Origin of the sequence: Uliginosibacterium paludis (assembly GCF_039631355.1) — a bacterium.
GTDB classification, from domain to species: Bacteria; Pseudomonadota; Gammaproteobacteria; order Burkholderiales; family Rhodocyclaceae; genus Uliginosibacterium; species Uliginosibacterium paludis.
In genome coordinates this window covers 1-114814 of record NZ_JBDIVF010000002.1, presented here as the reverse complement: position 1 = coordinate 114814, position 114814 = coordinate 1, and the positions used below count along the sequence as shown (strand labels likewise).

The 114814-nt window shown below is 65.1% G+C and carries 94 protein-coding genes, 1 pseudogene, 1 CRISPR repeat array and 2 riboswitches; of the genes and pseudogenes, 36 read left to right on the top strand and 59 right to left on the bottom strand.

The features are described from left to right. Window positions 1-61: 61 nt before the first annotated feature. Both ABDB87_RS05515 and ABDB87_RS05510 read right to left on the bottom strand, forming a co-directional pair. Window positions 62-898: a hypothetical protein gene (locus ABDB87_RS05515; protein ID WP_345924886.1), complete on the bottom strand. Its 837-nt coding sequence runs from the start codon at window positions 896-898 to the stop codon at window positions 62-64. A gap of 354 nt (window positions 899-1252) precedes the next feature. Continuing rightward, entirely contained in the window at window positions 1253-2086 is an 834-nt protein-coding gene (locus ABDB87_RS05510) for a hypothetical protein (RefSeq protein WP_345924884.1), read from the bottom strand. Between the two features lie 404 nt (window positions 2087-2490). Between ABDB87_RS05510 and ABDB87_RS05505 the strand changes: the two genes are divergently transcribed. Continuing rightward, window positions 2491-4110, top strand: coding sequence for an ABC-F family ATPase (locus ABDB87_RS05505; RefSeq protein ID WP_345924882.1), 1620 nt, complete (start codon window positions 2491-2493; stop codon window positions 4108-4110). A 249-nt stretch (window positions 4111-4359) separates the two neighbouring features. Here ABDB87_RS05505 and ABDB87_RS05500 read toward each other — a convergent pair whose 3' ends face one another. From ABDB87_RS05500 to ABDB87_RS05480, 5 genes are all read right to left on the bottom strand, one after another. Continuing rightward, the gene (locus ABDB87_RS05500; RefSeq protein ID WP_345924880.1) at window positions 4360-5016 is read right to left on the bottom strand and encodes an HAD hydrolase-like protein; all 657 of its coding nucleotides are present in this window, start codon (window positions 5014-5016) and stop codon (window positions 4360-4362) included. Further along, complete coding sequence (locus ABDB87_RS05495; protein WP_345924878.1) at window positions 5013-5243, bottom strand: RNA-binding S4 domain-containing protein; 231 nt, start codon at window positions 5241-5243, stop codon at window positions 5013-5015. The genes ABDB87_RS05500 and ABDB87_RS05495 overlap by 4 nt, the downstream gene beginning before the upstream one ends. 473 nt (window positions 5244-5716) lie before the next feature. Beyond that, window positions 5717-7357: a recombinase family protein gene (locus ABDB87_RS05490; RefSeq protein WP_345924876.1), complete on the bottom strand. Its 1641-nt coding sequence runs from the start codon at window positions 7355-7357 to the stop codon at window positions 5717-5719. Between the two features lie 11 nt (window positions 7358-7368). Continuing rightward, on the bottom strand, window positions 7369-7614 hold the full coding sequence (locus ABDB87_RS05485) for a hypothetical protein (RefSeq protein WP_345924874.1): 246 nt from the start codon (window positions 7612-7614) through the stop codon (window positions 7369-7371). A 315-nt stretch (window positions 7615-7929) separates the two neighbouring features. Beyond that, window positions 7930-8799 (bottom strand): hypothetical protein, encoded by an 870-nt coding sequence (locus ABDB87_RS05480; RefSeq protein WP_345924872.1) that lies wholly within the window; start codon window positions 8797-8799, stop codon window positions 7930-7932. Window positions 8800-10263: 1464 nt separating this feature from the next. Between ABDB87_RS05480 and cas3 the strand changes: the two genes are divergently transcribed. The 4 genes from cas3 to cas7c all read left to right on the top strand — a co-directional run bounded on the left by cas3 (window position 10264) and on the right by cas7c (window position 16406). Then, window positions 10264-12633, top strand: a complete 2370-nt coding sequence (gene cas3 / locus ABDB87_RS05475; protein ID WP_345924870.1) for a CRISPR-associated helicase Cas3' — start codon at window positions 10264-10266, stop codon at window positions 12631-12633. Window positions 12634-12931: 298 nt separating this feature from the next. Further along, window positions 12932-13657 (top strand): type I-C CRISPR-associated protein Cas5c, encoded by a 726-nt coding sequence (cas5c, locus tag ABDB87_RS05470; RefSeq protein ID WP_345924866.1) that lies wholly within the window; start codon window positions 12932-12934, stop codon window positions 13655-13657. Next, a complete protein-coding gene (cas8c, locus tag ABDB87_RS05465) occupies window positions 13654-15453 on the top strand; it encodes a type I-C CRISPR-associated protein Cas8c/Csd1 (protein ID WP_345924864.1) in 1800 nt (599 codons plus the stop codon). The genes cas5c and cas8c overlap by 4 nt, the downstream gene beginning before the upstream one ends. Beyond that, complete coding sequence (gene cas7c / locus ABDB87_RS05460) at window positions 15450-16406, top strand: type I-C CRISPR-associated protein Cas7/Csd2 (protein ID WP_345924862.1); 957 nt, start codon at window positions 15450-15452, stop codon at window positions 16404-16406. Before cas8c ends, cas7c begins: the two co-directional genes overlap by 4 nt. 308 nt (window positions 16407-16714) lie before the next feature. Here the strand turns inward: cas7c and ABDB87_RS20550 are convergent, their stop codons facing one another. After that, on the bottom strand, window positions 16715-16840 hold the full coding sequence (locus ABDB87_RS20550) for an addiction module protein (RefSeq protein ID WP_385917678.1): 126 nt from the start codon (window positions 16838-16840) through the stop codon (window positions 16715-16717). 171 nt (window positions 16841-17011) lie between these two features. Here ABDB87_RS20550 and cas4 point away from each other — a divergent pair, with 171 nt between their 5' ends. Beyond that, window positions 17012-17692 carry a CRISPR-associated protein Cas4 gene (gene cas4 / locus ABDB87_RS05450; RefSeq protein ID WP_345924859.1) on the top strand — a complete coding sequence of 227 codons (681 nt, stop codon included), beginning with the start codon at window positions 17012-17014 and terminating at the stop codon, window positions 17690-17692. A 113-nt stretch (window positions 17693-17805) separates the two neighbouring features. Beyond that, a CRISPR array of direct repeats spans window positions 17806-21650; the repeat unit is 37 nt; unit sequence GTCGCGCGCTCCTCACCGGGCGCGCGTGGATTGAAAC. 325 nt (window positions 21651-21975) lie between these two features. Here cas4 and ABDB87_RS05445 read toward each other — a convergent pair. From ABDB87_RS05445 to ABDB87_RS05420, 6 genes are all read right to left on the bottom strand, one after another. Continuing rightward, window positions 21976-22872, bottom strand: coding sequence for an aldose 1-epimerase (locus tag ABDB87_RS05445; RefSeq protein ID WP_345924857.1), 897 nt, complete (start codon window positions 22870-22872; stop codon window positions 21976-21978). A gap of 108 nt (window positions 22873-22980) precedes the next feature. Then, window positions 22981-23784, bottom strand: coding sequence for an alpha/beta hydrolase (locus tag ABDB87_RS05440; protein WP_345924855.1), 804 nt, complete (start codon window positions 23782-23784; stop codon window positions 22981-22983). Next, the gene (locus ABDB87_RS05435; RefSeq protein WP_345924853.1) at window positions 23735-25765 is read right to left on the bottom strand and encodes a transglycosylase domain-containing protein; all 2031 of its coding nucleotides are present in this window, start codon (window positions 25763-25765) and stop codon (window positions 23735-23737) included. The genes ABDB87_RS05440 and ABDB87_RS05435 overlap by 50 nt, the downstream gene beginning before the upstream one ends. Before the next feature lie 25 nt (window positions 25766-25790). Next, entirely contained in the window at window positions 25791-27026 is a 1236-nt protein-coding gene (locus tag ABDB87_RS05430) for a multifunctional CCA addition/repair protein (protein WP_345924851.1), read from the bottom strand. Continuing rightward, window positions 27023-29143: an AsmA family protein gene (locus ABDB87_RS05425; protein WP_345924849.1), complete on the bottom strand. Its 2121-nt coding sequence runs from the start codon at window positions 29141-29143 to the stop codon at window positions 27023-27025. Before ABDB87_RS05425 ends, ABDB87_RS05430 begins: the two co-directional genes overlap by 4 nt. A 79-nt stretch (window positions 29144-29222) precedes the next feature. Then, window positions 29223-29948: a response regulator transcription factor gene (locus ABDB87_RS05420; RefSeq protein WP_345924847.1), complete on the bottom strand. Its 726-nt coding sequence runs from the start codon at window positions 29946-29948 to the stop codon at window positions 29223-29225. A 421-nt stretch (window positions 29949-30369) separates the two neighbouring features. Between ABDB87_RS05420 and mscL the strand changes: the two genes are divergently transcribed. After that, entirely contained in the window at window positions 30370-30804 is a 435-nt protein-coding gene (mscL, locus tag ABDB87_RS05415) for a large conductance mechanosensitive channel protein MscL (RefSeq protein ID WP_345924845.1), read from the top strand. 69 nt (window positions 30805-30873) lie between these two features. Here the strand turns inward: mscL and ABDB87_RS05410 are convergent, their stop codons facing one another. From ABDB87_RS05410 to gatC, 11 genes and pseudogenes are all read right to left on the bottom strand, one after another. After that, window positions 30874-31053 (bottom strand): winged helix-turn-helix domain-containing protein, encoded by a 180-nt coding sequence (locus ABDB87_RS05410; protein WP_345924843.1) that lies wholly within the window; start codon window positions 31051-31053, stop codon window positions 30874-30876. 245 nt (window positions 31054-31298) lie between these two features. Beyond that, a pseudogene (locus ABDB87_RS05405) lies at window positions 31299-31577 on the bottom strand (response regulator transcription factor); the annotation flags it as partial. Window positions 31578-31634: 57 nt separating this feature from the next. Continuing rightward, a complete protein-coding gene (locus ABDB87_RS05400) occupies window positions 31635-32288 on the bottom strand; it encodes an MBL fold metallo-hydrolase (protein ID WP_345924841.1) in 654 nt (217 codons plus the stop codon). Between the two features lie 3 nt (window positions 32289-32291). Continuing rightward, window positions 32292-33275 (bottom strand): NAD(P)/FAD-dependent oxidoreductase, encoded by a 984-nt coding sequence (locus ABDB87_RS05395; protein WP_345924839.1) that lies wholly within the window; start codon window positions 33273-33275, stop codon window positions 32292-32294. A gap of 6 nt (window positions 33276-33281) precedes the next feature. Then, window positions 33282-33614, bottom strand: coding sequence for a DUF1840 domain-containing protein (locus tag ABDB87_RS05390; RefSeq protein ID WP_345924837.1), 333 nt, complete (start codon window positions 33612-33614; stop codon window positions 33282-33284). A 68-nt stretch (window positions 33615-33682) separates the two neighbouring features. Next, window positions 33683-34156, bottom strand: a complete 474-nt coding sequence (locus ABDB87_RS05385; RefSeq protein ID WP_345924835.1) for a hypothetical protein — start codon at window positions 34154-34156, stop codon at window positions 33683-33685. Window positions 34157-34281: 125 nt separating this feature from the next. Then, complete coding sequence (locus tag ABDB87_RS05380; protein WP_345924833.1) at window positions 34282-34839, bottom strand: hypothetical protein; 558 nt, start codon at window positions 34837-34839, stop codon at window positions 34282-34284. Between the two features lies 1 nt (window position 34840). Continuing rightward, entirely contained in the window at window positions 34841-35461 is a 621-nt protein-coding gene (locus ABDB87_RS05375; RefSeq protein ID WP_345924831.1) for a LysE family transporter, read from the bottom strand. A 134-nt stretch (window positions 35462-35595) separates the two neighbouring features. Continuing rightward, window positions 35596-37047: an Asp-tRNA(Asn)/Glu-tRNA(Gln) amidotransferase subunit GatA gene (gene gatA, locus ABDB87_RS05370; RefSeq protein WP_345924829.1), complete on the bottom strand. Its 1452-nt coding sequence runs from the start codon at window positions 37045-37047 to the stop codon at window positions 35596-35598. A 79-nt stretch (window positions 37048-37126) separates the two neighbouring features. Then, window positions 37127-37714, bottom strand: a complete 588-nt coding sequence (lpcA, locus tag ABDB87_RS05365; protein WP_345924827.1) for a D-sedoheptulose 7-phosphate isomerase — start codon at window positions 37712-37714, stop codon at window positions 37127-37129. A 90-nt stretch (window positions 37715-37804) separates the two neighbouring features. Then, window positions 37805-38092: an Asp-tRNA(Asn)/Glu-tRNA(Gln) amidotransferase subunit GatC gene (gene gatC, locus ABDB87_RS05360; RefSeq protein WP_345924825.1), complete on the bottom strand. Its 288-nt coding sequence runs from the start codon at window positions 38090-38092 to the stop codon at window positions 37805-37807. Between the two features lie 120 nt (window positions 38093-38212). On the opposite strand from gatC, the gene ABDB87_RS05355 reads away from it, so the two are divergent. The 12 genes from ABDB87_RS05355 (at window position 38213) to ABDB87_RS05300 (ending at window position 49905) form a co-directional block, all read left to right on the top strand. Beyond that, on the top strand, window positions 38213-39256 hold the full coding sequence (locus tag ABDB87_RS05355; RefSeq protein WP_345924823.1) for a rod shape-determining protein: 1044 nt from the start codon (window positions 38213-38215) through the stop codon (window positions 39254-39256). Between the two features lie 108 nt (window positions 39257-39364). Next, complete coding sequence (gene mreC, locus ABDB87_RS05350; RefSeq protein ID WP_345924821.1) at window positions 39365-40489, top strand: rod shape-determining protein MreC; 1125 nt, start codon at window positions 39365-39367, stop codon at window positions 40487-40489. After that, window positions 40486-41010: a rod shape-determining protein MreD gene (gene mreD, locus ABDB87_RS05345; protein WP_385917290.1), complete on the top strand. Its 525-nt coding sequence runs from the start codon at window positions 40486-40488 to the stop codon at window positions 41008-41010. The genes mreC and mreD overlap by 4 nt, the downstream gene beginning before the upstream one ends. 65 nt (window positions 41011-41075) lie before the next feature. Next, window positions 41076-42980 (top strand): penicillin-binding protein 2, encoded by a 1905-nt coding sequence (gene mrdA / locus ABDB87_RS05340; protein WP_345924819.1) that lies wholly within the window; start codon window positions 41076-41078, stop codon window positions 42978-42980. Continuing rightward, window positions 42973-44106 carry a rod shape-determining protein RodA gene (gene rodA / locus ABDB87_RS05335; RefSeq protein WP_345924817.1) on the top strand — a complete coding sequence of 378 codons (1134 nt, stop codon included), beginning with the start codon at window positions 42973-42975 and terminating at the stop codon, window positions 44104-44106. Before mrdA ends, rodA begins: the two co-directional genes overlap by 8 nt. A 17-nt stretch (window positions 44107-44123) precedes the next feature. Beyond that, the gene (locus ABDB87_RS05330) at window positions 44124-45182 is read left to right on the top strand and encodes a septal ring lytic transglycosylase RlpA family protein (protein ID WP_345924816.1); all 1059 of its coding nucleotides are present in this window, start codon (window positions 44124-44126) and stop codon (window positions 45180-45182) included. A gap of 58 nt (window positions 45183-45240) precedes the next feature. Beyond that, window positions 45241-45510, top strand: coding sequence for a YbeD family protein (locus ABDB87_RS05325; protein WP_345924814.1), 270 nt, complete (start codon window positions 45241-45243; stop codon window positions 45508-45510). Between the two features lie 95 nt (window positions 45511-45605). After that, window positions 45606-46229, top strand: a complete 624-nt coding sequence (lipB, locus tag ABDB87_RS05320) for a lipoyl(octanoyl) transferase LipB (RefSeq protein ID WP_345926050.1) — start codon at window positions 45606-45608, stop codon at window positions 46227-46229. 115 nt (window positions 46230-46344) lie between these two features. After that, a complete protein-coding gene (gene lipA / locus ABDB87_RS05315; protein WP_345924811.1) occupies window positions 46345-47322 on the top strand; it encodes a lipoyl synthase in 978 nt (325 codons plus the stop codon). A gap of 145 nt (window positions 47323-47467) precedes the next feature. Then, complete coding sequence (locus ABDB87_RS05310) at window positions 47468-48262, top strand: substrate-binding periplasmic protein (protein ID WP_345924809.1); 795 nt, start codon at window positions 47468-47470, stop codon at window positions 48260-48262. Window positions 48263-48553: 291 nt separating this feature from the next. After that, entirely contained in the window at window positions 48554-49075 is a 522-nt protein-coding gene (locus tag ABDB87_RS05305; RefSeq protein WP_345924807.1) for a hypothetical protein, read from the top strand. 197 nt (window positions 49076-49272) lie between these two features. Continuing rightward, window positions 49273-49905: a hypothetical protein gene (locus tag ABDB87_RS05300; protein ID WP_345924805.1), complete on the top strand. Its 633-nt coding sequence runs from the start codon at window positions 49273-49275 to the stop codon at window positions 49903-49905. An 8-nt stretch (window positions 49906-49913) separates the two neighbouring features. On the opposite strand, the gene ABDB87_RS05295 is transcribed toward ABDB87_RS05300, so the two are convergent. Further along, window positions 49914-52382, bottom strand: coding sequence for a penicillin-binding protein 1A (locus tag ABDB87_RS05295; protein WP_345924803.1), 2469 nt, complete (start codon window positions 52380-52382; stop codon window positions 49914-49916). A gap of 102 nt (window positions 52383-52484) precedes the next feature. Then, window positions 52485-52967, bottom strand: coding sequence for a hypothetical protein (locus ABDB87_RS05290; protein ID WP_345924801.1), 483 nt, complete (start codon window positions 52965-52967; stop codon window positions 52485-52487). Window positions 52968-53104: 137 nt separating this feature from the next. On the opposite strand from ABDB87_RS05290, the gene ABDB87_RS05285 reads away from it, so the two are divergent. Next, window positions 53105-54526, top strand: a complete 1422-nt coding sequence (locus tag ABDB87_RS05285; RefSeq protein WP_345924799.1) for an aminotransferase-like domain-containing protein — start codon at window positions 53105-53107, stop codon at window positions 54524-54526. Between the two features lie 97 nt (window positions 54527-54623). On the opposite strand, the gene ABDB87_RS05280 is transcribed toward ABDB87_RS05285, so the two are convergent. Next, entirely contained in the window at window positions 54624-56414 is a 1791-nt protein-coding gene (locus ABDB87_RS05280) for a glycoside hydrolase family 15 protein (protein ID WP_345924797.1), read from the bottom strand. Between the two features lie 125 nt (window positions 56415-56539). On the opposite strand from ABDB87_RS05280, the gene ABDB87_RS05275 reads away from it, so the two are divergent. The 4 genes from ABDB87_RS05275 to ABDB87_RS05260 are packed head-to-tail and all read left to right on the top strand — an operon-like array spanning window position 56540 to window position 61246. After that, window positions 56540-58771, top strand: coding sequence for an alpha,alpha-trehalose-phosphate synthase (UDP-forming) (locus ABDB87_RS05275; protein WP_345926048.1), 2232 nt, complete (start codon window positions 56540-56542; stop codon window positions 58769-58771). Then, window positions 58771-59544 carry a trehalose-phosphatase gene (gene otsB, locus ABDB87_RS05270; RefSeq protein ID WP_345924795.1) on the top strand — a complete coding sequence of 258 codons (774 nt, stop codon included), beginning with the start codon at window positions 58771-58773 and terminating at the stop codon, window positions 59542-59544. Before ABDB87_RS05275 ends, otsB begins: the two co-directional genes overlap by 1 nt. A gap of 20 nt (window positions 59545-59564) precedes the next feature. Beyond that, the gene (locus ABDB87_RS05265) at window positions 59565-60695 is read left to right on the top strand and encodes a mechanosensitive ion channel family protein (RefSeq protein WP_345924793.1); all 1131 of its coding nucleotides are present in this window, start codon (window positions 59565-59567) and stop codon (window positions 60693-60695) included. A gap of 8 nt (window positions 60696-60703) precedes the next feature. Then, the gene (locus ABDB87_RS05260) at window positions 60704-61246 is read left to right on the top strand and encodes an NADPH-dependent FMN reductase (protein ID WP_345924791.1); all 543 of its coding nucleotides are present in this window, start codon (window positions 60704-60706) and stop codon (window positions 61244-61246) included. Between the two features lie 33 nt (window positions 61247-61279). Here ABDB87_RS05260 and ABDB87_RS05255 read toward each other — a convergent pair whose 3' ends face one another. Both ABDB87_RS05255 and ABDB87_RS05250 read right to left on the bottom strand, forming a co-directional pair. Then, window positions 61280-62650, bottom strand: a complete 1371-nt coding sequence (locus tag ABDB87_RS05255) for a carbonic anhydrase (protein ID WP_345924789.1) — start codon at window positions 62648-62650, stop codon at window positions 61280-61282. A 77-nt stretch (window positions 62651-62727) separates the two neighbouring features. Next, window positions 62728-63294, bottom strand: coding sequence for a hypothetical protein (locus tag ABDB87_RS05250; protein WP_345924787.1), 567 nt, complete (start codon window positions 63292-63294; stop codon window positions 62728-62730). Window positions 63295-63421: 127 nt separating this feature from the next. Further along, window positions 63422-63523, top strand: a riboswitch (TPP riboswitch). Between the two features lie 41 nt (window positions 63524-63564). Between ABDB87_RS05250 and thiC the strand changes: the two genes are divergently transcribed. Both thiC and ABDB87_RS05240 read left to right on the top strand, forming a co-directional pair. Next, window positions 63565-65478, top strand: a complete 1914-nt coding sequence (thiC, locus tag ABDB87_RS05245; RefSeq protein WP_345924785.1) for a phosphomethylpyrimidine synthase ThiC — start codon at window positions 63565-63567, stop codon at window positions 65476-65478. A 49-nt stretch (window positions 65479-65527) separates the two neighbouring features. After that, the gene (locus tag ABDB87_RS05240; protein ID WP_345924783.1) at window positions 65528-66484 is read left to right on the top strand and encodes a DUF1186 domain-containing protein; all 957 of its coding nucleotides are present in this window, start codon (window positions 65528-65530) and stop codon (window positions 66482-66484) included. A gap of 88 nt (window positions 66485-66572) precedes the next feature. Here the strand turns inward: ABDB87_RS05240 and ABDB87_RS05235 are convergent, their stop codons facing one another. Further along, window positions 66573-67043 (bottom strand): hypothetical protein, encoded by a 471-nt coding sequence (locus tag ABDB87_RS05235; protein ID WP_345924781.1) that lies wholly within the window; start codon window positions 67041-67043, stop codon window positions 66573-66575. A gap of 281 nt (window positions 67044-67324) precedes the next feature. Here ABDB87_RS05235 and ABDB87_RS05230 point away from each other — a divergent pair, with 281 nt between their 5' ends. After that, entirely contained in the window at window positions 67325-68542 is a 1218-nt protein-coding gene (locus tag ABDB87_RS05230; protein WP_345924779.1) for a YeeE/YedE family protein, read from the top strand. 190 nt (window positions 68543-68732) lie between these two features. Here the strand turns inward: ABDB87_RS05230 and ABDB87_RS05225 are convergent, their stop codons facing one another. After that, window positions 68733-69002 (bottom strand): hypothetical protein, encoded by a 270-nt coding sequence (locus ABDB87_RS05225; protein ID WP_345924776.1) that lies wholly within the window; start codon window positions 69000-69002, stop codon window positions 68733-68735. Between the two features lie 206 nt (window positions 69003-69208). Between ABDB87_RS05225 and ABDB87_RS05220 the strand changes: the two genes are divergently transcribed. Beyond that, window positions 69209-70612 carry an aminotransferase class III-fold pyridoxal phosphate-dependent enzyme gene (locus ABDB87_RS05220; protein ID WP_345924774.1) on the top strand — a complete coding sequence of 468 codons (1404 nt, stop codon included), beginning with the start codon at window positions 69209-69211 and terminating at the stop codon, window positions 70610-70612. Between the two features lie 30 nt (window positions 70613-70642). Here ABDB87_RS05220 and ABDB87_RS05215 read toward each other — a convergent pair whose 3' ends face one another. From ABDB87_RS05215 to ABDB87_RS05190, 6 genes are all read right to left on the bottom strand, one after another. Further along, window positions 70643-72538, bottom strand: coding sequence for an ABC transporter ATP-binding protein (locus ABDB87_RS05215; RefSeq protein ID WP_345924772.1), 1896 nt, complete (start codon window positions 72536-72538; stop codon window positions 70643-70645). Window positions 72539-72759: 221 nt separating this feature from the next. Beyond that, a complete protein-coding gene (locus ABDB87_RS05210; protein ID WP_345924770.1) occupies window positions 72760-73137 on the bottom strand; it encodes a hypothetical protein in 378 nt (125 codons plus the stop codon). Next, the gene (locus ABDB87_RS05205; protein WP_345924768.1) at window positions 73134-76292 is read right to left on the bottom strand and encodes a DEAD/DEAH box helicase; all 3159 of its coding nucleotides are present in this window, start codon (window positions 76290-76292) and stop codon (window positions 73134-73136) included. Before ABDB87_RS05205 ends, ABDB87_RS05210 begins: the two co-directional genes overlap by 4 nt. Window positions 76293-76395: 103 nt before the next feature. Beyond that, entirely contained in the window at window positions 76396-78012 is a 1617-nt protein-coding gene (locus ABDB87_RS05200) for a methyl-accepting chemotaxis protein (RefSeq protein WP_345924766.1), read from the bottom strand. 167 nt (window positions 78013-78179) lie between these two features. Further along, window positions 78180-79802 carry a methyl-accepting chemotaxis protein gene (locus ABDB87_RS05195; protein ID WP_345924764.1) on the bottom strand — a complete coding sequence of 541 codons (1623 nt, stop codon included), beginning with the start codon at window positions 79800-79802 and terminating at the stop codon, window positions 78180-78182. A 227-nt stretch (window positions 79803-80029) separates the two neighbouring features. Beyond that, a complete protein-coding gene (locus ABDB87_RS05190) occupies window positions 80030-81490 on the bottom strand; it encodes a hypothetical protein (protein WP_345924762.1) in 1461 nt (486 codons plus the stop codon). A gap of 213 nt (window positions 81491-81703) precedes the next feature. Here ABDB87_RS05190 and ABDB87_RS05185 point away from each other — a divergent pair, with 213 nt between their 5' ends. Next, window positions 81704-81895, top strand: coding sequence for a hypothetical protein (locus ABDB87_RS05185; protein WP_345924760.1), 192 nt, complete (start codon window positions 81704-81706; stop codon window positions 81893-81895). A gap of 10 nt (window positions 81896-81905) precedes the next feature. Here the strand turns inward: ABDB87_RS05185 and ABDB87_RS05180 are convergent, their stop codons facing one another. From ABDB87_RS05180 to ABDB87_RS05160, 5 genes are all read right to left on the bottom strand, one after another. Further along, window positions 81906-82607, bottom strand: coding sequence for a pirin family protein (locus ABDB87_RS05180; RefSeq protein WP_345924757.1), 702 nt, complete (start codon window positions 82605-82607; stop codon window positions 81906-81908). Between the two features lie 124 nt (window positions 82608-82731). Beyond that, window positions 82732-83298 carry a YceI family protein gene (locus ABDB87_RS05175; RefSeq protein WP_345924755.1) on the bottom strand — a complete coding sequence of 189 codons (567 nt, stop codon included), beginning with the start codon at window positions 83296-83298 and terminating at the stop codon, window positions 82732-82734. Between the two features lie 48 nt (window positions 83299-83346). Next, entirely contained in the window at window positions 83347-83904 is a 558-nt protein-coding gene (locus ABDB87_RS05170) for a YceI family protein (RefSeq protein WP_345924753.1), read from the bottom strand. Between the two features lie 28 nt (window positions 83905-83932). Next, the gene (locus ABDB87_RS05165; protein ID WP_345924752.1) at window positions 83933-84484 is read right to left on the bottom strand and encodes a cytochrome b; all 552 of its coding nucleotides are present in this window, start codon (window positions 84482-84484) and stop codon (window positions 83933-83935) included. A 248-nt stretch (window positions 84485-84732) separates the two neighbouring features. Further along, window positions 84733-85035 (bottom strand): hypothetical protein, encoded by a 303-nt coding sequence (locus ABDB87_RS05160; RefSeq protein ID WP_345924751.1) that lies wholly within the window; start codon window positions 85033-85035, stop codon window positions 84733-84735. A 277-nt stretch (window positions 85036-85312) separates the two neighbouring features. Here ABDB87_RS05160 and ABDB87_RS05155 point away from each other — a divergent pair, with 277 nt between their 5' ends. Both ABDB87_RS05155 and ABDB87_RS05150 read left to right on the top strand, forming a co-directional pair. Continuing rightward, window positions 85313-86701, top strand: a complete 1389-nt coding sequence (locus tag ABDB87_RS05155; RefSeq protein ID WP_345924749.1) for an amino acid permease — start codon at window positions 85313-85315, stop codon at window positions 86699-86701. A gap of 127 nt (window positions 86702-86828) precedes the next feature. Further along, window positions 86829-87305: an FUSC family protein gene (locus ABDB87_RS05150; RefSeq protein ID WP_345924746.1), complete on the top strand. Its 477-nt coding sequence runs from the start codon at window positions 86829-86831 to the stop codon at window positions 87303-87305. Between the two features lie 1181 nt (window positions 87306-88486). Here the strand turns inward: ABDB87_RS05150 and ABDB87_RS05145 are convergent. From ABDB87_RS05145 to ilvD, 5 genes are all read right to left on the bottom strand, one after another. Further along, window positions 88487-88897, bottom strand: a complete 411-nt coding sequence (locus ABDB87_RS05145) for a hypothetical protein (RefSeq protein WP_345924744.1) — start codon at window positions 88895-88897, stop codon at window positions 88487-88489. 10 nt (window positions 88898-88907) lie between these two features. After that, complete coding sequence (locus tag ABDB87_RS05140) at window positions 88908-90944, bottom strand: methyl-accepting chemotaxis protein (RefSeq protein WP_345924742.1); 2037 nt, start codon at window positions 90942-90944, stop codon at window positions 88908-88910. Then, window positions 90941-93133: a methyl-accepting chemotaxis protein gene (locus ABDB87_RS05135; protein ID WP_345924739.1), complete on the bottom strand. Its 2193-nt coding sequence runs from the start codon at window positions 93131-93133 to the stop codon at window positions 90941-90943. Before ABDB87_RS05135 ends, ABDB87_RS05140 begins: the two co-directional genes overlap by 4 nt. A gap of 5 nt (window positions 93134-93138) precedes the next feature. Continuing rightward, a complete protein-coding gene (locus tag ABDB87_RS05130; protein ID WP_345924738.1) occupies window positions 93139-95919 on the bottom strand; it encodes a bifunctional diguanylate cyclase/phosphodiesterase in 2781 nt (926 codons plus the stop codon). A 211-nt stretch (window positions 95920-96130) separates the two neighbouring features. Further along, window positions 96131-97993 carry a dihydroxy-acid dehydratase gene (gene ilvD / locus ABDB87_RS05125; RefSeq protein ID WP_345924737.1) on the bottom strand — a complete coding sequence of 621 codons (1863 nt, stop codon included), beginning with the start codon at window positions 97991-97993 and terminating at the stop codon, window positions 96131-96133. A gap of 100 nt (window positions 97994-98093) precedes the next feature. Here ilvD and lgt point away from each other — a divergent pair, with 100 nt between their 5' ends. Further along, window positions 98094-98996, top strand: a complete 903-nt coding sequence (lgt, locus tag ABDB87_RS05120; protein ID WP_345924736.1) for a prolipoprotein diacylglyceryl transferase — start codon at window positions 98094-98096, stop codon at window positions 98994-98996. A 38-nt stretch (window positions 98997-99034) separates the two neighbouring features. Then, a riboswitch (yybP-ykoY riboswitch) is annotated at window positions 99035-99199 on the top strand. Window positions 99200-99249: 50 nt separating this feature from the next. Next, on the top strand, window positions 99250-99822 hold the full coding sequence (locus ABDB87_RS05115; protein ID WP_345924734.1) for a TMEM165/GDT1 family protein: 573 nt from the start codon (window positions 99250-99252) through the stop codon (window positions 99820-99822). On the opposite strand, the gene ABDB87_RS05110 is transcribed toward ABDB87_RS05115, so the two are convergent. The 5 genes from ABDB87_RS05110 to ABDB87_RS05090 all read right to left on the bottom strand — a co-directional run bounded on the left by ABDB87_RS05110 (window position 99817) and on the right by ABDB87_RS05090 (window position 104132). Next, entirely contained in the window at window positions 99817-100698 is an 882-nt protein-coding gene (locus tag ABDB87_RS05110) for a DMT family transporter (RefSeq protein ID WP_345924732.1), read from the bottom strand. The two genes, ABDB87_RS05115 and ABDB87_RS05110, sit on opposite strands and share 6 nt — an antisense overlap. Before the next feature lie 10 nt (window positions 100699-100708). Further along, window positions 100709-101203, bottom strand: coding sequence for a hypothetical protein (locus tag ABDB87_RS05105; RefSeq protein WP_345924730.1), 495 nt, complete (start codon window positions 101201-101203; stop codon window positions 100709-100711). 9 nt (window positions 101204-101212) lie between these two features. Beyond that, window positions 101213-102052, bottom strand: a complete 840-nt coding sequence (locus ABDB87_RS05100; RefSeq protein ID WP_345924728.1) for a VOC family protein — start codon at window positions 102050-102052, stop codon at window positions 101213-101215. Between the two features lie 75 nt (window positions 102053-102127). Then, window positions 102128-103681, bottom strand: coding sequence for an MFS transporter (locus ABDB87_RS05095; RefSeq protein ID WP_345924726.1), 1554 nt, complete (start codon window positions 103679-103681; stop codon window positions 102128-102130). Between the two features lies 1 nt (window position 103682). Next, window positions 103683-104132, bottom strand: a complete 450-nt coding sequence (locus ABDB87_RS05090) for a MarR family winged helix-turn-helix transcriptional regulator (RefSeq protein ID WP_345924724.1) — start codon at window positions 104130-104132, stop codon at window positions 103683-103685. A 153-nt stretch (window positions 104133-104285) separates the two neighbouring features. On the opposite strand from ABDB87_RS05090, the gene ABDB87_RS05085 reads away from it, so the two are divergent. Both ABDB87_RS05085 and ABDB87_RS05080 read left to right on the top strand, forming a co-directional pair. Continuing rightward, window positions 104286-105311, top strand: a complete 1026-nt coding sequence (locus tag ABDB87_RS05085; protein WP_345924722.1) for an SDR family NAD(P)-dependent oxidoreductase — start codon at window positions 104286-104288, stop codon at window positions 105309-105311. Between the two features lie 100 nt (window positions 105312-105411). Beyond that, window positions 105412-105681, top strand: coding sequence for a TFIIB-type zinc ribbon-containing protein (locus ABDB87_RS05080; RefSeq protein ID WP_345924721.1), 270 nt, complete (start codon window positions 105412-105414; stop codon window positions 105679-105681). Window positions 105682-105747: 66 nt separating this feature from the next. Here ABDB87_RS05080 and pyrF read toward each other — a convergent pair whose 3' ends face one another. Both pyrF and ABDB87_RS05070 read right to left on the bottom strand, forming a co-directional pair. Next, window positions 105748-106563 carry an orotidine-5'-phosphate decarboxylase gene (gene pyrF, locus ABDB87_RS05075; protein ID WP_345924720.1) on the bottom strand — a complete coding sequence of 272 codons (816 nt, stop codon included), beginning with the start codon at window positions 106561-106563 and terminating at the stop codon, window positions 105748-105750. A 68-nt stretch (window positions 106564-106631) separates the two neighbouring features. Further along, window positions 106632-107030 (bottom strand): hypothetical protein, encoded by a 399-nt coding sequence (locus ABDB87_RS05070; protein ID WP_345924718.1) that lies wholly within the window; start codon window positions 107028-107030, stop codon window positions 106632-106634. Here ABDB87_RS05070 and ABDB87_RS05065 point away from each other — a divergent pair. Beyond that, entirely contained in the window at window positions 107029-108081 is a 1053-nt protein-coding gene (locus ABDB87_RS05065) for a hypothetical protein (protein ID WP_345924716.1), read from the top strand. The genes ABDB87_RS05070 and ABDB87_RS05065 overlap by 2 nt on opposite strands. Window positions 108082-108147: 66 nt before the next feature. Here the strand turns inward: ABDB87_RS05065 and ABDB87_RS05060 are convergent, their stop codons facing one another. From ABDB87_RS05060 to hemE, 4 genes are all read right to left on the bottom strand, one after another. Next, the gene (locus ABDB87_RS05060) at window positions 108148-109266 is read right to left on the bottom strand and encodes a phosphoserine transaminase (protein ID WP_345924714.1); all 1119 of its coding nucleotides are present in this window, start codon (window positions 109264-109266) and stop codon (window positions 108148-108150) included. Window positions 109267-109487: 221 nt separating this feature from the next. Further along, complete coding sequence (locus tag ABDB87_RS05055; RefSeq protein WP_345924712.1) at window positions 109488-110534, bottom strand: pectate lyase; 1047 nt, start codon at window positions 110532-110534, stop codon at window positions 109488-109490. Window positions 110535-110928: 394 nt separating this feature from the next. Further along, window positions 110929-113163, bottom strand: a complete 2235-nt coding sequence (locus tag ABDB87_RS05050) for a primosomal protein N' (RefSeq protein ID WP_345924710.1) — start codon at window positions 113161-113163, stop codon at window positions 110929-110931. 383 nt (window positions 113164-113546) lie between these two features. Next, a complete protein-coding gene (gene hemE, locus ABDB87_RS05045; RefSeq protein WP_345924708.1) occupies window positions 113547-114620 on the bottom strand; it encodes a uroporphyrinogen decarboxylase in 1074 nt (357 codons plus the stop codon). Window positions 114621-114814 lie beyond the last annotated feature (194 nt).

The window sequence follows — 114814 nt, the reverse complement described above, 5'->3', positions numbered from 1 at the left end:
AGGGCGCAGGCCTGCGGCAAGCTTGTCCTGTCCGGAAACCGGACAGGACTGCCGTCTTCGATCAGTACGTGTAGTCGATCGACCAGACGCGGAGGCCGCCAGTCGAATCTCCAACGCGGGTGTAATACACATAAAACGCGCCGCTTGCCCCCTTGGTAACCGTCGCCGTCGCTGTAGCGGAAGCAGGTGACGTTGCCGTCGCTGCCGTACCGCCTGTGTATGCACAGCCATTACCCGCATAAAGAATGTTTGCGTTGGCATCGGCGATCACGATCTGCCCCGCTGAACAGCCACTCGAATTCGAGTTTCCGAACTTGACGGTGATCGACGGTGACGTCGTGGCTGCATTGGTGTACGGAATCTTGATGTAGCGGTTAAAGGTAGTGCCCGTGAGAGAGCTGCCAGTGCTGACTGCGCTGCTTGTTGCGAATGAGCTGCCGTTGTAGGTGATGGCCCAGGTCGATCCGCTGCAATCAGAAGAACCGTCGTAAAGCCGCAGGTTGGAGGCGCTGGCTGAGTAAAGCGCTGCGGCACCAGCAGTGATCTCACTGGTGCTGGCATTGAAACCATAGTTCCCGCTGGCGCAGGTCAGCAGGTTGGAGGAGCCGACCAGACTCAGTGAAGGGGTCCAGGTGCCGGTAGTAACTGCGGCTGCGCTAGAGGCGGCTGAACTCGTGCTGGATGCTGCAGAGGTGGCAGTCGAGGACGCTGCAGAGGATGTCGCCGTTGAGGCAGCCGACGAAGATGCCTTGGAAGAAGCGGTGCTGCTGGCAACGCTGGATGCCGCGGATGATGCCGCCGGGGTGGAGCTGTTGTCGTCGCTGCCGCCACCGCCGCAAGCGGCGAGGATCAGGGACAGGCCAAGTGCTGAAATTGCGAGTCTGGTCGAACGTTGCATCTTCTTCTCCTGTGCGAAGAACCCGGCCCTCCGGCCTGCGGCTCCCCTTGTCTCTTGTATGCCCGGCCGTCACCGGGCGTCCGGATCATGCTTTCTGTTGCCGAAAGCATGTAGGTATTTTTCCTACGACCTGTTTCCGGTCACAAGGCGAATCAGAAGAAACGTGAAAAAATTTACAAAAACCTCGAAATGGCGTTACGGAAAAGCAACATTTCCATTGAAAACAATGGGTTCTGAGGTTTTTTGATAAGGGTATACCCGGTGTTTTCCGGGGTTGGCAGGTCTGATGAACGGAAAAGCCCCCGGCGTGCCGGGGGCAGGACAGATTGACTGTCTGGATCAGTACCAGAGCCGTTATTGGGTGAGCTTGATCTTGCCGATGTTCACGCCACCAGACGACGTGCCTTCGCGCCCATAGATAACACGAAGTTCGGAACAGTTATGGCTTGCGTCGGCGGTGTAGCTCAAGGTGTTGAAGCTGCCGTCGGCATTCGCGACGGAGAAGACATCCTGCTTGATGAGCACGCTGTTATCGCTGCAGAACAGGGCCAGCTTGCCCGCCGTGGCGCTGGCTGAGGTCTGACGGTATTCGATGGCGATCGACAGCGCTTTCTTGGCCGTTACTGGAACGCCCATGTAGGCGCGCAGCTTGCTGCCGCTGGCCGGAGCGGAGCCGTCCGCACCGACGTCGGGAATGAGAGCAGCGTTGGAGCTGTAGAAGGAGCCGTTGGTGTTCCACATGTTCACCGCACCGGTGCCGTTGTTCGAGGAGGATCCCGCTGCCCGATAGCGCAGCACACCGGCAGCCGTCGTGTTGAACTGCAGGCCGTCAACCGTTACCGCACCGCTCGCGATATCGCTGGAGATGAGCTTCACGCTGTTGTCTGCCGTGGCGGTGTAATCCGCACTGAACAGCGTCTGGCCTGCTGCGGCATAGGCTTCGTTGCTGAAGCCCCATTCCTTGACCGTGACGGCCGGAGCCGAGCTGCTGGACGAAGACGTTGCCACGCTGCTGGAAGAGGATGAGGCCTGGCTGCTTGTCGAGGTGCTGCTGGACGACTTGGAGGATGATGACGAGCCCGGCGCGGTCGGTGCCGGTGCGTCGTCGCTGCCACCACCGCCGCCACACGCGGCGAGGGTCAGGGCGAGAATGAGGGAAGATGCTGCGAGTTTTGCTGCGTGGTTCATGACTTTGTCTCCTTGGCGGAGGCTCGCGCTGGAAGGCGGCCATCCTTGTTGCTGTGCCCGGCCGTCACCGGGCGGTCCGGAACGTCTCCCCTTGGCTTTTCGGGAGTACGTGCAAGGATTTTTCCGACAGCGGTTTCCGCTCACAATTGCGGTTCAAGGAATCATGTGAGCCTTGAGCAAAAAACGAGCAATGCTTGTTCACGGAATGCAACGAGGCAGTCAGCTTTGGTCCGCCTGAGCGCTCGGGCTCCGGTCGGCTCGCCTGCTCGCGAGTGCCGCGAGCCGGGGCAGGCCGACGCCCTGAGGTATCAAGGATTTACGTGCTGCGATAGAATGCACGGTTTCCCCCGTATCCCGTTTCCGCGCGTGCCGGCCCGTGCCGTACGCGCGGTGAGGACAATGTCGTGCTCATCGCCAACAACATCACCATGCAGTTCGGGGCCAAGCCCCTGTTTGAAAACGTCTCGATCAAGTTCGGCGACGGCAACCGCTACGGCCTGATCGGTGCCAACGGCGCCGGCAAGTCGACCTTCATGAAGATCCTCGCCGGCGTGCTGGAGCCTTCCGCCGGCAACGTGGCGCTGGATTCCGGCGAGCGCATGGCCTTCCTGCGCCAGGATCAGTTCGCCTATGAAGAGCAGCGCGTGATCGACGTGGTGATGCAGGGGCATGCCGAGATGTGGGCCTGCATGCAGGAAAAGGACGCGATCTACGCGAACCCGGAAGCCTCGGAAGAGGACTACATGCATGCGGCTGAGCTCGAAGGGCGCTTTGCCGAATACGACGGCTACACCGCCGAGGCGCGTGCGGGCGAGCTGCTGCTGGGCGTGGGCATTCCCACCGAACAGCACACCGGGCCGATGAGCGAGGTGGCACCGGGCTGGAAGCTGCGCGTGCTGCTGTGTCAGGCGCTGTTCTCGAATCCGGACATCCTGCTGCTCGACGAGCCGACCAACAACCTCGACATCAACACCATCCGCTGGCTGGAACATGTGCTGAACAACCGCAACAGCACGATGATCATCATCAGCCACGACCGCCACTTCCTGAACCAGGTGTGCACCCACATGGCCGACCTCGACTACGGCCGCATCCAGGTCTGGCCCGGCAACTGGGACGACTACATGGAAGCCGCCCAGCAGGCGCGCGAGCAGCAGGCGCGTGACAACGCCCGCGCCAAGGAAAAGGTCGCCGAGCTGCAGGAATTCGTGCGCCGCTTCTCGGCCAACAAGTCCAAGGCGCGTCAGGCCACCAGCCGTGCCAAGCAGATCGACAAGATCAAGATCGAGGAGTTCAAGCCCTCCTCGCGTCAGTACCCGTGGATCCGCTTCGACTACGACGAGAAGGAAAAGCTGCACCGTCAGGCCGTGGAGATCGACAACCTCAGCTTCGGTTACGAAGCCGATCGCAAGATCATCAGCCGCTTCAGCGCCGCGTTTGACGCGGGTGACCGCGTCGCCATCATCGGTGAAAACGGCGTCGGCAAGACCACGCTGCTCAAGCTGCTGGTGGGCGAGCTGCAGCCGCAGGCAGGCTCCATCAAGTGGGCTGAAAAGGCGAAGCTGGGCTACTACGCGCAGGACCATGCCGAAGACTTTGCGGGGGGCGAGAGCCTGACCGACTGGATTTCCGGTTATGTGCGCGAAGGCGGTTACGAAGGCGACGACGCGATCACCCTGATCCGCGGCACGCTCGGCCGCTTGCTCTTCAAGGGCGACGACGTGAAGAAGTCCGTCAAGGTCATCTCCGGTGGCGAACAGGGCCGCATGCTCTTCGGCAAGCTGATGCTCCAGCGCAAGAACGTGCTGCTGATGGACGAACCCACCAACCACATGGACATGGAGTCCATCGAAGCCCTCAACGGCGGCCTGATGGATTTCAACGGCACGCTGTTCTTCGTCTCCCACGACCGCGAGTTCGTCTCCTCGGTGGCCACCCGCGTGCTGGAAATCAAGGAAGGCGGCACGATCATCGATTACCGCGGCACCTACGAGGAATACCTGTCGAGCCAGGGCCTGGACTGATTCGGCCCGGTGTTCCGCAATGAAAAGGCCCGTTCGCGAGAACGGGCCTTTCTGTTTCAGCGGTATCGGACATTCGCAGGCGGAGGGCTTGCCTGCGATGCGCACGGCTGCTGCGGCGCGCTTCGCTCAGCTTCGCTCAGGGCGCCCTGCGACACGCGCAGGACGCATCATCCTGCGCACCCAGCACCCAGCACCCAGCACCCAGCACCCAGCACCCAGCACCCAGCACCCAGCACCCAGCACCTCTGCTCAGCCGAGCACGACCTCGAGCAGTGCTTCCGGCTGTTCGCAGAGGAAGCGCGGCGATTCCGCTTCCAGCTCGGCACGGGAGCCGTAACCCCACAGCACGCCGGCCGCGCTGAGGCCGTTGCGGTGCGCCGCGTGCATGTCGAAGACACGGTCGCCGACCATCAGGCTGTCCGGCCCGACGAGTCCCTGCGCGCAGAGCCCGGCCATCTGCTCCCATTTCTGATGGGCAACGCCGGGATTGCCGTCATGCCCGCTGACGAAGCGGAAGTGCTGACGCAGGCCGAAATGCGCCAGGATCTGCTCGGCGAAGTCCGTGCGCTTGGAGGTGCACACCGCCATCGGCACGCCTTGCGCCGAGAGGGCTTCGAGCAGCGGCGGGATGCCGGGGTAGAGGGTGTTTTCCGCATAGCCGGTCACGGCATAGCGCTCCCGGTATTTCAGGATCAGTTCGCGGATGTGGGCCGGGTCCGAGCTGCCGCTGAGCACCGGAAAGCTGTCGGCCAGTGGCGGCCCGATGCACCAGGCGAGCGCTTCCAGCGGGCGCTCTTCATGCCCGAAGTGGGCCAGCGCATGGTTGATCGAGCGGCCGATGCCTTCGAGCGGGTCGCTCAGCGTGCCATCCAGATCAAACAGGACGAGTCCGAAGCGGGCGCTCATGCGGTGTGACCCGGTGCATGGATGTGAATGCGCTCGCCGGCCACGCGGACCTTGTCGCCCGGGCGGAGCTTGCGCGTCTTGCGCGATTCGATCTCGCCATTCACCTCGACCAGCCCTTCAGCCACCATCATCTTGGCCGCGCCGCCGGAGGGTGCAATGCCCAGCAGCTTGAGCAGGCTGTCGAGCTCGATGAATTCGCGGGTCAGTTCAAAGTCGTGTGTGGCCATGATTCGGGGGTTCCAGGGGATGCGGAAGTATACGGGGAGACTGCGGCGGGCGTGGCGCGGAAAGCGGGCGGTTTGGCCGTGTGGCGATTGCGGCAGCGGGGGCTTCGGCGACCTTGCCGCTTTCATTCGGCGCAGTTCGCTTGGCTCAGGGCTGCTGCGGCGCGCTTCGCTTCGCTCAGGGCTGCTACGGCGCGCTTCGCTTCGCTCAGGGCGCCCTACGGAAACATGCATCCTTTCGCGCACTCAGCACTCAGCACGTAGGGCGCATTGAGCGCAGCGAACTGCGCCGCATGCGTGAGCATGAGTGCGGTGGTGCGTTTCCTTCCGGAGCTTCGCGGCGGGTGCGGAAGGCCGGACGTGTCGGTGATGCGCAATGCCTGCTTCGGCGCGCTTCGCTTCGCTCAGGGCGCCCTACGGCAGACCCAAGGCGCATCATCCTGCACACTCAGCACTCAGCACTCAGCACTCAGCACTCAGCACTCAGCACGCTGCGCATCGTTAATCTTACCTTTCGCTCCTGATGCTGGATAAGTCATCAGCGCCTGGACCCCGGCAAGGTTTCCGGTGAGGCTCACGCGCACGGTGCCGTCATCTGTCGGCGTGAGTTCGATGCTGCCACCGAAGAGCTCACGCAGGATTTCGCGGGCCTCGGGGAGGGCGCTGGCAAGCAAGGAATCGAGCTGCTCGACCATCTTGTCACAGCGCTCCAGAGCCTGTGCAACCAGGGTGCTCGCATCAAGCGTGCGCGGGGAAGCCTCATGCCGCTGGCGTTCAAGCATCACACGCTTGTCATTGAGCTGGTTCAGTTCGTCCCGCACGATGAGCGGGTCGATCCCCGCCTTGATGCTGTCGATGAGCCGGGCAATCTGCCGATTCACTTCCTGCAGGGCGCGCTCGTGTTGCATGCTGCCTTCATCGGCCCGCTTGAGCTGGACGGTTGCCTGCTGCTGCAGGTGCTCGGCAAAGCGCGCCAGACTCTCCCGCGTCAGTACCCGCGCCTTGACCACCGCCAGCACCTTCTCCTCAAGTAGGTCGCGGGCGACCCGCACACGGTTCTGGCAGGCGCACTCGGCCATGTGCCGGTACTTCGCACAGCCGTACTGGTAGCGATTGACCACCACATAGTTGCCCCCGCATACCCCGCACTTGAGCAGACCACTCAACAAGTATTTGGGACCCGCACCTGTCCGCGCCTGCGCCCCGGCCACCGCCTGCTTGGCCGCCGAGCGCTCGGCCGTCTGCGCCTGACGTGCGCGCACCTGAGCCCACAGCTCAGGCGGTACGATGCGCAACTCCGGCATCTCCTTTGTCACATGCTCGGACACGTCCCGCGCCCGCCGCACCACCTTGCCCGTCTCCGGATTCTTCAGCTTGCGGTTCCGGCTCCAGACATACACCCCCTCATAGCGACGGTTGTTCAGAATCCCCCGCCCCTGACGCTGATTGCCACGAATCGCCATGTCGCCCCAGCGTTCGCCCTTGGGGGAGGGGACGCCTTCGCGATTGAGCAGATCCGCAATCGCTCGCGGGCTGTAGCCATCCGCATACAACTGAAAAATGCGACGGATGACCACCGCCTCCTCTTCCTTGATGAAGAGCCGGTAGCCCACCACCTTGTTATCCTCGATGCAGGGCTTGCTTTCGTAGCCATAGCACCAGCTGCCTGCACTCATCCCCCGTAGTACCCGGCCTTCCAGGCCGCGCCGCGTCTGGAAGCGGATGTTCTCCACGTACAGCTCATTGAAGATGCCCTTGATGCCTGCCATCAACATCTCGCCCTGTGCGTGCGAGTCATAGCCTTCGGACACCCCCACCACGCGCACCCCGTGGAACTTCAGTAGCTTGAGCAAGCGCGCCTGTTCCAGACTATCCCGCGCCAGCCGGCTCAGATCCTCAATCAGCAGCGTATCGAACTCCCCCTTGCCAACCCGGTCGAGCAAGCGCTGATACGCCGGGCGGTTGCGCACCGTCCCCGAAATCTCCTCATCGCTGAAGACCTCCAGCACCATCGCCCCCTGACGTTCCGCCCAGGCCCGACACACCCGCTCTTGGTCGACGGTGGAACTGTTCTGCTGACGGTCAGTCGAGTATCGGGTGTAGATAAAGGCTTTCATTGAAGGCGCTCCTAGTGGCGTTTGGAGGGGATGACGTAAGAAAGAGCAGAGGTCTGAGCAATGCCCTGAGCAATGGCCGGAGCCGTCGCGCAGGCCTCCAACTCAGCACCCGCGACGTGTTCGGCCAGCAGACGTTCGATGACCAGACGGGCGAAGAGCGCGAGGAGGCGATCCTCGGGCGAGCCTGCCGTGATGGTCGGCAGAGAAGCCGGAGCAGCGCTTGGCAATGAAGCGGGGGAATGCGATGTAGCAGACACGACAAGACAGTCCAGTAACCAGGGACTGCGTATAGCCAAACCGGACCCGCATGAAAGCGCGCCGTGCGGACCGAATCCAGAAATCAGCCCAGCTCTCAAGGCTGATTTCCCTCTGAAAAACTTTGTTTCACAAGCGCCGGGCGAGCAATCATGGGCACCAGAACGAAGCGTTGAAAGAATAGGAGACGCTATCGCAAACGCCCGTGCCAGCCTACTTGCAGAGGGCGAATTTCATGCTATACGCATTGCGAATCAATGATTTGCGAAGGCCCTCCACGGAAATTTTTGCAGAAATTCACACGGAGGGTCGCCCTGTCATCCTGCCAGTCCAAAAAACCTGGCCTCAGCACCTTGTGTCAATCGGCCTCGGCGGTCCTGCAGGAGGCAGCGCTCCCCATGCGCCACCTTCTGCACGAAGTAGAGGTAAGGCAACTCACCGTCGTAGCCATGCTGGCGAGCGAACTGGCACAGACGCCAGCTCTGCTCACGCACACCAGCGAAGCCGGGCTGGCGCGCGATCCGCGCCAGCGTCAGCGCCACGCTGGAAACATGGCGGCGCTTCAATTGCTCCTCCAGCAACGCAAACAAATCGCCCATCTCGGCGCGCGTCCGGCGCCACGTCCATGCGGCTTTCCCGCGCGCTGAATGTCGCACCAGCTCATAGCGGCAGAAGACGAGCCGCTGTTTGTCCGTCACGTCGCATAACTGCTCCTGCTCATGCGCGGCTCCCGTGCCTTTCGTGACCAGCAACAGCCATTCCACCTGGACGTCTGCCGGCATGTCGCGCACGGCATCCTCCACACTACCGGCGTGGCGCTGCACGGACGCCTTCCGGGGCGCCGGGTCAGACGCCTGAGCGGTTTCTTCCTGGCTGGCCAGGCAGGAATCTGACGCGTCACCCGAGTTGTTTGCGTCAGCGCCATCCTCCGAGGCGTCCCATTGGGGAAGAAACACCACCAACGCAGCATTCGCCAGCCCCTTCTGTTTGCGGGTAAGGCGCTGCGCCGGCGAGCAGCCGATGTTGTAGCGCTCATGGAACTTGCGCAGGAGCGCCGGCAGGCGTCGGGCTGGGCACTGGCCGGTGCAGTAGAAGTGATAGCCCTTGGTCACCAGGTCGATGGTGCGGGCGAGCGCGGCGGTCTTCGAGCGGGAAACGGGCGTGGAGGGCGGATTGGTTGAAGTCATGACGCGTTACATCTGTAGTGAGAGATACAGAGGTATATGCAACCGATGGCAGGATAATTCGGCGGAACGGGGGCGCGAGGCCTGCATTTGCAGTGTGATTCGGTGCGGCGCAGCCGCACGTAATGATGTTCCGTGCGAAGCACGGCCATCCTGGAGCTATACCGAAGCAGGACAGTCACCAAACAAGGACAAGACGCCCGGCGAAAGCCGGGGTGACTTGCATGCACGGCAGCCTGCCTGGTGAGCCTTCGGGCAAAAGACCCCGAGGACTCAGCGGGCAGGCTGCCAACTGCAAACACACACGTCTGAAAGGACATGCCGGGGCGCCACCCCGGTAGATTCCAGATCGCCAGTCTGGAATCGAGCAAACGCTGTAGCCGCATGCCTCTAATAGGGCTGGTGCGGCTGCGATGGGCGCTGGAGGGCGTAACTCCCTTCTTCGACCCAATCGAAAAACGTATCACACGTTTCAATCCGGCCACAGGCTGGAAGGTTGTTGGGCGACACGGAAACGGCGTCAGGCAGGCAATGGCCTGATGACCTGTTACCCAGTGAAAGTCGGTGAAAGACCGACTCGGGGGGCGTACCGCAAGGGCGCAACCCGTACCGCACAGGCTGGCTTCTGAGGCCGTGGTGACACGGCAGGGTATCAAGGCGAAAGCTGGCGATACTGGCACCTCGGGAAACCGGGGGTCGATGGATAGCTCAAACCTGTAACGGCCCCCCTTGATGGGGGCTGTGCGGAGCAACGCAGAGCCATAGGCATGAAGCCGTGGTTCGTAGTCGAAGAAGCATGAACCGAGTACCTGAGCCGCTATGGAACATCGGGCTGGGGAAACCTGAGGGGAGTCGAAAGACTAGGGGAATGTGGAGACAGTGGCGCTGCGTTGCGCAGTAGCGGGTAACTAACGTGGGAATCTCTCTGCCGACCGTATCGGGTGGCACCGTACGGGCAAAAGGCAAAGAGAGGGAGACTGACTGAGTAGGGTTTGACTCATTGCGCGATACGACCGAAGCGCATGGGGAGCTGCAAGAGCAGCGGCACGGAGGCACCGTGTCCCGAAAGGTTGGAGCGTTTGCGAAAGTGTGTGGTTGGGCTTGGCAGCCCGTTGTAGCGATGTGCCATTCCGCGAGCCTGGCAGCGAGTGGGATGAACTCTGGTCCTGGCCGATCAGACAGCAAGAAAGGGAAATTGACTCAGGTAAATCTCCGGGTGAATACGCAGCTCTGCACGCACCCGTTCTCTGACCACCCCGTTCTGCGGGGTGGTCTTTGCGCATCCATCACGAGGCCATCATTAGTCTGTTCCTTAAAGGCCATCTTACCGATCAAGTTGCGCGAGCTCGTGAGGGTCGAGACTGCCCGAATGGATAGGTCATATGTGCAAGGTGGTTTGCGCAGAGGCTCATCTGGTGAGCCCAAGGACTGTTAGGCTTTGCCCATCCCGAATGCCATGGAAAGACCATGACTCATAAGCAGTTGCCCGAATTTCTGGCTCACATCGACCAGAATTGCACACCACACTCTCTGCATGAGCATCTGCTGAAGGTCGCTGCGCTGGCAGCAGAAAAGGCGGCTCCATTTATGGCCCAAGATTGGGCAAAGCTTGCCGGGCAATGGCATGACCTCGGCAAGTACCGTCCCGGTTTTCAGCAATACATCCGGCAAGTAAATGGCGTCGATGCACACATTGAAAACAAGGTGGGCGGACGAGAGAAAACGCACTCGGCTGCCGGGGCGTTATGGGCTATCCAGACTCTGCGTGAAAAGCATGGCCCGGGCGGCGAGCTGGCCGCCCGCGTGTTTGCTTACCTGATTGCCAGCCACCATGCCGGGCTCTACGACTGGGACAGCGGGCTTGCGGCCGAGCTGGTTAAAGAAGACAGACGCTCCGAACTGGCCGAGGCACTGGCAGCGAATCCGCCGGACGCCATCTTGTCCGCTGCTGATTTCGTCCCCGACCTTCGCAACATCCCTGGCGGCAGCGCGGGCTTTGCACTGTGGGTGCGGATGCTGTTTTCCTGCCTCGTCGATGCTGACTTTCTGGATACCGAAGCCTTCTTCGATCAGGCGAAGCCCGGGTGCCGGCAGGGCTTCCCCAGCCTGGGCGCCATGCTCGCCGCCTTCGATGAGCATATGGACACGGTAGAAGCACAGGCCGCAGACACCCAAGTCAATCAACTGCGCGCCGACATCCTGCGTCAATGCCGCGACAAAGCCGAACTGCCGCCTGGCTTTTTCTCACTGACCGTGCCCACAGGCGGTGGCAAGACGCTCGCCAGCCTCGCCTTCGCTCTGCGCCATGCTGCGAAGCACAGCAAGCGCCGCATCATCTATGCCATCCCCTACACCAGCATCATCGAGCAGACCGCCGATGTCTTCCGCAGCGTCTTCAAATCGCTGGGCGATGAAGTGCTGATCGAGCATCACAGCCAGGCAGATGCCGACGAGAAGAGCGAGAACGCCCGCAGCAGGCTTGCCTGCGAGAACTGGGATGCGCCGCTGATCGTCACCACCAACGTTCAGCTCTTCGAATCCCTCTTCGCCGCCAAGACCTCACGCTGCCGCAAGCTGCACAACATCGCAGGCAGCGTGATTGTGTTGGATGAAGCCCAGCAGCTCCCGCCCGAATTTCTGCAGCCCATCCTGGATGTGCTCAATCTGCTCGTGAAGCACTATGACGTGAGCTTCGTGCTGTGCACCGCCACCCAGCCCGCGCTATCCAGCACGCGCTACTTCGACGCCAACCGCAACCTGCGCGGGCTCGATGATGTGCGCGAGATCATCGACGATCCGGATGCACTCTACGCGCAGCTCAAGCGTGTGAATGTCGAGCTGCCTGCCGACTGGAGCACGCCCGTGAGCTGGGAGTCTGTCGCCCAATCCCTGCAGCAGGAAGACTGCGTGCTCGCCATCGTCAACACGCGCAAGGCCGCGCGCGAACTGCACCGCCTGATGCCACCCGGCACCATTCATCTCTCGGCCTTGATGTGCGGCGCGCATCGTACCGCCGTCATCGACACCATCAAGGCACGCCTCAAGGCCAAACGCGAGGGGCTCGACACTGAGCCCCTGCGCGTCATCAGCACCCAGCTTGTGGAGGCGGGTGTCGACCTCGATTTCCCGGTCGTATGGCGTGCACTCGCCGGGCTCGACTCCATCGCGCAGGCCGCCGGGCGCTGCAATCGGGAAGGGCGTATCGAAGCGGGTGGGCGCGTGGTGGTCTTCATTCCCGAAAACCAACCGAAGCGAGGCCTTCAGCTAGCAGGTATCGAAGCATGCCGCAGCGTTTTGTCGGGCTTCAGCGGTGATCCACTGATCCAGCGCGAGTTGATGCATTGCTACTTCAAGGACTTTTATGCACGCGATCTTGATAAACACAAGATCGCAACCCTGCTCAACAGCAATGCCCCCCCTGATGAAAGGCTTGTCACCGCCATATTCGAGAACCTATTGGAGCCTCGCCTGATGGAAAAGGCAATTGCAAAACTGGCTCCTAGCCTGAGCGTTCAGTTTCGCGAGGCGGCAAGACTTTTCCGCTTGATTGAAGACGACGAAAACGCCAGCGTCGTGGTGCGCTACGCAGCCAATCGCGGCGAGCTGGACATGCTGCTCAACACCTTGAAGAAAGACGGGCCGCAGCGCTGGCTGATGCGCAAGTTGCAGCGCTACACCATCAGCATCTCAAAACGTGAAGCAGAAAGACTTATCGGGCGAGGGCTGAGCCTGCCTATGCCTGGCCTGTATGTGCAGAGTGCTGATGGGCTGTACCACGAGCAACTTGGCTTTCTGGGCGACAAGGATGTTTTCAACCCGGCCGCCTATGCCACATAGGCGTGGGAGTGGGGTTGCCCCACTCCCTTACCCGTTTGAACAACCACTACTAGGTTTCAATCCACACCGAGACGGCGCAGTTGAAAGCTAACAAAGGAATAGATTAAAGTAAAGAACTACCACACTAGGAATTGTATTTACAAATTCCCATGACTAGAATGAGGCCAACACGTGGTCGGTCAGGGCTCATTCATGGATTTCTCAAAGCTACTCAGGGAGTTACGGCTAATGGCGAAGCAGCCTGGGTATCGCTTTGTGTTGGTCTGGCTTCTGGTGCTTTTCCGTTTGGCCCTCTGCTATGTGGCGCTACCCGTGGCGGGGATCGCTTCGTTACATCGGTTTGGGCTTTTTTGAGGATTGCTTGATGACGAAAAACTTCTGCCTTGAAGTCTCCGGCCCCTTCGCCTGTTTCACCCGCCCTGAAATGAAGGTTGAGCGCGTCTCTTACGACGTGATGACACCATCCGCCGCACGCGCCGTGTTCGAAGCCATCCTGTGGAAGCCCGCGATCCGATGGCGAATCCAGCGCATCGAAGTGCTGCGCCCGATACGCTGGGTGAACCTGCGGCGCAATGAGGTGAGTGCCGTCATTTCCAGCCGCAACGTGCAGCAGGCCATGACGGCAGGCGCAGGAGATCTGGGGCTGTACATCGAAGAAGAACGTCAGCAACGCGCAGCCCTCTTGCTGCGCGATGTGGCCTACCGGGTACACGCCCAAATGGAAATGATCGACGGGGATGCGCGGAGCAATCCGGTCAAGTACATCGAGATGTTCCAGCGCCGTGCCAGCAAGGGCCAATGCGTCAATCAGCCTTACCTCGGCTGCCGCGAATTCGCAGCCAGTTTTCGCTTGATCGAAACGCCCGACGCAGAGCCAGCAGCGTTAGATGAGACACGCGAGCTGGGCTGGATGCTGCACGACCTGGACTTCACCCATCCTTCCGACCCGCAACCTCGCTTCTTCAACGCCCACATGCAAGCCGGCGTGATTGAAGTGCCTGCATTCGAGGAGACTCGGGGATGATTCTTCAGGCACTCAACGATTACTACCAGCGCAAACAGAACGATGCTGACTCTACCAAGCGCTTGCCCGCTTTCGGTCTGGAGCAAAAGGAAATTCCCTTCGTGCTGGAGATCACTGCCGACGGCGCACTCGTTCAATTGCGCGACACCCGCGAACAGGTTGGCAACAAGAAGATTGGCCAAAGCTTTCGCGTGCCGCAGGGCATCAAGAAAACTTCGGGCGTCGCAGCGAACCTGTTGTGGGACAGCTCGGAGTACGTGCTGGGCGTGGAAGACCCCAAAAAGCTCGAACAAAGCCGCGAGAAAGGCAAAGAGGCGGACTACCGCGCACGCCTGATCGAGATGCACAAGGCCTTCGTGGATCGCATCGCACTGTTGCCGCCTCCCACGCTGGACGATGCAGGTGTCCAAGCCGTGTTGCAGTTCCTGAGCAATGAGCCGTTGGCACAAGCGCAGGCACAAGCCAACTTCAGCGAACTGGCCGCCAGCAGTGCCGTGCTGAGCTTCCGTCTGCATGGCGACATTGATCTGGTGTGCCAACGACCCGCTGTTCTGGCTGCGGCGATCAACACTCCGGACGAAGACGACACACCACAGACCATGTGCCTTGTGACCGGCGAAGTCGCTCCGATCGAACGCCTGCACACGGCCATTAAGGGCGTATGGGGTGCGCAAACCTCGGGGGCGAACATCGTCTCCTTCAACGCGCGGGCTTTTGAGTCCTATGGCAAGACCGAGCGACAAGGCGAGAACGCGCCGGTCAGCAAGGCGGCGGCTTTTGCCTACACGACGGCGCTAAATCACCTGCTTGGCAAGGAATCCTCACAGCGCATTCAGGTGGGTGACGCCTCGACCGTTTTCTGGGCCGAACGCGAAGACGACGAATTGGAAAGCGCGCTAGCCAACATTTTTGGCGAGCCCCCGAAAGACGACCCGGACAGGAACACCCGCGCTGTGCATGCGATGTACAGCGCCGTGAATGCCGGAAAGCTTGCTGTGCAGAAGGACGAGAACCGCTTTCACGTGCTGGGTCTTGCCCCCAATGCCGCGCGCATCAGCGTGCGCTTCTATCACTGCCTGCCTCTGAGTGATCTGGCGAGCCGCATCGTTGCCTGGTTCGACGATCTGAAGATGGCGCGCGGTCCGAACGATCCCGAATTTCCGTCGCTGTTCCGCTTGCTGACGGCTGTATCTGTGCAAGGCAAGGCCGACAACATTCCTCCGAATCTTGGAGGCGCGGTAATCGATGCCGTGCTCGCCGGACCAGATGTGCCGTTCCCCCGTCTGTGGCTAAACGCAGCCATCAATCGCTGTCGCGCCGAGCAATCCATCAATTACTTACGGGCCGCTGTCATCAAGGCCTGCCTCAATCGCAACATCCGCCGTCATTCATCTACCGAGAAGGAGTTTTTGCCCATGCTCGACCCTGCCAACGACAACGCGGCCTATCGCCTCGGGCGACTTTTCTCCGTGCTGGAGCGCATCCAGGAAAGCGCCAGCCCGAACCTCAATGCAACCATTCGCGACCGCTATTACGGCGCGGCCTCCAGCACGCCGGTGGCAGTGTTCACCACGCTGCTGCGCCTGAAGAATGCGCATCTGAAGAAGCTGCCGGCGGGACAGGTAGTGTGGTTCGAAAAACTGCTGGCGGACGTGCTCGGGCCGATCTCCGATTTTCCGAAACACCTGCCCCTGCAAGATCAGGGCCGTTTCGCGCTGGGTTACTACCACCAGCGCCAAGCCTTCTTCACCAAATCCGATGATAAGCAAACCACTACCGAGGAGTCCGCAGCATGAGCCTGAACAACCGTTATGACTTCGTTCTCGTGTTCGACGTGAAGGACGGCAACCCGAATGGCGACCCGGATGCAGGCAATCTGCCGCGACTGGATGCCGAGTCTGGTCATGGTCTGGTGACGGATGTGTCACTCAAGCGCAAGGTGCGCAACTTTGTTGGTTTGGTCAAAGAGCAGGAGAGCCGCGAGCCTGCTGCAGGTGAAAAGCGCTTCGAGATTTACGTGCGCGAGAAAGCCATTTTGAATAACCAGAATCAGCGCGCTTACTCAGCGCTCAAGCTCGATGCGCCGGAGGAAGCTGCAGAGAGTGCCAATCCCGAAGAAGCGGAGACCAAAAAGAAGCCGGGCAAGGAAAAACGCAAGGGCAGTGCAGAGGATGTAGACAAAGCACGTCGCTGGATGTGCCAGAACTTCTTTGACGTGCGCTCCTTCGGTGCAGTGATGTCTACCGGCGTGAACTGCGGCCAGGTACGCGGCCCCGTGCAACTCACCTTCGCGCGTTCAGTCGATCCCGTCGTCGCACTGGAACACTCCATCACCCGTATGGCCGTTGCGACAGAAGCAGAAGCGGAGAAGCAGCAGGGTGACAACCGCACGATGGGTCGCAAGCACACCATCCCTTACGGTGTGTATGTCGCGCACGGATTCATCTCATCCTTCCTGGCCAAGCATACCGGTTTTGGCGAGGAAGACCTGGAGCTACTCTGGCAGTCCCTCGAAGGCATGTTCGAGCACGACCGCTCTGCGGCACGCGGCGAGATGTCCACGCGTGGGCTGTATGTGTTCAAGCACGATTCCGAGCTGGGTAATGCGCACGCACATGCGCTGTTCGAGCGCATCCAGATCGCACGCAAGGAAGGCGTGGATGTGCCGCGCAGTTTCGGTGATTACGTCGTGATGGTGGATGACGCGAGCTTGCCCAACGGCGTGCAACTGATTCGCCGCGTGGGCTGAATCAAGCCCTCAGCGCCGCTTCGCCCAATACCCCGGGCGGCGGCGCTGGTGGGCGATGGCAAGGATGCGCAGTGCATCGCCTTCGATTCGATACACCCGCCAATAGGGAAAGCTAGCGAGGGTAAAGCGGCGGGTTTACCGAAGGCTTGGTGTGCCGGTTTCGAGGTGTTTGCGCAGCATGGCGATGCTGGCTTCGATTTGCAGCGTGAAATTTATGGCCGCTTGCGGGTCGCCTTCGTTCCGGTACCAATCGGCGCCTCGTATTGCTTCATCAAGCGCAAGAGGGTGAAAGGAGAAACGCATGCAGATCAGTGGACGTCGGTCAAAGAAGCGCGCAGGCGTGCCAAGGCTTCGTCGCCATCAATCCATTTCACTTCGCCACGCTCCATTGCGTCCACACGGCGGGCAATTTCTTCATCCCATGCGGCTGCGATGGCTTCTGGCGTGTCTTGAGGATCTGCATCACGTTGTGCCAGCAGGCCTGAAATCAGTTCATCAAGCCATCGCGGGGCAAGTTTTGGGCTTCAGCCAAAAGGGCGCGTACTGACAGGCTCATGGCGTGCTCGTTCAATGTTCGATCACGCTGAATCATAGCAGGCCCAAACATGCCCGAAGCCATCGCTGCCAATGCGGACCCCATCCCGCTTTCAGCCCTCCAGCACTGGAGTTACTGCCCGCGTCAGTGCGCGCTGATCCACCTTGAGCAGGCCTTTGCCGAGAACGTGCACACCCTGCGTGGGCAGGCGGTGCATCACACGGTAGACACCCCCGGTTTCGAGACGCGCGCGGGCTGTCGGCTGGTGCGTGCCTTGCCTCTGTGGAGCGAGCGTCTGGGCCTGATCGGCAAGGCGGATATGGTGGAGTTCCAGCCCGACGGCACGCCCTACCCGGTGGAGTACAAGCATGGGCGCTTGTCGCGCGATACGGCCAAACAGCATCACGATGATCTGCAGCTTGCGGCGCAGGCCATGTGTCTGGAAGAAATGACCGGGCATGCGGTGCCGGAGGGCGCGATTTTTCAGGCCAGCTCGAAGCGGCGGCGTGTGGTGGCGATCACGGCCGAGTTGCGTGAAGCGGCCGTGCAGGCAGCCAGCGCCATCCGCACCATGCTGGTCTCTGGGCGGATGCCGCCACCACTGATTGCGGACGCCCGTTGCAAGGAGTGTTCGCTGATTGACCTGTGCCAGCCGCAGGCGCTGAAGCAGCTCAAGCAACAAACACGCGACCGCTTGTTTGACCCCGACCGTTACCGGCCTGTTCGCGCAAAGCTTAGGCCATTGAAATAAAAGCATGAAAGATGTTTCGACCGGCTCGGTTCAATGACTCCACTCGTGTTCGCGGAGAGGTTCGCGCAAAGCGGATCAATCTGGGTGGGGAATCATGTAGTTAAACGCGAACGGTCGCGCGCTCCTCACCGGGCGCGCGTGGATTGAAACGAGCTGCGCGACGAACAGAACCGGATCTGCACCCAGGTCGCGCGCTCCTCACCGGGCGCGCGTGGATTGAAACGTCATAGATCGGCGCACTGAACGCCAGACCTTCAAGTCGCGCGCTCCTCACCGGGCGCGCGTGGATTGAAACTTTCAACTGGGCCGAGGGTGAATGCTCGGCCAAGTAGTCGCGCGCTCCTCACCGGGCGCGCGTGGATTGAAACCAACTAACCGAGGCCCGAAATCATGGATATTTACGTCGCGCGCTCCTCACCGGGCGCGCGTGGATTGAAACTTCTCGCCGGAATCGAAAACAACCAGAAGATGAGGTCGCGCGCTCCTCACCGGGCGCGCGTGGATTGAAACATGAAAATCGCGATTTCAATCCTGATGGTCGCCGTCGCGCGCTCCTCACCGGGCGCGCGTGGATTGAAACGAAACGCTGCTTTGCCTGTTCGCGTTGCATATGTGTCGCGCGCTCCTCACCGGGCGCGCGTGGATTGAAACAGACTGGACCGATGCGCAGAAGCGAGGCGCGATAGTCGCGCGCTCCTCACCGGGCGCGCGTGGATTGAAACAAGGGCACCATCGGCGACTTCCAGATCTGGGTCGTCGCGCGCTCCTCACCGGGCGCGCGTGGATTGAAACAGCGAGCTGAGCGACTGGCTAGAGGTAGCAAGCGGTCGCGCGCTCCTCACCGGGCGCGCGTGGATTGAAACAGCGAGCGGGATGAGATTCCCGCTTGCGGTGATGGTCGCGCGCTCCTCACCGGGCGCGCGTGGATTGAAACTTGAATGGGCAAGCCAAGGGCCGAAGCCCCTGGCGGTCGCGCGCTCCTCACCGGGCGCGCGTGGATTGAAACAGTATGCACAAACTTTCCGTTTGTGTTTGAGATCGTCGCGCGCTCCTCACCGGGCGCGCGTGGATTGAAACTGTCTCTGTGAAGTAGTAGTTGGCGTCTGCGTTGAGTCGCGCGCTCCTCACCGGGCGCGCGTGGATTGAAACTTCCGGAGAGAGTTTCGGCTTTGCTGCCATCAGTCGTCGCGCGCTCCTCACCGGGCGCGCGTGGATTGAAACATCTTCAGGGCGCGTTTTCTGCACGAACTGCACCGGTCGCGCGCTCCTCACCGGGCGCGCGTGGATTGAAACCCGAGCAGGATCGCATACTTATTCACCCTGTGGAGGTCGCGCGCTCCTCACCGGGCGCGCGTGGATTGAAACATCGAGTGCATCACTTGCACCGCACTGAAAGCCGCGGTCGCGCGCTCCTCACCGGGCGCGCGTGGATTGAAACAGAGCAGCGCCGCTCTGAGCCTGGGCGCGCAGTTGGTCGCGCGCTCCTCACCGGGCGCGCGTGGATTGAAACTGGGAGCTCTACGACTACATCGAGGGCGACATGGGGGTCGCGCGCTCCTCACCGGGCGCGCGTGGATTGAAACCCCTTCTGTGGGCTACCCCACGGCCGGCAACCCCGGTCGCGCGCTCCTCACCGGGCGCGCGTGGATTGAAACGGTGCCAAAGGTCGGCGCCGACTTCAGCGACTACGGTCGCGCGCTCCTCACCGGGCGCGCGTGGATTGAAACGGCGATGTGTTTTCCAGCACATTGCCTTGTCCTGGGTCGCGCGCTCCTCACCGGGCGCGCGTGGATTGAAACCACCCTCAGGGGGGAAGGCATGAAGGGCTGGGGGTGGTCGCGCGCTCCTCACCGGGCGCGCGTGGATTGAAACGAGCTGCGCGACGAACAGAACCGGATCTGCACCCAGGTCGCGCGCTCCTCACCGGGCGCGCGTGGATTGAAACGTCATAGATCGGCGCACTGAACGCCAGACCTTCAAGTCGCGCGCTCCTCACCGGGCGCGCGTGGATTGAAACAATTTCAATCCGGGAAAACAGCCAGTCGATCAGCAGTCGCACGCTCCTCACCGGGCGCGCGTGGATTGAAACCAGCCAACAGTGTCACCACCCATCGATGAGGCGCGTCGCGCGATCCTCACCGGGCGCGCGTGGATTGAAACAGGTGCTGGATGGCCATGTTGAGGCGGTCGTTCTGTCGCGCGCTCCTCACCGGGCGCGCGTGGATTGAAACAAGTTCGATGAGAAGTTTGCCGTCGACGGCTCCCGTCGCGCGCTCCTCACCGGGCGCGCGTGGATTGAAACTTCTACCAGGGCAATGTGATTGCCGCGAATATTACGCGGTCGCGCGCTCCTCACCGGGCGCGCGTGGATTGAAACGTGATAGCTCGCCTCTTCGCTCTCTCCGGTGGCGTCGCGCGCTCCTCACCGGGCGCGCGTGGATTGAAACGGCTCTACATCCATCCACTTCGTGGGATCCTGCAGGGTCGCGCGCTCCTCACCGGGCGCGCGTGGATTGAAACTGGAATCTCACCATGAAACTGAAAGCCTACCGAGAGGTCGCGCGCTCCTCACCGGGCGCGCGTGGATTGAAACGTCCGAAGTGGCGAGGCGACCCCGCCCAGTACGGTGGTCGCGCGCTCCTCACCGGGCGCGCGTGGATTGAAACGCGTTGCATATGTCGGACGGGCCTGACCACAGCTGGTCGCGCGCTCCTCACCGGGCGCGCGTGGATTGAAACAGCACTACATGCCCCGCACGCCGTGCGCCCGTGGGTCGCGCGCTCCTCACCGGGCGCGCGTGGATTGAAACTGGTACGAGCTCGTGCGCCCCGACATCACCATGGAGGTCGCGCGCTCCTCACCGGGCGCGCGTGGATTGAAACGCCAAGCACTTCGCCGATACCTATGCGGATCTGGGGGTCGCGCGCTCCTCACCGGGCGCGCGTGGATTGAAACCGCCACGTAGTCACCGGGCTGGATGGGAGTCTTGGGTCGCGCGCTCCTCACCGGGCGCGCGTGGATTGAAACGGCGAGTTGTACTGGTTATTTTGCCCGTCCCACCGGTCGCGCGCTCCTCACCGGGCGCGCGTGGATTGAAACGCTTTTCCTGAGACTACTGTCGAGCTCGCGCCGGGGTCGCGCGCTCCTCACCGGGCGCGCGTGGATTGAAACATCATGCGACCTTCGATTCCAGGGCTTTGCCTGCGGTCGCGCGCTCCTCACCGGGCGCGCGTGGATTGAAACCGCCTGATCGTATCGTAGTATCGAAACTTGTAGGTCGCGCGCTCCTCACCGGGCGCGCGTGGATTGAAACCTTCTGGGCTTTGCAGGCATCAGCTTTACGAAGGTCGCGCGCTCCTCACCGGGCGCGCGTGGATTGAAACTTCTGATAGACGATCTGGGTCTGCCGCTGAACCACGTCGCGCGCTCCTCACCGGGCGCGCGTGGATTGAAACGACAACATCCTTGATGAGATCAAGAAACCATTTGGCGTCGCGCGCTCCTCACCGGGCGCGCGTGGATTGAAACCGCGAGGAAGTGAGGGCATTACGTATTGCATGATGTCGCGCGCTCCTCACCGGGCGCGCGTGGATTGAAACAAGTTCGATGAGAAGTTTGCCGTCGACGGCTCCCGTCGCGCGCTCCTCACCGGGCGCGCGTGGATTGAAACTTTGCCGTGTCGCGCAGACACAGAGAGCCGTCAGTGTCGCGCGCTCCTCACCGGGTGCGCGTGGATTGAAACATGCCGAGCGCGATCGGGGCATGCACCACCACCGGGTCGCGCGCTCCTCACCGGGCGCGCGTGGATTGAAACGTAATAAGCGCACTCACTACACCCTGTCGCTCGAAGTCGCGCGCTCCTCACCGGGCGCGCGTGGATTGAAACCCGATTTGCGCGGAGAGTTCCTGCGCGGACTTGATGTCGCGCGCTCCTCACCGGGCGCGCGTGGATTGAAACCCAACCTTGACCTCTACGTCGGCGCGCGTCCCGCCATGTGTGCAGTGCCAGATGTGAGGAGCGCGAGGGCTGACCACGACGGGAAGGTGATGGACATCCACAAGGTTTTTACGCGCGCGCCCCCGTGAGGAGCGCGCGACGTACGTTTGGCAATGATCCTGTGCTCAGGCTTGGTTCTTTTTGCCTTTGCTACGCTCCGCGCTTGAACGTTTAATCTTGACCTGCTTTCGGGGGGATAGAGCTAGGGCGATGCAGTCAGTGAAATAAGTGTCGCACCCAGCACTCAGCACTCAGCACTCAGCACTCAGCACTCAGCACTCAGCACTCAGCACTCAGCACTCAGCCTCGACAGCTTCTGCCTGACTTCCAGCGTCATCGTTTCACCCTGTTCCAGCAGGACGAGGCCGGGCAGGCCGGGGCGCTGGTGGGCGCCGGTGATGTGGGTCACCGGTTCGTAGCAGAACCAGTCTCCATGCAGCGGACGGTACAGGATCGCGGTATCCAGTCCGGCCGGGGCGGTGGTTTCCCATTCGAGGCGCAGGTCGATGTCCGGACGCTCCAGGGTCATGCGGCCATCGCAGCCGCCGAAGTTGTGATCGATCAGGCCTTCGCCGATCCCGCGCAGCTGATTGAAATCCCATTCTGCGGGCAGCGGCCCGGCGTCGCCGACCGGCACGCCTTCTTCTGCCGGCCACACGGTGCGCGCGCCGAAGCGCAGGCGGGCACCCGCTGCGCGGAGGATGTAGGGATGAAAGCCGAGGCCATAGGGCAGGCGTGACTCGCCCAGATGGGTGATGCTGACGCGCATCAGCATGCTGTCGCCCTCGAGCCGGAAATCCTGCTGTGCGCGGTAGTGCCAGGGGTAGCCGCAGGGCTGGCGGGCCTCGCTGACCAGGCTTGCGCTGTGCGCGGTCTGATCTGCCACTTCCCAGGCCTGCATCCAGCCGGTGCCATGCATCGGCACCGGGGAGTCGGCCCGATTGCTTGCCATGGGGTAGAAGTGGCCGTCCAGGCTGAAGCCGCCGCCCATCATGCGATTGGACCAGGGCAGCAGGGCGAAGCTCGAAATGATGCGGCGGCCCTCGCTCGGCGCGTAGGGGCGCCAGATCGCCTGCCAGCCCGGATTGCGCCGGACCTCCCAGAAAGCGACGCTGGCGCCGAATTCCGGCAGCAGGCCGAGGCGTTGGGAGGTGTTTTCAAGGGTGATCAGCGGGCCGTTCATGCGTGCTTCCGTCAGCGGTAAAAGTTGTCAGACATTTTACGTCGGGACGAGGCTGCCGCGTGCATGCCGGGCACACGGCCCGGTGCGGAATCGCTTGCCAGACCGCTTTCAGAATCCGCGCTCGGTCAGCCAGTCCGCGATCCGGCGGGCGCCGCTCTCCCAGCCGCGCTCGAGCATCAGGGCGTGTCCCATGTCAGGCAGCACATGCACCGGCTGGTTCAGGGCGTGGCCGGTCTGTTCGACCTGAACCGGGGGAATCAGCGCGTCGTGCGCGGTGCCGAGGATCAGCATGGGCGGCCGGCGCATGCGCGAGGGGCGCGGCAGGTCGAAGCCGGACATGTCCCACAGGGCGCGCATGGATTCGGGCTGGAAGTGGGCGAAGCATTCCTCGAGCATGCGCCGGCTGACCGGCTGGTGAAACAGGGCCTCGCGCACGGTTTCAAGCTCCGGCGCGTGGCCGCCGACGATGCGGTTGAGCTCGAAGAGCACATGCGGGCGTCGCAGCAGCAGGTTCATCGTGGCACCCAGCAGGCCTTGCGGCGGCACCGAGCAGAGCAGCACCGCGCCCGGCAGATCGGCCGTCTCCAGGAATTTCTGCAGGACCAGTCCGCCCATCGAATGCGCGATGACGACGGGTCGCACCGGCATGGCCGCGACCACGGCCGCGAGGTCTGCCACATAGTCGCCGATCGACAGCGCATTGAGCTGCTCGCCGCCGGGGCTGCCACCATGGCCGCGGAAGGAGAAGGCGCTGGCCTGCCAGCCTTGTGCGGCAAACCACGGCAGGTAGTGGCGATCCCACAGCCAGGCGCCGGCGTAGGCGCCGTGAACGAACAGCAGCGGCGTGCGGCGGGCTTCGCCTTCAGGGGTGCGCCGGATCAGTTCCAGCGCTGGCGGGAGGGTGTTCGGCATCGTCGGCGGGCGGGACCGGGCCGGCTTCGCGCACGAAGAAAGGCAGGCGCTGGAGCAGGCGGTCCTCGGAATCGGTCAGGGTGAGCAGATGATGACCGGGTCGGGCGATCCACGCCAGATGTTCGCCGTCCCCGGCCGGCTCGCCGTCTACCCACCAGCGCATCGCAACATTGCCTGCTGCGCGGAATATCAGGTGACGACGGGCCGGGTCACCGCCTGGCAGGGTCAGCACTTCACCGTCCTGCGGGCTGAGGATGCGGCCCCGGCTGCCATCGGGCAGCATCGTCACGAGTTCCATGGCGGTGCCGGGCAGAAACCATTCGCGCCGGGGCGCTTCGTCGGCCGGCTCGAAGCGCACGAGCGAGCTCACCAGGCCTTCGGGCACGGTGGGCGCCCGGCTTTCTTCTTCCAGCGCCAGCAGCACGCGCTGCCAGAGCGCGCCGGCCTCCCGTGCTGGCGCACTGAGCGCCAGGGTCAGGCGCGGGGTGCCGCCCACGATCACCAGGATGTCGCTGTCTGCCGCATGGCTGACCCAGCGCGCCTGCCAGTAGCCGCCAGTGTTCGTGGCGAGCATGTCCTGCACGATGAAGGCGGTTTCGCTGCGCCAGACCTGGCGGGGCGAGCCGGCGGGTTCTGCTTGCCAGCGCGCCGCTTGCCACTGCCCGCCTGCGGCCAGGCTGCGCCAGGCCGCGGCCAGCTGCAGCAGGTTGCTGCCAGCGTGGGCGTCGCTGCCGGGCGCGTCCAGATCCAGCTTGCGCAGTCGGTCTTCTAGATCTTCGCGCGGCACCACGCTCTGAAGCTCCGCCATGGCGGCGGTCTGGTGGCCGCCCAGCGCGGCGCGCAAGCTCATCCAGCTGCTGGTGCGGGCACGGCCGTCATGGGCGTCATAGATCGTGTTGCCCAGGCGCAGCGGGCTCGCTGCGGTCAGCAGGCGCTGATCGATGGCGGTGGCCGCCAGCAGCGGCCAGACGCCTTCCGGCAGGCGGTAGGTCTGGGTTACGCCGTCGGCAGCGCTTGCCTCGAGTGCACCGACCCAGGCACGCACTTCGGCGCTCGCGTTATCGAGGACCAGTACGCTGGCCGGACTGTTGCGCAGGGCGAGCACGGCCCGCAGGCGCGTCTGAACGCCTGCGTCCAACGTTGTTTTCTGGATCTGACCCGGCTGCCTCAAGAGCTTGCGCGCGAGGTGAGGGGCCGCGGTGAAGCGCGAGCGGTTGCGCGGTGCATCCAGCCGGTTGCTTGCCAGGCGGGTCACCTCGCTGCAGGGGGTGGTCTGGCGCAGGTTGGCGAGCAGCTGGCAGGCCCGGCGCGACACCACGGCCGGTGCCGCATTCGGCCCCCGCAGCAAGGCCGCCAGCAGACTGGCTTCGCGATGCGTCAGGCGTCCTGGCGCGCGATCGAAGAGCAGCTCGCTCGCGGCGGAGATGCCCTGCAGATCGCCGCGGAAGGGCGCGAGGTTGAGGTAGGCCTCCAGGATCTGGGCCTTGCTCCAGTGATTTTCCAGTTCGACGGCGGCCCGGCTCTGGTCCCACTTCTGGGCCAGGCTGCGCCGTTCGCCACGTCCGGCCGGCATGCGCAGCGCCGGGTCGAGCAGGCCGGCGAGCTGCATGGTGAGTGTCGAGGCGCCGCGCTTGCCGCTGCCCCAGAGGTTTTGCCAGGCCGCGCCGGCGAAGGCCAGCCAGTCGATGCCGCTGTGGGTGTAGAAGCGCTTGTCTTCAGCCGCGAGCAGGGCTTCGCGCATGGCCGGAGAGAGGGCGGTGAGCGGCACCCAGTCGAGGCGACGGACCTTGTCGTTCAGACGCAGGTCGGCCAGCGGCACGCCGCTGCGATCCAGCAGGATCGCGTCGGAGCTGACATGGCTCGCCCTTACCTGCTCGAAGGACGGCAGCTCGAAGGCCACGGCCGTCAGCGGCAGGCTCAGCAGCAGCGGAGCGAGGAGCAGCAGACGCAAGCGGCGGGGCGGACGGGCGGAGACGAACATGGCGCGGCGGCTGTGCGGGATGCAGTCAGCCTGCGCGCAGGCCGGCCAGCGTGGCGGCGACGGCTTCCTGACGGGCTGCGAGGATACGTGCCGGGATCTGGCGTTTGTCTTCGATGCGGGCGGCGATCTGGCCCGCGTCCACACTGCGGAAGGCGTCGGCCAGCGCACGCCAGCCCGGGCCGTGCGGATCCGGCAGGTCTTCGAAGCCGTGGCGACCGTGGAAATCGCAGGCGGTGGCCTGCAGTAGCTGCTCGAAGCGCTCGGGGCGGCGCAGCACGTCGCAGCGTTCGAGCAGGCGCGTGATGGTGTCGGCCCGCATTTCGCCGAGCTTGTGCAGATTGCCGTGTTCGCGGGCGGTCAGCAGGGCCAGCTCGCGGCAGTCCACCGGCACGCGCAGGCGCTGGCAGACGGCATCTACCCGCGGCACGCCCAGCGCCTCGTGGCCGTAGTGATGCGGCCAGTTTTCAGGTGGCGTGCAGGCCTTGCCGAGGTCATGCATCAGCGCGGCCCAGCGCACCGGCAGCGCAAATCCGCGCCGCGCGGCCTGATCGATGACCAGCAACTGGTGCAGTCCGGCGTCGATTTCCGGATGGTATTTCGGCGGCTGCGGCACGCCGAAAAGTGCATCGAGTTCGGGCAGCAGGCGGGCCAGCGCCCCGCAGCTGCGCAGCACTTCGATCATGCGCGAGGGGCGCTCTTCCATCAGGCCGCGGGCGAGCTCCTGCCACACGCGCTCGGCAACGAGATGATCCACTTCACCCGCGTCCACCATCTCGCGCATGAGCTGCAGTGTCTCCGGCGCCACGGTGAATGCGGGCAGGCGGGCGGCAAAGCGGGCCACGCGCAGGATGCGCACCGGATCCTCGGCGAAGGCCGGGCTGACATGGCGGAAGATCCGCGCCGCGAGATCCTGCTGGCCCCCATGCGGATCGATCAGCCGGCCCTCGGCGTCTTCGGCCATGGCATTGATCGTGAGGTCGCGCCGGATCAGGTCTTCTTCCAGACTGACGCTCGCGTCGGCATGGAACACGAAACCCTTGTAGCCCGGGGCGGTCTTCCGCTCGGTGCGGGCGAGCGCATATTCCTCGCGTGTCTGCGGATGCAGGAAGACCGGAAAGTCCTTGCCGACCGGCTTGTAGCCCGCGGCCACGAGCGCATCGGGGCTGGCGCCGACCACGACCCAGTCGCGATCCTGCACCGGCAGGCCCAGCAGGCGGTCGCGCACGGCGCCGCCGACGATGTAGGTCCGGAATCCGCTCATGGCCGTCCTTTCCCCGCGGGCGGCGGTTCATAACGCAGATCGGGCTGCAGCGCCGGGCCCTTGACGTGCAGCGGCACGGTCTTGCCGCGCAGCGCGAGCAGCTCTTTCGGGGGCGCGGCCTGCACGGCCGCCTGGAGGCGGAAGTCGACGCCGCCGCTGGCCAGATCCGCCAGCCCGCTGCCATTGAGGCGGACCCATGAGCCCTTGCTCTCGATCTGCTCGGCACTGGCCTGGCCGTTGGCGAACACGAAGCGGCTGGCGGCCGTCCCCAGCTCGGTGCGTTCATCCTGGCCCGGGCTGCGCGCCGACATGCGCGCGGCGCTGATCGCCGGCAGGAGTTCGCGCAGTCCTTCGGCGAGATCCAGGCCGCGCAGCCCGGCCTGTTCGAGGTTCCAGCGCAGCGCGCCTTCGAGGGTCGGGGCGACCGGCTGGCCGGGCTTGAGCAGGCCGGCGAGGCGGAACGAGCCGGAGGCCTTGCCGCTCAGCGGAACCGGCAGCCGCATCTCATCGGCGATGCGCTCGACCGTCAGCGCGCTGAAATCCCCCTGCAGCGTGAAGCGCCGGCTGGCCGCTTCGGCCTGCAGGCTGGTGCTCAGCTGACCGTCATGGAGCCGGGCATTGAGCCGTTCGCTGCCGATGTTGCCATCGCGGATCGTGACGGGCCCTTGCAGGCTGGCAATCTGCAGGCCGGCAAAGCGCAGCCCGGCGAGGCTCAGCTGGCCGTCGAGGCTGCTGCCGGCCGGTGCCAGCCAGGGCAGCGCGGGCAGGGGCTGTCCGGCCGCGCTGGTCAGCAGGCGGTCCAGATCGAAGCCTTCCGTGCCAAGCGTGAAGCGTCCGCCCGGTGGCCAGCTGTCATGCAGGCTGGCCTTGAGGCCGAGGCGGTCCTCGCCATGGGCGAGCGTCGTGTCGAATTCGAGGCTGCCGGTCTGCCAGCGCAGCTTGCCGTCGAGACCGAGCCGTGCGGGCGCCTCGCGCAGGGCCGGGTGGCGCAGCTGAAGCTCGCCCTTGAGCCGGGTGGCGTCGATTGCGCGGGCAAGCAGGTCGACGCGCGCTTCCAGGGCCAGCTTGAGGCTGGCCGTACTGTCCTTGCCCGCTTCGTGCTGCCAGTCGAGGCTCGCGTCCGGGCTTCGCCCGCCATTGGGGGCGTCGGCGAGCAGGCTGGGGATGCCGAGGCGGATCTCGTCATGGCTGCTGACGGTGCGGGTGTCCAGCCGGGCGACCAGGTCCTTGCCCCGTATCGCGCGGCCCTGCCAGGCCAGTGCGGGCCACTGCGTGCTGAAATCCACCGCGTTTGCGCCCTGGGCGCCCCGGATGCGCAGCTTGAGTCCGGCAAGCTCGCCGGTGCTGCCCAGCTTGTGCCAGCTCAGCGTATCGACGCTCATCCTGACGGTCGCGCCGCGCAGGCCGTGGCTGTCTCCGTCGAGTTCCAGCCCGATGCCGGTGAGGCGCCCTGCGCGCAGCGCATGCTCCAGCACGACCGATGCCTGGCCCTTGATGCCCAGCTCGCTTTCGTTTCCGGCATCGTGAAGCGACGCCTGCCACTTCAGGCTGCCGGGCTGGCCGTCCGGCGGCAGGGTCAGCGTGGCGTTGAGTTCGTCGAGTTCGATGGGGGTCTTGTGCCCCAGGGCTTCGATGCTGACCTGGGCGTCTTTCAGCACCAGTTTCTGCAATCTGCCGGACCAGCCTTGCGGGGCTTCGTCAGCATCGGCGGCCAGCAGGTCGGCGGCATTCCATTCGCCGGTGGGCAGCTGACGCAGATGCAGGGTGACACCGCTGGCGCTGACGCCGCGCAGTTCGAATTCGTGGTGCAGCAGCGGCATGATCGCCAGTTCGATGCGCAGGTCGGTGGCCGTGGCGAAGTTGCGGTTGAGGCCCGACTCGCCCAGCGACACCTTGTGGAGCGACAGGGCCGGGCGCGGCCACAGGCTCAGACGCGGCTTCTCGGTCAGCATCAGCGTGCGCTCGTACTGGTCGCGGAAGTGCGTGCTGAGGGCGTCAGCCGCCGCTTCAGCGTCAAAACTGACCCACACGAACAGGGCCGCGGCTGCCACGATGGCCATCAGACCACCGAGCAGGAAGCCCAGTGAGCGCACTGCGTTTGCCAGACGGATTTTCAAGCGTTTCTGCTCCGCTACGACGAGCGGAGCATGATACCGCACGACTCATGCCGTACTTCCGGGCGGGTTCGGCCGCGCGTCAGGCGGCCTCGCTGGCCGGCGGACGGGACTCACCGTCCTCGGATTCGACGCGCTCGAGGCGATAGCCGAAGTTGTAGGTCGGTACCAGGCGGTAGCCGTTTTCCGGCCTCAGCTGGAGCTTGCCGCGCACCCGCGAGACATGCGTGTCGACCGTGCGCGTGGCCACCGCGGGATTGCGGCCCCACACGGCTTCGAGCAGATGCCCGCGCGAGAGCAGGCGGCCGAGATTGCGGAACATGAACAGCGCGAGGTCGAATTCCTTCTCGGTCAGCTCGATCTCTTCTTCCTGCAGGCGGATGCTCTTGAGCGCGGTGTCGATCCGGTAGGGCGGCAGGCTGAGGACCTCGCCCGGTTCGCGCGGCTTGGTACGCCGCAGGACGGCATCGATCCGCGACATCAGTACCCGCTGGCTGATCGGCTTGATCATGAAATCGTCTGCCCCGGCCGACAGGCCCTCGACGATGTCATCCTCGGTGTCGCGCGCGGTGATGAAGATGGCCGGCGTGAAGTCCTTGCGCTCCTTGCGCAGCCAGTGGAGGAAGTCCTTGCCGGAGATGTCCGGCATCATCCAGTCGAGCAGGTAGAGGTCCACGCTCTCGCGGACGCAGAAGCGCTGCAGGTCGCGGGTAAGGGTGAATTCATGCACGTCGTGGCCGGCCTTGCGCAACAAGGCTGAGACCAGCGTGGACTGGGTCAGGTTGTCTTCGAGGACGACGATCCGCATGCTGCACTCCCGGTTGATGTTTCTCTTTCAATTGGGAGGGGTTCACGGCAGTCGGGCCGCGGACTTGAACCGCTCTGGCGGTGCTTCGCCCGTCAGAGCAAGCTCTTTCGGGCCTTGGTCGGACCGGGTGACTCGGCGCTTCGGCCCACCCGTGACAGGGTTCGTCCTGCCTTGGGGGCCGACGCGGAAGTCGCCAGAGCGGACGACTTGCCCTTATGGGCAGGGCGGGAATGCGCCCGGCAGCCGAGGGCTGCCATTGCATGGCCACCAAGGGTGACAGGGTGTTCCCGGACACCCACTCAGGGCCGCTCCGGTCGGCCGCACATTGCCCGCGGAGCGGATTGTCATGCAGAATTCGGCGGGTCACGCCACGGGGGTGATTTCGTGGCGTATCCGGAACAGATCAAAGGGAGAAGGGAAGATGAGCTTCATCAGCGAGTTCAGGGAATTTGCCTTGAAAGGCAATGTGGTGGATCTGGCCGTAGGGGTGATCATCGGCGGCGCGTTCGGCAAGATCGTCGACTCCATGGTTGGTGACGTGATCATGCCCATCGTGGGCGCCGTCGTCGGCAAGATCGATTTCTCGAATCTCTATGTCGTGCTCGGCAGCGTGCCGGCAGGGGTCGCCAACAATCTCGCGGACCTCAAGAAGGCGGGTGTGCCGGTGCTGGCCTGGGGGAACTTCGTCACCATCGCGATCAACTTCGCCATCCTTGCGTTTGTCATTTTCGTGATGATCAAGCAGATCAACCGCCTCAAGCGCGCCGAACCTGCAGCGCCCGCCGCCGAGCCGGTGACGCCGGAAGACGTGCTGCTGCTGCGCGAAATTCGCGACGCCCTGCGCAAGCAGGCCTGAAGGGGCGGGCACATGAAAAAGGCCGCGGAAGCGGCCTTTTTCATGTCGTGCAGCCGGGCGGAGGCTTGCTTATTCCGCTTCGCCGGTGCTGCCGTCGAGCTGCTCCAGGCGATAGCCGAAGCTGTAGGTGGGGACAATGCGGAAACCGTTTTCCGGCCGCAGCTGCAGCTTGCTGCGCACGCGGGAGACGTGGGTGTCCACGGTGCGGGTCGGCACATCGGGATTGCGTCCCCAGACCGCTTCGAACATGTGGCCGCGCGAGAGCAGCGGCCGACGTTGCGGAACAGGAAGAAGGCCAGCGCGAACTCTTTCTCGGTCAGTTCCACGACTTCGCCGTTCAGGGTGATTTCGTTCTGCCCCGGGTCGATCCGGTAGGGCGGGAAATCGAGCACGGCCGGAACCGAAACCGCTTTTGAACGCCGCATGACAGCGTCAATGCGCGAGAGCAGGATGCGGGGGCTGGGCGGCTTGATGATGAAGTCGTCCGCACCGGCAGACAGACCGGCCACCACATCTTCTTCCGCATCGCGGGAGGTCAGGAAGATGGCGGGCGTGTCGTCATTGCGCTCGTCACGCAGCCATTTGAGAAACTCTTCGCCGGTCTGATCCGGCACCATCCAGTCGAGAATGAAAAGGTCGGCGCTCTCGCGCGAGCAGAAGCGCTTGAGGTCCGAGGTCAGGCGGAATTCGTGAACTTCATGGCCGGCTTCGCGCAGACAGGTCGTGAGGACCAGCAGTTGGGCGGGATCGTCTTCCAGAGCAGCGATACGCATAGGGCCTCCTGTGTCAGAGCGCAAATTCTAGCAAAGCCGGCAAGACGTATTCAAAGGTCATAAGGACGTGTCACGATCTGCAACAAAGGGATTGCTGGCACGTTCTTCCCCGAAGCTCGACATCGGACCGTGCCCCGGCACGAAGCGGGTGTCGTGGCCCAGCGGCCAGAGCTTGCCGCGGATCGAGTCGAGCAGGGCGGCGTGGTTGCCGCGCGGAAAGTCGGTGCGCCCGATCGAGCCGGCGAAGAGCACATCGCCCACGAAGGCCAGGCCGGCGCTGCGGCTGTAGAACACGACATGGCCCGGCGTGTGGCCCGGGGTGTGGAGGACGTCGAGCGTTTCGCGACCAACGCTGACCGTCTCGCCCTCCTCCAGCCAGCGCGAGGGGGTGAAGGCGGCCACGGGCGGGAATCCGAACATCCTGCATTGCTCGGCCAGCGCGCCGATCCAGAAATCATCCTCGCGCTGAGGGCCTTCGACCGGCAGGGCCTGGCGGGCGACGAGCTCTGCGGTGCCGCCGACATGATCGAGGTGGCCATGGGTCAGCAGGATCTTCACCAGGCGGACGCCGGCCGTCGCGACCGCGGCCAGGATGCGGTCGACATCGCCGCCGGGATCGATCACCGCGGCTTCAAGGGTCTGGTCGCACCAGATCAGGCTGCAGTTCTGCTGGAAGGGTGTGACGGGGATGATCTGGAACTGGAGGGCCATGGTTCAGGTGCGGGATGCGTTCTTGAAGTCGGATTCGATGGTTTTGGCGACCTGAGCGCCCTGGGCCAGGGCGCTCAGGATGTTCGGAAAGGCCGGGTTGCCGACGTCTCCTGCGGCATAGAAGCCCGGCGTGCTGCAGCGGCCCTGGGCGTCAACGACCAGATAGCCCGCCGCGTCGCGCTCGGGCGCGGCGAGGCCCTGGCCGAGGGTGGCGTCGAGAAAGCCGGAGTTGGGCGCGTAGCCGGCCAGCAGGTGCACGCGATCCACCTCGATCTGCCATCTGCCCGCGGCACCTTCGAGCGTGGCGGTGAGGCCGTTGGCGGAGGATTGGAGGTCGGTCAGCCTGGCGTCGGCATGCAGGGCGCACTCGGGGGCCGCCGCGAGGCGATCAAGGTAGCGTGCCTGCCCGCGGAACTGGCCGCGCGTGGCAACGGTGACGCGCGCGCCGGCCTCCAGCGCGAGCGTGGCGTTTTCCAGGGCATTGTCGCCGCCGCCGATGACCAGCAGGCGCTTGCTCGCCAGCACCGAGAGCCGGGTGAAACAGTGCGGGCCGTAGCGCAGGCGCCCCGGATCGCAGCGCGCAAAGCCGGGCAGGCCGAGCAGCAGTTCGCGACCGCGGTAACGGGTGCCGGTGGCCAGCACGATGGCATCGGCCTCCTCGCTGCGCAGGCCTTCCGGCGTTTCCAGCGTGACACGGAAGCCCGCGCCATCCAGGGCGATGTGGGTCGGGCGGGTTTCGAGCAGCAGCGGCACGCCGATGCTGTCGATGTGCTCGGCAAACCGAGCGGCCATTTCGAGGCCGCTCATGTTGCGCTGGCCGAGCACCCAGTTGTTGTTGAGGAAGTTGAGCTGCATGGCGCCGCCGGGGGCTTTCTCGCTGTCGATCAGGCCGGGTTCGAGACCGAGGTTGTGCAGCCAGAGTGCGCAGGACATGCCGGCCGGGCCGGCGCCGATGATCATGACGCGTGCGGGTGGGTTCGGGCTCATCCGGATTCATGCCTCCCAGGTCACAGGGGTTGCCGCCTTGAGCGAGTGCGCGAGCATCGCGAGCAGCGGTGCCGCGCGCTGCGCCAGGCTGATCGGTGCTGCCTGGCGCGGGGTGCCGGGCTCCTGCTCCCAGGGATCCTTTTCCTCTGCAGGCGGGGTGTTCAGCCGGTCTTCCTCGACTGCCGCCCTGAGGGCGGCGATGGCCGCCGGGATCTGCTCGACCGTGACAATGCCGCGGGTGTCTGCGGGGTCCTTGCCGAGGATGCTCAGGATGCGCCGGGCCACCTCGGCAAACATGATGACGTCGCCATCAGCGCGGGATTTGAATGTGATCAGCATGCCGGGTCCTCCATGAATCACGATGCCGGATCGGCCCCACTGTAGCCGATAGCGCTGCGCTGCGACAATCAGTCGCAGTGGCCGCTCGGCATGTCGATCAGCACCGGCCAGGTCTTGCGGAAGACCTGCGGATTGCTGCAGCGGGCTTCGCAATGCGTGTAGGAAACCGTCATCTGGCGGCCCTGGGTCCAGATCCGCGCGGTGCAGCCGTCCGGGTGGCGCAGTTCGATCGAGGGCTGGAACCGGGTCTGGCGGAAACCGGGCCCTTCGATGCGACAGCTGCCGCCGGCTTCCGGCACATTGATCGAGGTCGCCAGATCGATCACCCGGTTGTCACGGATGTCGAGCCGGGTCGAGCCGTTGTAGCCGGTTTCGTTGCGGAAGCTGCAGCGCAGGCTGTAGTTCAGGTCTTCGCCGGATGAACGCAGTTGCTCATGCATGCGCCGCGCGTCGATCTGCCGTACCAGATGGCCACCACCGCCGGTTTTGCAGGCGGCGAGGGCCAGGCAGAGGCAAAGCAGGCAGGGCAGGCGGGTGTTCATGGCGGGCTCCGGTCGTGAGGGGCGCCATTCCATGTCGGGAAGCGGCGTCATCAGCCGGCACAATGCGCGTGCCGCAGCGTCGCTTCAAGCGCCTGCATCCAACTGCAACAGTCGGAGGCCAGGCCTCAGTCGCAGCGGCCGCTGGGCTGGTCGATCAGCACCGGCCAGACGTAGCTGAAGGCTTCCGGCCGGCTGCAGCGCGCCGCACAACGGGTGTAGGAGATCGTCAGCTGACGGCCCTGGGTCCAGATCCTGGCCGTGCAGCCATCGGCATGGCGCAGCTCGATCGAGGGCGTGCTGGCAACCTGGCGGAAGCCGGCCTTCTCGATGCGGCAGATGCCGTAATCGGGAATCTCGTAGGTGGTGGCAAGCTCGACCACTTCGCCATTGCGGATGTTGACCCGCGTCGAGCCCTTGTAGCCAGTCTCGTTGTGAAAGCTGCAGGCACGCTCGAGGGTGATCGGTCTGGCCGAGGCCTGCATCTGCGCCAGGATGCGCTGCTTGTCGGCGCGCGAGATCGTGCTGGCACTTCCCTGAGTGATCCGTACCGGAGACTTATCCGGCGTGCTGGCGGGTGGCTTGGTGGCGGGCGTGTCCGCTGTGCCGGCGGGCGAACCCCTCTCGGCGCTGCCCGCGCAGGCCGCGAGCAGAAGCATCATCAGCCAGGCAGACAGTCGGCGCATCTCAGTGCCTCCGGAAGGTCGCCAGCAGCACGCCGGCCCCGACGAAAAGGCTGCCGAAGCCCCGGTTGAGCCAGCGGATATGCGCCGGATCGCGCAGCGCACGCAGCACGCGGGAGGCGAGCAGGGTGTAGCCGCTCATGACGACGGCATCAGTGAACAGCAGCGTGGCCGCGCAGATCGCGTACTGCGGCCACTGCGCCGCCTTCGGGTCGATGAACTGCGGCAATACGGCGAGCATGAAGACGATGCCCTTGGGATTGCTGGCATTGATCAGGAAGGCCTTGAGCATCAGGGCGAGCGGGCGGGCTTCTGTCTGTTCCGCGGTCAGCATCGGCGAGGCCGGCGCACGCCATTGCTGGATGCCGAGCCAGATGAGGTAGGCCACGCCGATCCATTTGATCGCGACGAACAGCGTATGCGAAGCGGCGAGAATCGCGCCGAGCCCGGCGGCGCAGATGCCCACCAGCAGCACGACGCCCAGTTGTAGCCCGAAGATGTTCCAGACGGCACGCCGGAAGCCGAAGCGCTGACCGGCGGCCATGCATGAAACGGCGCCGGGCCCGGGGGACAGGCTGATCAGCCAGGAAGCAACAAAGAAGGCGAGCCAGGTATCCAGTGACATGAGCGCTCCGCGATTGGCGTGTGGCGTGTGGCGCGATTCTAGGCACCGGAAGGGCTGCGCGCCCGTATCGGCCGACTCAGGGGTGGCAGGAGAAGACGAAAGCGCCCGCTCGGGGGCGGGCGCATGGGGCGGGGTCAGCGGGCCGGGCTTTGCAGATGCCAGTCGGTGGCCTGCTGGAGCTGGTGGGCTACGTTCAGCAGACGGGCTTCGCCGAAGTAGTTGCCGATCAGCTGCAGGCCGACCGGCAGCTTGTCGGCCGAGAAGCCGGCCGGGGTCGACAGCGCGGGCAGACCGGCGAGGTTCACCGCGATGGTGTAGATGTCCGCGAGGTACATCTGCACCGGATCGTCCGCCATCTGGCCGATGCCCCAGGCGGCCGTCGGGGCGACCGGTCCGGCGATCACGTCGCACTGGCTCAGCGCCTGCTTGAAGTCTTCCGCGATCAGGCGGCGCAGTTGCTGGGCCTTGATGTAGTAGGCGTCGTAGTAGCCGTGCGAGAGCACATAGGTGCCGACCAGGATGCGGCGCTGGGTTTCCGCGCCGAAGCCCTCTGCGCGGCTCCGCGCATACATTTCGGCCAGGTCGCCGTATTCGCTCGCGCGGTGGCCATAGCGCACGCCGTCGAAGCGGGAGAGGTTGCTCGAAGCTTCAGCCGGCGCAATCACGTAGTAGGCCGGAATCGCCAGGTGGGTGTTGGGCAGGCTGATCTCGACCGTGGTGGCGCCCAGGCGGCGCAGTTCGGCCAGTGCGTTCTCGATGGCGGCGCGCACATCGGCTGCCAGACCTTCGCCGAAGTATTCCTTCGGCAGGCCGATCTTCAGGCCGGCGAGCGGGCGGGCGAGGTCGCGCGCATAGTCTTCCCGGTCGCGCTCCAGACTGGTGGAGTCGCGCGGATCGAAACCGGCCATGTGATTGAGCATCAGCGCGCAGTCTTCGGCGGTGCGCGCCATCGGGCCACCCTGATCGAGCGAGCTGGCATAGGCAATCATGCCGTAGCGCGAGACCACGCCGTAGGTGGGCTTGATGCCGGTGATGCCGCACAGGCCCGCGGGCTGGCGGATGGAGCCGCCGGTGTCGCTGCCGGTGGCGGCCGGCACCAGCCCGGCTGCCACGGCCACGGCCGAGCCGCCGGAGGAGCCGCCCGGCACGCGGGTCGTGTCCCAGGGGTTGCGCGCCGGGCCGAAGCAGGAGCTTTCGTTGGTCGAGCCCATCGCGAACTCGTCCATGTTGGTCTTGCCCAGGCTCACTGCGCCGGCAGCCTTGAGCTGGCTGACCACATGCGCGTCATAGGGGCTGACGAAGTTCGACAGCATCTTCGAGCCGCAGGTGGTCAGCACGCCTTCGGTGCAGAAGAGGTCCTTGTGGGCGATCGGCAGGCCGGTGAGCGGGGCGGCCTGTCCGGCCGCCAGGGCGGCGTCGGCCCGGTCGGCCGCGGCCAGCGCACCCTCGCGGTCAACGGTGATGAAGGCGTTGAGTGCGGGGTTGGCGGCCTCGATGCGGGCGAGCTGGTCGGTGACCAGCTCCCGGCTGGAGATCTGTCTGGCAGCGAGCTGCTTCTGCAGCGATGCGAGTGTGTGCGCGGTCATGACTGTGTTCGTAAAGCGGGTTCAGCAAAAAGGCGTCTGCCGGCACACGGTGCGTGAGGGGCGTGCCGGCCGCCGGGATTCAGGGCTTGACGTAGCCCAGCCCGATCTCGACATGGTCGATCAGGGCGTGGATGAACTTGATGTGGATTTCCTGGATGCGGTCGGCATAGCCGAAGTGCGGCACGATGATCTCGGCGTCAGCCAGCCCCTTCATCTTGCCGCCGTCCTTGCCCATCAGCAGGATGACCTTCATCTGGCGTTCCTTCGCGGCCTTAGCAGCGGCGAGGATGTTGCCGGAGTTACCCGAGGTCGAGATGCCGAGGAACACGTCACCGGCCCGGCCGAGGCCTTCCACCTGGCGCGAGAAGATGAATTCGAAGCCGTAATCGTTGCCCACGCAGGTGATGTGCGAGGGATCGGAGATGGCCACCGCAGCCAGTGCCGGGCGGTTGTCGCGATAGCGGCCGGAGAGCTCTTCGGCAAAGTGCATCGCATCACAGTGCGAGCCGCCGTTGCCGGCCGTGAGCACTTTGCCGCCCGCCTTGAGGCATTCGACCAGCAGGTCACCCGCCTTCGTCACTTCCGTCAGCAGGGCCTCGTCGGCCAGCACCTTTTCCAGTACGGTCCGGGCTTCACTGAGATGTTCGAGCAGTCGCGCGTTTGCCATGGCTAATCCTTGCAGTGTGTGTCGGGGGAAGGGCGGAGTGTGTCAGTCGCGGGTGTCCCGGCCGTGCCGTCCGGCGGGCCGGAATGCCGTTCATTCGATGACGCGAGGGACCAGATAGAGGCCGGCTTCCGCTTCCGGCGCCACGGCCTGGAAGGCGTCGCGGCGGTCCGTTTCGGTCACGGCATCGGGGCGCAAACGCTGCACGACGTCCTGCGGATGGGACATTGGCGCCACACCCGTGGTATCCACCGCCTGCATCTGCTCGATCAGGCCGAAGATGCCGTCGAGCTTGCCGCGGGTGGCTTCACGGGTTTCCGGGGTGAGTTCAATGCGGGCGAGCCGGGCGATGCGGTCGACCTGTTCCAGGGTGAGGGACATGGTGCGGGGTCCGTTGGATGGGTACATTGGAAACAACGGGATAGGGTAACATACGCGGTTTCGTTTGCCCGGTCCCGGGCGCAGTGCCGGGGACCGCGATACACAGAGGTGGTTCAACCCATGTTCGGACTCTTGCGCTCCTATTTTTCCAATGACCTCGCCATCGACCTCGGCACGGCCAACACCCTGATCTATGTGCGTGGCAAAGGCATCGTGCTGGACGAACCCTCGGTGGTCGCGATCCGGACCGAAGGCGGCCCGAATGCCAAGAAGACGATCCAGGCGGTCGGTCACTCCGCCAAGCAGATGCTGGGCAAGACGCCGGGCAACATCACCGCGATCCGCCCGATGAAGGATGGCGTGATCGCCGACTTCACCGTCACCGAGCAGATGCTCAAGCAGTTCATCAAGAAGGTGCACGACTCGCGCCTTTTCTCGCCTTCCCCCCGCATCATCATCTGCGTGCCCTGCGGTTCGACCCAGGTCGAGCGCCGCGCGATCCGCGAGTCCGCGCTGGGCGCCGGCGCGTCGCAGGTCTACCTGATCGAGGAACCGATGGCCGCGGCAATCGGTGCCGATCTGCCGGTGGCCGATGCAACCGGCTCGATGGTGGTCGATATCGGTGGCGGTACCACCGAAGTGGGCGTGATCTCGCTGGGCGGCATGGTGTATGCCGGCTCGGTGCGGGTGGGGGGTGACAAGTTCGACGAAGCCATCGTCAATTACATTCGCCGCAACTACGGCATGCTGATCGGCGAAACCACCGCTGAATCGATCAAGAAGACCATCGGCTCGGCCTTCCCGGGCAGCGAAGTGAAGGAAATGGAAGTCAAGGGCCGCAACCTGGCCGAAGGCATCCCGCGCAGCTTCACGATTTCCTCCAACGAAATCCTCGAAGCACTGACCGATCCGCTGAACTCCATCGTGTCCGCCGTCAAGATCGCGCTGGAGCAAACCCCGCCTGAACTGGGTGCCGACATCGCCGAGCGCGGCATGGTGCTCACCGGTGGCGGCGCGCTGCTGCGCGATCTGGATCGCCTGCTGATGGAAGAAACCGGCCTGCCGGTGATCGTGGCCGAAGACCCGCTGACCTGTGTGGTGCGCGGCTCCGGCATGGCACTGGAAAAGATGGACAAGCTCGGCTCCATTTTCGCCAGCGAATAAATCACGCGGGGAAGGGCGCAGCGCAAGGGTTGCGGCTGATGCAGGCCGGCCGGCGCGGCGAACCCTTCCCCCGTTCGTTTCCAACGATCTCCTACCGAAGCAGCAGGCATGGCCACCGGTCACCAGACCCCACCGTTCTTCAAGCGTGGCTTGCCGCCCGCGGCGCGCGCCACGATCTATCTCGCGCTGTGCTTCTCGCTGCTCGTGGCCGACCTTCGCCTGCACTATCTCGACACCCTGCGGCAGGGGCTCACGGTGCTGACCTACCCGCTGCGCATCGCGGCCGCGACACCGGCCGATTTCGTGCGCAACGCGGCGAATTACTTCTCCGGGCTTGCCAGCCTGCAGAAGGAAAACCGCCAGCTCAAGAGCCACCAGCTCGAAATGGACAGTGCGCTGATGTTCACCCGCGAACTCGAGCGGGAGAACGACAACCTGCGCGGCCTGCTGGATGTCAGCAAGCGGGTAGGGTTGCGCACTACCGCGGCCGAGATCGTCTATCCCTCGCGCGACGCCTTCTCGCGCAAGGTGATCATCAACAAGGGCAGCACGCAGGACATCGAGCCCGGCTCGGCCGTGGTCGATTCGCTGGGTCTGCTGGGGCAGGTGACTCGGGTGTTCCCGCTGCATGCCGAAGTCACCCTGGTGTCCGACAAGGATCAGGCGATTCCCGTCGTCGTCGAGCGCAGCGGCCTGCGCGCGGTGATGTTCGGCAGCGGCAGCGGCCTGCTCGAACTGAAATTCCTCGCCGCCAACGCCGAGGTCAAGCCCGGGGACCGCATCCTCACCTCGGGGCTGGACGGCATCTATGCGCCGGGGATTCCGGTAGCGGTCGTGCTCAAGGTGACGCGCGACAACAGTGAATCCTTCGCCCGCATCCTGTGTAAACCGATTGCGGCCGTGGAACGCAATGGCGCCGTGCTGGTCTTCAATCGCATCGAGCCGCTGCCGGCACGCCCCTCGGACGAGCTCGAGCGCAACTCGCGCCGGGCGTCTTCCGGACGGATCCGGCAGCGCGGCGTGACGGAGGCGTTTGCCGGTCAGTCGGCGCCGGCGGAAACGGCTTCGGCACCGGTCGCGACTCCCCCGGCGCCAGTGGCTGACGCGTCAGCGCCCGCACCGGCGCGGGCCGCCAGGAGCTCTGCCGCCCGCTCCGCACCGGTGGCGGCCGCGAGTGCGCCGGCCGCGGCAGGCAGCGCGCCGGCCGGGCGTGAAGCAAGGAGTGCGCAATGATGTTGCCGACCCATCGTTCCGGCCGCCTGCTGCTCCCGGTGAGCATGGTATTCGTGTGGTTCAGCATGGTGCTGGCCGTGATCCTGAGCTGTATTCCGGTCGGGCGCTTTCTCGCGATGCCGGATTTCGTCGCGCTGGTGCTGGCCTTCTGGTGCGTGCGTGAGCCGCACCGCATCGGCATGGGGGCCGGATTCATCCTGGGGCTGACGGTCGACGTGGTCATCGGCTCGGTCATGGGCCAGCACGCCACCGCCTATGTGCTGCTGGCCTGGGCTGCCATCGCGAACGCGCGGCGGCTGCTGTGGTTCTCGCCGGCGGTGCAGAGTCTTTACATGGTGCCGATGTTTTTCATGGTGCAGCTCGTCATGTTGCTGCTGCGCATGGCTTCCGGCGGGCGTTTCCCGGGCTGGGAGTATTTCTTCACCTGTTTCACGACGGCGGTGCTCTGGCTGCCGGTGTATTACCTGCTGCTCCTGCCACAGATGCGTCCGATCGATCGGGACGAGAACCGGCCCCTGTAGGAGGCCGCAAGCGGATGACCGTGCCGGCCGCCGGCTGAGGGACCGCATCCTCCACGCCTGACACCATGGAACTCAAGACACCCGAACAGGAATTTCACCGCTTCCGTGCCCGCGTGGCCGCGGCGGCGCTGCTCGTCCTGTGCGGCTTCGGTCTGATCATCGCGCGCTATGTCTATCTGCAGGTGGTGCGCTACGACTACTTCAGCACGCGGGCCGAGGCCAACCGCATCTCGCTGCTCCCCATCGTGCCCAACCGCGGTCTGATCACCGACCGCAACGGCGTGGTGCTGGCGCGCAACTACTCGGCCTACACGCTGGAAATCACGCCCTCCAAGGTGCAGAACCTGGAGGAAACCATCAACGAGCTGGCTGACATCATCGAGATCCAGCCCAAGGATCGCCGCCGCTTCCGCAAGCTGCTCGACGAGAGCAAGAACTTCGAGTCCCTGCCGATCCGCACCCGCCTGACCGACGAAGAGGTCGCGCGCTTCATCGCCCGCCGCTACCGCTTCGACGGTGTGGACATCAAGGCCCGTCTCTTCCGCCAGTATCCGCTGGGCGAAGTCGCCTCCCATGCCATCGGCTACATCGGTCGCATCAATCAGCGCGAGATGGCGAAGATCGAGGATGACGACGAGCTGGCCGCCAATTACCGTGGCACCGAGCACATCGGCAAGACCGGTCTGGAGCAGAGCTACGAGAAGGATCTGCACGGCATCAGCGGTTTCGAGCAGGTCGAGGTGGATGCGTCGGGCCGTGCCGTCCGCTCGCTTGACCGTACCCCGCCGGTGCCCGGCAACAACCTTCAGCTCACGCTGGACATCGAGCTGCAGCGCATCGCCGAGCAGGCCTTCGGCAATCGTCGCGGTTCGCTGGTGGCCATCGAGCCCTCGACCGGTGGCGTGCTGGCTTTCGTGTCGACGCCGCGCTTCGATCCGAACCTCTTCGTTGATGGCATCACTACCGAAAACTGGGATGCGCTCAACAATTCGCCGGATCACCCGATGATCAACCGCGCCATGAACGGCGCCTATCCGCCCGGCTCCACCTTCAAGCCCTTCATGGCGCTGGCCGCGCTCGAAACCGGCAAGCGCTCGGCGAGCTACGCCTTCCACGATCCGGGCTTCTTCGTGTTCGGCAACAACACCTTCAACGACGACAAGAAGGGTGGCCACGGCGTCGTCGACATGGTGAAGTCCATCGTCGTGTCCTGCGATACCTACTACTACACGCTGGCCAACGAGATGGGCATCGACCTGATCTCTGAATTCATGGGCAAGCTGGGTTTCGGCAGCCGGACCGGCATCGACATTTCCGGCGAATCGGTCGGCGTGCTGCCGTCCAAGGAATGGAAGCAGCGCCGCTTCAAGAAGCCCGAGCAGAAAAAGTGGTTCGCCGGTGAAACCATCTCCATCGGCATCGGCCAGGGCTACAACGCCTACACGCCGCTGCAGCTGGCGCATGCCACGGCGACGCTCGCCAACAATGGCGTGATGTTCAAGCCGCACATCGTGAAGTATGTGGTGGATGCGCAGACTGGCGTGCCGCGCATGGTTGAGCCCACGCCGGTGGCCGATCTGGGCTACAAGCCGGAAAATCTCGACGTGGTCCGTCGCGGCATGATCGGCGTGATCACCGGCGGGACGGGCGCGCGTGCCTTTGCCGGCGCGAAATACCAGGCCGCCGGCAAGACCGGTACGGCGCAGGTGTTCTCGCTCAAGGGCGCGAAGTATGTGGAGCACGAGCTGCACGAGCGTCTGCGTGACCACGCGCTGTTCATCGCCTACGCGCCGGCCGACAATCCGAAGATCGCGCTCGCGGTGCTGGTCGAAAACGGCGGTTTCGGTGCCGCCGCTGCAGCGCCGATTGCGCGCCAGGTGCTGGATTACTACATCGCCGGCATCAAGCCGGCCGGCGCGGCGCCGGAAGACCCCGATGCCGACGCCGACACGGAGCATGGCCATGATTAACCTGATGGATGTGCGCAGCGCAGCACTCCGGCTGCTGCGTCCGATCGATCCCTTCCTGTTTGCGGTGATGGTCGCCATCATCGCGGTCGCAACCCTGATGCTGGGCAGCTCTTCGCCCGAGCGCATGGATGCGCACATCGTGAACGTGACGATCGCGGTCATCGTCATGTGGGCCATGGCGGCCCAGCCGCCGCAACGCATGCACAGCCTCGCGCTGCCGCTCTACGTGCTGGGCGTGCTGCTGCTGATCGGCGTCGCGCTGTTCGGTGACGTCTCGAAAGGCGCGCGGCGCTGGCTCAATCTGGGCGTGATGCGCATCCAGCCTTCCGAACTGATGAAAATCGCCATGCCGCTGATGCTGGCCTGGTATTTCCAGAAGCGCGAAGGCATGCTCAAGATGCGTGACTTCATCGTGGCCGGCCTGCTGCTGGCCCTGCCGCTGGGGCTCATCCTCAAGCAGCCCGATCTGGGCACCGCGCTGCTGGTGCTGGGCTCGGGCGTATTCGTGATCTTCTTCGCCGGCCTCTCCTGGCTGCTGATCCTGCCGGTGGTGCTGGTGGGCATCGTCGGCATCGTCGGCATCATTACCTTCGGTGACCAGATCTGCGCGCCCGAAGTGGCCTGGCCCGGCCTGCATGATTACCAGAAGCACCGCGTGTGCACGCTGCTCGACCCGTCTTCCGATCCGCTTGGCAAGGGTTTCCACACCATCCAGTCCACCATCGCGGTCGGCTCGGGTGGTGTGTTCGGCAAGGGCTGGCATCAGGGCACCCAGACCCATCTCGACTTCCTGCCCGAGCGCCACACCGACTTCGTGCTGGCAGTGATTTCCGAAGAGTTCGGGCTCGCCGGCGTGATCATCATCGTGATGCTCTATTGCCTCCTGATCGGACGCGGCCTGATGATCGCCATCAACGCCGCCACGCTCTTCGGACGGCTGCTCGCCGGCGCGGTATCGATGATCTTCTTCACCTATGCCTTCGTGAACATGGGCATGGTGGCCGGCATGCTTCCCGTGGTGGGCGTTCCCCTGCCGATGGTGAGCTATGGTGGAACAGCGCTGGTGACGCTGTGCCTGGGGATCGGCATCCTCATGAGCGTGCAGCAGCACCGCCGCCGGAAATGAGGAGGGAGCGCCACGTCATGAGACTGCTGATTGCCGCCCTGCTGCCCCTGATCCTGCTGGCAGCCTGCAGCAGCGTGCCGGTGCAGAGCCCGGCGCCGCGCACTTCTTCTGCCACGCCACCCGCCCGTCCGGCCTCAGGCACGCCCGCTCCGGCGCCGGCCACGAAGCGGGGCGGCGCCTTCTATCTGGATGACGGCCCCGGCGACAATGCGCCGGTCGATCTGGCCGCGATCCCTGATGCCGTGCCGCGCATCGAACCGATCCGTGCGTCCACGACCCGCCCCTATGAGGTCATGGGGCAGAGCTTCAAGCCGATGAGCAATGTGAAGCCCTTCAGCCAGACCGGGGTGGGCAGCTGGTACGGCAAGAAATTCCACGGCGCGAAGACCGCCAGCGGCGAAGCCTATGACATGTATGGCATGACGGCCGCTCACCCCACGCTGCCGATCCCGAGCTACGCCCGGGTGACCAATCTCGAGAACGGCCGTCAGGTGGTGGTGCGCGTCAATGACCGCGGCCCCTTCCTGCACAGCCGGATCATGGATCTCTCCTACACCGCGGCCTGGAAGCTGGGCTATGTGAGCAAGGGCAGCGCGCGGCTGCAGGTGGATGCGATCACGCCGGACGAAATCGGCTCGGGCAGCTATCTCGCTGCCGCGAATCCGCCGGCGCCTGCCGAACCGCCCGCGCCAGCGCCCCAGCCAGTGGCGGTGACCGCACCGGCTGCGCCGACGCTGCCGGTCAGCGCGCCGGTTCGCGAGGCCGCAGCGGCGGACCCGGATCCGATCGCCGCGATGACCACCGAAGCGCGTGTCGAGCCCGCGACCGCCCCGGCCGCCATGCCGGCCGGCAGCATCTTCCTGCAACTGGGGGCTTTCGCCTCGAGCGCCAATGCCGACAGCTTTCGCGACTATGTGCAGTCCGAGCTGAAGTGGCTCCGCCAGGGCGTCAATACCCGCCTGGTCGGTGACAAGTACCGCCTGCATGTCGGCCCCTTCAGCGATCTGGCCGAAGCACGCAGCGTGGCCGACCGTATCGCTTCCAGCATCGGCACCCGGCCCTTCGTGGTTCGCTAGCGCTTGATAATTGATGCGTCCGGCCCCAGATGCCGGAAGTTACCGCGAGAAAAATGCCATGACCGAAGAACGCAAGACCCTGCTCGAATTCCCCTGCGACTTTCCGCTCAAGATCATGGGCGCGCGGCATGACGAGTTTGCCCAGACGATCGCTGCCGTGGTCGGTCTGCACGCCCCGGACTTCGACCCCGCCACCATGGAAATGCGTCCGTCCAAGGCCGGCAACTACCTGGCCCTGACCTGCACCATCCGCGCCGTCTCCCAGTCCCAGCTCGACACCCTTTACCGCGAGCTCTCCTCGCATCCGATGGTGAAGGTGGTGCTGTGAAGCCGGGAGTGGGGAGTGGTGAGTGGGGCGTGGGGGTCGCGCTGCAGGGCGGCGTGCGTGCTTTTGCCGACTCCCGACTCCCGACTCCCGACTCCCTGATCCACCGCACGCTTGGCCTCGTCGACTACGTCGCGACCTTCGAGGCACAGAAAGCCTTCACCGCCGCGCGCACTGAAGACACGCCGGACGAGCTCTGGCTGCTGCAGCATGAGCCGGTCTATACCCTGGGGCTGGCCGGCAAGCCGGAGCATCTGCTGGTGGCGAGCGAAGTGCCGGTGGTGAAGATCGACCGCGGTGGTCAGATCACCTATCACGGGCCCGGTCAGGCGGTGGTCTATCTGCTGATCGATCTGGCCCGGCGCAATCTCAAGGTGCGCGAGCAGGTCACGCTGATGGAGCAGGCCATGATCGATGTGCTGGCGGGCCATGGCGTCACGGCCGAGCGGCGTGAGGGCGCGCCCGGCGTGTATGTGCGTGACGCCAAGATCGGCGCACTGGGGCTCAAGATCTCGCGCGGCTGCAGCTATCACGGCCTCTCCCTGAATGTGGATCTGGACCTCGCGCCCTTCCTGCGAATCAACCCCTGCGGCTATGAGGGGCTTCGCAGTACCAGCCTGCGCGAGGAAGGCGTGACTGTCACGACAGAGCGCGTACTGGCACAATTGGCATCCCGGCTCACCGATCTGCTCGAACGCGACTATCCGCTGAGCCCCCGCTGAACCCCCGCCAGGCAGGTTTCACAAACCGGAAACGGTGGCCCTGCCTGAATGCATACCCGGCCTGCTTCGCGCTGCAGCCGGGCTTCAGAACACCCGCGCGATGAAAGCCCGACCGATGAGCAGCAGCGAAAATCCCAAGAAACTCCGTGGCGCCGACAAGACCGCGCGCATCCCGATCAAGATCGTGCCGGCCGAAAAGCTGAGGAAGCCCGACTGGATCCGCATCAAGCTCGGCACCGCCGAAGAGACCGCGCGCTTCAACGAGATCAAGGACACCCTGCGCGACCACAAGCTGCACACTGTTTGCGAGGAAGCCTCCTGCCCCAACATTCACGAATGCTTCGGCAAGGGCACGGCCACCTTCATGATCATGGGCGACATCTGTACCCGCCGCTGCCCCTTCTGTGACGTGGGCCACGGCCGCCCCGAGCCGCTCAATGCCGACGAGCCCAAAGAGCTGGCCAAGACCATCGCCGCGATGCGCCTGAAGTATGTGGTGATCACCTCCGTCGACCGTGACGACCTGCGCGATGGCGGTGCGAAGCACTTCGTCGAATGCATCCAGGCGACCCGCGAAGCCAGCCCGCGCACCCAGATCGAAGTGCTGGTGCCTGATTTTCGTGGCCGCATGGAAGTGGCGCTGGAGATTTTCCGCGAAGCGCCGCCGGATGTGATGAACCACAACCTCGAAACCGTGCCGCGCCTCTACAAGGCGGCTCGTCCCGGGGCGGACTATGCCTATTCGTTGCGCCTGCTCAAGGAGTTCAAGGCCATGCATCCCGGCGTCCCGACCAAGAGCGGCCTGATGGTGGGCCTGGGCGAGACCGACGAGGAAATCCTCGACGTGATGCGTGACCTGCGCGCGCACGATGTGGAAATGCTCACCATCGGCCAGTACCTGCAGCCCTCTGGTGGTCACCTGCCGGTGCTGCGCTATGTGACGCCGGACACCTTCAAGATGTTCGAGACCGAAGCGCTGAAGATGGGCTTCAGGAATGCTGCCTGCGGCCCGATGGTGCGCAGCTCCTACTGGGCTGACATGCAGGCGCACGGCGCCGGCGTGGTGGGCGACGAAACCATCGCCCGCGCCTGATCCGCGCTGCATCGGCTGACAGGGCCTGCTCTCCGGAGCAGGCCTTTTTCATGTCCGCGACCTGCATCTTCGGGCAGCTCGGTAGTTCTACTCATGCGCCGGGCCGGCATGCCGCCGAGATACAGGTTCCCGACATGAAAGGAACATGATGAAAACCGCAAGCTTCCTGCCATGGCTGGCCTGCCTGGTCGCCGCGGTGCCGCAGGCCTGGGCCGCGCCGGTCGCGACGCAGCCGCAACTGCGCCTGTGCCACAACCAGGACGAATCCTTTCCCTGGATCATGAAGGCCACGCCCGGCTTCAGTCAGATCCTGGCCTCCGAAGCCGCGCGCCAGCTCAACGTCGATCTGCGCCTTACCGCCATGCCCTGGGAGGACTGCCTGCGCGCCTTGCGCGAGGGCAAGTCCGATGGCGCGGTCAGCGCCGCCTTTGCCGAGGAGCGTCTGCAGTTTGCGGCCTATCCGATGGCGGGCCGCAAGCCGGACGACGCGCTGCGCATGTACAACAACAGCTTCAGCCTCTTCCAGCGCAAGGGCGACAAGCTGGCCTGGGACGGCAAGACCCTCACCGTGAAAGGCAGCGTCGGGGTGCGTCAGGGCAGCTCGATCGGTCTGCGCGTCAAGGCGCTCGGCGCCAGCGTGGACGACAGCTCGACCAGCTACCTCCAGCTGCTGCGTCGCCTCTCGAAAGGCGAGTTTGCCGCGGTCGCGCTCGAAACCCAGGAGGGCAATGCCAGCCTCCTGCAGGACTTCAACCTGCGCAGCACGCTGGTGAGCGCGCCGCTTCCGCTGCTCAAGGAGCCCTTCTTCACGATCTTCAGCAAGACCTGGGCGGATCGCAATCCGGCACTGGCCAAGAGCTTCTGGCAGCAGGAGCAGAAGCTCCGCAAGTCGCCGGACTTCGCGCTCAAGGTGCGCCATCTGGTCAAGACCATCGATTGAAACCGCGACGTTCGCGCGCCCAGGGGCCCGCCGCCAGGCGGGTTTTTCATGTCCGGCTGTGTGGCGGTTCGTGTCGCGGGTGGTCCATGACCTCACCCCGAAATCGTGCAAAGCCCAGCTGCAGCGGCTTTCCGAGGGTGTGTAAAAGCATGTCGGGCATGCGCGCCTGACGCTGCATGACTCTGTAACAAACGCGGCGATGCCGGGCCGGAGGGCGCTCGTATGATGGCGCCCATCCAGACCGGGACACGAGGTTTCCGGCGGATTTCGAATTCCGAAGGAGACTGATTCATGAACACACGCACCGCACTCGTCGCCGCCCTTGCCGCAGCCTTTGCGCTCTCGGCCTGCTCGAGCAATCCCGAAACCAACCGCAACATCGCACTCGGCACGGCCGCGATCGCTGCCGTGGGCGCGGGGGCCTATCTGCTCAACAAGCACGACCACAAGAACAACGATTCGCATGACGAGGTCTATCGCCAGGGCTATGACGATGCCCGCAACGGCAACGGCGTGCATTCGAACGACCAGGCCTACATGGACGGCTATCGCGAAGGCAAGCAGGCGCGCCATGAAGCCGAGCCGGAGCGTTATGGCCGCTCGGTGAATGTCTCCGACATCGAAGGCATGCGTGCCTCCTACGGTGAGCAGGAACTGCGCTCGCGCGGTTTCCAGAACGTGTCCGGCGGCAAGAGCTGGAACCGGGGCTACGCCAGCTGGTGGAACGACCGCGCCAACGAATGCGTGCGCGTCACCACCCAGGACGGCCGCTATGAGCATGTGGACGTCGTCGCGCCGGGCAGCTGCCGCTGAGCGGATCCGCGCATGACATCGGAATGTCGCTCCTCCGGCATTCCAGATGATTCCATCGGCATGCCGGTGAATCGCGCGGACTCTGTTGCAGCGTCCGATCTGCACGTCGCGCGATGACCGGCTGCCGGAAAACCATGTCAGGGCCTGCCGGGCGGCGCCGGATGCGCACACCGGGGCGGGCCTCAGGAGAACCCGGCATGCAACGCCAATCCTTTTCCCTTCTGACCGTTTCGCTCCTGCTTGCCACCGCCACCGCATGCCTGAGCGCCCAGGCCGCCTCGCCTGAAATCGAGTTTGCGGACGTGCTGCATCAGGACATGAACTGGGCGCAGAGCCAGTTGCTGCGGCATGGCTATCGCGCTTCGGGCCGCGCCGCCGACGGTGCGCAGTACTGGTGGAGTGCCGCCGACAGCAGCTGCGCACGCGTGACAGTCGACCGCAACAATCAGGTGGGAGACCTGGTCAGCGTCAGCGAGCGCGAGTGCCTGAATGCCGGCGCTGGCCGTGACGAGGCGCGCGATCCGCGTGCGGACGAAGACTTTCATGGTCACCATGGCGAGCGCTTTGGCAGGCCTTCGCGGCATGGGTGGCAGGACGACGGATATGGCGCAGCGCCGGAAACCGGCGTGCCGGTACCGGTGGATGACCTGCAGGGCGCACGGGCCTCGTCCGGCGAGCGGGCGCTGGAGCATCGCGGCTTCACCAGCATCGACGGGCATGGCGCCTTCAGCACCTGGTGGAACGGCCGCGTGCGCGAATGCGTGCAGGTGGCCACCACCCACGGCTATTACCAGAGCGTCAACGTGGTCAGCCCGGCACTCTGCCGCTGACCCGGCTCTCAGCCGGGCAGGCTGGCTCCAGCAGGAGGCTGCGACGGAGGCGGCGCAGCCGGAGCGGGTATCGGCGCCGGGGGGGCTGCTTCAGGCAGGGCCGGGCGTGAGGCGCTTGCGGCCGGCGTGCTGGCGGCCGGGCTGACCGGTGCGGATTGTGCCGCCGGCGGACTCATGCCCGATTCGGGTGGTGGCGTCGGCACACCACCGCCGGTTTCCACCGCTTCACTGGCCGCAGCTTGCGGCGGTGCGCCGGAGGTTTCGCTGGCCGGGGCCGGCTCGAGCGGCCCGGATCGCGCCGGCGCGCTGGCGGAGCTCTTGTCTTCACCCGGCGTGACGGCTTCGCCGAAGATCGAGCCGAACCAGTTGTGCAGCCGGCCGAAGAGGCCGGATTCCTCCGCCTTCATGAAGTGCTCGTCCGGATCGATGAGCCGTGCGCGCTCCGCCCGCGAGAAGAAGTCGCCCACGATCGGCAGCGCGCTGTGCGCGCCCTGGCCCCAGTAGTCGCTCCGCAGCGTAATGCGTCCGTCATTGAAGCCGACCCATGCGCCGGCAACCAGACGGGGCTGGATCAGGATGAACCAGCCGTCGGTGTTTTCCTGGGTGGTGCCGGTCTTGCCGGCCAGCTCGCCGCGCAGGCCGAAGCGGCCGCGAATGGCTGCACCGGTTCCGTGATCGACCACGCCGCGCATCGCTTCGAGCAGCTTGTCGTTGGCGGCCGGCGTCAGGGCCTGCTCCGGCGCAGCGGGGCGGAACTCTTCCAGCACCTCGCCGTGGCGGTTCTCGATGCGCACCACCATCGCAGGCGCGATGTAGCGCCCGCCGTTGGCGATCGTGGCATAGGCGGACACCATCTCGTGCAGGCTGACCGGGCTGGTGCCCAGCGCCAGCGAGGGGACCTCTTCCAGCGGGCTCTGCCGCACGCCCATGGCGCGCGCGAGCCGCGCGACCCGGGCCGGCCCCACATCCTGCATCAGCTGAGCGGTGATCCGGTTGCGCGAGAGTGCCAGCCCGTTGCGCAGACTCATCGGCTCGTAGCTGGGCGCTTCGGCATCTCCGGGGCGCCAGATGCCTCCGCCCGGAATCCGGATTTCGACCGGCTTGTCGACATAGCTGTCGTCGAGCGACGCGCCGCGCTCGAAGGCGGCGCCATAGACGAAGGGCTTGAAGGTGGAGCCGGGCTGGCGGCGCGCCTGCTGAACGTGATCGAAGGCGTCTCCGGCATAGTCGCGGCTGCCGACCCAGGCACGGATCGCGCCATTGCCCGGCTCGATGGCGAGGAAGCCGGCCTGGATGCGCGTTTTCTCCTCGCGCAGCTTCTGCATGAAGCCGCGGTCAGCGCCGAGGCGCTTGAGCACGGTCTCGGGCGCGTCACCCGCGTCCAGGGCGGCGCGGTATTCCGCGCTTTCACGGATCAGGCTCTGCACCAGCGGATTGGCGGCACGCCACTGTCCGCTCCAGGCGGCGTTGGCAATGCCCTGCAGCGCGCGTCCCTGCTGCTCCACCGCGCGGGTGGCCATGGCCTGCAGGCGAGAGTCGAGCGTCGTGCGGACCACCAGGCCGTCGGTGTAAATGTCATAGTCATGACGGTCGGCCCACTCGATGAGCCATTTGCGCAGCTGCTGCGCGAAGTGCGGCGCGGCGCCGGTTTCGGCCGTCTGGCGTTCGAAATCCAGCCGCAGCGGGCGGCGCGCAAGCGCTTCGTAGCGCTCTGCGGAGAGCTGGTCGGTCTTTGCCATCTGGGCCAGCACCACATTGCGCCGCTCGCGCGCACGCTCGGGATTCTGGACCGGGTTGTAGTAGGCCGTGCCCTTGAGCATGCCGATCAGCGTGGCGCTTTCGAGCAGGTCGAGCTTGCGCGCCGGCTTGCCGAAATAGGTCCGCGCAGCCATGTCGATGCCATACGCGTTGTAGAGGAAGGGCACCGTGTTGAGATAGGTCTCGAGGATCTCCTGCTTCGAATACACCGCCTCGATCTTCAGCGCCGTGATGGCTTCCTTGATCTTGCGCGAGAGGTTCTGGCGGCGTCCGATTTCTTCCGGATACAGGTTGCGGGCAAGCTGCTGGGTGATGGTGGATCCGCCCTGCGTGTTGCCGCGGAAAGTAGCCAGCGCCGCACCGGCCAGACGCCGGAAATCGATGCCGTGGTGCGTGTAGAAGCGGCGGTCTTCGGTGGCCACCAGGGCTTCGACCACGCGAGGCGAAATATCGGCCAGCGCGACCCAGTCCCGGTTGCCCCATTTGTATTCCGCCATCGGCTTGCCATCAGCCGAGAGCACCACCGTCGGCGCTTCATCGCGCGCCTTGCGGATGTCCGAGATGGCCGGCGTGAAGGGCAGCAGGCACAGCACCCAGAGCAGCAGCAGGGCGGGCGGAATCATCAGCCCGATCAGGATGCCGCGCCGCGTGGGATGGCGCAGCCGCGGCAGCCAGCCGGCAACAATGCGGCGCAGATAGGTGAAGAAGTTCGGAATCACGGCGGGGCTCGTCAAGGAGGCCCGCCCATTATGCCGTCAGAGGCCTGGCGGCGGGATCTCCGGCATGTGCCCTCCCGCCGCCGTGCAATGGCCGCCTGCCGCTTATTCCGGATCGCGACGGGCCAGCAGCGGCCGGGGCTGTGCTGCCAGTTCGGCATCGCGGGCATCGACCCGGGCGAAGCGCTGGCTGCCGGGGAGGCTCAGCGCCTTGCGCTCGATGAGCTTCAGGCTCCAGGCGTCGTAGTGATAGGTCGCATCGTCTCCCAGCACCCAGAGGTGGCGGCCACTGGCGTCGAGCGCAAGGTCGCGCACTTCCCGGCGCGCCGGGGCCCGCAGCATGCCGAGCTCACCCACGGTGTGGCGAAGGTGCAGGGCGCGCACTGCGCCGTCCGCCTGGGCCAGGAAGAGCACCTGGCGCGATGCGTCGATGGCCTGCACCGGTGCGGTCTCGAAACCGCGGAACTGTTCGCCCAGCATGGCGAGCAGCGCTGCGGCAGCCAGGCAGGCGGGCAGGAGCATGAGCTGCACCGTGCGGCGGAGTGCCAGGCTGAAGAATGACGAGCGAAGGGAAACCGTGTTCAACATGACGCTGCTCCTGATATGCTGTCTGGAACAGGACAATACCTGACACTTTTTGATCAATACCGGTACAGATTGGCGGGCAATCCGAAGCACTGTACCGGTCGCGCAACCAGCACGGTCATGATGCGGAGAACGAACACATGCAGCAGGTGAGCCTTTCAACGGGCAGCGGCGTGCCGCTGGTAGATCAGATCGTGGGCGCGATTCGCGGCCAGATCGAGGATCGCGTGCTGCGGCCGGGGGCGCGCCTGTCCGCCATCCGTCAGTTCGCCGAGACCCATGGCGTGAGCCGTTTCACCGTGGTTGAGGCCTATGACCGACTGGTGGCGCAGGGTTATGTACAGTCGCGCCGCGGCTCGGGCTTCTATGTGGCCAACCGCAGCCAGCCGCAGTCGGAGCCTGCCGCGCCGCAGACCGAGGCGGGTGTCTTCGACGCCGCCTGGCTGATGCGTCAGGCGATGGATGTCGGCGTCGAGGGCATCCGGGCGAGCGCGGGCTGGCTGCCGCAGAGCTGGCTTGACGAAGAAGGCCTGCGCCGCCAGATGCGCTCCATCCTGCGCCGCGAGAACTCCTCGCTGAGCGACTATGGCGGCCGGCCGCAGGGCTATCTGCCGTTGCGCCAGTACCTGCCTTTCAAGCTCGGCGAAATGGGCATTGCCGCCAAGCCTTCGCAGATCGTGCTCACCCAGGGCGCCACCCAGGCGCTCGACATGGTGATTCACCATTTCGTGCGCCGGGGCGACGCGGTGCTGGTGGATGACCCCGGCTACTTCGCGCTCTACGGCCTGCTGCGGCTGCATGGTGCGCGCCTCATCGGCGTGCCCTGGACCACCGACGGCCCCGATACCGAGGCGCTGGAGCGGCTCGCAGCCGAGCACAAGCCGCGCGTGTATTTCACCCAATCGGTGCTGCACAACCCGACCAGTGCCTGCCTCTCGCCGGCCAACGCCTACCGCATCCTGCAGTGCGCCGAGCGGCATGATTTCCATGTGGTCGAAGACAACACCTACGGGGATTTCCATCCCGGCAGCGCGACGCGACTGGCCGCGCTGGATCACCTGTATCGCGTGATCTACATCAGCAGCTTTTCCAAGACCCTCTCCGGCAACCTGCGCGTCGGCTATCTGGCTGCGCGGCCCGATCTGGCCGAAGCGCTGACCGATGTGAAGGTGCTGATCTCGCTGGCCACGCCCGAGGTGGCCGAGGAGCTCGTGCATCGCATGCTGACCGAGGGGCACTACCGCAAATACCTTGATCGCGTGCGGACCCGGCTGGGCGAAGCCAGTGCGCGCGCCCAGCGGATGATGGACAGGGTGGGTCTGAGGCCTTTCATCTCGCCCGAGGGCGGCATGTTCGTCTGGGCGCAGGTGCCGGGTTGCGACGACGCGATGGATATCGCCGCCGCCGCCGCGAAGGCCGGCATCATCCTCGCGCCCGGTACGCTGTTCAGACCGCAGGGGCAGGCCTCGCCGATGCTGCGGCTCAATGTCGTCTATGCCAGCGACATTCGTGTTGAGCGATTCTTCAAGCAGGCGCTCGATGGCAAGGGCGGCTCGCAGTAAGCGTGACGGCGGGCCCGATTCTCTGACCGGATCCGCCGCCATGTTCTTTGACCTTAAATGACAAAAGCATTGCTGGCCTTCGGTATTGCAGCGCGACTCAGTAGGCCTGATCCCAGCGCCGAGAGAGCCTGAGCGCGCAATTGACCAGGCCGACCATGCTGTAGGTCTGGACGAAGTTGCCCCACTGCTCCCCGGTGGCCTGATTCACGTCTTCCGAGAGCAGTCCCAGCTTGCTGGTGCAGGCCAGCAGGCGCTCGAAGCAGGCGCGTGCTTCCTCCTTGCGACCCAGCGCATGCAGCGCATAGACATACCAGAAGGTGCAGACGAGGAAGGCGTGCTCCGGATGACCGAAGTCATCCCGCTCCACATAGCGGAAGATGAAGTCGCCCCGCTTGAGCTCGCGTTCGATCGCTTCCACCGTGGCGGTAAAGCGCGGATCGTCGGCTTCGAGAAAGCCGAACTCGTTCATCAGCAACAGGCTTGCGTCGAGCGAATCGCCCCCCCATGAGGCGGTGAAGGCCTGGCGCGATTCATCCCAGGCCTGCGCGCAGATGTCGGCATGGATGCGGTCAGCGGAATCCCGCCAGAACGAAGCCCGCTCTTCCAGCCCCAGACGCTTCGCAATGCGGGCCAGGCGGTCGCAGGCGGCCCAGCACATGATGCTGGAATACGTGTGAACACGCGTGAAACCCCGCAGTTCCCAGATGCCGGCGTCGGGCTGGTTGTAGTGCGTGAAGGCCTTGTGGCCCAGTGGCTCGAGCTGATGGAAAAGGTTGGCGTCGCCCGGGTGCTGCAGGCGCGAGTCGAAGAACATGTGGGTGGCGGCCAGCACGGCCGAGCCATAGACATCGTGCTGGATCTGCTCGTAGGCGAGATTGCCGACGCGGACCGGGCCCATGTTGCGATAGCCCGCCAGGGCCGGTGCGAAGCGCTCCAGCAGTCGTGCCTCGCCGCTGATGCCGTAGACCGGCTGCAGCACGCCGCCTTCGGCGGCCGACACCACGTTGAGGATGTAGCTGATATAGCGCTCCATGGTGGTGGTGGCGCCGAGCCGGTTCAGCGCATTCACCACGAAGTAGGCGTCGCGCAGCCAGCAGAAGCGGTAATCCCAGTTGCGGCCCGAGTCCGGATGCTCCGGGATCGAGGTGGTCATCGCGGCGATGATGGCACCGGTGTCGTCGAAGGCATTGAGCTTGAGCGTGATGGCCGAGCGGATGACCTCGTGCTGCCAGTCCACCGGAATGAAGATCGTGCGTACCCAGTCCTGCCAGTAAGCCACCGTCTGGTCGAGAAACTCCCGGCCCGTGGACGCCACCGAGGCCTGCACCGTTTCATCAGGCCCGAGGATGAAGGTGAGCGGGTCGTGCAGATGGAAGAAGCGCGATTCAAGCACTGCATGGATCGAGGCATCGGTGGTCAGGCGCAGCACCGTCGAGGGGCCGACATAGCGGATGTGATGGCTGCCCGAGGTGATGACCGGCTTGAACTCGCCGTATTCGAAGCGCGGGTCGATCTGCACCGAGATGCGCGGATTGCCCGAAACCAGCGCGACCCGCCGCACCAGCATCGAGGGATGGAAGATGCGGCCGTGGAGCCTGAAGCGCGGGGCAAAATCGGTAATCTCGATGCAGCCGCCATGCGAATCATGCAGGCGTGTGCGAAGCACCGCGGTATGACGGATGTATTCCTGCTCGGCGTGTGCGAAGTCCGCCAGGTTGATGCTGAAGGCGCCGCCCTCCTCGTCGTCTGCCGGGTTCAGCAGGCGGCAGAAAACGGGATCCGAATCGAAGCGCGGCAGGCAGGCCCAGACGATCCGGCCGCGTGCGTCGACCAGCGCGCCGATGGCGCTGTTGCCGATGAGACCGTTTTCCAGGGATGTGTCGGACATTGTTGCAGTCTCCTGTCAGAGAGCGCCTCATTCCGCCTTGTCAAGGTTCCGGATGAGGGAAGCAGGGGATATCCTGTCGTGACGTCGGGGCATGCTTCCCGCGCCACACGAGGAATCCGGTCGTGATGAAATCATTGAGGCTCCAGCTGCGGTTTCTTCTGCCGCTCGCCCTGCTGCTTGTTGCTGCAGCGTATATCACCGTCCCGCTGATGGACAGGCTGACCTTGCGTTGGTTCCTTCGGGATCTCGACATCCGTGCCACCTTCGTGGCCGACACGTTGCGCGGCAACCTTTCCATCCTGCCCGGCGAGCTCACGCTCGAAACCATGCAGGCGGAATTCAACCGGGCCAACCGTGACGAACGCCTGCTCGGCATCGCGCTGTGTGACAGCCAGAACGCCATGCTGCTGCGCACGCCGAGCTTCCCCGAGGGCGTCGAGTGCAGCCTGGTGGGCAATCCGGCGCCTACGCAGTCCAGGGTGCTGCCCTTGCGCCAGGGCGAGATCCATGTGGCCGTCGCGCCTTTCAACATCGGCGCCTTCAGCGACGACCGCCTCGTCGTGCTCCACGACCTCTCGTACGTGCATCGGCGCACGGCCGATTCGCGCGATTACCTCATCATGTTCTTCGTCGGTCTGGGGCTGGCGATCGCATTGGTGACCGTGCTGGTGGCCCACATCAGCTGGCGCGGCTGGGTGGCCGGCACGCGTGCGCTGCTGCGCGGCGAGAGTCTGCTCAAACCCTTTCAGCCGCCGCCCGAGATGCAGGGGGTGGCCAACGAGTTGCGTGCCATGCTGCGCGAAATGGACGAGGAACGGCGCATCCGGCTGCATGCCGAGGCCTGGAGTGCCGAGCGCCTGCGCAATCTGCTCAACACCGAGCTGCGCGGCGAGCAGGTGATCGTGGTCTCCAACCGTGAGCCCTACATCCACACGCACAAGGATGACAAGGTAGTGGTCAGCCGGCCGGCCAGCGGTCTGGTCACCGCGATCGAGCCGGTGATGCGCGCCTGCTCGGGCACCTGGATCGCCCATGGCAGCGGGGATGCGGACCGCGAGACGGTTGACCGCCACGATCATGTGCAGGTGCCGCCCGATGACCCCAGCTACACCCTGCGCCGGATCTGGCTCAGCGAGGATGAGGAGCAGGGCTACTACTACGGTTTTGCCAATGAAGGCATGTGGCCGCTGTGCCATCTGGCCCACACCCGGCCGGTTTTCCGCCTCTCGGACTGGGAGTTCTACCGCAAGGTCAATCAGCGCTTTGCCGATGCGGTGGTGGCCGAGGCACGCACCGAAGATCCGGTGGTGCTGATCCAGGATTACCACTTCGCACTGCTGCCTGCGATGCTGCGCGAAAAGCTGCCCAATGCCACCATCATTACCTTCTGGCACATCCCATGGCCCAACCCCGAATCTTTCGGCGTCTGCCCCTGGCATCAGGAAATCCTGCGCGGCATGCTCGGCAGCTCCATTCTCGGCTTTCACACCCGCTTTCACTGCCGCAACTTCCTGGAGTCGGTGGACCGCTTCATGGAGGCGCGCATCCGGCTCGAGGAATCCACCATCACGTTCGATGGCGAGCTCACGCAGGTGAAGAACTATCCGATCTCGATCCACTGGCCGGATGCCGAGGAAGCCGCCTCGTGGCCCGCCATCGACACCTGTCGAAGCGCGCTGCGCAAGCGTCTTGGCGTACCCGAGGATCATCTGGTGGCCGTCGGGGTCGATCGTTTCGACTATACCAAGGGCATTATCGAGCGCTTCAACGCGGTCGACCGGCTGATCTCGAAATACCCGGAGCTGCGCGGCCGCTTCACCTTTGCGCAGTTCGCCGCACCAACGCGTTCGGCGCTCGACGAGTATCAGCTCTTCGTGCATCAGGCGGTGGCGCTGGCCGAGCGCATCAACAAGCGTCATGGCCGCGATGGCTGGCAACCGATCCAGCTGATTGCCGAAAACCAGAACGCGGAAGAGGTGAATTCCCACTACCGCGGGGCCGACGCCTGCGTGGTGACCAGCCTGCATGACGGCATGAATCTGGTGGCCAAGGAGTTCGTTGCGGCGCGCGACGATCTGCGCGGTGCACTGGTGCTTTCCGAATTTACCGGTGCGGCGCGGGAACTCGAGGCCGCATTGATCGTCAATCCCTACGACGTGGAAGTGACTGCTGACGCGATCTACAAGGCACTCACGATGTCACGCGAGGAACAGGCGGCGCGCATGCGCAGCCTGCGTGCCATCGTCAGTGAAGACAACATTTATCGCTGGGCAGCGAACATGCTGCTCGATGCAGCCCGCATGCGACGTACCGAGCGCATCAGCGCCCGCATCGTTTCCAGCGGGGAGATGCGCTGATGCAAACCCTGTTTTCTCCTGCGGGCGAGGCCGCGATGCATGAGGCCCTGAGCCTGCGTCCGCTGCTCGCGCTGGATTTTGACGGCACCCTGGCGCCCATCGTGGGCGATCCGTCTGCCGCACGGGCGTCGGCCCGGACCGCCGAGGTGCTGAGCCGGCTGGTACGCCAGCTGCCGGTAGCCATCGTGACCGGGCGCGCGGTGGCCGATGTGGTCGGCCGGCTGGGCTTCAATCCGCAGTTCGTGGTCGGCAATCACGGTGCGGAAGGCCTGCCCGGCACGGACCTGCGGGACCTGCCGCCCGAGCTGGACCTGTGGCGGGCCCGCATCATGGGTGACTTCCGCGCGCAGCTGGAGCAGGCGGGCGTGATGATCGAGGACAAGGGGCATTCCATGTCTTTCCACTATCGCCACGCCCCGGATCGCGAGGCCGCCCGCGACGCCATCCACGCGGCGATCCGCGCGCTGCAGCCGGCGCCGCGCGTGATCGGCGGCAAGTGCGTGATCAATCTGCTGCCGGCTGATGCGCCTGACAAATTCCGGGCGGTCAGCACGCTGCTGCGCATCTCCGCTTGCGGCAGTGTCATCTTCGCGGGCGATGATCTGACCGACGACGTGGTGTTCGAGCACGCGCCGGCGCACTGGCTGACGATCCGCGTCGACGAGAAACCGGGATCGCGCGCGCGCTTCAGCCTGAGCGGCCAGCACCAGGTGCTGAGCTTTCTGGAGCGTCTGGAGGCGATGACGGCCACCTCGATGCTTTCACCCGACTGAACAGGAAAGGACGCCTGCGGATGCAGACACTGCAATACATCCTGAACCGCAACTCGATTCAGGAAATCATCTATGCGCTGGGGCTTGCCGGCATCATGCTGCTGGCATTGCTCTTCGTGCGCCGGGTGGTCGTCACCCGCCTCAAACGCCTGAGCCGCCTGACCGTTGTCATCTGGGACGACGTGCTGGCCGATGTGCTCGAATCCACCAAACTTCCCTTCCTCGTCTGGCTCTCGGTGCTCGCTGGGCTCACGCAGATCGTGCTGCCCGAGAGCATCCGCTCGCTGCCCTTCAAGGCGATGATGATCCTGCTGATCCTGCAGGCCGGCATCTGGTGCTCGCGGGCGGTGAGCAGCTGGGTCGGGCTGCGTCTGGCCGTGAGCAAGGAAGCGGGTGACGGGGCGGCGCTGACCAACTTCGGCGTGATCTCGTTCATCCTGCGCATCGTCGTCTGGGTGGTCACGCTCCTGCTGCTGCTCGACAATCTCGGCGTCAATATCACCACGCTGATCGCCAGCCTCGGGATCGGCGGCGTGGCGGTGGCGCTGGCCCTGCAGAACGTGCTGGGCGATCTCTTCGCCTCGCTCTCGATCGCAATCGACAAGCCCTTCATGGTGGGAGACTTCATCGTGGTCGACAGCTTCTCGGGCACCGTGAAGCATGTGGGCCTCAAGACCACGCGGCTGCAGAGTCTCTCCGGCGAAGAGCTGGTGTTCTCCAACAACGACCTGCTCAAGAGCCGCGTGCGCAACTTCAAGCGCATGAATGAGCGGCGCATCGCATTCGGATTCGGAGTGACCTATGACACGCCGCCCGAGGTGCTGCTGCGGCTCAACGAGGAGATCAAGGCCATCGTGAATCGCCAGTCCGGCGTGCGGCTTGATCGCGCGCATTTCAAGGGCCTCGGGGCTTCCAGCCTCGACTTCGAGATCGTCTATTACATGCTGGTGCCCGATTACGCTGCCTATATGGATACGCAGCAGGCCATCAATCTCGCCTTGCTGGAATACTGCAACGCGCAAGGCATCGGCTTTGCCTTTCCGACCCAGACGCTGCATGTTTCAAGCCTGCCCGAGCCGTTTGTCCGGGCTGGCGCGCCTGAGCCCGGCAAGGCGCCCGTGCCTGCTCCGCAAACCGGTTCCGATTCCTGAAAGGACAGATGATGAGCACACTGAAGTTCCTTGGCATCGCAGGCAGCCTCCGCAAGCAATCGACCAACAAGGGGCTGTTGCGCGCAGCCCAGGCGCAGTTGCCGGAAGGCGTTACGCTGGACATCGCGGAGCTGGGCGATGTCCCGTTCTACAACGCCGACATCGCGGACAAACCCGCCAGCGTGCAACGGGTGCTGGCGCAGATCGGGGCGGCGGATGCGCTGGTGCTGGCCTCCACCGAGTACAACTACTCGATCGCGCCGGCATTGAAGAACATTCTCGACTGGGCTTCGCGCGAGCCGGGCAATGCTCTGCTGGCCGGCAAGCCGGCGGCAATCATGAGTGCGGCGGGCGGCATGGGCGGCTCGCGCGCGCAGTATCACCTGCGCCAGGTCTGCGTGTTTCTTGACCTGCGCCTGATCAACAAGCCTGAAGTCTTCGCCAACGCCTTTGCCGGCGGCTTTGATGCCGAAGGCAATCTGAACGATGCCAATATCATCAAGCTGATCGCTCAGCAGATGGAGGCACTCGTGACGGCCGCGAAGAAGTGAGTGACCCGGCCGGCCGCGAGGCCGGCCTCATGCTCAGCGCGATTCCTTGATGATCCGGCCGTTGGCCGGCTGGATCGGTCGCGCATTGCCGGCATGAAAGCGGTGGAATACGGCGATCTGCTCGCGCGAGAGTTCCACCGGCTGCTTGAGTACCAGCCAGAGCACGCCCTCGGTGCACGGGGGCGTGGTCAGCGAACCCATGTAGGCGTAGTAATCCCGGTTGGCCGGCAGGATGTCGGCAATCGCGATCGACTGGTTCGGCATGTATTCCTGGTTGCGCTCCAGCGGCAGGTTGTTCCACAGCGTCTGGATCAGCGGATTCGGTTTGCCTTCCTGCAGCAGCACGGCAACGACGGCCAGATTGCCTTCCACGTCACGGTGCACCATGTGCATCACCATGTCATAGCTTCGCCCTTCGACGCGCTCTTCCGAGGGGCTGTGGAAGTGGAACTGCAGCAGCTCGTAGCGCTTGCCCATCACCGAGAGCCGTGAGCCCGCGCCATAGCTCACCTGGATGGTGTGGCCGTTGTCGACGATGCGGAAGAAGGATGTCTTGTAGTCGAAATCCAGCGCTTCCTGATTGACCTTGATACCGTCCCGGATGTCGATCGGTGATTGCCGCTTGCCGTTGCGGCAGGCGCTGTTGGCCGGATCCAGCGAGGCCCAGGCCTCAGGGCCGGAGTCGCCGCCGTAGCTCCAGTGCCGGTCGTGGCCGGCCGGGGCAGGTGCGGCCTCGGCGGCGGGTTTCGCACCGCGTGCACTGGCGCGGGGCGCGACGGGCTGGCGCAGCACGCCTGGTGGAATGCTGCCGCTGCGCTGCGTCACCGGCGGTGGCACGGGCACCACGGCTGCGGGCTGGGTCGTGACCGGCAGCTTGTCGATGGCCGGCACGATCTTGCCGTGCTGGGCGTTTTCGTCACTGATGAGGCGCGGGTCATGCTGGCTGGCCTCTGCTGCACGCCGGCCGGCTTCGCGGGCGAATTCTTCCAGGCTGCGCGGCTTGCCGGTCTTGCGGGCGACCGCCTTGGGGAGCGGGCAGATTTCCCGGAAAACCCGCTCGTCTGCGGTGCCCGGGCGAATCGGGCTGCGCTCCGGCGTCTTGATCACCTCTTCACGCAGGATCTGGCCCTGGGCGGAGAGATAGACGCGCTTGACCACTTCGAAGGCGCTGTCGCGGCAGTCGTAGCGATTGAGCGTGCGCAGGGTCTTGTAGCCGGCCTGTGCGGCCTGCGAGTCAGCGAGCTGGATGCGCGCCCAGGCGACCCGGGTTCCGCCATCGGAATCCAGGATGCTGCTGCGGTCCACATCAACGGTGCGGACCGGGTCGGTGGCAACGGTGGTCCAGTCGGCGGCCATGGCGCTGGTGGTCAGGCTGGTCAGCAAGAGGAGGATGAGCTTGCCCATGGCGAAGTCCGGATCGAGTGCATGTCGACCTGTTCTAACGGCAGCCCGGTCGCCTGGCTTGAGGGGCTGCCGACCGTTCAGGGGATGACGTAGAGCCGGTAGCGATAGGGCAGGGTTTCACGCAGACCGATGCGCCCGCCAGGGGTTTCGCGCGCCAGATCGGCGTCGCGGGTATAGACGCGGATGTTGGCCGAAGGCTGGGCGAGCAGGGTGTCGCTGTCACACTGGATGCCGATGCTGCTTTGCTGCCGGCGGGCACAGGCGGCAAGCCAGGCGGGACCCTGGATCGGCGGCGGTGCCTTCTTCGCCGCAGGGGCTGCGGTTTTCGGCGGCTCGGCCGCGGGCGCGGGCGGCTCGCCCGCCGGGCCGACGGTCTCCGCGCTCAATACCGGGCTCGCCGGCACCGGCAGGCCGGGGGGCGTCCGGGTCTTTTCCGGTTTTGTCTTCGCCTTGCTGCTGCGGGGCGCCGGTTTGGGGGCCGGCTTGGGTACCGGCAGCACGATGGGGGCCGGCGGCTGCTCTTCCGGCTCGATGACGGGCGCGGGCGGTGGTGGCGGCGGCAAGGGCTTTTCAGGGGCCTGGAGGCAGCCGGAAAGGCTGCCCAGCAGGCACAGCATGATCAGGACATGGCGGCTGTTTGGCATGGCGGGGGTCGTCTGGTTCGGCCTTTTCCGGCCGGTTCCCCCGATAACGGCAGGGCGCTTGCGGATTTGACCGGGCCCCGACGAAGGGGCGCTGCTTGTCTCTGCGCGCGGATTTCAGTATGGTGCTGCGATTCGCCGGGGGTCCGTCCGCATTCCAGCAGATGGTGAGAAATACCCTTGGAACCTGATCCGGATCATGCCGGCGTAGGGAAGGCGACATGGCGCTTGCCGTGCGTGCATTCCCTCACCCCAACCAGAGGAAGCACAGCCATGAACGCCAAGGAACAATTCTCCGCCTCGTCTGCCCATGTGGACGAAGCCGCGATCCAGCCCCTGCCCAATTCCCGCAAGGTGTATTTCACCGGCTCGCGTGAGGACATCCGCGTGCCGATGCGCGAAATCTCGCAGGCGGATACCCCGACCGCTTTCGGCGGCGAGAAGAACCCGCCGATCTACGTCTATGATTGCTCCGGCCCTTATACCGACCCGACGGTGAAGGTGGACGTGCGCGATGGCCTCGCGGCCCTGCGTGCGAAATGGATCGAGGAGCGTGCCGACACCGAACAGCTCGACGGCATGACCAGCGACTACGGCCGTGCCCGCGAGGCCGACAAGAGCCTCGACGCCCTGCGCTTCAACCTGCAGCGGAAGCCGCGCCGCGCCAAGGCGGGTGCGAATGTCACCCAGATGCACTACGCGCGCCGCGGCATCATCACGCCGGAGATGGAATACATCGCCATCCGCGAGAACCTCAACCGCGCCGCCTACATCGAATCGCTCAAGGCTAGCGGCCCCAACGGCGAGAAGATGGCCGCCTTCATGGGCCGCATCCACAAGGGCCAGAATTTCGGAGCCGCGATTCCGGACGTGATCACGCCCGAGTTCGTGCGTGACGAAGTCGCCCGTGGCCGCGCCATCATCCCGGCCAACATCAACCACCCCGAGAGCGAGCCGATGATCATCGGCCGCAACTTCCTCACCAAGATCAACGCCAACATCGGCAACAGCGCCGTGACTTCCTCGATTCAGGAAGAAGTCGACAAGCTCACCTGGTCGATTCGCTGGGGCGGCGACACGGTGATGGACCTCTCCACCGGCAAGAACATCCACGAAACGCGCGAATGGATTCTGCGCAACAGCCCCGTGCCCATCGGCACCGTGCCGATCTATCAGGCGCTGGAAAAGGTCAATGGCAAGGCTGAGGATCTCACCTGGGAAATCTTCCGCGACACCCTGATCGAGCAGGCCGAGCAAGGCGTCGACTACTTCACCATTCATGCCGGCGTGCTATTGAGATACGTGCCGATGACCGCCAACCGCATGACCGGCATCGTGTCGCGTGGCGGCTCCATCATGGCAAAGTGGTGCCTCGCCCATCACAAGGAAAACTTCCTCTACACGCACTTCGAAGACATCTGCGAAATCATGAAGGCCTATGACGTCAGCTTCTCGCTCGGCGACGGCCTGCGCCCCGGCTCGATCTGGGACGCCAATGACGAAGCCCAGCTCGGCGAATTGAAGACCCTCGGCGAACTCACCGAGATCGCGTGGAAGCATGACGTGCAGGTGATGATTGAAGGCCCCGGCCACGTGCCGCAGCAGCTCATCAAGGAGAACATGGACCTGGAGCTGGAGTGGTGCAAGGAAGCGCCCTTCTACACCTTGGGGCCGCTCACCACCGACATCGCGCCGGGCTACGACCACATCACCAGCGCCATCGGCGCCGCGCAGATCGGCTGGTACGGCTGCGCCATGCTCTGCTATGTCACGCCCAAGGAACACCTGGGTCTGCCGAACAAGGACGACGTGAAGGCCGGCATCATCGCCTACAAGATCGCCGCGCACGCTGCGGACCTCGCCAAGGGCCACCCGGCCAGCCAGATCCGCGACAACGCGATGAGCAAGGCGCGCTTCGAGTTCCGCTGGGAAGACCAGTTCAACCTCGGCCTCGACCCCGACACCGCACGCAGTTATCACGACGAAACCCTGCCGCAGGAAGGCGCCAAGGTCGCGCACTTCTGCTCGATGTGCGGCCCGCATTTCTGCTCGATGAAGATCACCCAGGACGTGCGCGACTTCGCTGCCGCCCAAGGCATCAGCGAGCAGGACGCGTTCGCGAAAGGCATGGAGACCAAGTCGGTCGAATTCGTGAAAACCGGCGCCAAGGTCTATCACAAGCTCTGAGCGTCCCCGAGCCGGCCAGGCCGGCTCGGCCCTGTTCCTGAAAAATCCCATGAGCATGAATGACGAATCCGGTCAGATCGAACAACTGATCGCTGATCTGAACGGGCTGGCACCGCAGACCCTGTGGTCCAGGCTGCGGCCGCATCTGCTGAGCTGTGAACAGGGCTTTCCCTATCAGGCGCTGGGCATGGCCCTGATCGCGCAGGAGCGACTGGCGCCGCTGTGGGTGGCAGAGCTGGAGGCCTTTGCGCAGGATCACTCGCTGGTCACCGACGATTGCGTGCTCCACCTGCACCTCATGGTCATGCTTGCGGCATGCCGTGATACGCGGGCTTTTGCGCCGCTGCTCAGCTTGTGTTCGCTGAGCGAGTCCGAGTCGGAAGAGATCCTGGGAGATTTCTCGACTTCGGTGATGGCGCGTGCGCTGGCGGCTGTTTCGGGTGGCTCAGTCCAGCCGCTGCTCGACCTTGCCGACAGGCAGGACGTGTCGGTGTGGTTGCGCGGCGCGGCCCTGCACGCCCTGACGGTTCGCGCTCAGGAAGGGGAATCCGACCGGACGGAGACGGCGCGCACCCTGCTGGCCTGGGCGGAAGCCGAGGTGGCAAGACTGGACACTGGTCTGGCGGATGACGCGGAGGTGCTCAATTCCGTTGTCATTGACTTGTGTGAGCTGTGCTGCGTCGAGGCAGAGCCAGCCATCCGGCGCTGGTGCGAAGCCGGTTTGATCAGCGACGATCTGCAGGGTGATCTTTCCGCCATCGGCAGCCTCTTGCGGCGGGATTTCGACGAGGTCTGCCGGGATGCTCGCGAGCGAGGCCTGCTCTACATCACCGACGCGGCCACCGAACTGCAGGACTGGGCCATGTTCCATAGCACGGATTCAGACCCTGGGGCCTGGTATTTCGACGAGCCGCAAACCTTTGTGCGTGAAGCGCCGAAGGTGGGGCGCAACGACCCTTGTCCCTGCGGCAGCGGGAAGAAATTCAAGAAGTGCTGCGGCGCCTGAGCCCGTATTGCATCGGGCGCGGGCGAGCCACAGCGATCGCTGCCCCTGTTTCCCTTGTGTTCGCGTCGGAGCAGGAAGCAAGTCCGGATCAGGGTTTCGCAACTGGCACGAAGGGGGCGACAGATTCAGCGCCCTCGAAGAATTTCCGGGCGGTCTCGCGGTCTTCCTCGTCCGGCGTGTAGGTCTGCCAAGGCGCATCCGGGCCCTTGCGATAACGCACTTGCCGACCGGCGATGTCGAACTCGTATTCCGGATACACCTCGCGCAAGCTGTAGAACATGGCCGGCGTAAAGAAGAGGATGCTGCTGGCGAGATAGCCGCCGTTGAATTTCAGCGGCAGCACGCCATACAGCGGTTCCTGCCCCGGTGCTTCAGCCTTGAATTCGTCGTAGCCGAAGCTGCGCGTGGCGCGGGTGACCTGACGCGGGGCGCTGCGGTCAGCGTCGCCGGCGATGCGTACGCTGCCGCCGGCCTGTGTGGTGGAGAGGGTGGTGACGGCCGAGCAGGCCGACAATGTGCAGAGCATGGTGGCCAGGCCGAGTGTCTTGAGATTCGTCATCAGAAAGTTTCCGGGCGGATTGAGTGAGTCCGCCGTGTGCGGGCGGCATGGTCCCCATTCTGGGCGCACGGGCTCGGGCTGACTGTCACAGCGTGTGGCGCAGCATCGCCCGGGGCTGTCACCGCAAATCAGGCGAGGGCATAAGCACATGAACATCCGGGGCTGTTGTCCGGGGCGGCAGGGCAGGATAATGCCCGTTCCGGTGCAGACCGGACGCCGCGGACACCTGCCACCCGATGATGCAGCGTGCCGCCTTCCTCCCTCGTTCAGAAAGTTCCCTCATGAATGTTTCCTCTCAAGCCCTCGCGCTGCCGGCCGTGGATCGCCGGCCGCTGCTCGCATCACTGGCTGCCGTGCTGCTCGGCACGCTTTTTCTCTGGTCGCAGGTCAGCGGCAAGCAGGCCCTGATCGCGCTGGTTGGCGTGGCCATGGGCGTGTCGCTCTATCACGCGGCCTTCGGTTTCACCCGCGGCTGGCGCTGGTTCGTGGCAGATCGCCGCGGTGATGGTCTGCGTGCGCAAATGCTGATTCTGGCGCTGGGCGTGCTGCTGTTCTTCCCGGTGCTGGCGAGCGGCAGCTTTCTGGGTGACCCGGTGAAAGGGCTGGTGTCGCCGGTCGGCCTGTCGGTGGTGCTGGGGGCTTTCCTGTTCGGTATCGGCATGCAGCTCGGTGGCGGCTGCGCCTCGGGCACGCTGTTCGCCGTGGGCGGTGGCAGCACGCGGATGATCGTCACGCTGCTGTTCTTCATCGTCGGTTCAGTGCTGGCCACCGCGAACTTCGACTGGTGGTCGAAGCTGCCGCAGTTCGCGCCGGTGTCGGTGATCCAGCTGTGGGGTCTGCTGCCGGCACTGCTGGTGAATCTGGCGGTGTTCGGGCTGATCGCCTGGGGCGTCACGGTGGCAGAAAAACGCCATCACGGCCGCCTCGTGGCTTCCGCGAGGGAAACCGAAACGCCGGCCAGTCTGCTGCGCGGGCCCTGGCCTTTGGTGTGGGGCGGCGTGGCGCTGGTGCTGCTGAACTTCGCCACGCTGGCGCTGGCGGGCCGGCCCTGGGGTATCACTTCGGCCTTCGCGCTGTGGGGGGCGAAATCGCTCGTGCTGACGGGTGTGGCTGATCCGGCGGCATGGAGCTTCTGGCAGGTGCCGACCCAGGCCAAGGCGCTGGCTGCGCCGTTCTGGGCTGACGTGACCTCGGTTCAGGACATCGGCATTGTGCTCGGCGCGCTCGCCGCAGCCTGTGCGGCCGGCAAGTTCGCGCCGGTCTGGCAGATTCCGCCGCGTCAGCTGGCGGCATCGGTGCTGGGCGGCCTGCTGCTGGGCTACGGTTCGCGTCTCGCCTATGGCTGCAACATCGGCGCCTACTTCAGCGGCATCCTCTCCGGCAGTCTGCATGGCTGGCTGTGGCTGGTCTGCGCGTTTGCCGGCAGTGCCATCGGCGTGCATCTGCGTCCGCTGTTCGGCATGCAGAACGAGAAGGTCAGCGACAGCCGCGGCTGCTGAGCCGGGGCGCTGCACACGGGGCGTGTCCGCCTCGTGTTAGCACGGGTCTTCGAGCAGACATGCGCTCGCATCAGGCCGCATCGCGCCGGGTCGGATGCGGCTTTTCCGCCGGGTGGATGAGCCCGGCCCGTCTCTGCGGGTGCCGCCTCAGCCGCGGCCCGCAGCACGGCTCACCGGATCGCTGAGCCCCTTATTCCCTCGGCTGAGCCAGCTGGCGCCGGCTGAGATCATCACCGAGTTCCTTGACCCGTGCTTCGTCCGCCTTGATCTCTTCGGTGGTGCGGCACTTGGTACGCGGAATATTGGTGCCCACCAGGGTTTCGCGCGCGCAGAAAACCTTGGGCGCGTCGTCGCCGGATTTCGGGGCGGAGGAGCAGGCACCCAGTGTGAGGGTCAGCAGGCCGGCAGCGAGGAGTCGGGCCGGCAGTTGCGCGCGGCGGGAGAGGAGCATCTTGTTCATGTTCAGCTTCGTGCGTCGATGGGTTTTTCTGGATGGGGCGCAGCAGGCATCGTCTGCCGCTGGCCACCCGATGATAGCGGCTATCCCCGGCAGGAAAAGCCCGCGTTTCGATATGTCGGATATATCCCCGCTGGATTGCGCGGCAGAGGCCGCGGCGCATTCCATTAGCGCCCCTGATCTTCGATCGGCCTTACTCATGCTGCTTGATGCAGCAGGGCTTTGGTCGCAGGCTCGATGGCCTGCCCATTGCCCCTGTCCGCATCATGATCCATCCCCAGCCTCGCAGCCGCGCCATGCTCGACGAGCTCGCGCACTATGTCATCGCCGAACCCAAACCCTTTGCGCTAGACCTGCGCGCCTCGCGCGGCATGTGGCTCGCCACCGTGGACGGCACGCGTCTGATGGACTGGTGCGGCCTCTACGGCTCGCGCCTGCTGGGCTACAACCATCCGCGCCTGTACGAGCCGGCCTATCTGGAGCGGCTGGGCTTTGCGGCGAACAACAAGATGGCGAACCCGGACTTCCTGACTCAGGAGTGCCTGGACTACTACCGCCTGCTGCACCGCCTGGCCCCCGAATGCATGCGCGGCCAGCGCGTGGAGGTGTATGCGGTGAACTCCGGCGCCGAGGCGGTGGAGAACATGATGAAGTACCTGATCAACCTGCATCAGAAGAAGCTGCAGGAGAAGGGGCACACGCCGCCGAACCGGCGCTTCATCTATTTCGAGCAGGCTTTCCACGGCCGTACCGTGTATGCGCTGAACATTACCAAGCTTGCCAACGACCCGATCGCCACCCGCGATTACCAGGGCATCATCCAGGGCAACCTGCAGGTGCCGTTTCCTGAATACGACGCGCGCCGCAGCGATGCGGAAAACGAGGTCGAGGTTGATCGCTGTCTCGCGAATCTCGACTACCTGATGCGCACCTATGGCGACGAGATCGTCGGCGTGATCCTGGAGCCGATGCAGGGCGCGGGCGGGCACCGCATCGCCCTGCCGCGCTTCTATCGCGAGCTGTCGGTGCTATGTCAAAGGCATGGCGTGAGCTGGGGGCTGGATGAAGTGCAGACCTCCGGCGGCCAGACCGGCAAGGTATTCTGCATCGACCTCTACGACGTGCCGCATCCGCCGCAGGCGATTGCCACCGCGAAGAAGTTCGGCAATGGCGTGGTCTACATGCTCAATCCGATGGAAGACGTTGGCGTGCTCGATTCCACCTGGGGCGGCAGCCTCGCCGACATGGTGCGTTTCGTGCAGGAGTGGCAGATCGTGGAAGACGAAGCCCTCGTCGAACAGGTGCCCGCCAAGACAGCCCGGCTGGTGGCAGGTCTTGCGCGGCTATGCCAAAAGCATCCTGAACGCGTTGCCAACGTGCGCGGGCTGGGGCTCTATCAGGGCTTCTCGCTGGTGAATCCGGCAGACAAGGGCCGCCTGCTTCAGATTGCGCTGGAGCAGGAAGATCTCTTGCTGCTTGGCGCCGGCACGCGCAGCATCCGCTTCCGCCCGCCCATCGACGTGAGCGAGGCCGAGATAGATCTGATGCTCGACAAGCTGGGGCGCACGCTCGACACCCTTGCGCTGAAAGAGGCCGAAGCGATGAGCGTCTGAGCGCGGCCCCGTGCAAAGCGGCCGGCGAGCTCAGCCGGGCAGATGGGGCGGCGGCTCGTCCTCCGGCTCCGGCTCGCGTTCGGGCAACTCGCCCTCTGCCGCTGGGGCGGTGTCAGGCGGGGCCGAGACTTGCGGCAGGAAGCCGCCCGCCTGCCGGCTCCACAAGCGCCAGTAAGCGCCATGGCGCGCCAGCAGTTCGGCATGGCTGCCGTCTTCCACGATACGACCGGCATCGAACACCAGAATGCGGTCCAGATGCGCGATGGTCGAGAGCCGGTGCGCCACCACGATCACCGTCTTGCCGCGCATCGCCTTGTCCAGCGCCTGCTGGATCGCCTGCTCGGTCAGCGAGTCGAGGGCCGAGGTCGCTTCATCCAGCACCAGCACCGGCGCATCCTTGAGGATCACGCGCGCGATCGCGATGCGCTGGCGCTGTCCGCCTGAGAGCTTCACGCCGCGTTCACCCACAAAGGCCTCATAGCCCTCCGGCAGCGCCTGGATGAATTCGTCGGCCAGCGCCTTGCGGGCCGCTTCGATGACGTCGGCATCGTCTGCCTCAGGCCGGCCGTAGCGGATGTTCTCGCGCAGCGAGCGATGGAAGAGGCTCGGGTCTTGCGGGATCAGGCCGATCTGGCTGCGCAGCGCGTCTTGCGTGAGATCGGTGATCGGCATGCCATCGATGCGGATCGTGCCGGCCTGTACGTCATAGAGCCGCAGCAGCAGGCTCACGAAGCTCGACTTGCCCGAGCCCGAGAGCCCCACCAGCCCCACACGCTGGCCCGCCGGGATATCGACCGACAGATGCTCGAACACCGGCTTGCCCGGCGTGTAGCCGAAACTCACATCCTCAAAGCGGATGTGCCCCTGCGTGATCGCGCGGGCCTGCGCCTGCGGCGCATCGACCAGCTCATGCTCGCAGACCAGCGTGCGCACGCCGTGCGCCACATTGCCGGCATGGTCGAAAAACTCCAGCAGGCGGCGCGCCAGGTTGCGCGCTTCATTGATCAGCAGCAGCGAGAGGCTCACCGCCATCACGAAGTCGCCCACCGCGATGTGTCCGCTGCTCCACAGCCGCAGCGCGAACCACAGCATGCCCACCTTCAGCGCGGCAGCTGCCGAGAACTGGAACCAGCGAATGCGTTCGGCATACTCTGACGAGACCCGGATCGTGCGGTATTCCGCTTCCAGGCGCTGATCCAGATTCTCGCGCTCATGCTTCATCCGCGCGAAGAGCCGCACGCTGAAACTGTTGGTGATCGAGTCCACCATCACGCCGGTCGTTTCGCTGCGTGCCGCCGCCCCCTTGAAGGCATAGGGCTGGCAGCTGCGTGCGAGCCAGAAGGCACAGGCGATGAAAGCGACAGACCAGCCCAGCGAAAACAGGCCCAGCTCCACATGTGCGCGAAACAGCAGCACCGTGGCCACCGAGAGCGAAATGAAGATCGGCCAGAACTCGGTTGCCGCGATCCACAGCAACTGCAGCGTGCCCATCGAGGTCTCGCTGATCCGGTGCGCCAGCGCACCCGCGAAGTTGTTGCTCATGTAGCGGTGCGAATGGTGCTGCAGATAGTGGTAGAGCGCGCGCGCCACACCCTGCCGGATACGCGGCCCGGTGCGGATCTGGATCGCCCCCACGATCCGCCCCAGCACCACCTCCGCCACTGCCAGCCCCACGAAGAGCATCAGCGGCCCGCTCAAGGCCGCCCATTGCGAAGCGCCCGGCGCGGGCGTGGCGGTCACCGTGCGGATGATGCGCGAGAGCACATAGGGCATCAGGATCGCGCAGCCCGAACTCAGCGCTTCAAAGAGCACCATCGCCGCATAAGGGCGGCGGAAAGCGTGTAGGGCGCGCAGCACGAAAGCCAGCGTCCCCGTCGGCAGCGCCGGCGCATCCGCCGCCCGCCGGAAAGAAGTCTGTGTCGTCATCTGAAAAGCCCGCACGACCCGAAACGCATGCATGGCCGCGTCATGCTACGCCTCTTGGCGAGCGCAGGGCGTTGAGAGTGGGAAGTGGGGTGTCGGGCGACGGATGCAGGGGGGCTGGCGAAGCGGAAGCCGCCATCCGCCGGCATTGGCGCCTGTGGTGGCGTACTATCTGGGGTCGTGATTGCCCTCGCGATTCCGTATGAAATCCTTCCCCTAGCCTGCTAGGCGTTCGCGATCTGCGAGCGCGTGACATCCCAAGCACCGAGCTGTTCAAGCTGGGCCAGCAGCCTCACTGCTGATCCCCATAGCTTTAGCCGAGCCCGATCCTCCTGAGTGGCGACTCGGAGCTCACTGAACTCATGCCAGACCTGATCCAGTTCGTCTGAAGGTTCGCACTGGCATTGCCGCCAAAGCTCCTGATACAGCGTGGGCACGCCGATCTGCTCGGCGATGAACAGCTCACCTTGTTCGAGTCGCGCAGTCAGTCGAGCAACTTCTTCGGTCGTCAGCCGGCCTTCCAGCAGCAACTCACCCCATGCTTTGAAGTTGCCTGCGTCGCGGTAGATGTATTCAAAAACGGAGTAGGCAGAAGCGCTCATGCGGATCTCAGTACGGAGAATTTTTGGAACAGACGTGCGGGTAAAGGTGTGAGCAGGCGCCATGTAATGTTCATTGGGCGATCGCCGTTTGCTTCTTCAAGCACGACAGGACCACAGGCTATGTAGGGCGATGCTTTGTCAGCACGCACGAACAGTTGGTAGCGCCAGCCGTTTTCCGCACTTTCCAGATAGCGCCGGCCTGTCGGCGTATCGGGGCCAGCGCGGTTCTGAGTCTGCCAGTGAAAGCGATCGGCGCTGATGGCGTAATCGTGATACGCGATGCCATCGTGATAGCCGTTTCGCTTGTCGAGGGTGACAAACAGCAACTCTGTTTTGAGCTCCTTCAGAACAAGTAGCCCTTCTCCGAATCGGGGCCGCTTCTCTGTGGTGAGGTAGCCTGCAGCAGTCAATATCTCGCGAATCCCATAGCTGGCATGCAGGCAGAGCGGCAGCGCATCAATGCCTGAAATTCGCTGGCTGCGGGCTGTGCTTCGTGCGTCTAGCCACTCGGCGAGTTCGTGCAACTCCTGCAGAACATCTGGGTGTCGAGCCAAGCGCGCCAAGAAATCCGTGTAGGAGCCGACACGGCTTGCTTGCCCGTCCACCTGATAGGCGAGCATTTGAAGGCGCAAGGCAATTTCTGGCGTAACAGAGCGAAGACATCCTTGCCCAATTTCGCGCAAGAGCTCGATCTGAACAGGGTCATCCACATGCAGCAGGCTGCCAAGGCGTTGCGTGAGATAGTCTTCCTCGGGGCCAGCTGCGGACTGGAGCAGGCCTGCAAAGCGGCGCAATGCCGTCCAGCCGCTGGGGTTCGATTCACGGTAGATCTCTGCGGCATCGAGCGATTGCTCATGCAAAAATTCGATCAAGCGGACCTTGTTGCGTCCGCGGATGGCGCAGAACGCGAGCAATTCACTGCGGAGCCGGCGCCAGTTGTGTTGCAGAAGAGATCGCAAATTGCTCAGGACCTGATTGCGTGTTCGTTGCTGGAGTTGGATGTGGCAGCCCGGTGGCAGGGCGGCAAAGCCATTTTCAACGGACTCAACCAGTTCGCGCTTGCTGAGGCCGGTAATGCCGGAGAACAAGCGATCGAAGCGGAACTCAGCGCGATGCTGACCGACGAAATCGAGCACAAGGCAGCTGTCTTTACCCTCTGCCAAACGCAAGCCGCGGCCAAGTTGCTGCTGAAAAACGACGGGACTCTGCGTGGGCCTCAACAGTAGCAGCGTGTCGACGGCAGGCAGATCCACGCCTTCGTTGTAGAGGTCTACCGTGACGAGCGCTGCGAGCTCGCCCCGCTCAAGCTTGCCAGGCGCGGCATGGCGTTCCTGTGTGTCTGTTTCCCCGACGATGCAGGCGGCGGGAATGCCGGCCTTGTTGAATTGCTCCGTCATGAAACGCGCATGTTTCACGTCAACGCAAAAAGCGATTGCCCGGCTGCGCCGTGGATTGCCGGTCAAGCGGCGCCATTCATTGATAACCAAGCGAGCACGCGCAAGATTGTGCGCAACGTGAATGCTGATGGCTTCTCGCTCTCCGGCTTGGCCCCAGGGCACTTCTGAAAAATCGGTGTTGTCGTCGCAGCCGTAGTACTCAAACGGAGCGAGTAATTGCATTTCGAGCGCATGCCAGAGGCGTAGTTCGACAGAGGGACTTCCATCCGCACGGCAATCGAAATACCGGTGGATGGATTCGCCATCTGCGCGTTCAGGCGTCGCCGTCAGGCCGAGCAGTATCTTTGGGTGAACTGCCTTGGCAAAGGCATCAAAGCGATCAGCGGCCATGCGGTGGCATTCGTCGATCACAACCGTATGCCAGTAATCGGCTCCAAACTCATCAAGTAGCTTGCGCGAGCTGAGGCTGTCGATGGTTGTGAAAACATGATCATAGCTTTGGGGCTGAGCACCGTCGAAAAGCAGCTCGCCGAAAGAGTGATCACGTAATACCTCGCGATAAACCCGCTGGGCCTGCTGCAAAATTTCGCGACGGTGGGCAACGAATAGCAGCCGTGGCAAGCCGCCGCTGGCCTTGCTGCTTTCGCGGTAGTCAAAGGCGGCCACAACCGTTTTGCCTGTTCCCGTGGCGGCGACGACGAGATTACGCATCCTGCCGTGCTCACGCTCGGCGCAGAGCTGCTGCAGCATTTCAAGCTGATAGGTCTTGGGTTGGATGTCGAAAAAGCTCTGATTGGCTATTACGGGAACGCTGTCTGCGCTACACCCCGGGCCGCGGCGCTCTCGATTGAGGGCTTGCTCAAGCTCTGCGACATGCGATGGATTGCATGGGTCGTACGCTTGAAACTCTGCGTCCGCCCACAGCGTTTCAAAATTCGCGATCGCACGCTGGAAGAGTTCCCCCTGTCCCCGCTCCGTGAATTTCACTGTCCATTCCAGCCCTCCCATCAAGGCTGCCCCAGACAGGTTGGCACTGCCTACGTAAGCAGAGCCAAACCCTGTTTTCCGATGGAAGATCCAGGCCTTTGCATGGAGCCGGGTGCGACGGCCGTCGAGCGAGACCCTGACTTCGCAACCTGTTAGGTGCGCCAATTCGTCCAGCGCAGACACTTCGGTTGCGCCGATGTAGGTCGTGGTGATGACCCGAAGCTTGGTGCGTGGCTTGTTGTTGGCACCTACCGCGGTGATTGACTTGAGCAAGTCGCCGATTTTTCGGACACCCGACTTCGTAATGAAGCTCACCAGAATGTCGATCTGATCGCAGGCAGCCATTTCATGGCGCAGCTCCTGCAGCAGAGATGGGGTGCCTTTGCCCGCGGTAAATAGCCATGGTTTGGCCAAGCCGATTTCCGGCGTTTTCTGTGCTTGGCCCCGTCGACTGATGCCTTGAAGGATGCGTGCAGGATCTGCGATGGATTCAATGAGGTCGTCACTTTGATCTGGAGGGACCTGTTGGCGCAAATGGGCGAGTAGCCCATTGGCTAGCGCAAGTTGCTGCGTGAGACGGGTCACGTCATCACCGGGCAGTTCGGAAAGAAGTCGCGCGATCTGCTTGCACAGTTCTTCCGCAATGCGCTCTGCCGCAAACTCGGTGGGGAGCGATGCTTTTTGAATCTGGGCTGCTTGTGTCGCGAGCGCCTCGTGAAGAGACTCAGTGATCAGTTGATCGTATAAGCCATCATGTAAGTAGCGCGACATAAGCAGGCGAGCCTCCGGTGTGGATGGAGAATTGTCGCACTTCGCCAGAAAACAAAAACGGGCCGCAGATGCGGCCCGTCGTGCTTTGGCGTGACAGTCTGTGTCAGAGCTTGTAGGTCTGCACGATCTCCTGCATCGAGGCGGCGAGCTGGTCGAGTTCGCGGGCGGCGGTGGCGCTGCCGGTGGCGGCGCCGTTGCTGACTTCGGCCATCTGGGCGATGCGCTCGACCTGCTGGGCGATGCTGGTGCTGGCCGCACTTTGTTCGCGGATGGCGTCGGTGATGTCGCTCACCATCGCGACGGCTTGCTGACTGGTGTCGCCGATGCGGTTGATGGCGATGCTGGCGTCATTGGCGCGGGCGACGCCCTCGGTGACGCGGCTGACGGCTACTTCCATGCTGCGCACGGCTTCCTTGGCGCCGTTGCGCACGCCGTCGATGATGCTGGAGATTTCGCGGGTAGAGTTGGCGGTGCGCTCGGCGAGCTTGCGCACTTCGTCGGCGACCACGGCAAAGCCGCGGCCCTGTTCGCCGGCACGGGCGGCTTCGATGGCGGCGTTGAGGGCGAGCAGGTTGGTTTGCTCGGCAACTTCGCGGATCACGGCGACCACTGAAGAAATCTTGTCGCTCTCGGCTTCGACTTCGTGAATGCGGGCGCTGGCGTCATGCACGGTGCCGGCGATGTCGTTGATGTCGCGTACGGTGTCGCCGATGATGCTGCTGCCATTGCGGGCGAGCTGGCCGGATTCCTGCGAGAGCTGGTTGGCTTCGGAGGCGCGGTCGCCGATGTGGCTGATGCTGACGGTCATCTGCTCGACGGCAGCGGCCATACCGGAGGCCGACTCGCTCTGCTGGCCGGAGGCAATGGCGACTTCATGTGCGGTGCTGGCCATGTGGCGCGACTTCTGCGCGACTTGGCTGGCGCTCTCGCCGATCTGGCCGAGGTTTTTCTGCATGGTGTCGATGAGGCTGTTGAGGCTGCGGCCCATGTGGCTCAGTTCGTCACGGCCGGCGGCCGGCACGCGGATGCGGAAATCGCGTTCGCGCTCGATGCGGGTGATGGTGGATTGCAGGCGGTCGAGGGTGACGCGGATGTTGCGGCCGAGCAGGAAGCCTGCGGCCAGGCTCAGCAGGGTGCCGACAATGATGACGCTCCAGGTGATGAGCTTGGCGGTGTGGGCGCGGGCTGCAGCGTCGGCACGGTCGGACTCGACGATGGCCTGCTGGGCCTTGTAGTGCTCATCGAGCAGTTTGGCGACGTCGGCTGAGGCCTTGATGACCTTGCCGATCGCGGCGCGCGAGGCGTCGGTGTCGCCGCTGCGGTTGGCGGCGATGGCGGCGGGCAGGCCGGATTCGAATTCCTTGATCGCTTTCTTGTCGGCCTCGAGCATGCCACGGTCGGTGTCGTCGTTGACCAGTTTTTCGTAGTTGCCGACTTCCTCCCAGAGCACTTCGATGCTGCGGGTCATGGCCTTCTCGATCTTGTCCATCTGCGCCGGGTCGTCGGTCAGCGCGTGGTTGAGGATGTGGACGCGGATGCGCAGGGTCTGGGCGGTGACGCGGTGCAGGGCGTTGACCTTGGGGACGGTCTTGGTCTCTGCGGTTTCAAGCGAGTCGTAGATCGAGTCGATGCTGAGCATGCCGGTGAAGCCGACGATCAGCGTGATCAGGGTCGAGAGGGCGAGGATGAGCTTGAGGCGGAGCGCAATCGTGAGATTCATGGCAGGGGTCCGGCATTTTGGGGATTGGTATAGGGGTAAACGACTACGTGCGCCGGAACTTGAGGACGGAATGCACGGCCTGACCCTGCTGCCTGCCCGGGCGCGAGACGAAAAAAAAGGGCCGCGGTGGCGGCCCTCGGAGGGAGTGAGAAGAAGCGTTTCCGGACTCAGAGTTTGTAGGTCTGCACGATCCGCTGCATGGTGGCGGCGAGTTCGTCCAGCTCGCGCGCGGCGGCGGCGCTGCCGTTGGCTGCACCCGTGCTGACTTCGGCCATCTGGGCGATGCGCTCGACCTGCTGGGCGATGCTGGTGCTGGCGGCACTCTGCTCGCGGATGGCGTCGGTGATGTCGCTCACCATCGCGACAGCCTGCTGGCTGGTGTCACTGATCTGGCTGATGGCCTGGCTCGCACCTTCGGCACGGCCCACGCCTTCGCTCACGCGATTGACGGCCACGTCCATGCTGCGCACGGCTTCCTTGGCGCCGTTGCGGACGCCTTCGATGATGGTGGAGATCTCGCGGGTGGAGTTGGCGGTGCGTTCGGCGAGCTTGCGCACTTCATCGGCCACCACGGCAAAACCGCGGCCCTGTTCGCCGGCGCGGGCGGCTTCAATGGCGGCGTTGAGGGCGAGCAGGTTGGTCTGGTCGGCCACTTCGCGGATCACGGCCACCACCGAGGAAATCTTGTCGCTCTCGGCTTCGACTTCATGAATGCGGGTACTGGTCGAGTGGACGGTGGCGGCGATCTCGTTGATGTCACGCACGGTCTCGCCGATGATCAGGCCGCCGTCGCGGGCAAGCTGGCCGGAGTTCTGCGAGAGCTGGTTGGCTTCGGAGGCGCGGTCGCCGATATGGGTGATGCTGACGGTCATCTCTTCGATCGCAGCAGCCATGCCGGAGGCGGATTCGCTCTGCTGGCCGGAGGCGGTGGCGACTTCATGGGCTGTTTCGGCCATGTGGCGGGACTTCAGCGCGACCTGGCTGGCGCTGTCGCCGAGCTGGCGCAGGTTGTTCTGCATGGTTTCGATCAGGCGGTTGAGGCTGCGGCCCATGTGGCTCAGCTCGTCAGCACCCTTGGCGGGGACGCGGATGCGGAAGTCCTGCTCGCTCTCGATGCGGGCCACGGCGCTCTGAACGCCGGCAAGGGTCTTGCGGATCTGCACCAGCAGCATGCCGCCGAAGGCCGCGATCAGCGCGATGCCCACGCCGATGACGGTCCAGGAAATGATGCGGCCACGGCTGGCCTGGGCTTCCGCGGCCTCGCGACTGGCGTCGATGCTTTTCGTGAGGTAATCGTAGTGGTCGTTGAGCAGGCGACCCAGATCTGCCGAGGTCTTGATCACGGCACTCACCAGCTTGGCGGTTTCGGGGTCGTCCGGAATGTTCAGGCGGCTCTGCTTCACGGCCGGCGCGATGGTGGCTTCGAAGGTCTTGATCGAGGCCTTGTCCGCTTCAAGCAGCTCGCGATCCTTGGGGTCGGTGGCGAGCTTGTCGTAGTTCTCGACCTCTTCCCAGAGCACCTTCATGCTCTTCTCCGCAGCCTTCTCGATCTTGTCCATTTCTTCCGTCGTCTTGGCGTTCGAATGGTTGATCATGTGGATGCGCACGCGCAGCGACTGGCCGATGATGCGGTGCAGGGAATTGACCTGCGGCACGGTCTGTGTCTGGGCCTGACGCATGGCGTCGGCCACGGTGTTGGTTGCGGACATGCCGACCAGGCCAACGGTCAGGGCAATGATGGCTGACAGCACGATGATCAGCGTGAGTCTGAAGGCGATGGTTGTTTTCATGGTCGTCTGGGAATGATTGGGGAACCGTAGGGAGGTTTACGACGGTGCACCAGACGACTTGAGAGTCTTGATTCCTTTTGTATTTCAGGGCGTATTGCGTGTGCGGGAGGTGTGCCGTCTGTCGTTCGGGCGCGCCCGTACGGCGGCTGTTTCATGCGCGAAACAGATGTTGTTCCGGCCTGCTCCGGCGGCTCAGGCGAGATGGCGCCGGGCACTGCCCGGCAGGCTCAGTTGCAGGCCTGCACCCGGCTGACTGAAACAGTGCCGCTGCTGCCGGCATGGGCAAAGGCCACATCGCCGTTGGCGAGCGTCACGAACTCGTCGAAGTCCGAAATGCTGGCGCTGCTCGCGACCGGGCTGCCGATCGGCGTACCACTGCTGTCAGTGGCCTGCAGCATGAGCTTGCCGCCACTTTTCCAGCCCAGCAGCAGTTGCGAGCCGAGCTTTGCCAGCCAGGGCCGGAAGGGGTAGCTGGCGTCGATACCGGTGGCGCCGCTCACGATCTGGTCCGAACTCATGCTGCCGCTGTTGGAAAAGCGGGCCAGATGCAGGCGCAGCGTGCCAGAGGTGGTTTCGAGGTAGCTCAGCCAGTAGCCGCTGGCGTCACTCACCACACCGCCCAGTGCGCGGGTGGTGGCGTCAGAGCCGCTGAGCCATTCGGTGGTCTTGCCGCTGCTGCCGGTGCTGCCGAGCAGTTGCAGGCGCATCGCGTTGGGGTAGGCGTCGCCATGGCAGAAACTGGCCCAGCCGCTGCTGTTGCCGGCGAGCCGGATCGACCAGCTGTGGCTGCAGCCCCATTGCCAGCCGCCGCTGGTTTGCCGGTTGCCTGAGGCGTCGACCATGCGCAGGGTGTCGCCGGCGTGGATGTCGATCTCGCCGGCGACATTGGGCCGGGCGTAGGAGCCGGCGGAACGGAAGTAGGCTGCGTAGCGGCTGCCGTCCCAGCCGAGGCGGCCGGTGTGGCCGTACCACCAGATGAAGAGCGCGCCTTCGCTGTCGACATTGGCCTTGTCGGTCAGCGTGGTGTTGAAGACCACGCTGCCGCTGCTGCCGAAACGCACCAGCTGCATTTTCTGGCAGGCCGCGTTGGCCGGTGTGCTGCTGCCCTTGCAGTATTTGCTGCTGTAGATGTCCGGGTCGTCCGACACCATCATCAGCGCGCCGCCGCCATCACTGTGGCCCAGCAGGCTGTGCACTTCGTCGCCGCCCAGCGTGAGCAGGCTGCTGAACTGCCTGTCGTCGGCAGCGAGCCGGCCGACGCGGATCTGGCTGGCGCTCTTTTCCTTCCAGGCAATCAGGCTGCCGGCGCCGCCATTGCCGTCTGCCGCGATCACGACGGGGGTGTATTCGTCGCTCGCTGCGGCGAGGGCTGGCAGGCTGGCCTGGGTGATCCGGATCCGCCCCTCCAGCGCGCTGCAGCTGGCGGTGCCGCCCGTGCTGCTGGCGCCGGAACTCGCGCTGCTGCCGGCCGCGGAGCCTGCACTGCTCGACGCTGCCGAGCTGGCATTGCGGCTGCTGGCGGAGCTGGCGCTGGTCGTGCCGACGCTGCTGCTGCCAGCACTGGCGCTGGTGCTGGCCGAATCCGAACTGCCGCTGCCACCACCACCGCAGGCAGCAAAGAGCAGGCTGAGCAGCAAGGCCAGCGTGCAGGTGGTCTCAGGGCGGCGGCGAAGGGCAGTGAGGGGCATGACAGGGTCTCGCAGGGAAGGCTCTGCCGGATTCTGTCGGATCGCCGTGCCCTGAAGCCTGTGATTGCCGTTTGTCGCAGCCGGATGCCGGGATGGCGGGCCGGGCGGCCCGGCAGGCGGGATGAAAGGCCGCGGTTTTGTCTGACGGCGCGGTCTTCCGGGCTGGTCTATGAAGAATCATCTGCCCCGTTTTTGCGGGCGTGGGAGTGCATCATGAACCACACCGACATGTCAGCCGAACGGCCGCCGGTCTTTGGCGATTTTGGCCAGGACGACGCCTTCGCGACCGAAAGTCATCCGGAAGGCCTGCGCTACGCCGAAGCGGCGCATCCGCCCGGCTGCCTCGGTCATCCGCTTACCGATTCCGCCCCGCTGCCGCCGCAGGGCGAGATCTCGATCGGCTGAGCGGGCGGGCTCAGGGCGCCAGATCGAACCAGAGCACTTCGGCCCCTTCGCCCGCTTCGAGGCGGAGCGTGTGCTCGCCTTCCACCCGCAACGCGTCACCCGCCGACAGCGGCTGGCCATTGGCGACGAGCTTGCCGCGCACGGTGAAGAGGTAGCCCTTGCGCGCCGGATCCAGGGGCTGGGTGATGGCTTCCTCGCCATCGAGCAGGCCGGCGTAGAGCGTGGCGTCAGCATGAATCGTGACCGAACCCTCTGCGCCATCGGGCGAGGCGACCTTGCACAGGCGGCCGCGCTTGTCGGTGTCGGCGAAGGCCTTCTGTTCATAGCCGGGGGCGATGCCCTGCTGCGCCGGCAGGATCCAGATCTGCAGGAAGTGCACCGTGCCGGTCTGCGAGTGGTTGAACTCGCTGTGCCGTACGCCGGTGCCGGCGCTCATGCGCTGTACTTCGCCCGGCCGGATCGCGGTGCCGTTGCCCATGCTGTCGCGGTGGGCGAGCTCGCCTTCCAGCACGTAGCTGATGATTTCCATGTCGCGGTGGCCATGGGTGCCGAAACCCTGACCGGGCGCGACCTGATCCTCATTGATCACGAGCAGGTTGCCCCAGCCGTTGTGGGCCGGGTCGTAATAATCGGCGAATGAAAACGAGTGCTGGCTGCGAAGCCAGCCGTGATCGGCGCGGCCGCGATCGGAGGATTTGCGCAGGGAGATCATGACAGGGCTCCTTCAGTGGGGTTCGGGCAGCGTAACGGAATCCGCTCCCGAGGATGGGAAAAGCGGCCGCTCAAGCGACGACGCCCGCGCGCGGCGGGCATCGTGAGGCGGCAGGAAGCGTGCCTTATTCCTTGATGGCTTCGACGGCGATCTTCAGCGTCAGCTCGTCGGACACATAGGGCACGTACTGCGCCAGGCCGAATTCGCTGCGCTTGATCACGGCGGTGGCGTTGGCGCCGATCTGGTCCTTCTTCAGCATGCTGTTGGGCTGCAGCACATAGTGGTCGATCTTCAGGGTGACCGGCTTGCTGACGCCCTTGATGGTGAGCAGGCCTTCAACGCTGACCGGCTTGTCGCCTTCGAACTTCACCGAGCTCGACTTGTAGGTGATCTCGGGGAATTTCTCGACGTTGAAGAAATCCTCGCTCTGCAGGTGGCCGGTGAAGAGGGCCGAGCCGCCATCAATCGATTTGGCGTCGATCACCACGTCCACCGAGCCGGTCTTCGCGGCGCGGTCGATCACGATCTTGCCGCTGGAGCGGTCGAAGCCGTGGGTCTGGGTGGTGAAGCCCATGTGGTTGTAGGAGAAGCTCTGCGAGGTATGGGTGGGGTCGATCGCGAAGCTTTCCGGCGCGGCGAAGCTGGCGGCGGAGAGGCTGGCGAGGGCGGCTGCGATGAGGATCTTCTTCATGGTCGGTATCTCTGTCAGGGTTCAGGGAGCGGGGGAGGGATGAAAGCCTTACTTGCTTGCGGCAAGCAGACGGAAACGGATCTGCACTTCGTTGGCCACGGTGCCGAAATCGGCCCACATGCCTTCGCCGATGGCAAAGTCGGCGCGCTTGATGGTGAAAGCCCCTTCGAACACGCCGTTGGCGCCGTCAGCCTTGAAGCTCACCGGCGCGCTGACCTCGCGGGTCTGGCCCTTGATCGTGAGCTTGCCGGCCACTTCGAAGCGGTTGTTGCCCAGCGGCTTGATGCTGCTCGACACGAATTGCGCGACCGGGAAGCTGGCGCTGTTGAACCACAGCTTCTTGCCGACCTCGCCATTACCCTCGGCCGAGCCAACGTCAATGCTGGCCACCTCGACTTCGAAGGCGGCGCTGCCGCTGGCGGGCTGTGCCGGGTCGAAGGACAGCGTGGCCTTGAAGCGCTTGAAGCTGCCCTCCATCGGCACATTCATCTGCTTGTAGTTGAAGGCGATGCTGCTCTTTTCGGGGATGAGCAGCGTGTAGGGCGCGGCGTGGGCGGCGCTGGTGGCGGCAAACAGCAGGGCGGCAATGGCGGAACGGATTTTCATTGTGGTGTCACTCCGGGGGAGGGGGCGGTCAGGCTTTTTTCAGGAAGGGCAACATGCGGCTGAGCACGTCGTCGCGGTCGATCAGGTGATGCTTGAGGGCGGCCGCGGCATGCATGCCGACCAGCCCCAGCAGGCCGAAATTCAGGGCGCCGTGAAGCTGGCCCAGCTGCTTGCCGAGCTCCGGGTCGCGGCCGAGCAGGTCGGGCAGCGGCAGCACGCCGAACCAGACCGTGGGCACGCCCTTGGCCGAGCTCATCAGCCAGCCCGAGAGCGGAATCGCCAGCATCAGCAGGTAGAGCACGCGATGGGTCCACTCCGCGGCAGCGTGCTGCCAGGCCGGCATGCCGGCCGGGGCGGCGGGCGCAGCGTGGGTCAGGCGCCAGACGAGGCGGAAGAGCGCCAGCAGGAACAGGCTCACGCCGGCCCACTTGTGCCAGGAGTAGTACTGCAGCTTGGCGGGCGAGAAAGGCAGGTCGCTCATGTAGAAACCGAGCGAGAGCGTGCCACCCAGACCCAGAGCGATCAGCCAGTGCAGGCCGATGGCCGTGCGGGTGTAAGCGGTGGGGCGGGGCGAAGTCATGGCGGTCAGCAAAACTGTGAAGAATTGCTGCGCACTCTAGCCAGCGACGATGTGTCGGGTAAGCTGCTTCGGCGGGATTGATTATTGCAATATCTGCAATGAACTCGCGGGAACTTTGGTCGACGTCCCTGAATGCCGCGCCAGCGGCGCCTTGCGCGAGTGAGGAGGGCCGGCAGGGCGCATCCGGCCCCTCGGCCCGCTGCGACGGGCGGTTGCCTGCCTGATGGCAGCGGCAGGCGACTCCGGACTCAGCGTGAGGGCGGCTGGCCGCCCGGACCGCCGGGGCCGCCCTTGGGCATCGCGGCGAGCTGGCCATCGATGCTGCGGCAGGTGCCGGTCATGGTTTCACCATTGCGGCCGCTGAAGCTCACCTCGGTGCCTTCGCTTTTGCCCTTGCAGGCGGCCACCGCTTCGGGCGGCGGGCCGGGCGGGCGACCACCGGGGCCGCCGGGTCGTTCATTGCCGGCCGACGAGCTGCTGCCCTGAGCCAGTGTGCTCAGGCTGAAGCAGGTCAGGGCGATCGTGGTGAAGGTGGCCAGTGCGTGTTTCATCGAGTCTCCATGAGCGCTTGAAAATGAGGCTTCCAGTATCGGCACGGCGCACGCCGCAGCAAGGCGATTTGCCCGGCGCCGGAAATTTTTGCACCGGCTTGCAGGCGTTTGCGGCATCCGGCTGCCACGAAAGGGAGACTTGTTGGGGGCTTTCGTGAGCGCCGTCGGCAGTGCCGCAACAGTGGCGGCGAGGCGCGGGTCGGCGCGCTAAACTCCCCGCCCTTGTGCCGGACGAAGCCGGCATGCACCAGATCATCATCAGGAAGGAACGGACCTCATGCAGGACAGCCAACAGGACAGCGGTCTCCATCGCGGGCTCAAGAATCGCCACATCCAGCTCATCGCGCTGGGCGGCGCCATCGGCACAGGGCTTTTCCTCGGCTCGGCCGGCGTGCTGCAGCTTGCCGGACCGTCAATGATCCTTGGCTATGCCATCGGCGGCCTGATCGCCTTCCTGATCATGCGCCAGCTCGGCGAGATGATCGTGGAAGAGCCGGTGGCCGGTTCCTTCAGCCACTTCGCGCACAAGTACTGGGGGCCCTTTGCGGGCTTCCTCTCGGGCTGGAACTACTGGGCGCTGTATGTGCTGGTCGGCATGGCCGAGCTCACCGCGGTGGGCAAGTACGTGCAGTTCTGGTGGCCGGAGATCCCGACCTGGGCGACGGCGGCGGCCTTCTTCATCGCCATCAATGCGATCAACCTGGCCAATGTGAAGCTCTTCGGCGAAACCGAGTTCTGGTTCGCCATCATCAAGGTGGTGGCCATCATCGGCATGATCCTGCTCGGGCTCTTCCTGCTCTTCTCGGGCCGGGGCGGCGAGCAGGCCGCGGTGAGCAATCTGTGGGCGCATGAGGGCTTCTTCCCCAAGGGCTTCACCGGTCTGGTGATGGCCGTGCCCTTCATCATGTTCTCCTTCGGCGGGCTGGAGCTGGTCGGCATTACCGCGGCCGAAGCCGATGAGCCGAAGAAGGTGATCCCGAAGGCAGTGAATCAGGTGGTGTACCGGATCCTGATCTTCTATGTGGGCGCGCTGGCCGTGCTGCTCTCGCTCTACCCCTGGGATGCACTGCTGGCCTCGCTCAGCAGCGCGGGCGACGCCTACAGCGCCAGCCCCTTCGTGCGGATCTTCTCGCTGCTGGGCAGCGACATCGCGGCGGATGTGCTGAACTTCGTCGTGCTGACCGCCGCGCTGTCGGTCTATAACTCCTGCGTGTATTGCAACAGCCGCATGCTCTTCGGCCTCGCCCAGCAGGGCGACGCTCCCGCCGTGTTCGCGAAGACCGATCGCCGCGGCGTGCCGGTACAGGCCATCGGCCTCTCCGCGCTGGTGACCCTGGCCTGTGTGCTGGTCAATTACCTGCTGCCGAAGGATGCGCTGGAGATCCTGATGTCGCTGGTCGTGTCGGCGCTCATGATCAACTGGGCGATGATCAGCCTGGCGCATCTGAAGTTCCGCCGCGCCATGGGCGAAGCCGGCATCGTGCCGGCCTTCAAGGCGCTCTGGCATCCGGTCGGCAACTGGCTGTGCCTGGCCTTCATGGCGGTGATTCTGGTGGTGCTGGAGCTCACGCCCGGCATCCGCGTGGCCGTGTGGCTGATCCCGGCCTGGCTGCTGCTGATCTGGATCGGCTTCCGCGTTCGCCAGTCACGCGCGGCCGCACGCTGAGTCGCGTTCATTTGTCCGGCCGCAGTTCCCGCGGCCGGACATGCCGCTAGACTGCAGGCGTTTTCCTGACGCCTGTTTTCTTCCCCATGCTTTTTACGCCGGACCCCGAAGGCCGCCTGCAGGTTTCGTGCTGCGCTGCGCGCTGGCCGCCGCTCTCGCCAACCTCGCGGCCGAGTTGCTGGGCCTGAGTCATTCGGTGTGGGCGTCGATGTCGGCGCTGATCGTGTCGCATGAGAAGCTCAGCTCGACCCGCGCCGGGGTTACCGGCCGGATTGCCGGCACGGTGATCGGTGCGCTCGTGGCGCTGGCCGTGCATCGCCTGGGGGCACCACTGGGGATCAACCTCCAGCTCGCGTTGGCCGTGGCTGTCTGCGCGCTGATCGCCAGCGGCCGGCCGACCCTGCGCGTCTGCCTGTGGACCTGCCCGCTGGTGCTGCTGACCGCCTCGCCAGAGGAGTCGCCCGAGTTCACGGCGATGTCGCGCGCGGTGGAAGTGCTGCTCGGCGCGGTCATCGGCGGCGCGATGCACTATGTCGAAGCCGCCCTGCTGCGCCGGCTTGAAGCCGAATCCTGCTCACCCTCCGACACCCACGCCGGAGATTGAGCCAGCCGGAGCAAGCGCCTGCGAAACGGTACGGCGCGGCGCGATTCGCTTTGCTCATGGCGCCCTGCGGGGCGGCTTCATCGCGGGGATCCAGAACGTAGGGCGCAATAAGCGCAGCGCATTGCGCCGAAGCCCGCCGCGCATTTCGGACTTGCCCTGCCAGGCCGATCCGCTTCTGCGTACGGGGTGAGTGGAGATGGGCTTCGCCTGACGGAGTTGAGAGGTGCCGAGGTGACGCCCCGGGCCTGCGGCGCGATTCGCTTCGCTCATGGCGCCCTACAGGGCGGCTTCATCGTGGGGATCCAGAACGTAGGGCGCAATAAGCGCAGCGCATTGCGCCGAAGCCCGCCGCACAGCTCGGACTTGGCTTGCCAGACCGATCCGCTTCTTTCGACAGGTCGACAGGGGGAGTCTGGAAAACGAGCTTCGCCCGATGGATTGGCGCGGTGCCGAGGTGACAGCTCGGGCCTGCGGCGCGATTCGCTTTGCTCATGGCGCCCTACGGGGCGGCTTCATCGCGGGGGGCCGGAACGTAGGGCGCAATAAGCGCAGCGCGTTGCGCCGAAGCCCGCCGCGCATTTCGGACTTGCCCTGCCAGGCCGATCCGCTTCTGCGTACGGGGTGAGTGGAGATGGGCTTCGCCTGACGGAGTTGAGAGGTGCCGAGGTGACGCCCCGGGCCTGCGGCGCGATTCGCTTCGCTCATGGCGCCCTACAGGGCGGCTTCATCGTGGGGATCCAGAACGTAGGGCGCAATAAGCGCAGCGCATTGCGCCGAAGCCCGCCGCACAGCTCGGACTTGGCTTGCCAGACCGATCCGCTTCTTTCGACAGGTCGACAGGGGGAGTCTGGAAAACGAGCTTCGCCCGATGGATTGTCGCGGTGCCGAGGTGACAGGGCCTGCGGCGCGATTCGCTTCGCTCATGGCGCCCTACAGGGCGGCTTCATCGCGGGGATCCAGAACGTAGGGCGCAATAAGCAGCGCGCATTGCGCCGAAGCCCGCCGCACAGCTCGGACTTGGCTTGCCAGGCCGATCCACTTCTTTCGACAGGGGGAGTCTGGAAAACGAGCTTCGCCCGATGGATTGTCGCGGTGGCGAGGTGACGGCCCGGGCCTGCGGCGCGATTCGCTTTGCTCGTGGCGCCCTACAGCGCGGCTTCATCGCGGGTGTGACGCTGCCTTCAGGCCGGTGCCTGGATCGCGAGCTCGGCGAGTTTGCGGTGGGCGGGGTGGGTGGCTTGCGGCAGGAGGGCTTGCAGGTCGGCCGGGTCGAAACGGTGGGGATCGATTTTCTGGCCGTTGGCGAAGCTGAGTTCGATGGCGCCGGCGCGCTGATGGCAGATGCCGATCAGCAGCAGGAATGACATCGGGTTGCCGTTGCGGGGCACCGAGCCGCGAAGCGAGTCTCCGTTGAAAACCATGAAGGGCAGGCCATTGCTGCTGTGGCGCACGGTCCAGATCTGCTCGCGCAGATCGGTTCGCGTTTCGAAGCGGGTTACCGTATTCCAGCGCTGGATGACGGCTTCAGCGCTGCCGATCAGGGTTTTCCAGTCAAGGCTGCTGCGCCAGAGGATTTCGTTCAGACCACTCATCGCGCCTCCTTCAGTGGGCGCCGATGCTGTTGATCTGGCGGATCTGCGCGCTCAGGCGTGCCGCCAGGTCGTACAGCGACTGGCTGGTTTCAAGAGTGAGGCGGGAGCTGGCCGTGTTGGCCTCGGCCATGCGGGTGACATGTTCGATGTTGCGGCCGATCTCCGCGCAGGTGCTGCTCTGCTCGCGCAGGGCCAGCGACATTTCAGGCACCAGCCCGGCGAGCCGTGACGAGGCGCTCTGGATGCTGCGCATGGCGTCACCGGCTTCGCGGGTCAGGCCGACGCCGTCGCCCACGCGGGCCACGCCCTCGTGCATGCTGCTCACCGCCTGCTCGGTGCCAAGCTGGATGGTGTGGATCATGTCGGTGATTTCCAGCGTGGCACGCGAGGTACGCTCGGCGAGCTTGCGGACTTCATCGGCCACCACGGCGAAGCCGCGCCCGGTTTCACCGGCGCGGGCCGCTTCGATCGCGGCGTTGAGCGCGAGCAGGTTGGTCTGCTCGGCGATTTCCTTGATGGTGGTGACGATGACGCTGATCTTGTGCGAGTTCTGCTGCAGCTCGTCGATGACGACCGAGGACTGCTGCACCGCTTCGGAAATGCGCACGATCTCCTGCTCGGTGCGCGTCGAGAGCTGTTCGCCTGCCGCCGAGGCCTGACCGGAGCGGGTGGCGAGCGCTTCGGCTTCCTGTGCGTGCCGAGCGATGCCGTTGATGCCGGAGCTCACCTGCTCCATGGTGCTGGACATGGCGCTGGAGGCTTCGCTCTGCCGGCTTGATTCCTGCGCGACCTGCGCGGCCGATACCTTGAGCCCGCTGGCGGCTTCCTCGACCCGGGTGGCGGTGGCGGCTACCCGCTGGACCACGCTGTCGAGCGACTCAAGCATGCTGTTGAACTGCCCGGTCACGTCGCAGAGTTCGTCCTGCGTATGCGAGGGGATGCGGTGGGTCAGTTCGCCCGAGCCGGCGCGGCGCGTGCCGTCGATGAGCTCGGCCACCGCCTCCTGCAGCGCGAAATACATGCTCACGCCGAAGTAGGCGAGCACGAGCACGATGCCCAGCGCGAAGAGGTTCATCAGCCAGAAGCGGCTGGAGAGCGAGAAGGCGCGCCAGCTGATGATGCTTTTCAGTTCGTCGATGATGCCGTCATTGGCGATGCGGTTGTAGGCCTTCACCGAGATCAGGCTCTGCTTCGCGAACTCTTCGGTGCTCATTTCGCGCGAGCCGGAGAGGATCTTCTCGCGCACCAGGGTGGCGTATTTTTCGCTGGCGCCGGTGAGCGCCTTGAGCGTGTCGGTCATGTCCGAGGCCATGCCCTGGCTCTTGCCGCTGGCGCGGGCGAGCTGCTGGGCCAGGGCTTCCTGGCCGGAGCTGATGCCGTCGAGCATGGTGCCCATGCGCCGCCATTCGCGCGCGAAACCGGGTACGCCCAGCACGAGGATGCCGGTGTTGCGTACTTCGTTGAGCTGCTGCTGGATGTCGGGCAGGGTGTTGAGCACGGCGTCGGCCAGATAGGCCGCACGCGGGTCGGGGTCCCGCACCAGCCCGGAGGCATCGCCCAGCTCGCGCAGGAAGAGGTGCTGCGCTTCGACGAGTTCGCGGTGTGCGGTCGCCAGCGTGCTGCGCTCCTGCAGCGCGGCCGGATCCCGGTAGCGCTGCCAGGCCTTGTCGACGGTCTGCCAGTGCTTCGCGAGGCCGAGTTTCGGGTTGTCGGCCACGCTTTCGGTGACGTTCTTCATGGCCTTGTCGGCCAGTTCGCGGGCGGTATCCGCCCCCGGCTTGAGCTTTTCGTCGCCGGTGGCGGCGAAGGCTGCGCCGACATAGTCCTGCGTGGCCATCAGGGCCTTGCTGGCATCGGTGTAGATCGACAGGCCGTCGCGCTCGAGGCTGGTGCTGACCAGCGCCGTCCGCATCTGCATGGCCAGCATGGCCATGAAGAAGCACATCGTGAGTACGGCGATCGTGCCGATGAGGGCGAATTTCCAGGGAAAGCGCAGGCGCTTGAGCAGGAAGACGGCCGGGGCAAGGAGGATCTCGATGAGCTTCATGCCATGGGCTCCTTCGTGACGGGGCGGGTATGGAAGCGGCTGATTTCCGTTCCGAGTTCGCGCGAGAGTGTGACGAGGTCTGCCGCGGTGGAGGCGGTTTGCGAAACCTGGGCGTGGTTGCTTTCGGCCATGCGGGCGATGGCTTCCACGCTGCGGGCGATTTCGGTGCTGGCGACGGCCTGCTCGCGCAGGGCGGAGGAAATCTCGTTGACCGAGCGCAGCGCCCGGCCGGACTCCTCGCGGATCTGCTCCATCGCGGCGCCGGCCTCGCTGGAGAGCTTCACGCCGTCTTCGACCCGGCGCACGCCGTCCTGCATGGCGGCAACGGCGCGCGTGGTGCCGGCCTGGATCGAGGCCACCATGCTGCCGATTTCGGCCGTGGCCTTGCCGGTGCGTTCGGCCAGCTTGCGGACTTCATCGGCGACTACCGCGAAGCCTCGCCCTTCCTCGCCGGCACGCGCGGCCTCGATCGCGGCATTGAGGGCCAGCAGGTTGGTCTGGTCCGCGACTTCCTTGATGGACTGCACGATCTTGCTGATCTGGCGCGAGTTCTCGCCCAGCTCGGTGATGACGCTTGCGGAGTGGCGCACCGAGGCCGAGATCTGACCCATTTCGGATACGGTACGGCTCACGATCTCGCCGCCCGCCTGCGAGAGGCGACCCGACTCGGCGGCGGCTTCATCTGCCGAGCCGGCATTGCGCGAGATTTCGTCGATGCCGACGGTCATTTCTTCGACCGCGGCGGCCATGCTGCTGGCGGCCTGGCTCTGCTGCTGCGAGCCCTCGGTCACATGTCCGGCGGTTTCGGCCAGCGAGGCCGCCGCGCTGGAGAGCTCGCTGGCGGTGTGCTGCACCTGATCGATGATGCCGGCAAAAGCCGCTGCCATGCCGTTGAACTGGTTGGCCACGTCATGCAGCTCGTCGCGCGCGCTGTAGTCGATGCGGTAGCCGAGCTCGCCGCGGCCGATGTGCCGGGCGCCTTCCGCGAGCTCGCGCACCGAGCCGAGAATCGTCAGGAAAAGACCGAAGGCGCAGTAGAGCAGCGTGCCGACGAGCGTGGCGCCGATTGCGCTGGAGCCCCAGAAACGCTGGTCGAGCCGGTCTGCGCGGGCATCAAGCTGGGCCTTGAGCATGTCTGCCGCAGGCTTGAGGCCGGCGAGCATGAGTTCGGCGGGCTTGTCGGCGGCCTGCAGGAAGGTGGCGCCATCCATGCTGAAACCGCCCTTGAGGATCTCGCTGTCGGCGCTGTCGAGCACGGTGCTCCAGGCGGCGCCGAGTTGGCCGGACAGGGCAGTGAAGGCGGCCTTGCCTTCGGGATTGGCGTCGGCGCTGCGCGCCAGCGTGTCGAGCAGGCTGTTCTGCACGCTGCGGGCTTCGCTCATCAGGCCCGCCATGCGGGTCCATTCCCCGTCCATTTCCTTGCTGCCCAGGATCAGCGCGGAGGTGTGCACCAGCCGGCCGAGGCTGTCGGCGGCTTCGGGGTACTTGCGCAGCAGGAGGTTGGCGATCAGGTTGCTGTTGCGGTTCGGGTCGGCCAGCAGGCCGCTGGCTTCGCCGAGGTCGCCCAGCAGGTCTTCGATCTGGCGGTTGAAGGGAGGCAGCAGGGTCTTGATGCTCTCGGCGGTGAAGCTGTCCTGCGCCGCGCGGATCTTCTGCCAGCTGTTGCGCAGGGCCGTCCAGTGTTCGCCCAGCCCGAAGCTGTCGGCATTGCGTTTGAGCGCACCGTCGAACTGCGCCAGCGCGGTGTCGACTTCCGCTGCACGGGCCTGCAGTGCGGGCTTGAGTGCCGCGTCGGTGGCCGAGCCCCAGGCCAGACCGCTGTAGCGCTGGCTGGCGTGCAGCAGCGTGGCGAGCGGCAGGTAGAGGTCGAGCGCGCGGGACTCTTGCCGGGCGGTGTCGATTTCGGCGCGCATCGAGATGTTCAGGCTCACCACATACAGGCTGGTGGCTGCCATCGTGAGCAGGCCCAGCAGGGTGAACTTCCAGGGGAAGCGGTGTCGATTGAGCAGGCGGATGCCGGGGCCGAAAAAGGCGCGCAGGCCGCCTTCGCGGTAGGTGGCGTGCGCCTGCTGGCGAACGGCATCGAGCTGCTCGAGCAGTCTGGCCGGCTTCAGACCCCCGCGCAGGGTTTTCACGCGCGACAGGTCGGGACGCGGCAGACGGGTGAGGAAGGCAGGCAGTCTGGGCATGGTAATCAGTCCCTCTGAAGGGCGCCGGAAGGTGGGATGTCCGGCGGGGTCTGCATGATCAGGCAGGCGCGTTCGGCCGGTTGCGGTTTGCTCAGGATGTAACCCTGTGCTTCATCGCAGCCGAATTCACGCAGGCGATTGAGCGTGGAGAGGTCTTCCACGCCCTCGGCCACCACCTGCAGGCCGAGGCTGTGAGCGAGGCCGATGGTGGAGCGCACGATGATGGCGTCCTGGTCGTCCTGCAGCATGTCGCGCACGAAACTGCGGTCGATCTTGAGCGAGTGCAGCGGCAGCCGCTTGAGATAGGCCAGCGAGGAGTAACCGGTGCCGAAGTCGTCGATGGACATGCGCATGCCCAGCTCGGCCAGACGTGCGACCACCTGCATCGCGCGGTCCGGATCGGTCATCAGCGCGGTTTCGGTGATTTCCAGTTCGAGCGAGCCGGGGCGCAGGCCGAATTCTTGGACCAGCTCGGCCAGCGCATCCGGCAGGGTGATGTCGAGCAGGTTGCGGGTGGAGAGGTTGATCGAGGTCGAGATCTCCAGGCCGGCATGCTGCCATTCGGCCAGCTGGCGGGCCGCCTGGCGGGCCACCCACAGCGTGAGCGGGCGGATCAGTTCGCTGGTCTCGGCGAACTGCACGAATTCGCCGGGCGGGATGAAGCCCAGGCGCGGATGCTGCCAGCGCACCAGGGCTTCGGTGCTGCACCAGCGGCCTTCCTGCAACTGGAAGCGGGGCTGGAAGTGCAGCACGAGCTGCTCGCTGCGGATGGCGGCGCCGAGCTCGGTAATCATCGCCAGCCGGCGCGGGTTGTGGGCGTCGTGGCTGTTGTCGTAGAGGCTGACCGAGCTGGCATTGCTCTTGGCGGCATACATGGCCACGTCGGCGCAGCGCAGCAGGGCATGGCTGGTGCCGCCGTGCTGGGGATAGACGGCCACCCCGATGCTGCCGCCCAGCTCGATGAAGATGCCTTCCACCTCGATGGGCTGGCGCAGGGCTTCGACCAGGCCGCGGGCGGTCTCGATGGCCTGCTCGGCGCTGTTGACCGTACGCAGCAGGACGGCGAACTCATCGCCGCCCAGCCGTGCGAGCATGGCGTTGCGGCCATCGAGGCTGTTCTGCAGGCGCGCGGCGACGAGTTTGAGCAGCTGGTCGCCGGTGCGGTGGCCGAGGGTGTCGTTCACTTCCTTGAAGCGGTCGAGATCGAGCAGCAGCAGGGCCAGCTGGCGCGAGCTGCCGGCGATCCAGCGCAGCGACTCGGTGGCGTCGCGGTGCAGCTGGGTGCGGTTGGGCAGGCCGGTGAGCGAATCGTGCGTGGCCTGGAATTCCAGCTCCTGCACGTTGTAGGCGTTGGCCAGTGCGAGCGAGACGGTCTGGCTCACGGCGCGCAGGATGTCGAGCTCGCTGTCGGAGAATTCGGAGCCGGCATCGCGGAACAGCAGGCTGATCACGCCGAGTGCCTTGTCCTGGTAGATCAGGGGCATGACGGTCAGCGAGCGCACGCCGTCGGCAATCAGCATTTCGCGGATTTCGGGCGAGATGCGCGGGTCGTCGGCCACGTTGGGGCAGGGCAGGATGCGCCCTTCCTCGATCGCGATGCCGGAGAGGCTGTTGCGCAGGTTCAGCGAGCGGCGGGCGTCAACCTGGTCGGGGGCATAGCCTGTCGTGGCGATGATCTCGAAGCTGGAGAGGTCGTCACTGACGAGATGGAAAACCGATTGCGGCGTGCGCAGCAGCAGTTGCAGCACGCGCAGGGTTTCCTCGGCGATGGCCTGGCGGTCCGTGCTGCGGTGGAGCTTGCTGGCGAGATCGATGACGACCTGAAGCGCGAGGTTGCGCTGCTTGAGCAGTTCGGACGAGGTCTGGCGGATCTGCTCGGCCAGATGCCGCTCGGTGATGTCCCGCAGGATGGCGGTGACCTGGCAGTTGCCGGCCAGCCAGATGGCGGAGAGGCTGACCTCGGCCTCGAAGCGGCTGCCGTCGGCGCGCAGATAGGTCCATTCGTAGGACTGGGGCGCGATATCGATGGCGGCCTGCAGGTACTCGTTGCCGTGCTCGATCGAGCGGGCGCCATCGCTCTGCAGTTCGGGCGAGAGCGCGCCCGGATCCATGCCGATGAGCTGTATGCGGGAGCGGCCGAAGAGCCGCTGGGCCTGCGGGTTGCAGTCGGTGATGACGCCGTCGACCAGGGTCAGTATGGCGTCGCCGGCGGCGTCGAAAATGCTGCGGTAGCTGCGCTCGCGGTCCTTGAGGGTGTGGAAGACCTGCAGTTGCGAGAGCAGGTCGGCCACCGACACCGCGAACTGCTGCTCCTCGCGGCTCCACAGGCGCGGGCTGCCGCTGTGCTCGATGCACAGCACGCCGGCGAGCTTGCCGGCTTCGTGCAGCGCAGCGGAAAGCGAGGCGCGGATGCCGAGGGTGCGCAGCGAAAGTTCGTAGAGTTCACCCAGACGCGGATCGCTGGCGGTGTCAGGCACTTCGACCAGACGGTCTTCATCCAGTGCGGAAAAGAAGCGCGGGCAACTGGCCGAGGCGAGGCGGGCGCCCGACTCGAAGCCCAGGGTGTCAGCACGGAACAGCAGCTGGCAGACGAACTGGCTGCGGTCGTCGTTCAGGCGCCAGACACTGACCCGTGCGACTTCGAGCACTTCGGCCAGGGTGGTGGTGGCGTTGCGCAGCGCACTGTAGAGGTCGCCGTTCCAGAGATGCTCATCTTTTGCCAGGCGGATGAAGGCGGCCTGCAGACGATTGCTCAGCTTGTCGAATTGATCTGCAGCAGGTTGCATGGTTCGGCCATACCCGATGCCCGGGTGTCATGGGTTCAAGAGATCACAGAAACAACTATCGGCAGCCCTGCGGCGAACTGGAGGGCCAATCGTCGCCTGCGGCAAAAACATGCTGGAGAACGCAGGCTGCGTGGGGTTTTCGGCGTGATCCGGCCGTGAAAAAGGAAAACCCGGCGCAAGGCCGGGTTCGGGGTTGAAGCGGGGGAAGGGCTCAGCGCTGGACTTGTGTCACGTCGCGCACGGCGCCGGTATCGGCCGAGGTCGTGAGCGCGGCGTAGGCCTGCAGCGCGGCGGAGACCGTGCGTTCGCGCTTGACCGGCTTCCAGGCCGCTGCGCCACGGGCCTCCATCGCCTTGCGGCGGGCGGCGAGGTCGGCATCGGAAATCGCCAGATGGATGCGGCGGTTGGGGATGTCGATCTCGATCGTGTCACCGTTTTCGACCAGACCGATCGCGCCGCCCATGGCCGCTTCAGGCGAAGCATGGCCGATGGAGAGCCCGGAAGTGCCGCCGGAGAAACGACCGTCGGTGAGCAGCGCGCACTGCTTGCCCAGGCCCTGCGACTTCAGATAGCTCGTCGGGTAGAGCATTTCCTGCATGCCGGGGCCGCCCTTCGGGCCCTCGTAGCGGATGATGACGACGTCACCGGCCGCCACCTTGTTGCCGAGGATGCCTTCAACGGCATCTTCCTGGCTTTCATAGACGACGGCGCGGCCGGTGAACTTCCAGATCGATTCGTCGACGCCGGCGGTCTTCACGATGCAGCCCTTCTCGGCGATGTTGCCGTAGAGCACGGCCAGGCCGCCATCCTTCGAGTAGGCGTTCTTGATGTCACGGATGCAGCCCGCGCTGCGGTCCAGATCGAGCTCGGGATAGCGGCGGTTCTGGCTGAAGGCTTCCTGGGTGGGCACGCCACCGGGCGAGGCGCGGTAGAAGTCGAACACGGCGTTGTCGTGGGCATGCATGACGTCCCACACATGGATGGCTTCGCCCAGCGTCTTGGTATGCACGGTGCGGCAGCCGCGGTGGATGAGGCCGCCGCGATCGAGTTCGGCGAGGATGCCCATCACGCCGCCGGCGCGGTGCACGTCCTCGATGTGGTACTTGTCGGTTGCGGGAGCGACCTTGCACACGCAGGGTACCTTGCGCGAGACGCGGTCGATGTCCTTCATGGTGAAGTCGACGCCGGCTTCTTTCGCAGCTGCCAGCAGGTGCAGCACGGTGTTGGTCGAGCCGCCCATGGCCACATCAAGGCTCATGGCGTTTTCAAAGGCTTCGAAGGTGGCGATGTTGCGCGGCAGCACCGAGGCGTCATCCTGCTCGTAATAGCGTTTGCAGAGTTCCACGGCGAGGCGGCCGGCGCGCAGGAAGAGCTGCTTGCGATCGGCGTGGGTGGCCACCACCGTGCCGTTGCCGGGCAGCGAGAGACCCAGCGCTTCGGTCAGGCAGTTCATCGAGTTGGCGGTGAACATGCCGGAGCAGGAGCCGCAGGTGGGGCAGGCGGAGCGCTCGATTTCGTCGACCTCGGCGTCAGACACCGACTTGTCGGCGGCCTTCACCATGGCGTCTACCAGATCAAGCTTGATGACTTTCTGGCCGACCGGATCGGTCAGCGTGACCTTGCCGGCTTCCATCGGGCCGCCGGACACGAAGACCGCCGGAATATTGAGGCGCAGCGCGGCCATCAGCATTCCGGGCGTGATCTTGTCGCAGTTCGAGATGCACACCAGCGCGTCGGCGCAGTGGGCGTTGGCCATGTACTCCACCGAGTCGGCGATCAGCTCGCGGCTGGGCAGCGAATAGAGCATGCCGCCGTGGCCCATGGCGATGCCGTCATCGACGGCGATGGTGTTGAACTCCTTGGCGATGCCGCCGGCCGCCTCGATCTCGCGGGCGACCATCTGGCCCAGATCCTTCAGGTGGACGTGACCGGGCACGAACTGGGTGAAGCTGTTGACCACCGCAATGATGGGTTTGCCGAAATCGCCGTCCTTCATGCCGGTTGCACGCCAGAGCGACCGGGCGCCGGCCATGTTGCGACCGTGGGTGGAGGTGCGGGAACGGTACTGAGGCATGGATATTCTCCGGGAAGGTCCGCGCGGCAGACCGGGAACGAACGGTAGTCGCGTCGTTGTGGTTCAATTGAGCCCTCAATTCTAGCCTGTCGCCGTCACGATGTCCGTCCAGCCCCTGATCCATCCGCAGTTCGATCCGATCGCGCTTTCGCTCGGCCCGCTTCACATCCGCTGGTACGGACTGATGTATCTGCTGGCCTTCCTGCTCTTCGTGATGCTGGGGCGCCACCGGATCCGGACGCGGCCGGACCTTGGCTGGAACAGGACCGAGCTCGACGACCTCCTCTTTTACGGCATGCTCGGCGTGATCTTGGGCGGACGTTTGGGCTACATCCTTTTCTACAAGGCGAGCTTCTATCTGTCGCATCCGCTCGAGATCCTCAAGGTCTGGGAGGGGGGCATGGCCTTCCATGGCGGCTTGCTGGGCGTGCTTTTCGCGCTCTGGTTCTTCGGTCGCAAGACCGGTCGCCACTTCCTGCAGGTGGGCGATTTCGTCGCGCCGCTGGTGCCGACCGGGCTGGCTGCGGGCCGCATCGGCAACTTCATCAATGGCGAGCTGTGGGGCCGCGTGACCACGCCGGATGTGCCCTGGGCGATGCTTTTTCCGCAGGCCTGGCAGGTGGACGCCAAGCTGCTGGCCGACAACCCGGCCCTGCAGGGCTCGGCAGTGCAGTATCTCGACCCGGTGAGCCACCAGCTGCTGGTGGGCCTGCCGCGGCATGCGTCGCAGCTCTACCAGTTCGCGCTCGAAGGCCTGACGCTGTTCGTGATCCTGTGGCTGTTCTCGCGCAAGCCCCGGCCGACGGGGGCAGTCTCCGGGCTCTTCCTGATCGGCTATGGCAGCTTCCGCTTCATCGCCGAGTTCGCCCGCGAGCCGGATGATTTCCTCGGTCTGCTGGCGGGGCATCTGTCGATGGGACAGTGGCTGAGCCTGCCGATGGTGCTGGCCGGCGTGGCGATGATGGTCTGGGCCTACCGGCGCGAGGCGGCCCCGCGCGCCTGAGCGCCGGTTTGGAGGACTGCTCGAAAGTCTGTATCATCCGCCCCGTCATCGGGGAGTAGCCATCCGCTTCAAGCGGACCCTGCGTCAACAGACTTGTCCGGCCTGCCACAGCGGGCTGACATGGCGCAGGGAGCCAACCGGATCCGCCCTGGATCCACGGCCCGGCGAGACCTTTGACTGCTGCAGCGCTGACGCGGGTTGGCGGGCTGTGGCAGTCACTGGTTCGTCTGCCGCCGGCCCGCCCGAAGAAATCATGGAAGCTTTTCTCGTCTCGACCGGCATCGTCGCGCTCGCTGAAATGGGCGACAAGACTCAGCTGCTCGCCCTCGTCCTCGCGGCACGCCTCAAGAAACCCCTGCCGATCGTGGCCGGCATCTTTGCCGCCACCCTGGTCAATCACGCCTGTGCGGCGGCGGTTGGCCAGTGGATCACGCTCAATCTCGGGGCGGACGCGATGCGCTGGATCCTCGGTATCTCCTTCATCGCCATGGCGGGCTGGATGCTGATCCCCGACAAGCTCGACGATGACGATGCGCCCAAACCCGCTCGCTTCGGCGCCTTCCTGACCACCGTGATCGCGTTTTTCATTGTCGAGATGGGTGACAAGACGCAGATCGCCACCGTGGCGCTGGCGGCCAAGTACAGCTCGCTGGTGGCGGTGGTCGCGGGCACGACGGCCGGCATGATGCTGGCGAACGCGCCGGTGGTGTGGTTCGGCGACAGGCTGACGAAGATCGTGCCGATCAAGGTCGTGCACATCGTCTGCGCCCTGATTTTCCTGGCGCTGGGCCTGGCGGCCCTGTTCAACCTCGGCAGCGTGCTATGAGCGCTGGAAGAGCTGCCTGATCGAGAAGCCGGTGCTGAGCATGGTGCCGGCAATCACGATCACCGCACCGGCCAGGCTGCGCAGCGAAAGGCTCTCGCCCAGCAGCAGGTGGCCCCAGAGCACGCCGAAAACCGGTACCAGAAAGGTGACGGTCAGCGCGCGGGTCGGGCCGGCTTCCTCGACCAGACGGAAATAGATCCGGTAGGCGAGGCCGGTACACAGCAGGCCGAGCGCCAGCACGGCAACCAGCACCGGCACGCCGGGCAGCGCCGGCAGCGGGGAGAAGGGCAGCACCGGCAGCAGCACCAGGCTGGCCGCCAACATGCTGCCCTGGGCGGTTTCTGCGGCGGCAGGCGGATTCTTGCGGCGCTTGAGCCAGGTGGTGGCCAGGCCGTAGCAGCAGGGCGCCATCACGCCGGCCAGCATGGCGAGCAGGCCGGCACTGCTGTGCGCCGCCGGATCGAAGCCGACGACCACGCCCACGCCTGCGAGCCCCAGCACCAGCCCGCTGCCGGCACGCAGGCCGGGCAGCTGGCGCAGCCAGAGCGCGGACCAGATCGCACCCCAGATCGGCGCTGTCGCGTTCAGGATGGCCAGCAGCGAGGCGCCGAGCGTTTGCGCCGCCCAGGCGTAGAGCAGGAAGGGGAGTGCGGTGTTGAGCACCCCCAGCACGAGGAAGTCCGGCCAGTGCCGGCGGGGCCAGAAAGGCTGGCCGGCACGCAGGGCAATGAGGCCCAGCATCACGGCGGCCAGACCGACCCGGCTTTCCATCAGTGCCACCGGCCCCATGACCGGTACCGCGATCCGCATGCACAGGAAAGAGCCGCCCCAGATGGCGGCCAGCACGAGCAGGCGGATGAAGTTGCGGCTGTTCAAGAGAGGCGGATCAGAGGCCGGGCGGCCGGGTGTCCATGCGCTGCATCGGCGTGGCCGAGGCATTCACATGGAAGGGCGTGTCAGGCAGGTTGCGGTAGAACCACTCGGCGATCACCAGTTCGCCCTGGCCGCGCTCGAAGGGGCCGACACGGACGTTGTTGCCATTCATGAGCTTGCAGTTGAAATAGCGCAGATGCTCCTCGCCTTCGAGCTCCACCGAGTGCAGGCGGTCGAGCGCGATGCGGTCGACCCGCATCGGCTTCATGGCCGGATTGCGGAACCAGAGGAAATCTTCCGCCACTTCGAGCATCGGGACGCCGACCGGCGCGCCGCGGTAGATGCGATGCACGATGTGCCAGGCCGCAAAGGCCAGGATCAGGCCGGCGATGGTCTGGTTTTCGGAGACGAACCAGACAAAGGCTGCGCAGGCAATGGCGATGCTGGTGACGACAAGGAAATAGCGCTCGGCGTCACGCGTCGAGCGCTCGTACAGCTTGGTACTCATGAAAGGGTGTTACCTGGCGAGGGGTTGCGGGCGGCCGACCAGATGGAGGATGTTGCCCTCCGGGTCGCGGAAGAAGAACAGGTGGACGCCGTCGGGGCGCGCCACATAGTCTTCGACCACTTCCACGCCCATCGGTTTCAGCCGCGCGGCGGCGCTGGCCGCGTCGGCCTGGCTCACACGGATCGCGATGTGCCGGATGCCCAGCGCCTTCACCGGCTCGATGCCCTTGTCGGTTTCGGCCTGGATGAATTCGATGATCGAGCGGCCATCGGCGCCCAGCACGAAGGCCGTGCCGTGGCCGTCATCCCGCACGATGAGCTGGAAGCCCAGCGCGTCGATATACCACTGGCGCAGGGTTTCGGGATTGCGCGCCATGATGCAGGTGTGCTCGATGCCCTGGATCAGCGTGTTGCGCGGCGCGTCAGCCAGCTGCGGGGCGATGCCCAGCGAGAGGCGGTTCGGGCGCGAGATCAGGTGCAGGATGTTGCCGTCCGGGTCCCGGAAGTGGAAGGTCGCCATGCCTTCGGGGAACTGGCGCGGGCTCTCGCCCACGATCTCCACGCCGGATTCGACCAGGCGATGCACTGCCGCGCCGAAATCGTGTTCCGACACCGCCAGCGCGATATGGCGCAGGCCCGCGTCCTTCACCTGAGGCTTGTTTCCCGCCCGCGAAGGCTCGTCGCCCGATACCAGCTCGATCATCGAGCCATCGGCCATGAGCATGAAATACACGCCCTTGCCGTTGTCGAGGATGCACTTCATGTCGAGCATGCTCGCGTACCAGTCCCTCAGGCGGGTTGAGTCCGGCGAGAAGATGGCGACGTGTTCGATGCCCTGGTAGATCGTCATGGGAAGCCTCGGTGGGAACGGAAGAATTCTGAAGACTAGCGAATTATCGCCAGCTTTCCTTGATCTGGCCGCATGCTACCGTTTTTTGCTGATCTCGTAGCGGGGCAGGCGCAGACTGATTGCAACACTCAGGGCGGCGATGACCGCGCTCAGCACGAAGCTCCAGTGGATGCCGTCCACCAGCGCGTGGCGGGCCTGATCCAGCAGCGGCATCGGGTCGAAACCCAGCTGTGTGGCGAGCTTCAGCAGACTCACCTGGTCGGCGTCGCGAATCAGCAGCTGTGGCGAACGCATCAGCGCGTCGAGCGTCGCGTTCTGCACCGGCAGGCCTTTCAGCGCGCTGTCGACTTCCAGCGCGTAGCGCGCATTGACCAGCACGCCGGCAATTCCCACGCCCAGCATGCTGCCGATCATCCGTGTGGTCTGGATCAGCGCGGTGCCCACGCCCAGATTCTTCTTGCCGGCAACCGCCATCATCTGCAGCGTCAGGTTGGGCAGCTGGAATCCGAGGCTCAGGCCGCACAGCGCGAACTGCGTGAGCACCTGCCAGTCCGGACTGCCGCGATCGAGCAGTGCCAGCAGCAGGCAGCTGGCCAGCGTGCCGGCCTGCCCCCAGGCGATCACCCGCTCGGCACGCGCGACGCGCGGCAGGATGCGACCGTTGATGATCGAGCCGAGCGTGATGCAGACGAGCAGCGGCGTCATCAGGAAGCCGGCCTGCTTCGGCGAGGCACCGAAACCGCCCTGCAGCAGCAGCGGCGAATAGAACACCAGCACGAACATCGAGAGGCCGGTCAGCAGGCCCAGCGCCATGAGCTTGAGCGCATCGCGATTGGCGAACATCTCCGGCGGAATGATGGGAGACGCCGAGCGGTGCTGATACCAGACAAACAGCGCGCCGGCCGCCACCGCGCCCAGCATCAGCAGCGGGCCCTGCGGATGCATGAAACCGTGGGCCTGGATGGCTTCCGAGCCCAGCAGCAGCGCGATCAGGCTGACGGCGAGCATGGCTGCACCCATCCAGTCGATGCTGCGGTCGCCTTCCTCGTGATGCACGATGTGGGGCAGGAAGTGCCACACCACCGGCAGCGCCAGCAGGGCGACGGGCAGGTTGATCGTGAAGACCGAGCGCCAGCCGTAATGCTCGGTGAGCCAGCCGCCGAGGCTCGGGCCGATGGCCGAGGCCACGCCGAAGCTGGCCGAGAGCAGCACCTGCCAGCGTACGCGCTGGGCACGGTCCGGGAACAGGTCCGGCACGCAGGCGAAAGCCACCCCCACCAGCATGCCGCCGCCAATGCCCTGCAGGCCGCGGGCAATCATCAGCTGGACCATGCTGCCGGCAAAGCCACAGGCCGCCGAGGTGGCGGTGAAGAGGATGATCGCGGCCAGCACGAAGGGCTTGCGGCCATAGAGATCCCCCAGCCGGCCGGCAATAGGAATCGTGATCGCGCTGCCCATCAGGTAGGCCGAGGCAATCCAGGGATAGAGGTCGTAGCCGCGCAGCTCGGCCACGATGCGCGGCATGGCGGTGCCGACCACGGTGGAGTCGAGCGCGATCAGGATGATGACCAGGCAGATGCCGATCATCGCGGCGAGCGAGGCGCGGAAGGAGCGGACGGGCTGTTCCATGTCAGAGGGCCTCCTGCGGGTCGCGCTGCTGCAGGGCTTCGAGGATGAGGCCGAGCGCCTGGCGCAGGTTTTCATGCGTACTGGCCGGGAGGGTTCCGAAAAAGGCTTCGGCGTGCGCGGTCAGCACCCGGTCGATGGCGAGGGCTTTTTCGGCGCCGCTCGGCGTGAGGTGCAACTCGATGCAGCGGCGGTCGCTCTCCAGCGGCCTGCGCTCGACCAGCCCGTCTTCCGCATAACGCTCCACGATGCGGCTGACCCAGCTCTTGTCGAGGCCGGCGAGGCGGCCGAACTCGGTCTGGGAGACTGCGCCATGGCGGTGCAGCAGCATGAGCAGGCGGTCGGTCTGGGCCAGGCCTTGTTCATGTGCATGGCGCCGCTGACGGGCAAGGTAGAGACCGACGAGCTCACGCAGCTGGCCGGCCAGGATCTGGCTGGAGTCGGGGGAAGTCATGATGTGGACTCAAGTTGCTATACGCAACAGTCTAACGGGTTGGTTGCCATAAGCAACCAGTTTTACCTTCCGCAACATTTGCATCCGGGACTGTGCGGAAATCCGGCGCATCATGGCGGACCTCGCCCTCCACGGGCATTTCAGGAGACAGGCATGCCGGTGCAGCAACCATTGGGGTCGGGCTTCGGTGCGGCGAGTATCGCCGCAGAGGTCATGGCAGGCATCCGCCTTGAGGGGCGCACGGCGATCGTGACGGGCGGCAGCTCGGGCATCGGGCTGGAGACGGTGCGGGTGCTGCTGCAGGCGGGCGCCCGGGTGATCGTGCCGGTGCGCGATGCGGCGGCCGCGCGCGCGCAAATGGGCGCGGTGGCGGGGGCCGAGCTTTGGCCGATGGACCTGCTCGACCCGGCTTCAATCGACGCTTTCGCCCAGCGCTTCCTCGCCGAGCAGCTGCCGCTGCATCTGCTGGTGGGCTGCGCGGGGATCATGGCGCTGCCAGAGCTGCGCCGCGATGCGCGCGGCCACGAACTGCAGTTCGCCACCAATCACCTCGGCCATTTCCAGCTTGCGGTGCGCCTGTGGCCGGCGCTGGTGGCGGCGCGCGGGGCGCGGGTGGTGCTGGTGTCTTCACGCGGGCACCGCTTCTCGCCGGTGGTGTTCGAGGATGTGGATTTCCGCCAGCGCCCGTATGAACGCTGGGCGGCCTATGGCCAGTCAAAAACCGCCAACGTGCTGTGCGCGCTGGAGCTCGACCGGCGCGGCGCGCCTTTCGGCGTGCGCGCATTTGCCGTGCATCCGGGCAATGTGACGGCGACGCGGCTGGGCCAGTTCCTGCCGCTGGAAATGCTGCAGGCGGCGGGCGCGCGCGACGCGCAGGGCCAGCCGGTTGAGGATGTGACGCGCGGCTTCAAGACCGTGGCGCAGGGCGCGGCCACCGTGCTGTGGTGCGCCGCACACCCGTGCCTTGATGGGCTGGGCGGGCTGTACTGCGAGGATGGCGACGTGGCGCCGATGATGGCGGACGTGAGCTCCGCTTCGCCCGCCGACGCGCCGGCCGGGCTGTGCGGTGTGAAGGCACATGCGCTCGACCCGCAGGCGGCTCGCCGGCTATGGGACCTGAGCGTGTGCCTGACCGGGTGTGGTGCGGAGATTCTGTCACCGGTGGCCGGGGCGAACTGAGTACACCTTGTTCTCTGGCTGCATCCGGCCAGCCCTGAACCGGCTGCGTCGCGACTTGTCCAAGCTGCTCCGCCAATGTTCAACACGCAGGAGATGCGCGATGCAATGCCCGGTTTGCAAGGATCAGACGCTGACGATGAGTGAGCGCAACGGAATCGAGATCGACTACTGCCCGGCCTGCCGCGGGGTCTGGCTGGATCGCGGCGAGCTGGACAAGATCATCGAGCGCGCGTCGGTTGATCCGGTGCCGCCCGTGCCGGCACGCCAGCCGGTGCATGCGGCCCCGCAGCACAGCCACGGTCACGCCTCGTCGCATGGTGACTATCGCCACAAGCGGAAGAAAAGCTTTTTTGAGGAACTGTTCGACTGAGGTGATGCCCCGGACAATGCAAAACGGGCTGCCGAAGCAGCCCGTTTTCATGTGCGCGTGCCGCGTTCAGCGGTAGTGGTTGATGTCGTCGCGCGTAGCGATGGCGACCTTGCGGGCCTGCTCGGCGAAGTCTTCACCCTTGCCGGCGTAGAGGATGGCGCGCGAGGAGTTGATCATCAGGCCAAGGCCAGCGGCAGTCTTGCCGGCGTTCACGGTGGCTTGCACGTCACCGCCCTGGGCGCCGACGCCGGGCACCAGCAGCGGCATGTCACCGATGATGGCGCGCACGTCAGCGAGCTCCTGCGGGAAGGTGGCGCCGACGACCAGTGCGGCCTGGCCGTGCCTGTTCCACTTCTCAGTGACGAGGCCGGCGACGTGCTGGTACAGCTTCTTGCCGCCGTCGACCGTGAGGTTCTGCAGATCGGAGCCGCCGGGGTTGGAGGTGCGGCAGAGCACGATGAGGCCGCAGTCCGGGTACTCCAGATAGGGCTCGACCGAGTCGAAGCCCATGTAAGGATTCACCGTGAGCGCGTCGGCCTGATAGCGCACGAAGGCTTCCTTCGCGTACTGGGCGGCGGTGGCGCCGATGTCGCCGCGCTTGGCGTCGAGAATCACCGGGATGCCGGGGTATTCGGCGTGGATGTAGTCGATTACCGCTTCGAGCTGGGCTTCGGCGGATTCGCCGGCGAAGTAGGCGATCTGCGGCTTGAAGGAGCAGGCGACATCCGCCGTGACATCGACGATGGCCTTGCAGAACTCGAAGATCGCGTCCGGCTTCTCTTTCAGGTGTGCGGGGAACTTCGAGAGGTCCGGGTCGAGGCCCACGCAGAGAAGCGAGTTGTTCTTTTGCCAGGCGGCAGAGAGGTCGTCGATGAAGGGCATGATCGGCTCGGGAGATGGCGGAAGGTCCGCAAGTTTACCGTAGCTGCCACCGCTCCCGGGCAAAGCTGTCAGTCCAAGCCGGAAAACCGGATGTCGGGCGCTGCCGCGCGCTGCGCGCGCCGGTACCGGATCTGCCGCTGCAGACAAGGACAATGCGCCCTGTCAGGCCCGCAGAGGCCGCAATTTCCGGGGAGCTTCATGATGAAGGCATGGATTCCGGCCCTGCTCGCGGCAGGGCTGATGGTGGCGTGTGGTGGCGGCGGAAGCGGTGGTGGCGAGGCTGCGCAGGCGGTTTCGGCGAGCAGCGCACAGGCGTCGGTGGCGAGCAGCGCCGCGCGCTCCTCGACCTCAGCCAGCACACCGGGCAGTGCGTCGAGCAGCCGTGCGGCGTCGTCCGCCGCGACGAGTTCGGCCTCGAGCACCGCGAGCAGCACCGGCGGCACCGCGGCCTGCAGCGGCAGCTTCATGAATCGCAGCAGCCTGCTGATCGGTGCCCAGATGGAAGACAGCACTGCAGCGGCAGCGCCCTACGACGTGCGCTACCGCTATCTCGCCGGTGGCATCCGCGACGCCGGGGTGTGCAGCTCGAGCTGCTCCTCGGCCTGCGGCGCCTGGTGGGGCTGCTGGCAGGACATGAGTCAGGCGCCCGGTCAGTATGTGCTGAGCCATCTTTCCGGCACGGCCGCCGCGAAGTGGAATGGTGCCAGCCGGCCGCAGATTGCGGCGATTACCTACTACGAGCTCCTGCACGGCTCGAAGACCAGCGAAGGCGCGGCCGAGGTGGCGGCGATCAATGATGCGCCCTTTCTGGGCCGCTATCTCGACGACTGGCGCTTCCTGCTTCAGACCATCGGCAGCAGGGAGGCGCTGCTGCATGTGGAGCCCGATTTCTGGGGTTTCGTGCGCCAGGTCAACAGCAACCCGGCCAGCGTGCCGGCGGCCGTCACGGCGGCCAACCCCAGCGATTGTGCCGGCCAGGCCAACACCGCAAGCGGCTTCGCGAAATGCATGATCGCGATGGTGCGCAAGTACGCACCCAATGCGAAGGTGGGCCTGCATGCATCGCCCTGGAATTACACCGTCAGCGGTGACGGCGTTGCGACCGGCGCGTTCATGACGGCACTCGGCGCGGGCGATGGCGATTTCCTGGTCACGGATCCGTCCGATCGCGATGCCGGCTATTACGAGTCCATCGGCCAGAATCGCTGGTGGACCGACAGCAGCGCGGCCGCCTATCTTGCCTGGAGCAAGGCCGTGACAGACGCTGTCGGCAAGCCTTCGGTGATGTGGCAGATTCCGCTCGGCAATGCTTCGCAGAACAACACTGCCAGTCACTGGAAGGACAATCGCGTCGACTGGCTCTTCAGTCATCTGGCCGATGTCAGCCAGGCCCGGGTGGTCGCCCTGCTGTTTGGCGCGGGCGATAGCAACCAGACCACGCCGGAGAGCGACGGCGGCAACCTGAGCGCGAAAACGGTCAGTTACCAGGCCGCAGGCGGTACGTCGATCTGCCGGTAAGTTCCGGCGAGAAGCGCAAAGAAAAAGCCCGGCATTGGCCGGGCTTTTTCATGCAGCGGGTGTGACTCAGGCTGCGGTGACTTCCTTGTAGGCCCATTCGAGCCAGGGCAGCACGGCTTCCAGATCGGAGGCCTCGACCGTGGCGCCGCACCAGAAGCGCAGACCGCTCGGCGCATCCTTGTAGGCGCCGATGTCATAGGCAACGCCTTCGGTGTCGAGCAGCTTGACCAGCTTCTTGACCTGGTCCGGCGTGGCGTCGAGCGAGAAGCAGACCGAGGTGTTGGAGCGCGAGGCTTCGTCCTTGGCCAGGAACTTGATCCACGGGGTTTTTGCGACGAAGCGCTCGAATACGGCCAGGTTGTCGTTGCTGCGCTTGATCAGCGCCGGCAGACCGCCGATGGATTCGGCCCAGGCCAGCGCATCCAGATAGTCTTCGTTGGCGATCATCGACGGGGTGTTGATGGTGGAGCCTTCGAAGATCTCGGTCATCAGCTCGCCGCCCTTGGCGATGCGGAAGATCTTCGGCAGCGGCCAGGCCGGCTTGTATTCCTTGAGGCGGGCCACGGCGCGGGGCGAGAGCACCAGCATGCCGTGAGCGGCTTCGCCGCCGAGCACCTTCTGCCAGGAGTAGGTGACGACATCAAGCTTGTCCCAGGGAAGGTCCATCGCGAACACGGCGCTGGTGGCGTCGCACAGGGTCAGGCCGCCACGGTCGGCGGGGATCCAGTCGCCATTGGGCACCTTCACGCCGGAGGTCGTGCCGTTCCAGGTGAAGACGATGTCATTTTCCGGATTCCATTGCGCGAAATCGGGCAGCTCGCCGTAGGCCGCGCTGAAGCTGCGCACATCCTTGAGCTTGAGCTGCTTGACGATGTCGGTCACCCAGCCTTCGCCGAAGGATTCCCAGGCAAAGGTATCCACCGGGCGGGCGCCGAGCAGGTTCCACATCGCCAGTTCGAATGCGCCGGTATCGGAAGCGGGCAGGATGCCGACGTGGTAATCCGCCGGAATGCCGAGGATGCGCTTGGTGTCGGTGATGGACTTTGCCAGGCGGGCCTTGCCGAGGCTGCTGCGGTGCGAGCGACCGAGAATGTTGGTCGGCAGCGCGGCCAGGGCGTAACCGGGGCGCTTGGCGCAGGGACCGGACGAGAAGTTCGGCGACTTGGGCTTGAGGGTGGGCTTCACGGGCAGGCTCCAGAAGGAAGGGGAAACGCTGAGCGCGCCATTGTAAGCCGGCCGGCGGAGATGCGGGGAACTGCGCTCCGGGGGCCGGTGCGTGTTTGAGGCGCGTCAGGAAAAAGAAACGGGAGGCTTGCGCCTCCCGCAAGGTGTCCGGCAACACGGCTGTATCGCTGAACCACAAGGGATCGGTGGGGAGCGCGCCGGCTGTGCCGGCGTGCGATCGGTCAGAAGCTCGTGACGTCGGAAGGGCTCACATCGCAGTAGTTGGTATTGAAATACTCACCGTATTTCTCGGTGGAGCCATTGCCCTTCTCGATGCCTTTCCATTCCTCGCAGATCCGGGGCTTGGAGGTGGTGGCAGAGGTCCAGACCAGACCCTTCACCTTGAGGTTACGGATCGTGGCCTTGTCTCCATAGTTGCGGTTTACGCCCACCACGGTGCTTCCGACCGTGCCGTTGATGGTCACGTTGTTGATCTGCACATAGCGCGGGCCGCCGTTGTTGGTGCAGTCACCGCAGGAGCGCCAGAGCTTGCCGATCTTGCCGTAGGTGTTGAAGTTCTCGATCACGAAGGTGCTGTTCTTCGAGTTGTGCTGGAAGGTCTTGTCATCTGCAGCGTTGGCCGAGCCACCCGAGATCGTGAAGGTGCCGCCGTCCGACTTGTGGGTGGCGGCGTCTTCGCAGACATCTTCCCAGACGACGTTTTCAGCGCGACAGTTGCCGCTCGCGCAGTGGATGCCGTCTGCTGCATTGGCGTTGATGCGCACATTGCGGATCGTGGCGTTGTTGAGCGTGAAGATCGGCTGCTGCGACTCGCTGCCGCCGTTGCAGGAGGTGCCCACGGTGATGCCACCGCAGTCCACGGTCGTATTCGAAATCACGCTGCCCGGCGCGCAGGCCCCGGTGGCCGAGGAACTCGAACTGGAGGTGGCGCTCGACGCTGCACTGGAGCTGGCCGCGCTGGAGCTGCTGGACGCCGCGCTGGAGGCGGAGCTGGCGCTGGAGGACGAGGTGCCGCTGGGCACGGAGCATTCGTTGACGCCGCCCGCCACCTTGGTGCCGCTGCCGAAAGTCACTTCGCCGCAGACGAAGCTGCCTGACAGGGTCTTGTAGGTGAAGCTGTCGGCGCGCCCGTAGGCGACGCTGGTATTGGCCGCGACCGAGCAGGTCTTGCCCTCGCTGCAGATCGTCACATAGCCCGCTGGCCTGTTGGCTGCGTGGGCGGCGGGGAGGGTGGCCAGTGCGGCCAGCACCGGCAGAAGAAGTTTCATGTGCATTGTCTCTGTCTCCAGTCGTAGGCGGCATGGCGGGTGCCATGACCTGCCTGTCAGGGAATCGCTGTCCCTGGCCGATTCAGGCTAGACGACCGTTCCGTGCTTTGCGAGACCATGCTGATGGCATTCCGCCGGACGATCGCCGTGATATCGGTGCCATCCTTGAGATTGCGGGAATCGGTCTTGCCCGAGAGGGTATTCGAGCCGATAAGCGGAGTGCCTGACAGGCTGACGCCACGCCGGGCAAGCCGGTCCCGTATGGGAGTGTTTGACTGGTCGGAGGCGGGCGCGTCGCATCGGGATGCTGCTGGCATCAATGCTGATGGCATTTCTGGGCGACTCGGCGGCTTGTTGCCGTCGGGGGCCGGGATGCAGCGGCCGGGGCAACGTACTAGAGCTCGCCCGGATCCACATCGATATGCCAGCGCAGTTCCCGCGGGCACTTGAGTGCATAGAGCAGCGGCATGAGGGCCGCGAGTGTCGCTTGCAGGCCGGGGCGGTTGTCCGACTCCAGCACCAGCTGAGCCCGCTCCAGGCGGGCACGGCGGACCAGGCGCATCGGCACTACGTCGTAGAGCATCACCGGGCTCTGCAGGCTTTCGGCGACCGCGCGAGCCGTGTTGAGCCAGGCGATGGCGGCGTCCAGCTCCGGCGCTTCGGCACGCAGCACGGCGTGGTAGCCCCAGGGCGGGAAGCCGGCCATCTTGCGCTCGGCCAGTTCGCGCTTGGCGAAGCCGGGGTAGTCCCGCCGGGCCAGGTGTTCGTAGAGCGGATGTTCCGGGAATTCGGTCTGGACCAGCACCTCGCCCGGCAGTTCGCCGCGCCCGCTGCGGCCGGCCACCTGCATGAGCTGCTGGAACAGGCGCTCTGGCGCGCGGAAGTCGGCCGCGTAAAGCCCCGCGTCGGCGCCTACGATGCCGACCAGGGTCAGCATGGGGAAGTCATGGCCCTTGGCGAGCATCTGGGTGCCGACCAGGATGTCGATCTCGCGGGCTTCGATGCGCGCGCGCACCGCTTCCCACTGCGCCGGCGTGCGCACCGCATCGCGATCGACGCGTTCGATGCGGGCCTCGGGGAAATGCTCGCCGAGGCGCTCTTCCAGGCGCTGCGTGCCGCGGCCGAAAGCGTGCAGATCCTGGTTGCCACAGCCGGGGCAGATGTGCGGCACGCGTCCTTCGTGGCCGCAGTGATGGCAGCGGAGGGCACGGTCTGCCGCATGAAACACCATGTTGGCCGAGCAGTGCGGACAGGCGCTGACCCAGTTGCACTGCGGACAGGCAATCACCGGTGCATAGCCGCGCCGGTTGAGGAAGACCAGGCTCTGCTCGCCGCGCGCGAGACGCGTCCGGATGCCCTCGATCAGGCCGGGCGAGAGGCCGTGATCGAGCTTGACGCGGCGGGTGTCGATGCGGCGAAGGCTGGGTGGCTTGTCCGCCACCGCGGGCAGCGGCAGGTCCAGCCGGGTGTAGCGGCCGGCTTCGGCGTGCTGCCAGGTTTCCAGCGAAGGGGTGGCCGAGCCGAGCACGATCGGCAGCTTTTCTGCATTCGCCCGCCAGACCGCCAGATCGCGGGCCGAGTAGCGCAGCCCGTCCTGCTGCTTGAAGGACGCGTCATGCTCCTCATCGACCACGATCAGACCCAGGCGCGGCAGCGGTACGAAGACGGACAGCCGCGTGCCGAGCACGATGTCCGCCTCGCCCTTGAGTGCCTGCACGAAGCCCAGCGAGCGAGCGCCGTCGGCCATGCCGCTGTGCAGGCTGACAAGATTCGCGCCGGGAAAGCGGCTGGCGACCCGCTCCATCAACTGCGGCGTGAGGCCGATCTCGGGCACCAGCATCAGGGCCTGCCGGCCCTGGGCCAGGGTATGGGCGATCTGGTGCAGATAGACCTCGGTCTTGCCGGAGCCGGTCACGCCGAAGAGCAGGAAGGGCCTGAAGCTGCCGGCGGCGTCATTGACGGCGTGGACGGCAGCCTGCTGTGCGGTGTTCAGCGTCAGCGCACCGATGGGCTCGCGTTCGCCTGCGCGGGCCACGATTTCGAGCCAGCCCTTTGCCCGGGCCTCACGGATCGCGCCGGACGCGTCGCCATCCAGGTCGCCCAGCAGCTGGCTGCGGCGTCGTGCGCCGGCTGATTGCACGGCCAGCACGGCCGCGAGTGCCCGCGTGATCTTTTTCGCTTCGCCCAGCGCGAGCCGCCCGGCCGGCGTGGTTGCGAGCCAGGGGTCATCGTCGCGCGGCAGCTTCACTGCCCGCCGGAGCCCGGGCGGCAAGGCGGCGGAAATCACTTCGCCCAGCGGATGCTGGTAATAGCGGGCGGCAAAAGCCGTCAGCGCCAGCCACTCGGAGGGCAGGGGCGGAATGTCCTCGAGCAGCTCGAGCACCGGCTTGAGCTTGTCTGCAGGTGGCGCGTCCGGCGGATCGACCGCCACCACCACGCCGGTCTTTTCGCCTCGCCCGAATGGCAGCCGGGCGCACAGACCGACAGCCGGATTCATGCCTGCCGGAACGAGATAGTCGAACAGCAGCGGACGGGGCAGGGGAAGCGCGATGCGGACGATTCGTGACAAGACTGTAACGCTTGTATTTCGGTCAAATGTATCTTCATCAACGACTTGCGATCGTTTCATGAAGCGGTTTGCACGGTATCCACCGCAAGGCATTGCACTCAAACCCCCTTGAAACCTTATCCACAGCTTCTGTGGATAAAATTGTGAGTATTACGGAGTGCGATAACACAACACTGCGTCTTGCGGCGAGGCTTGTGCTTGTGATATGCGGCGAGTTGGAATGGTTTGTTGTTTCAAATCAGTGTGTTGCGGATTTTTCGGGCGAGGCGTGACATGGCCGGGCCGGTTTTGTTCCGCTTGAACGCATGTTGTGCATAAGTCAAGCCCCCGAATCGCTTCCGTGTGTGTCGCCAGCGCTCTGGCCCGTGTCGGGCGATAGACCGCCTTGCGGCCCGCAAGCCCCGCGGATAAGGGTTTCCAGCCGCTCGGGTGTCATTTTCCTGTCATGCGCCTGCCGCTTCGCGCAGCTTCCGGCTGTGGCGGTGCACAACCTCGACGAGGGTAGCGACATTCTCGGGTGGGGTGTGCTGCGAAATGCCGTGCCCCAGGTTGAAAACATGCCCTGGAGCAGGCCCGAAGGCCTCCAGCACGCGTTGCGCTTCGGTGGCTACGCCCTCTGCGGATCCCATCAGCGAGCCCGGGTCCATGTTGCCCTGCAGCGAGACACGACTGCCCACAAGGGCGCGTGCTTGAGCCGGGTCAACCGTCCAGTCGAGACCCAGTGCATCGCATCCGGTGTCTGCCATGTCGACCAGCCATTGTCCGCCGCCCTTGGTGAAGAGCACGACCGGCACGCGCTGGCCTTCGTGCTCGCGCTTGAGGCCCGCCACGATGCGCCGCATGTAGGCCAGCGAGAACTCGCGGTAGGCCGTGCCGCTCAGCACGCCGCCCCAGGTGTCGAACACCATCACGGCCTGCGCGCCGTGTTCGATCTGCTGATTGAGGTAGGCGGTCACGCTGCGTGCGTTCACGTCGAGAATGTGATGCAGCAGATCGGGGCGCGAGTACATCAGGCCCTTGATGTGGCGGAAGTCGTCCGAGCCGCGGCCTTCGATCATGTAGCAGGCCAGCGTGAAGGGGCTGCCGGAGAAGCCGATCAGGGGTACGCGATTGTCCAGCGCGCGGCGGATGCTGCTGACCGCATTGAACACATAGTCGAGCTTCTCCATCGGCGCGGCTTCGAGCGCGCGGATGGCCGCCTCGTCGCGCAGCGGACGCGCAAAGCGCGGGCCTTCGCCCTCGGCGAAGGAGAGCCCCAGGCCCATCGCGTCCGGCACGGTGAGGATGTCGGAGAAGAGGATGGCCGCATCAAGCGGGAAGCGGTCGAGTGGTTGCAGCGTGACTTCGGTAGCGAAGGCCGCGTTGCGGCACAGGTCCATGAAGCTGCCCGCCGTGGCGCGGCTTGCACGGTATTCGGGCAGGTAGCGACCGGCCTGACGCATCAGCCAGAGCGGCGTGTAATCGGTCGGCTCGCGCATCAGCGCGCGCAGCAGGGTGTCGTTGACGGGACGGGTCATGGATCGGCTTTCGTTGGGAGTGGGGCGATTGTACTTGGGGAGTCGGGAGCGGGGAGTCGGGCGCGGGAAAACCGCCGCACGGGCTTGCTTCAGGAAAAGAGGAGCACAAACATCTTGCCGACTCCCGACTCCCGACTCCCGACTCCCGACTCCCGACTCCCGACTCCCGACTCCCGACTCCCGACTCCCGACTC

Bases quoted from the DNA above. Each gene is read 5' to 3' on its own strand.
- ABDB87_RS05515 (WP_345924886.1), bottom strand. From the start codon at position 898: ATGCAACGTTCGACCAGACTCGCAATTTCAGCACTTGGCCTGTCCCTG.
- ABDB87_RS05510 (WP_345924884.1), bottom strand. From the start codon at position 2,086: ATGAACCACGCAGCAAAACTCGCAGCATCTTCCCTCATTCTCGCCCTG.
- ABDB87_RS05500 (WP_345924880.1), bottom strand. From the start codon at position 5,016: ATGAGCGCCCGCTTCGGACTCGTCCTGTTTGATCTGGATGGCACGCTG.
- ABDB87_RS05495 (WP_345924878.1), bottom strand. From the start codon at position 5,243: ATGGCCACACACGACTTTGAACTGACCCGCGAATTCATCGAGCTCGAC.
- ABDB87_RS05490 (WP_345924876.1), bottom strand. From the start codon at position 7,357: ATGAAAGCCTTTATCTACACCCGATACTCGACTGACCGTCAGCAGAAC.
- ABDB87_RS05480 (WP_345924872.1), bottom strand. From the start codon at position 8,799: ATGACTTCAACCAATCCGCCCTCCACGCCCGTTTCCCGCTCGAAGACC.
- cas3 (WP_345924870.1), top strand. From the start codon at position 10,264: ATGACTCATAAGCAGTTGCCCGAATTTCTGGCTCACATCGACCAGAAT.
- cas5c (WP_345924866.1), top strand. From the start codon at position 12,932: ATGTGGCGCTACCCGTGGCGGGGATCGCTTCGTTACATCGGTTTGGGC.
- cas8c (WP_345924864.1), top strand. From the start codon at position 13,654: ATGATTCTTCAGGCACTCAACGATTACTACCAGCGCAAACAGAACGAT.
- cas7c (WP_345924862.1), top strand. From the start codon at position 15,450: ATGAGCCTGAACAACCGTTATGACTTCGTTCTCGTGTTCGACGTGAAG.
- cas4 (WP_345924859.1), top strand. From the start codon at position 17,012: ATGCCCGAAGCCATCGCTGCCAATGCGGACCCCATCCCGCTTTCAGCC.
- ABDB87_RS05445 (WP_345924857.1), bottom strand. From the start codon at position 22,872: ATGAACGGCCCGCTGATCACCCTTGAAAACACCTCCCAACGCCTCGGC.
- ABDB87_RS05440 (WP_345924855.1), bottom strand. From the start codon at position 23,784: ATGCCGAACACCCTCCCGCCAGCGCTGGAACTGATCCGGCGCACCCCT.
- ABDB87_RS05435 (WP_345924853.1), bottom strand. From the start codon at position 25,765: ATGTTCGTCTCCGCCCGTCCGCCCCGCCGCTTGCGTCTGCTGCTCCTC.
- ABDB87_RS05430 (WP_345924851.1), bottom strand. From the start codon at position 27,026: ATGAGCGGATTCCGGACCTACATCGTCGGCGGCGCCGTGCGCGACCGC.
- ABDB87_RS05420 (WP_345924847.1), bottom strand. From the start codon at position 29,948: ATGCGGATCGTCGTCCTCGAAGACAACCTGACCCAGTCCACGCTGGTC.
- mscL (WP_345924845.1), top strand. From the start codon at position 30,370: ATGAGCTTCATCAGCGAGTTCAGGGAATTTGCCTTGAAAGGCAATGTG.
- ABDB87_RS05410 (WP_345924843.1), bottom strand. From the start codon at position 31,053: ATGTTCGAAGCGGTCTGGGGACGCAATCCCGATGTGCCGACCCGCACC.
- ABDB87_RS05400 (WP_345924841.1), bottom strand. From the start codon at position 32,288: ATGGCCCTCCAGTTCCAGATCATCCCCGTCACACCCTTCCAGCAGAAC.
- ABDB87_RS05395 (WP_345924839.1), bottom strand. From the start codon at position 33,275: ATGAGCCCGAACCCACCCGCACGCGTCATGATCATCGGCGCCGGCCCG.
- ABDB87_RS05390 (WP_345924837.1), bottom strand. From the start codon at position 33,614: ATGCTGATCACATTCAAATCCCGCGCTGATGGCGACGTCATCATGTTT.
- ABDB87_RS05385 (WP_345924835.1), bottom strand. From the start codon at position 34,156: ATGAACACCCGCCTGCCCTGCCTGCTTTGCCTCTGCCTGGCCCTCGCC.
- ABDB87_RS05380 (WP_345924833.1), bottom strand. From the start codon at position 34,839: ATGCGCCGACTGTCTGCCTGGCTGATGATGCTTCTGCTCGCGGCCTGC.
- ABDB87_RS05375 (WP_345924831.1), bottom strand. From the start codon at position 35,461: ATGTCACTGGATACCTGGCTCGCCTTCTTTGTTGCTTCCTGGCTGATC.
- gatA (WP_345924829.1), bottom strand. From the start codon at position 37,047: ATGACCGCGCACACACTCGCATCGCTGCAGAAGCAGCTCGCTGCCAGA.
- lpcA (WP_345924827.1), bottom strand. From the start codon at position 37,714: ATGGCAAACGCGCGACTGCTCGAACATCTCAGTGAAGCCCGGACCGTA.
- gatC (WP_345924825.1), bottom strand. From the start codon at position 38,092: ATGTCCCTCACCCTGGAACAGGTCGACCGCATCGCCCGGCTCGCCCGC.
- ABDB87_RS05355 (WP_345924823.1), top strand. From the start codon at position 38,213: ATGTTCGGACTCTTGCGCTCCTATTTTTCCAATGACCTCGCCATCGAC.
- mreC (WP_345924821.1), top strand. From the start codon at position 39,365: ATGGCCACCGGTCACCAGACCCCACCGTTCTTCAAGCGTGGCTTGCCG.
- mreD (WP_385917290.1), top strand. From the start codon at position 40,486: ATGATGTTGCCGACCCATCGTTCCGGCCGCCTGCTGCTCCCGGTGAGC.
- mrdA (WP_345924819.1), top strand. From the start codon at position 41,076: ATGGAACTCAAGACACCCGAACAGGAATTTCACCGCTTCCGTGCCCGC.
- rodA (WP_345924817.1), top strand. From the start codon at position 42,973: ATGATTAACCTGATGGATGTGCGCAGCGCAGCACTCCGGCTGCTGCGT.
- ABDB87_RS05330 (WP_345924816.1), top strand. From the start codon at position 44,124: ATGAGACTGCTGATTGCCGCCCTGCTGCCCCTGATCCTGCTGGCAGCC.
- ABDB87_RS05325 (WP_345924814.1), top strand. From the start codon at position 45,241: ATGACCGAAGAACGCAAGACCCTGCTCGAATTCCCCTGCGACTTTCCG.
- lipA (WP_345924811.1), top strand. From the start codon at position 46,345: ATGAGCAGCAGCGAAAATCCCAAGAAACTCCGTGGCGCCGACAAGACC.
- ABDB87_RS05310 (WP_345924809.1), top strand. From the start codon at position 47,468: ATGATGAAAACCGCAAGCTTCCTGCCATGGCTGGCCTGCCTGGTCGCC.
- ABDB87_RS05305 (WP_345924807.1), top strand. From the start codon at position 48,554: ATGAACACACGCACCGCACTCGTCGCCGCCCTTGCCGCAGCCTTTGCG.
- ABDB87_RS05300 (WP_345924805.1), top strand. From the start codon at position 49,273: ATGCAACGCCAATCCTTTTCCCTTCTGACCGTTTCGCTCCTGCTTGCC.
- ABDB87_RS05290 (WP_345924801.1), bottom strand. From the start codon at position 52,967: ATGTTGAACACGGTTTCCCTTCGCTCGTCATTCTTCAGCCTGGCACTC.
- ABDB87_RS05285 (WP_345924799.1), top strand. From the start codon at position 53,105: ATGCAGCAGGTGAGCCTTTCAACGGGCAGCGGCGTGCCGCTGGTAGAT.
- ABDB87_RS05280 (WP_345924797.1), bottom strand. From the start codon at position 56,414: ATGTCCGACACATCCCTGGAAAACGGTCTCATCGGCAACAGCGCCATC.
- ABDB87_RS05275 (WP_345926048.1), top strand. From the start codon at position 56,540: ATGAAATCATTGAGGCTCCAGCTGCGGTTTCTTCTGCCGCTCGCCCTG.
- otsB (WP_345924795.1), top strand. From the start codon at position 58,771: ATGCAAACCCTGTTTTCTCCTGCGGGCGAGGCCGCGATGCATGAGGCC.
- ABDB87_RS05265 (WP_345924793.1), top strand. From the start codon at position 59,565: ATGCAGACACTGCAATACATCCTGAACCGCAACTCGATTCAGGAAATC.
- ABDB87_RS05260 (WP_345924791.1), top strand. From the start codon at position 60,704: ATGATGAGCACACTGAAGTTCCTTGGCATCGCAGGCAGCCTCCGCAAG.
- ABDB87_RS05255 (WP_345924789.1), bottom strand. From the start codon at position 62,650: ATGGGCAAGCTCATCCTCCTCTTGCTGACCAGCCTGACCACCAGCGCC.
- ABDB87_RS05250 (WP_345924787.1), bottom strand. From the start codon at position 63,294: ATGCCAAACAGCCGCCATGTCCTGATCATGCTGTGCCTGCTGGGCAGC.
- thiC (WP_345924785.1), top strand. From the start codon at position 63,565: ATGAACGCCAAGGAACAATTCTCCGCCTCGTCTGCCCATGTGGACGAA.
- ABDB87_RS05240 (WP_345924783.1), top strand. From the start codon at position 65,528: ATGAGCATGAATGACGAATCCGGTCAGATCGAACAACTGATCGCTGAT.
- ABDB87_RS05235 (WP_345924781.1), bottom strand. From the start codon at position 67,043: ATGACGAATCTCAAGACACTCGGCCTGGCCACCATGCTCTGCACATTG.
- ABDB87_RS05230 (WP_345924779.1), top strand. From the start codon at position 67,325: ATGAATGTTTCCTCTCAAGCCCTCGCGCTGCCGGCCGTGGATCGCCGG.
- ABDB87_RS05225 (WP_345924776.1), bottom strand. From the start codon at position 69,002: ATGAACAAGATGCTCCTCTCCCGCCGCGCGCAACTGCCGGCCCGACTC.
- ABDB87_RS05220 (WP_345924774.1), top strand. From the start codon at position 69,209: ATGCAGCAGGGCTTTGGTCGCAGGCTCGATGGCCTGCCCATTGCCCCT.
- ABDB87_RS05215 (WP_345924772.1), bottom strand. From the start codon at position 72,538: ATGACGACACAGACTTCTTTCCGGCGGGCGGCGGATGCGCCGGCGCTG.
- ABDB87_RS05210 (WP_345924770.1), bottom strand. From the start codon at position 73,137: ATGAGCGCTTCTGCCTACTCCGTTTTTGAATACATCTACCGCGACGCA.
- ABDB87_RS05205 (WP_345924768.1), bottom strand. From the start codon at position 76,292: ATGTCGCGCTACTTACATGATGGCTTATACGATCAACTGATCACTGAG.
- ABDB87_RS05200 (WP_345924766.1), bottom strand. From the start codon at position 78,012: ATGAATCTCACGATTGCGCTCCGCCTCAAGCTCATCCTCGCCCTCTCG.
- ABDB87_RS05195 (WP_345924764.1), bottom strand. From the start codon at position 79,802: ATGAAAACAACCATCGCCTTCAGACTCACGCTGATCATCGTGCTGTCA.
- ABDB87_RS05190 (WP_345924762.1), bottom strand. From the start codon at position 81,490: ATGCCCCTCACTGCCCTTCGCCGCCGCCCTGAGACCACCTGCACGCTG.
- ABDB87_RS05185 (WP_345924760.1), top strand. From the start codon at position 81,704: ATGAACCACACCGACATGTCAGCCGAACGGCCGCCGGTCTTTGGCGAT.
- ABDB87_RS05180 (WP_345924757.1), bottom strand. From the start codon at position 82,607: ATGATCTCCCTGCGCAAATCCTCCGATCGCGGCCGCGCCGATCACGGC.
- ABDB87_RS05175 (WP_345924755.1), bottom strand. From the start codon at position 83,298: ATGAAGAAGATCCTCATCGCAGCCGCCCTCGCCAGCCTCTCCGCCGCC.
- ABDB87_RS05170 (WP_345924753.1), bottom strand. From the start codon at position 83,904: ATGAAAATCCGTTCCGCCATTGCCGCCCTGCTGTTTGCCGCCACCAGC.
- ABDB87_RS05165 (WP_345924752.1), bottom strand. From the start codon at position 84,484: ATGACTTCGCCCCGCCCCACCGCTTACACCCGCACGGCCATCGGCCTG.
- ABDB87_RS05160 (WP_345924751.1), bottom strand. From the start codon at position 85,035: ATGAAACACGCACTGGCCACCTTCACCACGATCGCCCTGACCTGCTTC.
- ABDB87_RS05155 (WP_345924749.1), top strand. From the start codon at position 85,313: ATGCAGGACAGCCAACAGGACAGCGGTCTCCATCGCGGGCTCAAGAAT.
- ABDB87_RS05145 (WP_345924744.1), bottom strand. From the start codon at position 88,897: ATGAGTGGTCTGAACGAAATCCTCTGGCGCAGCAGCCTTGACTGGAAA.
- ABDB87_RS05140 (WP_345924742.1), bottom strand. From the start codon at position 90,944: ATGAAGCTCATCGAGATCCTCCTTGCCCCGGCCGTCTTCCTGCTCAAG.
- ABDB87_RS05135 (WP_345924739.1), bottom strand. From the start codon at position 93,133: ATGCCCAGACTGCCTGCCTTCCTCACCCGTCTGCCGCGTCCCGACCTG.
- ABDB87_RS05130 (WP_345924738.1), bottom strand. From the start codon at position 95,919: ATGCAACCTGCTGCAGATCAATTCGACAAGCTGAGCAATCGTCTGCAG.
- ilvD (WP_345924737.1), bottom strand. From the start codon at position 97,993: ATGCCTCAGTACCGTTCCCGCACCTCCACCCACGGTCGCAACATGGCC.
- lgt (WP_345924736.1), top strand. From the start codon at position 98,094: ATGTCCGTCCAGCCCCTGATCCATCCGCAGTTCGATCCGATCGCGCTT.
- ABDB87_RS05115 (WP_345924734.1), top strand. From the start codon at position 99,250: ATGGAAGCTTTTCTCGTCTCGACCGGCATCGTCGCGCTCGCTGAAATG.
- ABDB87_RS05105 (WP_345924730.1), bottom strand. From the start codon at position 101,203: ATGAGTACCAAGCTGTACGAGCGCTCGACGCGTGACGCCGAGCGCTAT.
- ABDB87_RS05100 (WP_345924728.1), bottom strand. From the start codon at position 102,052: ATGACGATCTACCAGGGCATCGAACACGTCGCCATCTTCTCGCCGGAC.
- ABDB87_RS05095 (WP_345924726.1), bottom strand. From the start codon at position 103,681: ATGGAACAGCCCGTCCGCTCCTTCCGCGCCTCGCTCGCCGCGATGATC.
- ABDB87_RS05090 (WP_345924724.1), bottom strand. From the start codon at position 104,132: ATGACTTCCCCCGACTCCAGCCAGATCCTGGCCGGCCAGCTGCGTGAG.
- ABDB87_RS05085 (WP_345924722.1), top strand. From the start codon at position 104,286: ATGCCGGTGCAGCAACCATTGGGGTCGGGCTTCGGTGCGGCGAGTATC.
- ABDB87_RS05080 (WP_345924721.1), top strand. From the start codon at position 105,412: ATGCAATGCCCGGTTTGCAAGGATCAGACGCTGACGATGAGTGAGCGC.
- pyrF (WP_345924720.1), bottom strand. From the start codon at position 106,563: ATGCCCTTCATCGACGACCTCTCTGCCGCCTGGCAAAAGAACAACTCG.
- ABDB87_RS05065 (WP_345924716.1), top strand. From the start codon at position 107,029: ATGAATCGCAGCAGCCTGCTGATCGGTGCCCAGATGGAAGACAGCACT.
- ABDB87_RS05070 (WP_345924718.1), bottom strand. From the start codon at position 107,030: ATGAAGCTGCCGCTGCAGGCCGCGGTGCCGCCGGTGCTGCTCGCGGTG.
- ABDB87_RS05055 (WP_345924712.1), bottom strand. From the start codon at position 110,534: ATGAAACTTCTTCTGCCGGTGCTGGCCGCACTGGCCACCCTCCCCGCC.
- ABDB87_RS05050 (WP_345924710.1), bottom strand. From the start codon at position 113,163: ATGAAACGATCGCAAGTCGTTGATGAAGATACATTTGACCGAAATACA.
- hemE (WP_345924708.1), bottom strand. From the start codon at position 114,620: ATGACCCGTCCCGTCAACGACACCCTGCTGCGCGCGCTGATGCGCGAG.